Genomic DNA, 88,474 nt, shown 5'->3' with positions numbered 1-88,474 from the left:
GATAAGTATTTAACCAGTTCAAATGCTACTAAATTGACTGTGGGTAAAGTATCTACTGAAATTGAGGTTATTGATCAGGGTAATGGTACTGTGGTTGTCGTTATTCCTGGCAATGCTACAGGTAATGTGACTGTTATTGTTGAAAATCAAACGTTCAACGGAACTGTAATTAACGGTACAGCTATTATTAACTTGACTAACGTTACTCCGGGTGTACACAACATTACTGTGATTTATTCTGGTGATGGTAACCATACTAATATCACTGTCAATGGTACTGTTGTCATTCCTAAATTAATTACTCCTATTAAGGTTAATGTTACTGATATTTATGTTGGTGATGTTGCTAGAGTTAATGTGACTGTCCCGGTTAATGCTACTGGCAAGGTTAGGATTGAGATTAACGGTAAGGAGTACTTTGCTGATATTGATGCAGGTGTTGCAAGGTTTGCGATTGAGAACTTGACTGCTGGTATTAAAACGGCTTATGTATCCTATGTTGGTGATGATAACTATACAGGTAATCATACTTCAGGTAATTTCACAGTATTCAAACATATTCCTGTAGTCACGGTCAATACAACTGATATTGTTGTTGGAGATGTTGTTTTAATTAATGTCACTGCTCCTGTAGATGTTACAAGACCAGTCATAGTTAATGTTAATGGTGTTGATTATGCTGTAAACATTACAAATGGCGTTGGCCAATTAACTGTATCCGGATTAAACAGCGGTTCATACAATGTGACTGTCAAATATCTCGGTGATGAAAAATACTTGACTGGAAATAATAATACCACAGTAAATGTGAATAAAGTTCCTTCCAATGTCACTGTTAGTGCTGATAATATTACTGTTGGTGAAAAGGCGGTTATTGAGATTGCTGTTCCTTATGATGCTACAGGTAATGTGACTGTGACTGTTGATGATAAAGATTATAATGTTACTGTTGTTGGCGGTAAAGGAATTCTTGTTGTTCCTGGTCTTAAAGTTGGAAACTACACTGTTGATGTCAAATATCTTGGTGACAGAAAATATGAATCAAATACTAATGCTACTAAATTCAGTGTAAATAAACTTGAAACTAATGAAATCATTGTCGTTGATCAGGGTAACGGCACTGTTGTTGTGGTCATTGGTGGTAATGCTACTGGTAATGTGACTATTGTTGTTGAAAATCAAACGTTTAATGGTACTGTAATTAATGGCACTGCTATTATTAATTTAACTAATGTAACTCCTGGTGAGCATAATATCACGGTAATTTACTCCGGTGATGGAAACCACACTAATATTACTGTTAATGGAACTGTTGTTATTCCTAAGCTTGTTACTCCGATTAAAGTTAATGTGACTGACATTTATGTTGGTGATGTTGAAAGAATTAATGTGACTGTTCCTGTTAACGCTACTGGAAAAGTTAGAATTGAGATTAACGGTAAGGAGTACTTTGCTGATATTGATGCTGGCGTTGCAAGGTTTGCGATTGAAAACTTGACTGCTGGTGTTAAAACTGTTGCTGTAAGTTATCCTGGTGATGATAATTATGTAGCTAACTTTACTACAGGTAACTTCACAGTATTTGCTAATCCTGTTACTCCAGAGATTATTGTCGTTGATCAGGGTAACGGCACTGTTGTTGTGGTCATTGGTGGTAATGCTACTGGTAATGTGACTATTGAGGTTGAAGGTCAGAATTTCACTGGTCCTGTCATTAATGGTACTGCTATTATTGATTTAACTAACGTTACTCCGGGTGAGCACAATATTACTGTAATCTACTCCGGTGATGGAAACCATACCAATGCTACTGTTAATGGTACTGTTGTTATTCCTAAGTTGGATTGTCCTATTAATGTGACTGTTAGTGAGGTTAAAGAGGGTGATGTTGCTGTTGTCATGGTTACTGTTCCGGTTAATGCTACTGGTAATGTTACTGTGATTGTTGATGGTAGGGAGTATCCTGGTGTTATTGTTAATGGTACTGCGGTTGTTTATGTTGAGAATTTGACTGCGGGTCCTAAGTCTGTGATTGTTGAGTATCCTGGTGATGACAACTTTGTTGCTAATCATACTGTCGGTAATTTCACTGTTGATAAGGTGAAAACTACTCCTGAGTTAACTGTTGTTGATTTGGGCAATGGTACTGTTGTTGTGGTCATTGGTGGTAATGCTACTGGTAATGTGACTATTGAAGTTGAAGGTCATAACTTCACCGGTCCGGTTATTAACGGTACTGCTATCATTGATTTAACTAACGTTACTCCGGGTGAGCACAATATCACGGTTATTTACTCTGGTGATGATATTCACACTAATTCAACAGTAAACGGAACTGTATCCGTTCCTAAGCTTACAGCTCCAATCACTGTGGATGTAGAAGATATTTATGTCGGCGATGTTGCAAGAATCAACGTGACAGTTCCATATGATGCAGAAGGCAAAGTCAGAATTGAAATCAACGGTAAGGAATACTTCGCTGACATTAAAAACGGTGTTGCAAGGTTCGAGGTTGAAAACCTGACTGCTGGTGTTAAAACTGTTGCTGTAAGCTATCCTGGTGATGATAAATATGTCAGAAACTTCACAACTGCAAACTTCACTGTATTCAAGCACAATTCAACTGTAAGCGGTGAAATCGAAAGCATCAATGTCGGTGAAAACGTAATCATTAAAGTTAAAGTCCCAACCGATTCAACCGGTCAGGTATTGGTGGATATCGATGGCGTATCACAATATTATGTCAATGTAACAAACGGCGAAGGATTTGTAAGCGTGCCTTACATCCCAAGCGGAAAATACAATGTGAACCTGACTTATATCGGTGACGATAAATACCTTTCAAGCTCCAATATTACATTATTCGATGTTAATAAGGTCAAACCGTTCGTAATACCTATTGCACATGATATTATCGTTGGAGAACTGGAATACATCAAACTTATTGTCCCTACTGATGCTACAGGAAACGTAACTGTTGTAATCGACGGTGAGGAATATGTATTCAACTTAAATGAAGGTGTATTGAGCGCATCATATAATGAGGGTGAAAAATATATCGTTGCTGTAAGCGGAGGAAACGGCGAGCTGGTAATTTCAGGATTGCCTGTCGGAGAATATGTTGTAAGTGTAAGATATAATGGTGATGACAAATACACTTATGCAGTCAACACAACAGTCTTCAAGGTAACCACTAAAAATGTCGAAATTGAAGTGATAGATCAAGGAAACGGAACTGTTGTTGTTATTGTTCCGGATAACGCTACAGGAAATGTTACAATCACTGTTGAAAATCAGACATTCACTGCACCTGTAATCAACGGCACTGCAATTGTTAATTTGACCAATGTAACTCCTGGCGAACACAATATTACTGTAGTTTACTCCGGTGATGAAACTCATAATCCGTCAACTGCAAATGCAACTGTTGACATTCCTAAACTCTATGCTCCAATAAGTGTAACAGCACATGACATTTATGTCGGAGACACTGAAGTCGTCGTTGTGACTGTTCCGGAAGATGCAACAGGTACAGTTACCATTGAAATCAACGGTAAGGAATACTCAGCTCCTGTAGAAAATGGAAAAGCAGTATTTAATGTTGACGGCCTTGCATTTGGAAACAAGACTGTTGCCGTGAAATACAGCGGTGATGATAAGTACAGAGATAACTACACTACAGGCCAGTTTGAAGTAATCAAACGTCCTACAAACATAACCGCAGAAGCTCAGGACATTTATGTCGGCGCTGATGAGATAATTTCAGCTTATGTCCTTCCTAAAGACACAACAGGAAAAGTGCTTGTCAATATCGGTGATGTGGGATACTATGCAACCATTATAGGCGACGGCATTGCTGGTGTAATCATTCCGGAACTTCCAAGCGGCGAATACACAGCTATCGTAACTTATGAGGGTGATGACAAATACCTGCCAAGCACAACAACCGTTAAATTCACTGTAATCAAAAACAAGGCTCCTATCAATGCTGCAGGAGACAAAATCGAAGAAGGTGAACATGCAACTGTTGTCGTAAAGGTTCCTGAAGATGCAACAGGTACTATAACAATCACTGTAGACGGCAAAAAATACACTGAAGAGGTTGAAAACGGTAGGGCAGTATTTGATGTTCCTGGATTAATTAAAGGAGACTGGGATGTAGATGCATCATATTCCGGAGATAAGAAATACGAGGCAAATGATACAATAACAGATATCCTGGTATATCGCAACGATCCTGTTGATAACCGTACTGATAATCACACTGGTGCTCATCATGCATATGCTTTAAGTGAAGGAATAGATTTATCTGCTTATCCTACAGGAAATCCTATTCTTGTATTGTTATTAATATTAATTACAATTGGCGTATCACGCATGAGAAGATTTGAAAAATAATCCTCGTGTTAGCCTAAAATTTCTTTTTTTTTAATTAAACTTATTTATTAAATAAGCTCATATTATTATATGAGATAAATTATAAGGGTTGTTTTTTAATGAATTATTTAGTTGTTGGTGCAGGAAATGCAAGTAGGCCTGTTGCAAGATTGCTTAATCATTTAGGCCATAATGTCATTGTTACGGATTTAAAAGAAATCACTGATTTTAAAGTCGATGTTCAAAGAATTTTAAGTCAGATGGAAAATGAAGGCATAAAATTGGATATGGGCAATAAAAATCCTAATCTGGATGGAATCGAAGCCGTTTATGCTCCACCGACATTGCCAGATTCAGCGCCAATTGCAAAGCTAATCAAAGAATCAGATGTTTATGTACTGACCAATGAAGAGTTCTCAAAAATCGTAAATGATTTGATTCCTGTCGACATTATTGGTATAACGGGCACTATGGGAAAGACAACCACAACTTTCATTACAACCACTCTTTTCAAGCAGGCAGGATATAAGGTATGGTCATGCTCATCTCTGGTCAACAATCTGGTTTCCGAAGCGATTATTGATGGAATCGTTAAGGGCAAGGCTGATGAATGTGATATTGCAATTTTTGAGCTTCCTCATGGAACAATTGGCCTTTTAAACAGTTTGAATATCAAAATTGGGCTTTTGACCAACATTGCCGAAGACCACCTGTCAGAATTCGGAGGCTCCCTTGAAAAGTACCAGCAAAGGAAACTCATCCTTGAAAAGATGTCCGAAACATTCATCGCAAATCACTCTTGTTTCGACATAATAAATACTCAAAGAAACGATGCATTATATTATGCTTTAGATGAAGATGTTGATTTTAAAGGTACCATTGGTGATGAATCCTTGACTGTCCAATATAATAATGATTCTTTTACTACGCCCTTCTACATGATGAGCTACTTTTTTGAAAATTCCGTTGCAGCAAGTGCAGTGGCACTGACATACGGCGTTAAAAAGGAAGATATCATTGATGCATTAACCGCATTTAAGGGATTGCCGGCTCACATGGAAGACGTTGGTGATTACAACGGAAGAAAAGTAATCTTGGACTCAGCATTTTTATATGATGGAATGAAAATAACCTTAGACTACTTTAAAGATGAAAGCGTAGTTCTTTTCCTTGATCATTTTGATACATTATCCGTTCGGGACAAGGCTGAAGTGGGTCAGCTTGTAAGCAATTATGATATAAAGACAGTTATCGCAAGCGGATTTAATGAAGTAACTCAGGACGTTGAAATGGAAGCCGCCCATGAGCTTCTGGATGCAATAACAAATCCTAAAATCAACAAAGTTGCTGTTGAAAATATAGAGATTGCGGCCGCTGAAACGTTCAAATATTCAAAGCCCGGAGACATCATACTGCATATGGGGCCATTGATAGCTTATGACAGACTCACAACCGTTGAAAAAATCATGAAAGGACTTGATGAAGGAAGTAAAAAATATGACTAAAAAAACATTTGGAATAATCGGAGTCTGTGGCGCTAACGGTAATTTAATCGCAAGAATACTTAATGAAAGAGGATACAATGTGATTGGAACAGACCTGTCTTCTGCCGAAAAATGCAGATTCTCAAAATCCCTTGAAGGCTATGACATAGAGCTGTTTTATGGCGAGACTCCCGATGAATTTTTTGAAAAGGCAGATTATATTGTTCCTCCGGCAAGCCTGTCCAAAAAGTCTGCAATCTTTAAAAAGATTGACAAGGCACTCTTTGAATTGGATGATGTCATCGATAACTTTCACACAGAAAAGCCGGTGTTTGGAATAACCGGAACAAACGGAAAGACAACCACCACAACTCTGCTTAAAAAGATAGCATATGACAATGGAATTGAGCCGACAGAGCACAATCTGGAAAAGATGCAGGGAAATGCGGAGTATATTCCGATTTTACAGTCAAGACTGCATGGTGATGTGGCAATTCTTGAAGTCGGAACATTTGGCGTTCCCGGAACCGTAAAAAGGATTGTGGACTGTGCTGAAATCCAAGCTGGATTGATAACAAACATCACTCCTGATCATCTGGATTGTCTTGGAAGCTTTATGGATTATGCCCATGTAAAAGGGGAGTTCATTGAAGAGTTGAACGGCAAAAAACTGATTGTCAACGGACAGGATCCTACAATAATGGGACTTTTAAGGGAATATGAATTCGAAGGAGACCTTATAACATTCGGTATTGACTGGACTCCGGAAAGCGTAAAACCCAAAGAATGTGTCTGCGGACGCGAAATCAATGTGAAGGAAATAATTTCAGGCTGCGGATACTACTTCTGCCAATGTGGAATCACAACACCGCAGGTTGACTATATCGCAACAAATGTAGATTTAAAAAATCGTAAGTTTGATTTGCACACTCCTGAGGAAAAACTTGAAGTTCAAATGGCAATAGACGGTCTTCACAATGTATATAATGTCACAGGAGTTATTATTGCCGCTCATGAGTTTTTAAAATTGCCTTATGATAAAATATTAGAGTCAATCGCCACATTCACTGGTGTTGAGGGAAGGATGGAAAAGGTAGCCGATATTGGCTCAAAAGAGATTTACGTTGACTATGCACATAACCCTGCAGGTGTTCAGACTGTTTTGAATCAGTTTGAAAAACTATTTGGTGAATTTACCTGTGTCATAACGGTATCGTCCGAATCAGGCCATGACGGGGATTGCGAAATATTCAAAAATGCACTGGAATACTCCAAATATATCGTTCCCGCATCTGCCGCATCACAAAGGATAGCTAATGAAATACTGCAGGAAGACTCATCACTGTCTGAGAGGATACTCTTTGACCATGTCGATGACTTTGTAAAAAAAGGAACTCTCGGCGCAAGCTATGATGAGGTTAGGGATGGTATTGAAAAGGCACTGACAACAGATTGTGATTTAATTGTAGCTATCGGAGAAGCCGCAACTAAATTCAAATCCTGTATCAATGAATTTTTATAATTCAAAAGTTTTTGGTGGTTCGCCTGAAAAGTCAGCAATTGTAGCTTTTCCGGAAACGGTGTAGACTTCAAATACTGGATTTTCACCGGTTTCATATAATGCTTTTACAAGCTCATTGGCATCAATTACTTTTTGTTTTAATTCAATGCTGTCGGTGAATTCAGCCTTACCTGCAATTCTTAACCATGCAAATTCTGGAGTTGCAACAGTTATTTCAAGGTTAGGGTTAGCATCCAGTTCTTTAAACATAGGTTTGTTGTTTGCGGTACAGAAGTATGGTTTTCCGTCTTCTTCAAAGTAGAAGAGAATTGGTCTTACTTTTGCGTTCCCGTCTAATCCGCTGGTTGCTAAATATACTAATGGGTTTTCTTTTAAAAATTCTATAACTTCACTCATTTTATCATTCTCCGTATTTTTGTAGTTAATAGTATATTTTAACTTATATAAAGCGTTTTTGTAACTTACAGGTAATTCGGTAACTTTCTGGTAACTGCTTTTTTTACTGTTCAAATGCTCTCACTAATTTTATAAATAGTAATCAACTAAACTTTTATTATGACTACTTACATCAAACATCCACTGATTAAAAAAGATTCTATTGAGTCAAGGCTCTATCAGCAGGTATTGGCTGGGGATGTTTTGAAAAAAGGAAATACGATGGTTGTTGCACCTACTGCTTTAGGTAAGACTATTGTAGCAATTTTAGTCGCAGCGGACAGATTGCAGAAAGTGAAAAACTCCAAAATTCTAATTTTATCTCCGAGCAAACCTCTGGCTATTCAGCATGAGTCAAGTTTCAAGGAGTTTTTAAATCTGCCATGCGCATCCATAACCGGTTCCGTTAAAACTGATGACCGTGTAAAAAGGTGGGAGGAATCCAGAATCATTTCCGCCACTCCTCAAACTGTTGAATCTGATTTGTTGAATGGAAGGTATGATTTAAGTAGTGTTTCATTGATTGTTTTTGATGAATGTCACCATGGTGTTGGTGCATATTCCTATGTTTATCTGGCTTCAAGATATGTCAAGGAGTCCAATTATAACTTGATTTTAGGATTAACTGCTTCACCGGGTTCTGATAAATCAAAAATTAAGGAAGTCTGTGAGAACCTATACATTCAAAATGTTGTGGTTAAAACAGAAAGCGACAGGGATGTAAAGCCATATTTCAATCCGGTAAAGATTGACTGGGCAAGAATTGACATGAGTCCGGAGCTTGAAAAGATTAATAATGCCCTTGAAAAGGCTTTAAAAATCAGATTAAAAACCTTAAAAAATATGGGAATTTTAAAAACAGTGTCTGTCACTAAGGTGGATATCTTAAAGACCCGAGGTCGCATTCAGGGTGAAATTGCAAGAACCACTAACCCTAAAAAGGAATTGTTTCAGGCCATTTCCATTTTAAGTGCTGTTATCAATATTCAGCATGCTCAGGAGCTAGTTGAAACTCAAGGGGTTCATCCTTTTAACAAGTATATTAAGAGATTGCGCAAAAAAACAACCAAGGCATCAAAATCACTGATGAATGATCCTAATTTTTCACGTGCCGTCAGACTTGCACATGATGCTGAAAAAAATGGTTGGGAGCATCCTAAACTGAGGGCTTTAGCTGAAATACTTAAAAAGGAATTGGGTACCGGTGACGGCCAGACTACTCTCAAGACTGCAAGATATGACAATAAACAGGATGACAAAACATCCAAAGTCATAGTATTTACTCAGTTCCGAGACACTCTTGAAATGATTCATGAGAAACTCGAACGTGAAGGAATCAAGTCTGCGAAATTCTTCGGTCAGGCCACTAAAGATGGTGAAAAGGGTCTTACCCAAAAAGAGCAAAAAGAAATTATCAAAGCTTTCAGAATGGGTGAATACGATGTTTTGATATCCACAAGCGTTGCTGAGGAAGGTATTGATATTCCTGCTGTTGATTTGGTTGTATTATATGAGCCGGTTCCTTCTGAAGTCCGTATGATTCAGCGTCGTGGAAGAACCGGGCGTAAGAGAACTGGAAGAGTAAAGGTTTTAATAACTAACGGAACTCGTGATGAGGGTTATTACTGGTCTTCTGTTAGAAAAGAGGACAACATGAAAAATCAGCTCATCGATCCTAAAGTCTTAAAGGAATTGAACGATTCTGCTGTTGCCAGAATGGACAATGAGAAAAAAGTCAAAGTCATTGAAAAGCCTAAGGAGGAAAAATTGCCTCTGGTCTATGCGGATTCCCGTGAGGGAAACTCAAAAGTTATCAGATATCTGTCACAGATGGAAATGGATGTCAAGGTTCATTCGATGGCTGTTGCAGATTATCAGGTAAGCGATGAAGTGGCTATTGAAAGAAAGACAGCAAAGGATTTTGTAAGTTCCATGATTGACAAACGCTTATTTAAGCAGGCTCGTGAACTGTCTGAAGAGTTCAAAAGGCCTCTGATGATTCTTGAAGGGGATGATTTGTATTCAGGTATGGTCAATCCGAATGCAATCAGAGGAACCATTGCTTCAATAGCGCTTGACTTTGGTATCAGCATTATTCCAACTCGTGATGCTCAGGATACTGCTGCTATGATTAAAAGAATTGCTATAAGAGAGCAAAGCGGTGAAAAGACCAATATTCAGATAAGAACTGATAAAAAACCGGCTAGTTTGTGGGAGCAGCAACTGTTCATTGTTGAGTCTCTGCCGGCAATAGGTCCGGTCAACGCCAAAAATCTGCTGGAGCACTTCGGCTCTGTGGCTAATGTTTTCAATGCTTCCGAAAGTGAGCTTATGGAAGTGGAAGGTATTGGTAAAATTACGGCCCAAAACATAAGAAAAGTCATTGAATCCAAATATTTATATTTCAAAAAGGAAATTAAAGAGAAAAAACTTCTTTAAATAAACTTATTTTTACTTACTTATCAAATATAATTGATTATTTTTCATTTTTCGTAATATTTAATTAATAATAAGTACATAATATTTGTCATATGAAAATTTTATATTAAGTTTTTATATTATTTATATCCAATTAATTTAGGAGAAAATGTATTATGAAATATAGATATTTATCCGTATTTTTATTAATATTGTTACTGTCTCTCGGTGCAGTAAGCGCACAGGATATTACAGCATCTGATGACAGTATCGCTCTCGTACAAGATAACGAGATTTTATCCGCTTCGGAATACATTATTGATGATAGCAACTATGATTCCTATTTCGATAATGAAACCGGAGCAATTCTCGAAAATTCTAACATTTCTGATGGAGATACAATCAAGCTTGGAAATGTTAGTGATAAAGAATTTGTAATCGATAAACTTTTAACAATCACTTCTAACTCATCCAGTGATGTATTAACTAATGTATCATTCTATTTTAATTCAGGAAGTGATAATTCTACAATAAGCAATTTAAATTTTATTTCTTATGACGCTCAAACAAGCACTATTTCAATTGATAATGCTTCTAACATAGCAATATGTGAGAATTTATTTGACATTGAAGGTGCTGAAAATGCAGGTGACATTTTTGCAATTTTCGCAATTTATGCAGATAACTTAAATGTTCAGGCTAACGTTATTTCATACACTGGTAAGACCAATGGTACTGCTTTTAACTTTGCCATTTATGTTTTAGGTTCTGAAGATGTTGAAGTTAAAGAAAATGTTGTTGAAATCGAAATTCCTGCAGGTGATCTTGATTGGGCAACCGGTTTCGGTACTAGTGAAGGTATTGTCTTTGCTGCTTGTGATAACTTAGCATTCACTGACAATAACATTACTTTAATTACCAATGAGTCTGTTGGTTTTTATCCTACTGTTTATGTAGTTCATGCAGCTAATTCCGATAATGTTGCTGTTGAAGGCAATAAAATTGAAGCTTTAAGCGAAATCGACTATCTTTACGGTATTAAAGTCGATGGTGATAATTTCAGTGTATCTGACAATGTAATTAATGTTGGCAGTACTGCGAATTATGCTTGCGGTGTTGAAATCGGTAATCCTTCCTCTGGTGTAGTTGACGGTAACAATATTTCTGTTATTGCTCCTGCTTCAGCTTATGCTGTTTATGCGGCTGATTGGTATGGTGCAGGCTGTTCAGTAAACATTTCCAACAACATAATTGAAGGTCTTGCTAACACTTTCTTCGGTGTTTCATTATTCGGTGTAAATGAAGCTGTAGTTGAAGGAAATAGCATCGAAGCTATCGGTAATTATACTACTGGTGTTGCTTCCAATGCTAAAGTCTTAACAGTCAACGACAATGTATTTACCTTAAACGGTTCCAATGTCGGAACTCCTTTAGGATATGATTCTTTAGGTGTTGACAGTGTTGCAATCAGTGCAATGAACGGTAAAGTAGCTATCGCATACAATGACATAACTTCCACCGGAAAAGGTTTAGTCGTTATAGGATCCAACTTAACTGCTGAAAGAAACACTATAAATGTAAATGACACTGGTTTAGCTGATTCCTATGCAGTTTACCTTGCAAATGATACTGATGTATTATTCATGAATAATGGAATTAATTATGTTGGTATAACCGACGGTACATTCATCAATAATGCAATGTATGCAGAAAACTCTACTATTGATTCAATTTCAGAAAACACCTTTGAAATTGCTATTCCTTCCGTAGATGTTGTATGGAAAGAAATCCCAGCCACATCAGGTAACTGGGTAAGCTTCCCTGCTTCTGAAGGTATCGTATTAAAAGATAACACTGATTTAGTATTCTCTGATAATACTGTCAATCTTAATGCTACTGATGTCATCACAGCTTATGGTTATGATACTATTTATGTTATTGATTCTGATAATGATAATGCGGTTTTAGACAATAATTTTATTTCTGCAATCGGTAAAGATTACATTTATGGTATTATTGTTTCAGGTGAAGACTTTACTATTTCAAATAATGAAATTCAAGTAGAATCTGAGTCATATTATGCTAACGGTATTGATGTTGAAGGTCCTGCTTCTGGTGTTGTTTCAAACAATTCAATTGTTCTTTTATCTCCTACTGCCGCTTATGGTATTTATGCTGCTATGTCCAATGGTAATGTTACTATGGAGTATACTAATAATACTATTTTAGCAGAAGCTTATGCAGTATTTGGTATGGAATTAGGTGGAATTGAAGCTACTGTCGATTATAACACTATCACATTAGAAGGTAATTATACCACAGGTATTGCGGCTAATCTCGATTCATTAACCATTAATGATAATAATATTATAGTTGATGGTTCCAATGTTGGTAATGAATATGTATGGGATGGCTTCGGTGTTGAGACTGTTGCAATCAAAGCAATCAATGGTCAAGTCTTCTTGGCATATAATAATATAACTTCCACTGGAAAAGGTTTATTTGTTACAAAATCCAATTTAACTGCTGGAAGAAACATTATTACTGTAAATGATAATGGTTTAGCTGATTCCTACGGAATTTATCTTTTCAATGATGTTGATGTATTATTCATGAACAACGTAATTTATTTCACAGGTAAAACCAATGGTACAACCATCAATAATGCAATGTATGCAGAAAACTCTACAGTCGATTCCATATCAGAAAACTACTTTGAAATTCATATTCCTTCCGTTGATGTTCCATGGAAAGAAATTCCGGCTACATCCGGTAACTGGGTAAGCTTCCCTGTTTCTGAAGGTATTGTATTAAAAGATAATGCTGATTTAGTATTCTCTGATAATATTGTCAATCTTAATGCTACTGATGTAATCACACTTTATGGTTATGATACTATTTATGTTGTTGATGTGGACAGTGACAATGCAGTAATTGAAAATAATATAATTAGTGCTTTTGGTCAGGACTATATTTACGGTCTTATAATTTCTGGTGAGAATTTCACAGTCAGTGATAATGATTTCGGAATCGATGCTACTTATTATTCTTGTGGTATTGATGTTGAAGGTCCTGCTTCAGGTATTGTTAATGATAATTTCCTGATAATTTATTCACCAACTGTGGCTTATCCTGTTTATGCTGCAATGTCCAATGGTAATGTTAGTGTTGAATATTTAAACAATGCGATTCAGGGTATTGCATATGCTGTTTGGGGTATGGAACTAGGTGGTATTGACGTTGTTGCTGATGGAAATCATATCATGCTTGATGGTAATTATACCACAGGTATTGCTGTCAGGGTAAGTGGTAGTGCTGATATTACAAACAATGAAATAACTTTGGATGCTTCAAACATTGGAAATATGTCTATCTGGGATGGATTTGGAGTAGAAACCGTTGGTATTCATGCATTATTAGGTGATTTATCTGCTAAATATAATGTTATAACAACCACAGGAAATTACACTGTAAACACTGCTGCTGAAGGTGAAGTAACTGATAACTATCTTGTTGCTGCGGAATTGATCGGTGATGAGAGTGTAAATGCAAACAATGCTACTTTGGTTGAAAACAACATCCCTATGGCAAATGCAACAAACTATAACTTAACCAACGACACATTCTTCTTGTTCTTCAATGAAAACGGATTCATAAGGGAAAACATCACTTCAGAATCATTAACATTCATAGGTGATTTCTCAAATCTCCCTCCATGGATAATCATTGACAGGCCTGTTAAGTTATTAAGCGACAATGCAGTTTTAAGCGACATGTCATTCAACATCATGTCCGACAATGTCACTGTTGACGGATTCATGTTTGTAAGCGAAACATTATCTGAAATAATTCATGTTGAAGATGCTGCAAATGTTTCAATCATCAACAACAACATCATTGTTGACGGTGTGGCAGATGACAATAACAAAGTAATCAGCATTATAATGTCCGATGATGTTTTAATTGATAATAACAACATTACATTCGGTGTTGAAACCAATGAAACCTTCCAAAATATAGCTATTCATGCTGCAGGATCTGATAATTTAGTAATTACCAGAAATACTGTGGCTGCATTATTACCTGCCCGTTCCATCGACTGGGGTACAGGAATGGTTTACTCTCAGGGTGTTTTCTTGGACGGCTGTGACAATGCGGTATTATACGAAAACATTATCGGTGTCAAATCCAATGACCAAATCAGTACTTATGACACTATCTATGCAGTTAACATCAAAGGGGACAATGCAACCCTCGTTGAAAATCAAATAGGTGTTATTGAAGCTCCTTATGGATATGCTCTCGTTTTATCCGGTGAAAACTTTGATATTTCCAATAACATGATTGTTGCTGTTCAAAACGGTACTTATGCATGTGCTGTTGAAATTGACGGTGCTTCCGATGGTCTTATTGAAGGTAATTTAATTTACGCAGTCGCTGATGTGTCTGCTTATGGTATTTACACTGCTAACTGGGCTGGTGATGTAAAAGCAAACATTACTGATAACATGATTTTAGTTAATTCCAACTCAGCATTTGCAATGTCCTTATCAGGCAGTGAAATCTCTGCTGAAAATAATGCTATCATTGTTCAAGGTAACTATACTACAGGTATTGTTACTGCTGCTAATGACACTGTAATTAACAACAATACAATCATTGCTAACGGTTCCAATGTAGGTACTCCTTTAGGTTACGACATGATGGGTGTTCAGACTATTGGTGTTAAAGTTATAGGCATAGATGCAACTGTAACAAACAACAACATCACTTCAAACTCCAAATATGCTGTTGAAGTCCAAAAGGACGGTACTGTAACTGACAATGAACTTTATGCTGAAGTATTGACTGGTGATTTTGCAGTTGATTATGCTCAAGACGGTGGTGTTTTAGTTGCTAACAACACTCCTGAAATGGAATTGGATTATAAATTAACAAATGACACATTCTACATTTACTTTGATGATGACGGTGTTTTAAGAGAACAAATCACTGGAGACAATTTAACATTCATCGGCGAATTCTCCAATTTGGTACCAACTATTACTATTAATAAGCCAATTACCTTATTAAGTGATAATGCTACCTTAGACAGTATTGCTATGAGTATTGTAGCTGATAATGTCACTGTTGACGGATTTAACTTCATCGGAAAATCCAAGTTAGGTGTTTATGAATTTGATAACATTCAGATTATTAACAACAACTTCGATATTGAAGGTGCAAATGACACTGATAATTTCGCTGTTGAAATTGTTCTTTCAGATAATACTGTAATTGACAACAATACAATTGTTTACAGTGTTGAAACCGACGGAACATTTATTAATTATGTTATTTATGCTGAAGGCTGTGATAATTTAACTATTTCAAATAATGATATTGCAGCTGATCTTCCTGCACGTTCCATTAACTGGACTACAAACACTGTTTATTCAGAAGGTGTTTCATTATTTGATTGTGACAATGCTGTTTTAGAAAATAATACTATTGATGTAAACGCTAACGACCAAATGAGTACTTATGACACTGTTTATGCAGTAAACATCAGAGGAAACAATGCACTTGTCACTGACAACCTTATTGCTATGGAAGGTGCTCCATATGGCTATGGACTTGTTATCACGGGTGAATATTTCGAAATTGATGACAATATAATTGCTGCTGAAAATGATGCTTACTCATGCGGTATCGATGTTGAAAGTAACTCAAACGGTATCATTGCTGGAAACATAATTGCTGTTAACGGCACTTCCGCTTACGGTATTTACACCGCTAATTGGGCTGGTGATGTCAAAGCAGAAATTGTCGACAATGCTATTGCCGCTGAAGGTAATACTGTATTTGGAATGTCCTTATCAGGAAGTGAAGCTATAGTTGGAAACAACTTAATTGTATTGAACGGTAACTACACAACAGGTATCGCATCTGCAATTGCTAATATTACAATTGAAGAAAATACAATCAATGCTACCGGATCCAATGAAGGTACTCCTGCAGGTTATGACTCAATGGGTATTGAAACAACCGGTGTTCACATTGTAAGTGGTAATGCTACTGTAACCAACAACAATATTACCACCACTGGTGAATTTGCTGTTGATGCAAAAGGAACAGGCTCCGTAACAGATAACTATCTTGTTGCTGCCGCTTATACCGGTGACGCTGCTGTTGACAATATTGCAGGAAACACACTTGTTGTTAATAACACTCCTGCAATGCAAAGAGTCATCATCCAGGCTGAAGATGTCGTAATGTATTATAAAAACGGTACTAGATATGTATTGAAAGTAACTGACATGAATGGTAATCCTTTAGCTAATGAAAACGTAACTCTTACAATCAACGGCGCAACATACGGTAGAACCACTGATGAGAACGGTACTGCTTCAATTGCTATTAACTTAAGCCCTGGTAATTACTCAGCTTCTGTATCATATGTAGGTACTGGAAACTGTACTAATTCCTCTATTGAAAACAGCATTACTGTTTTATCTACTATCTATGGTGAGAATTTAGTAAAAATGTTTAGAAATGCATCACAATACTATGCAACTTTCCTCGATGGTCAGGGCAACCCGTTAGCTAACGGTACTGAAGTAACATTCAACATCAATGGTGTTATGTACAAACGTCTAACCAATGAAAACGGTACTGCCAGATTAAATATTAATTTAGCTGCTGGAACTTACATTTTAACTGCTATTCATCCGGTTAACGGTCAGCAATATTCAAACAATATTACTGTAATATCCAATATTGCAAACAACACTGATTTGGTAAAATACTATAAAAACGCTTCCCAATATGTTGTCACTGTAATAGGTGCTGACGGTAAAGTTGTTGGAGCTGGTGAAAATGTCACATTCAACATTAATGGTGTAATGTACACTCGTCAGACCAACGAATCAGGACAAGCTAAATTGAATATTAATTTAGGACCGGGTAATTACACTATTACTGCAATGTATGGAGAATGTATGGCATCTAACAATATTGAAGTATTACCTATTTTATATGCTAAAGACTTAGTCAAAAAATACGGTACTTCCGATCAGTTCAGAGCTTTATTATTAGATGGTCAAGGTAAACCTTTCGCTGGTGAAAACATTACCTTCAACATTAACGGTGTATTCTATCAAAGAACCACTGATAGTGACGGTTATGCTGCATTGAACATTAAATTGGGTGCTGCTGTAGATGAGTACATTATCACATCAAGTTATAACGGTACATCCATTTCAAACAAAATTATTGTTGAACCTTAAGAGGTAATTTTACCTCTTAAAATTTTTATTTTTTTTAAAATCAGAAATTGTTTTTCAGATATTCAAGACTTTTTTTAATGGAATCCTTATCATTTACTTCAATCATGTAGATGCCATCATAATTTTTTTTCTCAAAAGTACCTATGATGTCTTTTAATTGAATATTGCCCTCACCAAGTGCCAGGTGTGAGTCATCATCACCCATATTATCATGGGCATGTATGTGTTTAATTGAATCAAAATACATCTCGTCAGGAGATATTCCTGAATGGTGTGCATGACCAATGTCAAAGGTCATTCCCATGTTGAATTCTTCGAGAGTTTTGTTTAGTTTTGACATGTTCTGATAAATCATGTTTTCAAATGCGGGCATATTTTCGATTGTGGTGTTGACGCCCAAATCTTCGCTGTATTGTCCAAGCTCTTTTATTGAATTATTGGATACTTTGTAAATCTCTTCAGGCATTTCCCTTGCAAGGAATGGAATCAATCCCGGATGGACAACAACGGCTTTGGCATCAATTTCATTTGCCAAATCGATGGAATCCCTAATCTGCTCCATTGATGCAGCCCTGCTTTTGGAACCTAAAGCAGCAATATTGACATCCATAAAAGGGGCATGAATTGTGTATTTTAAATTATAACTATTTAAAACGTCCAAATCAAAGGTTTCAGTAGGATATTGATGCAATAATTCCGCATATTCAATTCCTAAACCTTCTATAAATTCCAAACTACTGTTTAAACTATCATTAAATGTTGCTAATGTTGATGCTCCAATTTTCATTTTAATCACTTTTTAACAGCGCTGATTTCCAAACCCATTTCAATGGCTTCAATAATAAAATCAGATAATTCAATGCCGTTTTTTATTCTTATTTCTCCTTTTTTGGAGGTTGTTGCAGTGAGCAGATATTCTCCTCCAATCAGTATGTCGAAATTGGATCTTCCGTTTTCACGGCCTAGTTCCAATATTAACTGTTTTTTGGTATGGGTAATGTCAATTTCAAAAGGATCTCTTTTGTATTTGTCTTCTATAACTTCAACTCCTAGAGAAATTCCAATTTTTTCTTCGATTTCAGCTATTCTTTTACCGTTTTTACCGATAACTTTTGGAACCAGGTCATCCGGAATGTAGATGTTTGCTCGCTCAGGAGATACCACCTCAACATCCACTTTTGCTTTTTTAGGCAGTATTCTCTTGATTTGTCTTAAAATCTCTTTTTCAGCAATAATATCAACAGATGATTTGGAATTGCTGTTTGATGGATTGTTGACCAAATCCAAATCCATAACAATGGTCTGTTCACCGTAAGTGTAAATTTCGTTTTTAAGCTCGCCGGTTTCAAAGTCACGAACCTCAATGACAGGTCTTGCAAGGTCAGCCTCTTTCATTCCGCTTGGAACCTTAACGGTCATCTTTGTTTCATAAACGCTTTTGACTTCTCCATTTTCAATATAAATACTTGTATCGACAATTGATGGGATAACACCGAGTTCCACTCTGGAAGCTATTCTTTGAATTGCATCAATTGGTCTTGTGGCATGAACAACTCCAATCATTCCAACTCCGGCCAGACGCATGTCTGCAAAGATATTGAAGTCATGATTTTTCCTTAACTCATCGTAAATTGTGTAATCCGGTCTCACCAAAAGCAATACGTCTGCAGTATTTTCCATACTTCCTTCCAAAGGAGCATATTGGGTTATTTCATCAGGTAATTGCAAGTCTCTTGGAGATTCCATGGTCTTTACAATTTTATTCAGTTCTCCGGAATAATATTTTGCTATTGCCTGTACAAAAGTGGATTTACCAGCACCTGGAGAGCCTGAAATCAGGATTCCCTCTGCATTGTTGTTAATACGGTCCATTAATTTTGAGCTTAAGCGGTATTCATCCAAATCAATGTTTGCAACAGGTCTTACTGCAGTTATTTCAATTGCTTCAGAAAAAGGAGGTCTGGCTATTGAAATCCTGTATTCTCTTGACTGAACGACAATTGAGCCTTCCTTTACAGATTCCATGTAAGTTTTAGCATCGCTTCTTGCTTTGTCAATGATTTCATCGATAATTTCCTGAAGTTTAACATGATTATATGCTTCATCAGATAATCTAACAAAGTCGATGTGTCCTGGCTTTCCTTTTTTAGCCATCGGGACAACATTTTCCTTTAAATGAACGGACATCGTTGTTTCATCGAAAAACTTTGCGATGGACAATTCTTTTTCAACATATTCCTGTTTATAATAATAAACCGGAATTCCCTGTGCTTTGGCGGTTTCTGCCTGTACTTTGTCATTGGTGAGTAATGTTCCGAATTCTGATCTTGCCAAATCTCTTATTAAGGCATCGATTTCTCCACTTTTAGCATATTTTATATCATAATTGGTAGGACGTCTGCCTTTAAAGGATATTGCAAGCTCTCCTTCATATTGTAAATCTTGCAAGTGCTGCAGTTCATTCAATCCATTAATTCCTTCACGCCTGTTAGCATTTGCCTGATGTTCAAGTTCACAAACAACAGCTTCAGGAACGATTATTTCAGGATAATCCAAATCTTCTTCTTCCAAAAGTTTGCTAACGGCTCCAATAATCACAGCACTTGTATCTAGAATTATTGTTTTCATTTCAATACACGTCTTCAGGGTTAACAAGTCTTTCTTGGTTTTCTTTTATATCTTCGTCTTTCAAATCATTAATGTCTGGTGAATTTTCTAATTCAAGGTTTCTAAAAAAGCATGAATAATAGCCTTCATGGCATGCTGCACCATTTTGTCTGATTTTTAAAACAACAGCGTCCATATCGCAGTCAACACGAATCTCCTCAACTTCCTGTGTATGGCCTGAGCTTTCCCCTTTCAGCCATTGTTTGTTTCTGGATGTGCTCCAATAATGGGCTTTTCCTGTTTCAATGGTTTTTTGCAATGCCTCTTCGTTCATATTGGCTACCATCAGGATTTCACCTGTTTCAGCGTCCTGTGCAACTGCGGTAATTACCTTCACACCATTAATTTCATGTCTAAAATTAATATTCATTGTTCATTCTCCTTTCAAGTAAGTTATGATGTTATCGATTTCTATTAACTCCTGATTTCCGCTTTCCATATCCTTAATGGTTACTTTTCCTTCTTCCAAATCATTTTTACCGATAATTATTATTTTCGGCACTTTGATTTTATCAGCATAATTCATGAGCTTTTTGAATTTCTTGTTGTTCAAATCAACATCACATCTCAGTCCCGCTCTTCTTAGGCTTTGTGTTATCTCATAAGCCTTTAATCTGACGTCAGCTGAAATTGGTGCCACATAAACGTCCAGGTGTGATTTTGCCTCTTCTTTTTCAACCAGCTCTTCAATAGCATTCATTAATCTGTCGAAACCTAATGCGAAACCAGTAGATTCAACTTCCTGTCCGCCGAATACCTTAATCAGGCTGTATGTTCCTCCACCACAAACCTGTTTCTGGGCTCCAAGACCTTCGACATAAATTTCAAACACAATTCCGGTATAATAATCAAGGCCTCTTGCAACGCCCAGGTTTAGTGTGTAGTTGTCCATATCAAAGGAGTCCAATAGCTCAACCAATTCTTTTAATTGACTGAATGCTTCCTGTGGCTCTTCATAATCTTTGATTAACTCTTCAACGTCATCGAGAATGCTTTTGTCTCCAACCAAATCAATCAGTTTAAGCAGGATTTGGTTTAGCTCATCATTTGATATAATAGGATTTTTCCCGCTTAGTGACTCTTTTAATAAATCTTTATCTCCCTTATCGATAACTACCATCAGTTCCCTTTGGGTTTTGGTGTCAACTTCAAAATGCTTGAACAGGCCACGGATAATGCCTAAGTGGTTAATATTAACGTCAGCGCCAGTGATTCCTAAAGCTTCAATTGAATCGCTGCACATTGCAATGACTTCAGCTTCTCCTTGAGGAGATTTTGCACCTATCAATTCACATCCGAATTGCCAGAATTGTCTGAATCTTCCTTTTTGAGGCCTTTCGTATCTGAAACAGCTGCCGTAATAATAAAGTTTGATAGGTTTGACGGCAGTCTTTTCAAGTTCATTTAAGTATAATCTGGCTACTGGGGCAGTGATTTCTGGCCTCAATGTAAGTTCCCTATCTGATTTGTCTTTAAAATTATATAACTGGTCTACAATTTCTTCTCCGGATTTTGTTGTAAAAAGTTTTAATTCTTCAAATAAAGGGGTTTTAATTTCCCTATAACCATAATTTTCAAATATATATCTTAAGGTACGTTCCGCTTTTTTTCTCTCTTCCATTTCTTCAAATAAAAAATCTCTGGTACCTCTTGGTCTTGTAAATTCCATGTTAGTTCTCCTATTTTATAGTATATTAATTTTTGAAAATTAAAGTTTAAATAATTTTGTAGCTAATTTAAATATATGGAAATAAAAGGAAGTACAAATGTAGTTGGATTGATTGGCCATCCTGTGGAACATAGTTTTTCGCCGCCGATGCACAATGCAGCTTTTAAAAAATTGGATATGGATTATGTCTACACAGCATTTGATGTCAATCCTCAAGATTTGGAAAATGCAATCAAAGGGGCTGAAGCATTAAACATAAAAGGATTTAATGTAACAATTCCCCATAAAATCGAAGTAATGAAATATCTGAATGAAATTGATGAGGTTGCAAAATTAATTGGTGCCGTCAATACAATAGATTTCAAGGATTTGAAAGGTTATAACACTGACGGTATTGGTGCTATAAAAGCTATTGAAGAAGTAACATCAGTTAAAAATAAAAATGTTGTAGTTGCCGGAGCAGGCGGTGCTTCAAGAGCAATATCCTTTTATCTGGCAAAATATGGTGTTGATACTTTAACCATACTTAATAGAAATGTTGAAAAGGCTCAAAAATTATCCGAAGATGTTTTAAAATCCGGATTAATTGATAATGTTGAATCCGGCCAGATTAATGATATGGATTTGGGTGATGCCGACATTTTAATCAATACGACTCCTGTTGGAATGCATCCCAATGTGGATGTTGATCCTATTGCTTCAAGTGACAAGATGCATGAGGATTTGGTAGTATTTGATGCAGTTTATAATCCGAATGAAACAGTATTGCTAAAAGAAGCTATTAAAGCAGATGCAATACCAGTTTATGGAATTAAAATGCTTTTATATCAGGGTGCTGAAAGCTTTGAGATTTGGACTGGTAAAAAGGCGCCAATTGATGTAATGGAAGATGCGCTGACAAAATATTTGAGGTTATAAAATGGATTTTATTTTTGATGTATCTGCTCTAGCCAGTGACGATGAAGAATTTTCAGATTCCAAAAAGGATGTATTGAAATATTTAAAAATAATCGGTGTGGATACAAGATATGTTTCATATACTCCCGAAAAGCTTTATATTAACAATTTACGTTTTTCAAAGTTTTCAAGAAAACGTCAGGAGACATTCGCCAAACAGTATGCTAATATTGAAGTTGTCAGAAACTCACTTTTCCAAAAGATTTGCGCCAAAGCGGCAAAATCTCTGTCAGACATAAAACCTAATTCAAGAATTTTACTTTCCGAGGATAATTTCATTGTAGATATACTATTGGAGCCGTATACCCGTAAATATGGGATTAAAATTGTTAATGAAGGAGACTATGATTTGATTGTAAATACAACAATATTGGATGATAAGGTCAATCAGATATTTTCCACAATCTTTAAGGGTGAAGGCATAGAATTTGATAAAAAGGATAATGAAATATATCCGTTAATTAACGTGCCATTGGATTGGATCAATTCATTTCTGGAAATGGATGGCAAATCACAAATTAAAAATGAAAATAATGATGAGCTGGCATCATCATTTATGAACTTCTTAGAGGATGTGGCACCACAATATAGGGAAAACGTGCTTAAAGCATCAGATTATATTGAAAATAAGTTGTGAATATAAAAATATAGGATTTGATATTTTGGCAAAACCAATTGCTCCTACTCCAACGTTATTTGGAATTGAAACCAAAGAATTTTTAAAAGAAATGAAAAGACCAGATACACCAAATGAAATAAAAATCAAAGAAAGAATTGAAAATAACCGTCATGTTGACTTTTTTTAATAAAAATAGTAAAATTTGTTTTATATTATTAAAAAATAAAAAATTAGAAGTCGAATAAAGATGCTTGTTTATTCTTCTTCTCTTTAGGTTTTTCTTCAACTTCTTCTTCAACCATTTCTTCAATCATTAATTCCTCACTTTCTTCTTCTGGAGAAATTAATTCTTCTTCAATAGCTGATTTTTCTGTTTCCGGTTCTGGAGAAATTAATTCTGGTTCATCTCTGACAGGTTCTTCTTCTATCTCCTGAGGAATTCCTGCAAACATCTGATTTTGAAGTTCCTCTGCACGTCTGTCACGCTCTTCTATACGCATTTCCTCTTTCTGTTTCTCCATTTTCTTAATGACGGACTTAGGGATGACTTTTTTTCTGAAGCGTTTTATCTCGTCTTTGTCTAAATCAAGGAAGTCTGAGATTTCCCAGGCAAGTTCATCATTTTGAAACATTATCTCCAAATATGGAAACATTGAAATTGCAACGGTATTTGAAATGTGCATCTTTTCAGACATTTTTTCTGCTATGCCGTCACGTAGGTTCCTTTTTCCACGATTGCGTCCCATTAAAGTGAATACTGTAGGGCCTTTGATTGGTGTGAATTTCTTGTAGGTTTCTCTTTTTGAAGAGCTTACACCAATTCCCATAAAATCAGTTGCGTATTTCCAATAGCCGTAGTTTCTTGTGCTTTGTGCTCTTCCAAAGTAGAGGTCTGCATTGGATAAGTTTTCATATGCTTTTTTAAGCTCATTTTTATTGGTGTATTCACGGGCGACATTCTCGGCAATATACTCCATTACAAGCGTAGGGTCTTCATCAACCCTTAAAGCATCCTTGACATGTCTAGGATTTTTGCTTTTCAATGTTGCCATTACTCCGTCAATGATTGTTGATCTGTCGTCTTTTGTTGTGACTGTTTCAACATCTTCCATTGTCAGTTCATGTGAAGTGTCGGCAATTGCCTGAAAAGTATTGATTGCAGAACGGATATCTCCATTTGCCTTTTTGGATAATTCCTTGAGAGCTTCCTTATCATATTCAATGCCTTCTTTTTCAGCAATATTTTTAAGCATTTTGTTGATTGTTGGACCTCTGATTTTAGCCATTTTGATGACTTGACATTTTGGCTTAATGGATTGAAGCCTTTTGGAGTAGAAATCATTGGCTATTAAAATTAAAGGATGTTTTGAAGTTTTAATAATCTCTCCAATAGCTCTGACTCCGCCACGATCGTTGGTTCCATGAATACCATCGACTTCGTCCATTATAATCAGTTTATAGTCGTCTCCGAAAAGTGACCTTGATGATGATGACTCACCAATCGTGCTTTTAATAACGTCCTGTGAACGCTTGTCACTTGCATTCAGCTCAATATATTCTGAAAATTCCTTGGCGATTGCCTGTGCAAAAGTTGTCTTTCCAATTCCCGGAGGTCCAACTAAAAGCAGGGGCTGCTGAGGATTGCCTGCTTTCCAATTGTTAACCCAATCTTGAATTATCTTTTTTTCCTTATTGTTACCTAATATCTCTTTTAGGTTTTTTGGTCGGTATTTGTCTGTCCATAACATTTGAATACCTTTCTATAAGAATTTGGTTAAAAGGGCTTCAAGTTGTATTCTCGGATTGGAACCTTCTCTTATTCTAAAGTCACAGTTAGCTATTGCTTCGATAACATCAATATAAAAGTCAGGATCCATTTTTCCGTCAAGAACCCTTCTTGATACTTCCTGATAGATTTGGGAAACCATGTCCTCTCCACTTGTACCCTGCAGAACCATTGTTTCATGCAGGAGCTTTCTTGAACCCATAAAGTCTCCGGTAAGTGCTTTTGTAATCATGTCAGAAATATCCTGTGGCTTTGATTTTGAAACAACATCATAAACGCTGTCTTCTGTGATGTGCTCTCCTTCAGAAGCTGTTGCCTGCAGGATGTTAACTGCCTTACGCATATCTCCTTCAGCATAATATACTATCGTTTCAATACCTTTTTCATCATAATCGAAGCTTTCTTCATTACAGATGTACTTTAATCTTTCGATAACTTCTTCTCCTTTAAGAGGTGCAAATCTGAATATTGCACATCTTGACTGAATCGGATCAATAATTTTTGATGAATAATTACATGATAGGATAAATGAAGCTGTTTTTGTATACATTTCCATTTCACGTCTTAAAGCATGCTGAGCATCCTTTGTCATATTGTCCACTTCATCCAGAAATATTATTCTAAATGGGGCGCCGACAGGTTTTAATCTACAGAAGTTTTTAATGTCATTTCTTACTGTGTCAATTCCCCTTGCATCTGAAGCGTTCAATTCCAAAAAGTTTTGCCTCCAGTATTCACCGAGAATTGATTTAACTAATGCCAGTGCTGTTGTGGTTTTTCCAACACCGGCAGGTCCTGTAAACATTAAGTTTGGCATGCTCTCTTCGCCAACATACTTTTTAAGTCTATTTATAATATGTTCTTGGCCTACAATATCATCTAGGCTTTGTGGTCTATATTTTTCTACCCAAGGTCCACTCATTAAATCACCTGACTTTGTAATGTTAAAATATTTGTTAGTCTATTAATAATTAATTTGTGGTAGTGGTTGAAAAGTAATATTTTTAAGGAATTGTGTTCCATTAAATTTTTAAGTATAACATATAATAATAATTAATTAAAGGTGATAAATTATGAGAGGCACATGGAAACTTAAATTGAGAATGTGGCTTACAATGATTATAATGTTTACAATCGTTTATTTCCTTGTAATGCTTGCCGGAATGTATCTTGGAATTAGTTCATGGAGCTTTTTCATGATTGCTAGTTTAGTGATCGTGTTCTTGCAGTATTGGTTTGGTCCTTCACTTGTTAAACGTTCAATGAATGTAAGGCCTTTAAGTGAAGCGGAAGCTCCAAATATCCATCAGATGGTTGAAGAATTGGCTCAGGCTGCCGGAGTTCCAAAGCCGGAAGTTTGCATTTCAGAAATTAATATTCCAAATGCGTTTGCTTATGGAAGATCATCCAGAAGTGGCCATATTGCAATTACAAGACCTATTTTGGGATTGCTTGACCGTGATGAGCTAAGAGCTGTTTTAGGTCATGAAATGGGTCATATTAAGCATAATGATATGATGGTTACTGCCGCTGTCAGCGTGATACCTATGATTTGTTACTATATTGCATTATCTTTCATGTTTTCAAGAAATGAGAATGGCGGAGGATTCATTATAGGTATTTTAGGCTATTTGTTTTATTTGATTGGTCAGCTTTTGGTGCTGTTCATTTCAAGAACCCGTGAATACTATGCTGATGAGGCATCCGTTGAATTTGGAAACAGGCCTGCCGCATTAGTATCAGCTTTATATAAATTATCTTATGGTGCTGCTAGAACCAATGAGCAAACCATTAAAGATTTAAATACAAATAGAGCATTCTTTGTCAATGATATCAATAATGCAAGAAATGATATCAATGATTTCAGACAAATTGACTTCGATGGAGATGGATCTATCAGTGATGATGAGTTAAGAAAATTGGCTAACTCACAAATCAAAGTAACTACTACCAATAAATTAATGGAATTAATGTCAACACATCCTGATTCATTAAAAAGAGTTAAAAGATTGTCTGAACTTGAATAGGTGAAAAAATGAAAATGATTTTAGATGAAAGGGGTAAGAAGTATATTTTAAAAGAAGGCCAGGAATTTCAAAGTGATTTGGGTATTGTCTCTGCCGAAGCTTTGTCAAATGCAGAAATTGGTGATGAAGTAAAAAGTCATCTTGACCATTCATTTAAAATTGTTAAACCTAATGTCAATGACTTCATAGATTTAATGGATCGCCGTTGTTCCATATTAATTAAAAAGGATATTGGAACAGTATTGGCTTACACTGGATTGGGTGCAGGTTCAAGAGTTGTCGATGCCGGAACCGGTGCCGGGGCCATTGCACTTCACTTTGGTAATGTTGTGGGCGAAACAGGCCAGGTTTATACCTATGAAATCCGTGAAGACTTTGCTGAAGTCGCAAAGAAAAATATTGACACCTTCGGCATTGAAAATATTGAAGTCAAAAACAGGAATATCAAGGAAGGCATTGATGAGGAAAATATTGATTTGGTGTTTTTGGACCTTCCAAAGCCTTATGAGATATTTGAAGAGGTTTATGATTCATTAAATCTTGGCGGATGGCTGGTTGTCTATGCCCCATACATTGATCAGGCTGAAGTTTCATACAAGGTTGCTAAAAAGCTTAACTTTTATGATATTGAAATTTTGGAAACTTTGGAACGTGGCCTTGAGGTAAGACAGCAGGGAACCCGACCTAAAACCAGAATGGTCGGACACAGTGGTTATTTGCTTTTTGCACGTAAATTGTAATTCCACTCTTATTTTTTTGAAAAATATTATATATTTTTAAAATAAAAATCATAATTGTCAAAAGGAATTATGTGATATTATGGTTTTAGAACAGTACATGCCTTTTATTGGTTTAATTATTTTTGGAAATATCGAAAACTTAATCCTTTCTTCACAGGGTGTTACTAGTGGAGTTAATCCTAAGGTTTTAGGTGGATTAAGTATAATTGTTGTAATTATATGGTTGTTTATTGGTACGGTAGCTACTGAAGTTGCTATGCAGTATGCAAATTACATTAATTTCATTGGTGGTCTTGCAATATTTATTTTAGGTATTCAAAGTGTTGTTGGAGCTGTCAAATCAATTAGGAGTAAAAGCTAAGGTGATAATATGGATTTTAAAGAGTATGCTCCTTTCGCTGGTTTACTTATTTTTGGAAACATTGAAAATTTAATTTTAGCTTCACAAGGTGCTGTTGCTGGTGTTAATCCAATTATTTTAGGTGGATTAAGTCTAATTGCAGTAATTATCTGGTTTTTAATTGGAACTTACGGAACCAAAGTGGCTATTCAATATGCTGATTATATTGAAATTATTGGTGGAGTTGCAATTATTCTTTTAGGTATGCAGTCCATGTTAGAAGCTTGTGGAATTATTTAAAACGGATATGAAATAATGAATATTGAAAAGATTTCAGGAATTTTATTCATAATCTTGGGGTTAATTTTCATAATTTTCCCAATGTTCAGTGCAGAGTTAGTGTCTGTCATTGTTGGAGTAAGCTTGCTATTCTTTGGTTTTGCTTCAATAATTAACGGATTTTCCGTTTGGAACATGCTAACTCATTTTTCACTGGTAAATATTATCATTGGAATTATTGCGATAATATTCGGTTTATTGTTTATTTTTGCTATCGATGCATTATCTTTCCTTGTCGGTTTGCAGTTTTACATTATTGGATTTATAATGATTTTCTTTGGGATTGTTGGTCTCATTGCAGAATCAAGACTTTCAAAAACCACTTCAGTATTGATTTTAATATTCGGTATTATAGCTGTAGCTCTTGCAGTATATTCAATTGCAGAGCCAATTTATGCTGCAATTCTTATCGGTGCATGTTTAATCATTCAAGGTTTAAGATTATTTATAGATTAAAAAATTAGAAAAAGGGATTAATATCCCTACTTATTTTTATTTTAACAGACTATTCAATCAAAATAGCCGGTTTGTAAGGCATTGCGTTTTTAGCCTTATTTTGCGGATCGTATGAGTCGTCGGTGTGCACAATCACTTCGCTTGACACTTCATTGGAAATGTATTCTAAAGCGTCATAGATAATTTGTGCCTCATCGATTTTACCCACGTATCGGGTTTTGGTAATTTCACGGCCGATTTTTTTAGCTACATCAGCAATTTCTTTTTTGTTGTCATAAATATCTGCTTTAATAGCTCTGCCCATTATCTGGCCGATATCAGGTTTTCCGACTTCATCAGCAATTTTGTATAAGTCCCATTTCCAGTCAGGAGCAAGATAGATGTGCACTTTTTGGGCATCATCTCCAACCATCTGCTTGATGTGGTTGATGTCTTTAATTAGGTTTTGAACTAGCTCTTCTGATTTTTCGATTTCAAGACTTATTAGGCTTTCATCAGCTTCAGGCCATTTTGCAACACTTACAAATCCTTGTCCGCCATAAGTGGACCATAGCTCTTCGCATGTGTGTGGTGTGAATGGCGCAAGTAATCTGATCCATGATTCCAAGACTGTTGATAGGACATAAATTACTGCAGGGTCTTTTTTGTCAAGCAAATGATTTACTCTGTATAAGTAATGGTCTATATCTTTTTTAAGTAAGAATAATGACTCCTGAAGTGCTTTTCTTGTTTGGAAAACTTCTAAAGCTTCAGTGGATGCTTTGATATGTTGGTTGAGTTGGCTTAACATCCATAAATCGATTGTTCTTGTCAGTTCAACTTTTTCAATGTTGCTTAAATCGAGTGCGGAGCCTTTGATTTCTTCAACTTTTCCGGCGAATTCTTTGAACCATTCGAGTCTTCTTTTAGTTCCTAAAACTTCTTTTTCTCTCCAGTCAAAGTCTTGCCATGGTTCTGCTGAAGCCATCAGGAATAACCTTACAACATCTGCGGTATAATCTTCAATAGCATCTTTTAAAAGAATTACATTTCCTTTTGATGAGGACATTTTGTTTCCTTCCAAAAGACCCATTCCAAATACAACGGTTCCTTTAGGCCATTTGTCTTCAGGAAATATTGCGCTGTGGTGGAACATTAAAAAGCTTAAATGATTTCCAACAAGGTCTTTTGCGGATAATCTCCAGTCAAGAGGATACCAGTAGTTGAATTCGTCCCGGATTTCTTTAACAATTTCCGGAGCAACTGTAATGTCGTCTGAATCTTTGTTTAAGAATACTTTATCAAAGAATGCACGGTTCAAATCATCAGGATTCATATCCCTTAAGAATCTTGCTATTGAATAATAGGACATGTAAATTGTTGAGTCTGTCAATGGCTCAATTAACCATTTGTTGTCCCAAGGAAGTCTTGTTCCAAGTCCTACTTTTCTGGAACATGCCCAATCATCCAACCAGTCAATATAATAACTGAAATTGTTTTTAATTTCTGGAGGGATGATTGTTTCTCTTTCTAATACTTCATGGGTTTTTTCAGTCCATTCAGGATTTGAGTATTTCATGAACCATTGGTCATCCATAATTTTGACAACACAGTTGTTTCCGCATCTGCACACAACTGGCCTTTCGGCAAAGTCATACATTATTGTAGCCATATTTTTGGAAATCAATTCATCTTTTAGCTCTTCACGTGCAAATCTGACTTTTTTACCACCAAATCCAGGAATACTGTCAAGAATGGTACCTTTACTGTGCTGTATTTTGTATAATTCGTTGGTCGCTTCGTGTAATTTTTCATCGTTTTGATCGGTTATTCCAAGTCTTTCAATAATGTCTGCAGCTGGAATTTCTCCGTAGCCTTTAACTGTACATACTGGAATCGGAACGACATTTTCAATTATTCCTTCAAGATTGTATTTAGCTATCAGTTCATCATTTTTCTTTAAGTCTTGAAGAGCAATATAGTCTGCTGGCGCATCAGCGGGTTCTGAAAATACTACACCACTTCCGTATGATGCGCTTACAAAACTTGCTGGGAAAATCGGCAGTTCATTGCCTGTAAATGGATTGGTTGCCATTTTTCCAATTAAATCATTAGGATCAATTTCGCAAATGATTTCCAAATCTTTAATTTGATGTTGTAAGTTGTAATGAGCCTCTTTTGTTATTACCCACTTTTCGCCTTCAGCATCAACCAGTACGTATTCCACATCAGGATTTAACCAGATGTTGGTTGCCCCCACAATTGTTTCCGGTCTTAAAGTAGCTGTAACGAGGATTTTATCGTCAATTGGGAATTTGAGAAGTGTTAATTCATTAACTCCAACTCCTTCACCTTCAAGCAGGTCATGGTCTCCAACGGGATTTTCATCATGAGGACAATATTTAACAGGGTGTTCACCTTTTGCAATTAACCCTTTTTCATATAATGTGGTAATTTGCCATTCTATGAATTTTTTGTAGGTAGGGTCAATTGTTCTGAATTCACGTCTCCAGTCAATTGAATATCCCATGTCATGCATTACTTCATTATATTCGCTACTGAAGTATCTTACAATGTATTCAGGGTCTTCCAGTTTTGGCAATTCGTCTTTCGGAACTCTGTGAACATTTTCATATAAGTCTAAAGTCCAAGGATCTTTTCTTTTAATCCTGTCTGCGATTCCAATAACTGGTGCACCGGTTACGTGCCATGCCATTGGGAATAAAACATTATAGCCTTCCATTCTTTTAAATCTTGCATATACATCAGGTACGGTATAAGTACGGCCGTGACCGATATGCATTGCACCACTTGGGTATGGGAAAGCTACAGTAATGAATAGTTTTTCTTTATCGTTAGGGTTTGATTCAAATAACTTTTCATCAGCCCATTTCTTTTGCCATTTTTTTTCTGTCACTAAATCACCATTAAAGTCTTTTTAGGGCTTTCAGGAACTTCAGATTTATGTTTGTTCCTATTAACTCTATTTATGATATTATTAACTTCATCAACTTCAATATCTAACTGCTCAGCAATTGAGTCAGCATCAATTCCTTGTTCTATGAATTTGTATAATATTTTATCAAGTAATTCATAGGTCATTCCAATTTCATCTTCATCAGTCTGATTATTCCATAATCCTGCTCTAGGAGGTTTATCGATGATTTCCTGTGGAACTTCCAAGTATTTGGCTAACTGATAAACGTCGGTTTTGTATAAGTCTCCGATCGGTTCAATATCACAAGCACCGTCTCCGTGTTTTGTGAAATATCCGATTAGGATTTCGCTTCTGTTTCCGGTACCGCTAACCAAATAATTTTTAGAATTAGCATAAAAATAAATGATTGACATTCTTATTCTAGCTTTGAGGTTTCCAATAGCCAATCTGTTTTCTTCTAACTGTGTAACTGATAAGAATTCGTTTAAAATACTATCAATAGCTATTTCTTTATAATTGATACCTAATAACTGTGCTATTGTAGTACCATGAAGTTTATCTTCTGTTGGGGTTGTTGTGGAAGGCATTACAATTCCAAACACGTTTTCTTTACCAACAGCTTCACAAGCTAAAAATGCAGCTAATGTGGAGTCTATTCCCCCACTTAATCCTACTACAAGTCCGTCTGCATTAGCTTCTGATACTTTATTTTGAACGAATTCAACAATATCGTCTTTTGTTTTTTCAACATTAATTTTTGGAATTTCGTTCATATCAAACACCACTTAATTTTTCATTAGTAATTAATATAGTTCTTTTATTATATAATATATTATTATGAGTGATGTAGAAATTCTATCAAAAAGAACTTTTGATGGTTCGGAAAAAGAGGTTTTGGATTGCTTTGTTGAATATCAGCAGGCATTAATTGACAAGGATGAAATCAAATTAAATGAACTTATGGCTGATGATTATATTTTAACTCACATGTCAGGTAAAAAACAGACCAAATCACAGTTCATTGATGAAGTGGTGGATGGAACTCTCAATTATTTCAAATCAGTGATTCATGATCCGAATATTCTGTTTGATGATAATGAAAACGCTACGTTAATATCTGATGTTACTTTGACCGCCCGTGTCTATGGAGCCAGCGGTTCATGGACAATTGATACGGTAATGGATTTTAAAAAAATTGATGGCAAATGGATTATCGGTAAATGGGATACTTAAGTTAATTAATAATGTTTATATATTAAAAAGAATAAAATAACATAAAGTTACTAAAAGTAATTTTAATATTCGAGGTGATTTTTTGGCATTTAAAGATTATTTCAGATTCAATAAAGATAAAACAACATTCATTTTTGTAGGTGGAAAAGGTGGTGTAGGTAAAACATCCATATCATCTGCTACTGCATTATGGTTAGCTGAACAGGGTAAAAAAACTTTAATTGTATCAACCGACCCTGCTCACTCACTTTCAGATTCTTTAGAAGTGCAAATCGGCCATTATCCAAGAGAAATCAAAACCAATTTATTTGCAGTTGAAATAGATCCTGATGAAGCAATGGCAGAAAAACAATCTGCACTGGAAGCTCAAAAACAATCTTCTTCTCCTGATGCATTAGGAGGACTTGATTTTTTAACTGATCAAATGGATTTGGCATCATCATCTCCGGGTGCTGATGAAGTGGCAGCTTTTGAAGTATTCCTATCAGTAATGACTTCAAACGAATTTGATGTTGTAGTATTCGATACAGCACCTACAGGACACACATTAAGATTATTATCATTCCCTGAAGTTATGGACTCATGGGTAGGTAAGGCAATGATTGCAAAAGCAAAATTAGGCTCTGTTGCAAATTCCCTAAAAAGCATAATGCCGTTTATGGATGCAGTTGACAATCCTCAAACTGCTGAAGATTTAAAAAGGACTAAAGAACAAATTGATGAGGCTAAAAAAGTATTGTCCGATCCGGACAGAACCACATTTAAAATGGTTGTCATTCCTGAAGAAATGTCAATTTATGAATCAGAAAGGGCTCTTGAGGCATTGGAGAAAAACGATATGGTAGTTGACAGTGTGATTGTCAATCAGGTAATGCCGGATATCTGTGATTGTGATTTCTGTCATTCCAGACATAAATTGCAGCAAAAACGTTTGGCGTTAATCAATCAGAAATTCCCAGACCAACAAATAGCTGAAGTTCCTTTATTCAAGGATGAAGTTAAAGGTCAGGAAAAGCTTTTAAACTTAGCCCATATTCTTTACGATGATAAGGATAATGATGAAGTAACTCAGGAAGCTATCCAATTATAAAAAATAAAAATAAGTTAAAATTATTAAATTTTAACTTTAAAAACTTTTTTTACTCTTCTTTTTTATAGTAGAACCAGTTTACCAGTTCAGCTATTATAAACAGTAGCAAACATACTGAAAAGAATATGCTGAATGTTTGTCCTGTTGCCATATCATATATGAATGATATTACCAGAAGAATAAATGTTATTTTAACAATTAACGGATTTTTATTCCAATTTTCTTTTATTTGCTCAATTAAAGACATTTTTTTCATCTCCAGTATTTCTGCGGAACATTAAATGGGCTCCAGGATTCTTCTGTAAAATATTGGTATGTTTCTTCTTTAGTTAATGTTTTCACTTTACCTTTACTTATATATTTCACATGTTCTCTGTCATAGGTGTTGTTCTTGTTTATCGGGATTTCTATATAGTCAACACTTCCGTCTTCATGAGGAATATTGTAAATTTTCGTATTCTGGAAATATCCCGGTCGTGTAAATGTGAAATAATCATATGCTGTATGGAGATCTTTGTTTTCAACATAATTTTCAGTAATATAAACCCCAATACTTTGAACACTTGTTGCAGTTCCAATAACGCTTAATCCCACTGTTAAGCTACCTCCAAGCAATGCGCCGGCAATACCTTTTATTAATAATGTTCCTTTAAATGCTAATGTTGTTAATGGCTGTATATTGTCTCCCACATAAGTTAACAGGTCATTTATTCCTAAAATGCCATTATTGACACTTATCATTATCGCTTTTGCCATGCTGGTGATGCTGCATAGTCCGCAATCTCTTGTTATCGTAACGCCTTTGTATGCAAAACCATCTTTTACAGATAACGGTGTAACCAGTCCGCTTTCCAGATCAATCATAAAACTTGAATTGCCCTCTTCGTCACTTATGATTGCTGTATTGTTGTAATATACGACGCTTGCTTTAAATGATGCTAAGGATTTGAAGACATCATCAAACACTGATGTGATATTCTCATCCGCATCCTTAGCTATCGGTTTTAAGGTATGCTGTTCAATTTTTGACAGCAGTATTGAGTTGACGAAGCGATAAGATATGATTTCACTTTCATTTTCTCCTTCAATGAACCTTCCCATGTTTGGAGTCAGGATATGCTGATAAGTCTCTTTCCAGTTCATGGATCCAAGAAGCACAGTATTGTTTTTTCTCATCCAGCTGACATCATATTCTTTTGTTAATTCATCCGCTAATTTATCGCTTAGATATGCGGTATTTAGTGTTGTTAAAAACATTGAATACATACTTTGCATTCCTGCATTTGTCTTATAGTCATTTTCGCATGAAATCCAGTCATTTACGGTTTTTTCATCTACCTTTTTGCTGATTATGGCAAATGATTGCATCAAATCAAAGTCACGTTTATATTTTTCGCTCAATCCATAGGTTATCAGTTCCTCTTTTTCAAACTCTATGCAGTTAGGGGCATTGAATTTGGTAATAATGTTTTCTTCACTAATGTATCCGACAATTTTTTTGCCGTAATAGTCAAATGTCACAGTCTCATTGGTGTTTACAAATTTAATCTTTTCTGTATTGCCTCTTGTCAGCTCATTGTAGCTTTTATAATCAAAGTCATATATTGAGCATCCGTAGATTTTTGATAGGCTGTATTTCAATCCCATTTCATCAAAGCTCATGGTCTGGAATTGAACTTTTGCCATACTTTCACCATTTTGGATGTAATTTATTATTTCACTTTTATCTATCCCCTTGTCAATATACGCTCCGAACTGTTCTACATTGTCACTGCAGTTGTTTCTATAAATGAGATGCGTGTAGTCTCCGCTCCTATGTAAAATCAATCCATATCCAGTCAGTTTTTCGAAATTATATGTGTGTTGTGTAGGACTATTGTCAAATGGCAACAGATAATAATCACTGCCCAAATATGTGGGACTGTATTCTGGCATGTAACCTGTTGAAAATGTGTAGTATTTAGGTCCAATCTGGATGTTTATCAGCTGATTTTTCTCTAATCTTATAATTCCGTTTATTCCGCTTTCAATAGTATAAACACTATTGTCATAAACATAAGGACATGTTATGTTCACGTAATTAGGTATTTTAATTTCGTATGTGAAATTGTTGCTTGAAATGATTTCTTTTTCACTTGGAGTTTCAATTATAATGTTATTTGATGTTTTCAATCCATTATATTCGGAAGTGATGATGTATGTTCCGATTCTGAGGTTTATGTTTAAATTTGCAATCCCATTTTCATCGCTGGTTCGGGTGTAGAACACTCCGTTGATGTTGAATGTAACCTTTTCATATTCTGCTGGCTTTCCCGTGTCGTCGATGATATAAGCTTTGAATTTTGTTCCGTCCCTGTATTCCATCCTAATGTCTCTTGTTATTATGGTCGGCAATACTTTAATGTTGTTTGAAACTTTATAACCTTCATATTGTGCAGTTATAATATAATCTCCAGGTCCTAAATTTATATTCAGTTTAACTATTCCTTTTTCATCGGTTTGGCGATAATAGAATACTCCGTTGATGTTGAATTCTACGCTTTCCCCGGAACCTACTATTTTTCCATCTTTTCCAACTATTGTTACATGATACTGTGTGCCGTTTTTATAATATTTCACCACATCGTTGTTGTTTATAATCGAAGGAAGTACTGTTATAGTATTGCTTATCATTTCGCTTGTTTTAGGATTTGTTGCGGTTAAGATATACTTTCCCGGATTCAGATTAATGTTTAGCTTTGCAATTCCGCTTTCATTGGTTAATCTTGTATAAAATACGCCGTTAATGTTGAAGCTAACGTCGGTATTTTTAAGCAGATCTCCCTTTTCATCTAAAAACAGGGCATAATACTGTGTTGAATTCCTAAATATTTTTACTACATCTGATGAATAAACGGTACTTTTCACGTTAATGATATTATTCACGGAAGTTTCATTTGCAGTAGTTGTTATAGTATATTTTCCGCTATTCAAGTTGATTGCAATTGATGAGAGTCCGTTTTCATTAGTCTGGCGTGAATAATCAATACCGTTTATTCCATATGTTACCGTTGCGTTGCTTATGGGATTTCTGTTCCCATCTTCCAGCAATGTTTCAAAACGTGTTCCGTCTTTATAATACATTTCTATATCATGACTTTCAATATGAATGTCATTTCCATAATTTTGTGTTGTCATTGTTTCATTTTCCGGTTCTGCTGCTGAAACAGAGCTAATTAAAAAAATAGTTAAGAAAATAAAAGCAATGCTTGTTATCTTTTTAATCATAGTATCATTCACCTGTTAATTTTTTTAGTAATTAACACTGAAACTATGATTTTAGACTTATAAAGATTTTAATTTAAAATTTAAAAAGTAAAACATTATTAAAATGAATTTCTGACATCAATTTTTACCTTCTATTATCATAATACACATGTAGGTAAATTCGCTTGAGGCAATATTTTTTAGTGAAGTGGAGACAATTTTTTCGTCAGGGTATGAAAGTCTTTCACAAACTGTAACAGGCCTTGTCTCGCTGACGCCATTGTCAAGTAAAAACTGAGCCATGTCCTTAACTTTTCTTGAAGGAAGTGCAATTGTGGTTTTTCCATTATCAATAACTTCCAATATGTCTTCTATATTCTCTCTTCCGTGAAATGTCATGACATTCGCATTATCCCATTGTATATGATTTCTGGCAGCGGCCAATTGAAGTGAACTGATTCCAGGTATTACCTCAATATTGTCTTTTGGAAATCCTTTTTCTTTTGAAATTCTCAGTACGGTATTTAAAACTCCTGAAAATCCTGGGTCTCCTGTGGATAATATTGCAACGCTATTGCCGGCAACGGCCAAATCCACTCCTTCTTCCAGCTTATCCAACAAATCCTTCACATTAAATGCAATGGTATTTTTAACATCGCTAAAAAGGTCAATGGCTCTTGTGCTTCCAACTGTGTAATCACAATTTTTAACACAATCTACTGCCTTTAAAGTCAGATATTCCTCAGCCCCAGGACCTATTCCAATAATAAATATCTTTCCATCCATATTAATCATCAATTTTCAATGTTTGTCTGAAATTTTCTTTCATTTCTTCTTTTGTCTTTTCGCTGTAAACCTTGTCTTTTTCATCATCCAATGTAAACATCGCAATTTCATAGATGATTCTGTTCATTGACTTTCCATATTCGGTCAATGAATATTCTGTACTTACAGGCTTTGTATTCAGGACTCTTTTTTCTATCAGCCCATTTTCCTCTAAATCAGCCAGACAACTGGATAATACTTTATTACTTATATCTTTTCCTTCTTTAAACTCTTTAAAATGTTTTTTTCCAAAGAAGAGGTCTCTTATTATTTGAATACTCCATTTTTTATTTATTAAGCTTAATGTTCTATCTACCGGACAAACTGTATCGTCAGACATGGAAATTCACCTTCTTATTTTTAATTTTAATTTTAATAAATATTAAATATATTGTTAATAATAGTGTTACTTTAAAGTAACTTAGTTCCTTTTTAGTTACAAAAATCATTTAAATATGGGCTGATAATATAATAGGGTAAGGAGGAATTAAAATGGATACAAATCAGCAATTAGACTATCTTTTAAATTATTTGATTAATGAGAGACATGATAATATAGAACTTCCCAATGATAACTTTCAAAAGAGAAATCTGCTTCGTTCACTGATGAACGTAAGGCCACCTAACCCAATAAGCGAAGAATTTTTGGAAGTTCAGGATGAATTTCTCACAAATGAAACATTATCTAAAGATTTGGTAGGCGTGGAAGACATTACTGAATTTGATGGTAAATTAATGCTTTGGCAGGGTGATATAACTCAGCTGAAAGTAGATGCAATTGTCAATGCCGCCAACTCCAAATTGTTGGGCTGTTTTATACCAATGCATAACTGTATTGACAATGTTATCCATTCAGCTAGCGGTATCCAATTGAGGCTTGAATGTGAAAAAATCATGAAAGCTCAAAACAGGGATGAGGATATAGGAAAAGCAAAAATCACTGATGCTTATAACTTGCCTTCCAAACATGTAATTCACACTGTCGGTCCGGCGATTGCTTCAAATTCAAAACCGGATGATTTGGACTGTAAAAGACTTGCCAGCTGTTACAAATCATGTTTGGAGATAGCTAGCTACCATAATTTAAAATCAATTGCTTTTTGCTGTATTTCCACAGGTGTTTTTAATTTCCCTAAAGAAAAAGCAGCTGAAATTGCCATTGGAACTGTAAATGAATACTTGAATTTCAATGAAAGCTCTTTGGAGCATGTAATATTTAATGTATTTGGTGATGATGATTATTTGATATATAAAAATTTGTTATTTGGTGATTAAAATGGATCGTTTTGTGTTAAGATTAGATAAAGCTATTGAAAAAATTAATGATGCGGATTTTGTAGTTATAGGGGCTGGTGCAGGTTTGTCAACTGCAGCAGGAATTGAGTATGCAGGTAAGCGTTTCACTGATAATTTTGCCGATTTCATTGAAAAATATTCAATGAGGGACATGTATTCCTCAGGATTTTATCCTTTCAAGACCTCGGAAGAGAAATGGGCTTATTGGGCAAGACATATCAATGTTAACAGATTTGGTGTTGGTGAAACAGATGTATATCAGAAATTATTAAAACTGGTTGAAAATAAGGATTATTTCGTTTTAACGACAAATGTGGAACATCAGTTTTGGATTAACGGATTTGAGGATGAAAGAATATTTGCAACACAGGGAGATTATGGTCTTCTGCAATGCAGTGAAGCATGCCATGACAAACTGTATGATGATGAGGAATTAATAAAGGAAATGGTTGAAAAGACTGTTGACTGTAAAATCCCATCAGATCTGGTTCCTAAATGTCCTGTTTGCGGGGCTGAAATGGAAACAAATCTTAGAAAAGATAATCTTTTCGTAGAGGATGAAAAATGGCATGAAGCCAGACAACGTTATATGGACTTTATAAATAAAATCGGCGATAAAAATGTTGTATTTTTAGAAATTGGTGTTGGTTTCAATACTCCGGTCATTATCCGTTATCCGTTTGAACAAATGACTCATGATAGTCCAAATGCGACATTAATCAGATTAAATAAGGATTATGCTGGAGCTATAAAAGAAAATGAATCTAAAACAATAAGTTTCGATGAAAATGTTGAAGAAATATTGGATTATTGGATTTCAAGAGTCCTTTAATTCATTCATTTCTTTTTTTAAGAAATCATAAATTGATTTTGCACCAACCAATTCACCTGGATCTTCCCAATTTGATGGATATAGGATAAATGGTCTTGTTTGGCTTCCTCCAAGCCCTCCATGACTACCGATTAATTCTTCAAATGCACATATCTCTTCAGTTTCAGGATCATAAAAGCTATTAACTAAAATATCCGGCATATGCTCAAACTTATTATGTCTTTTAAGATGCATTGCAGCATTTTTTCCAAAGTTTTCCAATGGATTTTTCCCTTCTATTTTATCATTGTTAAGGTAATATATTCCATCTGCACCGATAACCATCGGACCATCGGTGAATGATTCCACTAATATAAATCCTATTCCGGAATGTTTTACAAGGCCAGGAATTAGATTTGGAAACAGCATTACTATTTCTTCGTAATTCAATCTTTTTTGCCATTGCGTTAGATAAATCAGACCTAAATTCCCAGAACCCAGAACAATCAACTCAGAATCTTCAGCTTTTTTAGTGGTTTGTTCCTTACTTTCATGTCTTTTAATGTAATCCAAATTATTTTTATACTTTGATGTTATCTCTTCTACACGTTCTATGTTTATAAAATCAGGGCTTTTATCTTTTAAAGTTTCAATTGTATCTGAAAAGAATTCTGTCTCTTTTATGTCATCTACTTTTCCTATAATGCTTTCAATTTGCTTGTTTTCCGGAATGTATGCATCTCTAAAGTGGTCTGAAATAAATTGATTTTTATCATAAATTTTCATGTCATCCGGCAGAAGCCTTCTCACATAATCTGCGAGAGTTATGCCGTATCTTTGTTTGAATGTTGCACCATTCCCTTGGCCATGGTCGGATAAAACTACAAACTCATAGTTCCTCTCACAGCTTTTTTGAGCCTTTTCAAGCCTTTTAAATTGTAAATCAATTTGTTTAAGCACATTCCACACATCATCGTCCCTAATTCCTGAGTGGTGTGCAACTTCATCGTAGCCCACATAACTAGCATATGCACTGTTGATATCTCCTTTAAGCATGTCTCCGATTAATGTTTCCGTAGCTACTTCACGTAAAAGAACATTCGCTCCGGACCTTATTGTCGCATAAACAATGTTTCTCCTAAGTCTGGGCTGAATATTCTTTAATCTGTGCATTATTTGGGATTTCACTTCAACCAATATCTCCCATAAAAACAGAACAATAACTCTTTGGAATGAATATGCCTCCAGAAATACCACATTCAATGATTGATTATACCTTTTTGTCATAAACTTAAATCTGGATGATGTAAGTATGGGATTAGGGCTATCTCCAGTAAACATGTTTGTAATGCTTGTTCCGTTATCGCATAAAAGCCCGTTTCCGTCAGATATTCTCTCTTCAATTATCGGAGCATGAGCCAATTTCCCGGAAATCATTATCTGATTGTCATTCTCTTTTTCAACCCACCTGTAAGCTACAATGTTCTCATTGTTTCCATGTAATATCCCTGCCTGACAGGCACCTGTCTGTGATGACAAGTCCGTTTCCCAGCCTTTTAAGGTGTAGCTATCGGATTCAATCCATCTTTTAAGTGTAGGCATCATGTTTTTATCAATAGCCTCTTTTAAAATATCAATTGATAATCCGTCTATTTCAAGCATTATCAGACCAGGAAATCTTCGTTTATAGAGGGGTTTTTCTCTTGAAACGTAATCTGACACACGGGTTATGTATGTGTCATAATAGTCAACATCCGTTATGTTTGAAATAATTGTAGTAGCAATTGCCATTGCAAGTGGTACCAGAAATGCATCACTTGCACTAAGTGAAACTCCAGGAATCAGGCATGAAACTCCATAAAAAATTATTGAGTTAATAATCAGCGCACCAATTCCAAATGTCCATACAATAAACTTCATTAAATATTTCACCAGTATCGGCCAGAATATGATGTTGGCTATAGTAACTCCAATTGCAATGATAATCGCATTATACCAATTTCCTAGTATGATTGTATCATTTATCATTGAAGCTGCAATAATGGTTCCTATGTTAGCTATTGCAATCAAAATAATAACTACTGCCGATTTGATTAAGTTATTGATGTTCATTTAACCCTCAGTTATTTCTATATTCTTTCTTTTAGTCGTTTTAAGGTGGAATAATGTAATTTCAGGTTTACAATTAATTCTAAGCCAAAATGAATTGGTTCCAAGACCTTTGCTCGTATATTGAATCATGTTTCCAACCTTGTATGCTCCTACAGGATATTTGACGGAATAAGAGCATCTGAACGGAGTGGTTTTAACTCCAGGTATTACCAGCTGTCCACCATGTGAATGGCCGGAAATCTGCAAATCAAACCTGTTGGTTTTTGATGATATTTTAGCGAAATCAGGTTCATGAACAAGCAAAATACTGTATCCGTTATCCGGTAATTTCCTAAGCACCTTGTCCAAATCATCAGCACCGACGCTACAGCTGTCAACACCTGATACATTAATGTATTCGCCATCTTTTTCAACTGAATAGACATCATTGCTTAATTCGATGACATCTGATTTTTCTAAGATTTCTCTTATTCTGTCCGCACCGTTCCAATGATCATGATTTCCCAAAACAGCAAACTTTCCATCTTTAGCCTTTAATCTTTTAAATGAATTTAAAAGTGAATCTTCATATCCGTCAATAATGTAAGATACGTAATCTCCCGTTAATGTAATCATATCCGGTTTTAGTTTATTTACGTAATCCACAACACCATCAAGATACTGTGGACTGATCCATTGGCCTAAATGAATGTCTGTTAGGTTAATTATTTTGTAATTGTGGAATACTTGGGGCAAATTATTAACTTTAATATCAACATCAATCAAATCAAATAGCTCTGGTTTGAATGTCGTATTTCCTCTCGTTTGTGTTAGAAATGTTTGAAATCCTTGTCTTATTTTCATTCCGGCTGGTTTTTCATTTTCCATATTTCACCTTATTTCTTAAATAAGTTCATGAAACTATTTATATTTTAAAAATTAAATATTTTATTGATTATTATGCTTCAAATTGCAGTTTGTGGAAAACCAAATGTTGGGAAATCATCTTTTTTCAATTCAGCAACTTCTTCAACTGTTGAAATGGCAAATTATCCATTTACAACAATAGATGCGAATAAAGCTGTTGCTCATGTTATTAAAGATTGTCCATGCCAAGAATTAGGCGTCACATGCAATCCGAGAAATTCAATTTGTGTTGATGGAAAAAGATTACTTCCTATAGAATTAATAGATGTTGCAGGACTGGTTCCTGGAGCACATGAAGGAAAAGGATTAGGAAATAAATTTTTAGATGATTTAATGCAAGCTAAAGTATTTATCAATGTTATCGATGCTTCCGGTTCAACAGACCTTGAAGGCAATCCTGTCGACCCTGGCAGTCATGACCCTCTTGATGATTTGGAATTTTTAGAAAATGAAATCGTCATGTGGATGTATGGAATCCTATCCAGAAATTGGGTCAGGCTTATAAGAAAAGTCGGTGCAGAACATTTAGACATTGCAAAAGTATTGTTCGATCAATTATCCGGTACTGGAATAGCTATTGAAGATATTATAGAAGCAAAAAGAAACATCGAACCGGATTATAATAAATGGGAAGAGGAAGATTTGATTGAATTAACAAGAAATGTTCTTAAAATAGCCAAGCCTATGATGATTGTGGCCAATAAGGCGGATTTACCAACATCAGAAGAAAACATTAAAAGAATTAAGGAAAAATATCCTAATGTCATTCCTGCTTCAGCAGAATCCGAAATCGCATTGGTCAGAGCTAATGAGGCTGGTTTAATTAGTTATCTTCCTGGTGATGATCATTTTGAAATTTTAAAACCTGAAGAATTATCTGAAAATCAATTAAAGGCATTGGAATATATTCAAACCAATATTCTGGACAAATATGGAAGCACAGGTATTCAGGATGCTTTGAATTACGGTATTTTTAACCTGCTTGAAAATATTGTTGTTTATCCTGTTCAGGATGAACATAAATACACTGACCAGAAAGGCAATGTCCTGCCTGATGGAATACTGCTTAAAAGAGGTTCCAATCCTCGTCAATTAGCGTATCTGGTTCACTCAGACATTGGTGATAAGTTCATGCATGCTGTCGATGCCAGGTCAAATATGCGCGTTGCCAGTGATTATGAACTAAAAGATGGCGACATTATCAGTATCATTACACGTCAATGATACTTCATTTTCTTTTTTTAGGTGATAATATTGAAAAAAGTAAAAATCACAGTTATGAAAAAAGCAAGATATGATGATTTGATTGAGGAATATGAAAATCCTTTAGAACATGAATGTGATGTTGAGCTTGGTGATGTTTTCATTGCTAATGGATGGGTAAAGCCTGACGATTTTTGCGATAGTGCATGGGAAAGCATTTCCTCTTTTGTAATGGCCTTATCTTGCGGTGCTGAAGATTTTTATGATGGGTGGATGAAAAATAAGAAATCCGCTATGATTTCATGCAATGATGGATTCAGGCCAGTTAGCTTTTTGCTTGAAGCGATGGATGAGGATGCTGATTAATATCATGACTAAAGCTTTTGATTTTTTTAAAAAAGAAACTGTTTTTTCCATTTCTTTAATATTGGCCATAATTTCTTGTTTTTTTGTAAAACCTAGCATTAATTATTTTTATTACATTAATGGGGATACAATATTATTGCTTTTAGTAATAATGTTTTTTGTTGAAATTTTAAAGAACCTGTCTGTTTTTGAGAGACTGGTTCGAAAGCTATTGACTAAAATAAGAAATACTCGTGAACTTTCTTTAGTTTTGATTTTTACATGTTTTTTAAGTTCTATATTTATAACAAATGATGTTTCTTTAATTATTTTCGTACCATTCACTATATTGGCTTTAAAAAAAGTTGATAGAATTGATTTGGCAATAATTACAGTGTCTTTGCAGACTATCGCAGCCAATGTGGGATGCATGGTTCTTCCGATTGGAGCTCCGCACAATATTGTAATGTATACTGTATCTGATATTTCATTCGTATCATTTTTCTTATTGCTGTTGCCGTATATTTTGGTTTCTCTTGTATTTTTAGCAGTGTCATCTTTATTTATTCCAAAAAATGAAATTGTTCTGCCTCAAATGGATAAGATAACTTTTAATAGTGAAAATTTCTTTAAAAGAGTTGTTCTCGGTATTGATTATTATCTGCTTTTGACTTTCATCGCCCTTTTCATATTAATAGGCAATCTCGAAAATATTCCGATTTTCTATTCGCTTTTTACTCAATGGATTGCAGGCAATGAGGTTATATGGGGCATTCTTGCTTCACAAGTTATTTCCAATGTTCCAGCTGCAATTTTATTAAGCGGATTCAGTGCCAATTATGAGGCAATTATTATTGGAATCAATATTGGCGGTTTCGGTACGCTTATAGCATCTATGGCCAATCTTATCTCTTATAAGATTCTCGTTCGTGAACATAGTGAATTTAAAATCAAATATTTGAAAATATTCACGATATTAAATGTCATTTTACTTATAATTCTTGTCGGAGTTTATATTTTCATTTAAATAGTATTAATTAAAGAATATTAAATAATGAGGGGAGTATTATGGCTAATGAAAATGTGGAATTGATGAGAGGTGAGCCGGAAATAGCCATTAGAAAATTGGCTATTCCGATAATGATATCAATGCTTCTGACAGCATCATATAATATTGTTGATGGAATTTGGGTTGCCGGTTTAGGTCAGGCAGCTATTGCCGGAATCGGTTTTGTAACTCCGATATTCATGATTTTAAATGGTGTTAGTGTCGGACTTGGAAATGGTGCCACAAGCAGTATTTCCCGTGCTGTCGGTGCAAAAAATCATGAAGGAGCAAGCAAATCCGCCACACATTCTCTTATAATATTTTTAATAGCATCAATTATATTAACTCTGATTTTACTCATAATACAGGAACCATTATTAAAGGCTTATGGTGCAAGCGGACAGTCACTGGTTGAAGGAATTAAGTATGGAACTCCACTGTTTCTGGGTCTCTTCGCATTCATGTTTGCAAACGGCGGAAGCGGCATTCTTCGTGGTGAAGGTGACATGAAAAGGGCGATGTATGCAATCATCGTCTCTGTTGTTTTAAATTTCGTTTTGGATCCTCTTTTCATTTATGTATTTGGCTGGGGTTCTGCCGGAGCTTCCCTTGCAACAATTGTAAGTTCCGTTGGTTCGGCTGCAGTAATCATGTACTGGATTTTGATAAAAAAGGATACTTATGTCGATGTTACTTTTAAGGATTTCAAATATGAGTCAAAAATATCCGGAGATATCTTAAAGGTAGGCATTCCGTCTTCTTTGGACATGTTCATGATGTCACTTGCAATGAGCTTTTATCTGATGTTTATTTCATCAGTCGGAGGGGAATATGGTATTGCAGCATTCACTTCAGGTCAGAGATTATATCTCTTCGGTATAATGCCTTTAACGGCTATTGCCAGCGCAGTTTCAGCTGTAAGCGGAAGCGCATATGGTGCTAGAAACTGGGAATATCTTTCAAGAACACACACTTACGGTACCAAATTTGCCATGGTGTTTGCAATAGCAATAATGCTTATTTTAGTAATTTTTGCACCGCAGCTGTCATTAATTTTTGCATACACTCCAGAAACAGCTCCGTTAATTCCGGAGATTACAAACTTTTTAAGAATAGCTTCATTCGGTTTGCTTCTTGTAGGTATAGGTATGCCATCAAGTTTTATGTATCAGGGAATCGGAAGAGGGACAACAAGTCTTGCATGGACAATCATTAGGGAGCTGATTTTCACTGTAAGTTGCACGTATCTTTTTGGAATAGTTTTAAATTGGGGATTGACTGGTATATGGGTAGGTCTTGCTGTTGGTAGAATAATCGCATCAGTTCTAAACTTCACATATGCTAAATACACTCTTAGAAAATTGAAATCAACATTGAATTAAAAATAGAAAAAAGATGAATAGTTATTCATCCAATAAGTCAGCAACTTTATTTGCAATAAATACGCAGCAGTCAACGCATGGAGATTTGTCTTCTCCATTTTTACTTATTTTATCACAGCGTACTGTGCCGTATTCTTCTTTAAACGCATTGAAAATTTCTTTAGCATTGGCTTTAATTTTTACTTCATCATCAACAATAAGACCATTGGCAATCAATGCGCCGGTGACAGCACCGCAGGTTCCTTCATCAAAGGTTCCACCCATTCCGCCCGCAAATCCGCAGGCCAGCTTGCACATGTCGGATTGGGAAATGGGATATTCTGCCGTTTCACAAAGCCCCATCAGTGTTGATTCAGAACAGCTTTTAAAAGTCCTGTAATCTCTGATTTTTTCTTCCAAAATTTTTTTATTGAGTTTCATAATGCAATCTCCTTAATTAATTATATTAACTAAAAATTTTAAATATTTATTCATTGATAAATTAGGTGATTAAAATTATACATCCGAGACCAAGTCCGATTGCTGCTACTCTTTACACGTTGAGAGATATGAATGTTGATGTTATTGTTATGCATGGGCCTACTGGGTGTTGCTTTAGAACAGCAAGACTTTTAGAAAGCGATGGTGTGCGTGTTGTAACTACTGGAATGTCAGAAAATGATTTTATATTGGGTGCCGGTGAAAAGTTAGTCGATACATTAACTGAGGCTTATGATGCCTTTAAGCCAAAGCTTATGGGTATTGCAGGCACATGTGCGAGCATGATTATCGGTGAGGATTTAAAAGAAGCGATTGCAACTGCTGATTTGCCGTGTACCGTAATTCCGGTTGAATCTCATGGAGGTTCGGGTGAAGGAGACAACACTGTTGGAGCAATAATGGTTTTGGAGGCGGCCGTTGAATGCGGTGTGATTCCTCAAGAGGAGGCTGACAGGCAAATTGAAATGCTTGAGAAGGCAACTGAAGTTGAAAAGACTCGAGGAATGGCTCAGGGCAAATATATTAAACCTAATTTCGGAGATTCAAAAGAAATAGTTGCAAAAACTGTTGTAAAAGCACTGAAAGAAAATAAAAAAGTTGCTTTCGTACTCAACGTTAAAAAAGAAACTTCATACTTATTTGCTGATATTATTAACTTTGATTATAAAGAAATTAATCCGGACAATAAACCTATTTTCGTAGCTAATCTGGATGAAAACATTGGTCTTCCAAGAATCAGACAACATGCGGTAAATATTAAAGACCAGCTGGATATTGAACCTGATTTCATAACTGGTGGGCTTGATGAATATCCTATAACTGCAGATAAGGCAGCAGACTATCTCAAAGATAAGAATTTGGATTTGATTGTGGTGTTCGGTGTTCCTCATGCGTTTCCGGTAGAGGACTTTGATGTTGAATCAGTTGCCGTAACTGATGGGCCTCGTTTAGTGGAGCCATTGCGTGAATTGGGATACACTCATGTTGTTGCTGAGCTTGATGCACACTCTAAAACATTAGGAACGGACGAAATTGTAGATTCTGACTTCGGATTAATGATTAGGTCAGCTATCGGATGGATGGAATAATATGATAACGATTATTGATTATAAAAGCGGAAATTTAAAAAGCATTTCCAACGGATTTAAAAAGATTGGTGAGGATTTTCAGATAACTGATGACGTTGAAGTCATCGCAGATGCAAAACATCTGGTCTTGCCTGGTGTTGGTGCTTTCGGTTCCGCAATGGAAAATTTGGAAGTCTTTCGTGAAGTGATTGAAGAGCATGTTAATGACGATAAGCCGTTTTTAGGTGTCTGTTTGGGTCAGCAGGTTCTCATGAGTGAAAGTGAAGAAAGCCCTGATGTTAAAGGTCTTGATTTATTTAAAGGGCATTGTGAATTCCTGCCGGAAGGTGTCAAGATTCCCCATATGGGCTGGAATAAATTGGATGTGGTTAAGGATTGTCCTATTCTGGAAGGGATAGATGGTGAATATTTCTATTTTGTTCATTCTTATCATGTAATTCCTGATGATAGGGATATTATTGCCGGAACCTGTGATTACGGGATAGATGTTGCTGCAGCTTTAAGTCAGAACAATTTATTTTCCACACAGTTCCATCCGGAAAAAAGCGGAAAGGCTGGACTGAAGATTTTAAAGAATTTTGTTAATATTGAGGAGTAGTTACTATGGATATTGAAGGATTTGTCCGTGCAAGAATTGATGATTATTCTTATGATGACTTATCAGTTCTTTTAGCTGAAAGAATAAGGGAATATAAAGATATTTCCGATGAAAACTCTGTAAAAATGGCGCAAGCAGTAATTGATGAAGTTTCAACAACATTAAAATTAAAAGAAAGTGATGATGAATTCTTAAAGGAAATTGCTGAAATTACCAAATCTGGTGTTGGCATGGGTGAAATGGGTGTTGGATCTCGTGGAGCCGGTGATTTCTTTGTTCACAGAAGAATAGCTGATATTGTGGCATCAACCAATACTGCATCATTAGTTAATCCGACTGAACAGGATGATGGTGGTGTTGTACGTTCAAGGGCAAAAAATGATGATGTTTATATTACAACAGCAGTTGACGGAATCCATTCCAGATTAAGTGAATATCCGTTTTTAGGAGGTTTTCATGTTACAAGAGCAACATTGAGGGATGTCTGTGTAATGGGAGCGGATCCTGTAGCTATTTTAAGTGATGTTCACTTGGCCGATGACGGGGATGTCGGAAAGATTTTTGATTTCACTGCAGGTGTTGCAGCAGTTTCTGAGCTTGTCGGAGTTCCTATTGTTGCCGGAAGTACTTTAAGAGTCGGTGGAGATATGGTTTTAGGTGACAGGTTTGTTTCTGCTGTGGGAAGTGTTGGAGTATCAGATTATCCTCCAACAGCACGTAAAGGTGCCACCAAAGGGGATGTGATTCTTTTAACTGAAGGTTCAGGCGGAGGAACTATTACTACAACAGCTTTGTATAACGGATTTTTTGATGTTGTATGGGATACTATGAACGTTAATTTTGTTCAGGCGTCACAATCTCTGTTTGAAGCTGATTTGGTAAAGGATATCCATGCAATGACTGATGTTACCAATGGCGGTCTTAGGGGAGATGCGCATGAAATCTCAAACACCACTGGTGTCGGTCTTGAATTCTATGAAGAAGATATTAGAAAAATGGTGGCCCCAAATGTATTGAATATGCTTGAAACATTAAATATAGATCCATTGGGAGTTTCTACAGATTCATTAATGCTTGTAGTGCCTGAAGATATTGCCGGTGATGTTAAGAAAACTGTTTCTGCAGCAGGAGTTGACATCTCAGAAATTGGTCAGGTCACTGATAGCGGCGAACCGATCTTGATTAAACAAGACTCTTCAACCGAAAAGCTCGTTCCTTTATTTAGAGAAGCTGCATACACAAAAATTAAGAAGTTAGTCGGTGATACGACACCGGAAGACTTTGAAATCATGCAGGAAAAAGTTCAAAAAGCATGTGAAGATGCAATTGCTAAGAAGGAAAAGGTTATAAAGTATATAAATGAAAATTAATTTTTTCACACTTCCATATTTTTTATATATTATGGAAGTTAACATCTTTTCATGAAAGATGAAACTGGAAATTTATATATTGCAGACGCCTTAATTGCTTTAAGCATATTATTCATTGCCTTGTTAATGCTGAATTCATTAGTTTCAATTCCAAATCCGACATACTCAGATATTTCTCATGATTCAAAGGATGCTCAGGATATAATGGAAATATTGGGTGGCAGGGTTGATTTTTATGATCATAGCTTTTTATCAGAAATCACTTCTGTTCTGAAAGATAATAGAAATTCCAAAAAATCAATTAGGGAAGTTTCAGAAATATGTGATGAAAAATTCAGCGAATTGAAATTAACTAACTATCGTTTTGTAGAATCAAACAAACTTGATTCAAAAGTATTGTCCAGTTCAGGCGATTTTTCAAAAGCGGAAACGATATCAGTTGCAACACGTAATTTTGATGGTTATTCATACACATTGTATCTTTGGTGATATTAAACCTTTGTATGTAATAGACCGATACTTATACGTGTTTGGTGGTGAATATATCAGCCTTTACATACAATTTTGTACATTTTCCCAGCAGAAATTTAGTTTTGTGGTGGTGTATTTCCACCAGTCAATGCACAATATTCCTTCTTTTTTTAATATTATATAAAGATTATCAATTCTTTTCGTTTATCATGTGTGTATGTTATGTATATTCAATTTAATTCATTAAATATTGCCAAATTCATTTTAAAATATTAAATTGAACTTTTTCGTATATATCACTATTATATCATATTTCATATCAAGTTACCAATTCATTTAAACGTGTTTTTTCAGTTATTTAAATAAAAGGATTAGTTTCTGTATTGATTTAATTAATCCATATTTCAATTATTGTCTAGTTCAAATCAAAGACTAATGAAATTTATCATTTTTAAAAAAATATTATATACTATGAAAATCTTATATTAATGTGATAGCTTATTTTGTCCTGCCCCGGTGGTGTAGTTTGGATAACACATGGGACTGCGGATCCCATTCCCCGGGTTCAAATCCCGGCCGGGGCATTTTTTGTTTTGTGATACTATGTTAAATGCTAATACTTATGTTACCAGTCAGAAAGGAATTGGTGGGTCAATCAGAAACCAATATGAAGATTTTTATGTCGAAGAAATTCCGGAAATGCTTCCGACAGGTGAAGGTCCGAATGTCTGGATTTGGATTGAAAAGCTTGGAAGAACAACCTTGGATGTTGTTTTAGATATTGCCCGTGATTTGCATATTGACAGAAAAAGAATGGGTTTTGCCGGAATGAAGGATAAAAAAGCCCTTACCCGCCAATGGATTTGCATTGCAAACATGGATTCAGAAGAACAATTCAAACAAGTCGAAAACTTGGATATCTATAAGACTGATTTTTTAGAAATTACCAGAGGCCGTAAAAAACTCAGAATGGGTCAGCTTAATGGAAACAAATTCAGAATTCTAATTCGTGACTTGGACGATATTGAAAAAAGTGCGGATGTTGCAAATGAAGTCTTAAAGCAATTGGAAGTGACCGGTGTTCCTAATTATTATGGATGGCAACGTTTCGGTAAGCCTAGAACCAATACTCATTTGGTTGGTGAAGCCTTAATCCAAAATGATTTGGCTGAAGCTGTCAGAAGATATGTTGGCAACCCATCTCCTGAAGAAAGCGGCGAAAACCAGCTTGCAAGACAGGCCTATGATGATGGGGATTTGGAAAAGTCATTGGAATTAATGGGCAAGGGAATGAGATATGAAAAAATGATGGTCCGTCAGTTAATCAAGGATTCTAAAAAAGGTGAATTGGACGATAAGGCATATATGAATGCTCTGCACGCACTTCCAAAACCATTGCAGAGAATGTTTGTCCATGCATATCAATCTTACTTATTCAATGATGCCGTTAGTCACAGGGTGGAGATGGGAATTAACAGATACATTGAAGGGGATATTATAATAGATAAGGAAGAGCGTATTGTACGTGATAAAACTCCTGAGGAATATCAAAAGCTCATTGATAATTTTGAAGTTAACCCTACAGTTCCTTTATACGGCACCAAAGTTCCTTTTGCCGGAGGGGAAGTTGGTGAAATGGAAAAGAACATTCTTGAAAGTTATAGTCTTGATAAAAGCGATTTCGAAGTTCCGAAAATGCCTCGCTTAGGAAGCCATGGCCTTAGAAGAGCAGTCAGATTCCAGGTATGGGATGCATCTGCAAAGGCAACTGATGATGGTGTGCTGGCTGAATTTTCAATTAACAAGGGATCTTATGCAACAGCGGTTTTACGTGAAGTAATGAAAAAGGATGTTGTTTAGTTCCAATCTAATTTTTTAAATAGTAGTTATTATATAATATTTCTTAATGATTGAATGTAGAAATATTGCTAAAGGAAAAGGAAAAGGAGAGCTATTGGTTAGTTCAGAGCCTATCAGTTTTCTTGGTGGGGTAAATCCCGAAAACGGTGTAGTAATTGACCCGAACCATGAATTGAAAGGCCAAAGTATTAAAGACAAAGTTTTATTTATCCCTGGCGGAAAAGGGTCTACCGTAGGTTCTTATGTGATTTTTCAGATGATGAAAAACAACACCGCTCCAAAAGCCATAATATGCCTTAATGCAGAACCGATTATAGCTACAGGTGCCATAATGTCCGATATTCCGATGGTCGATTCTCCGGCCAGCACGGATGAATTAACTAACGGTGCTGTAGTTGAAGTTGATGGGGATAATGGGACTATTACGATTTTATAAGTGATACTGATGCAGACTCTAATTGAAAATGTTAATGTTATTAACCCTGATGACGAGTTTAAAGGAAACTTAAACATCTTGATTGAAGGAAAATACATCAAGGAAATTTCTTCAGGAAAAATAAACACAAAGGAAAACGTAAAGGTTATTGAGGGTAATGGAAATTATGTGCTTCCGGGTTTTATTGATTGTCATACTCATATTTTAGCTAAAGGTTTTCACAAAGAAGAAAATATGGCTAATCCATTAGCTATTCATTTCTATAATGGTGTGCCTCATGGAAAACAGACAATAGATGCAGGAGTTACAACAATTAGAGATTGCGGATCAGCGGATGTAGGAGTTAAACTGGCTCAACAGAAAGGTCTGTTTACAGCGCCTAAAATAGAAATATGTGTTACGCCATTGGTCATGACTGGTGGGCATTTCGATTTGATGCTTCCTTCAGGCTTTGACATGGAAATAATGTATCCTGGTTTTCCAAAAGGAAGATGTGACGGACCATATGAAGTTTTAAAGAAAACCCGTGAAGTCAAAAGAGCAGGCGCTGATTTTATAAAGGTAATGTGTAGCGGAGGTGTTTTGACCACAAACACGTCTCCTGAATTTTCTCAATTTAATTTGGAAGAGCTTAAAACAATTGTTGGTGAAGCTAAACTCAATAATTTAAAGGTATCTGCTCATTGCCACAGTCTTGAAGGTATGAATAAGGCTATTGATGCTGGATTTTCATCAATTGAACATGGAACTTTCATTGATGTTAAAACTTCTCATAAAATGGTTGAAAATGATGTCACATTAGTTCCAACATTATTGGTTCATCAGTTCTTGTATGAGCACGGATTTCCTTCATGGGACAATTATGCCGATGAGAAATTGGCTAAATTAAAGGAAATCGTTAAAGTTCACAAGGAAAATATACAAATTGCTTATGATGAGGGAGTCAATATCGTTATGGGTACGGATAGCGGTGTAATTCCTCACGGACACAATTTAAAGGAATTAATTAATCTGGTTGATATCGGAATGACTCCAAAGCAGGCAATATCATGCGCCACTTCAAAGGCTGCCGAATTTTTAGGCAGGTCAGATATCGGTTCAATTGAAGAGGGAAAATGCGCAGACATGATTTTCGTTGAAAAAAATCCTTTAGTGGATATTAGTGTCTTAACTAATCCTGATAACATCATTAGGGTTATTCAGGACGGAAACGTGGTTAAGGACACATCCTGTGTCTTCTAATTTTTAATTTTTTTTGTATACCTAAACTTTATAAATTCTTATTTTCATATATAATCTATATAGGTTGTGATAGTATGGCAAAGCTTAAAGATATGGATGTACCTATTGAAGGAATGCATTGTGCTTCATGTGTTTTAAGTGTCAATAAAACATTTGAACGTGAAGAAGGTGTGGAAGCAGTTGATGCAGACTTGGCTTCAAACAAACTACATATTACAATCAACCCTAAGAAAATGAGCTATGATGAAATGGAATCCATAGTCAAAAATTTAGGGTTCGAGTTACATTCAGATGAAGTTACTTTAAGGATTGACGGAATGCATTGTGCTTCATGTACAATGAATGTTGAAAACTTCCTGATTCGTTTAGACGGAATTTTCGATGTCAAGGCAGATTTGACTTCCGGAACTGCATATGTTCGTTATGATAAGAGTAAAGTTACCATTGACGATATGGAAAAGGTCATAAATAATTTGGGATTTGAACTTTTAGGAATCGATGGACAGACAGAAATAGATGAAGAGGAATTATACAGACAAGACCTTATAAGCAAAAGAAATCGTATCATTGTCGGTTTGATATTTTCCGCTATTCTAATGATTCTGATGTACAGCATGTGGGATCCCCTAATGGGTTTAACCCACCAGATACATCATGCCACAGGAATTGATATATCATCAATGGGATTGCTTTCACTGATTGTAAGTATTTTGCCATTCTTATATGTTTCACTTCCAATTTTAAAAGCTGGAATCAACGGTCTGATGCATAAGAATTTGAATATGGATGTAATGTACTCCATGGGTATTATTGTGGCTTACGGATCAAGTATTCTGGGAACATTCGGTATCGTATTGGACCACACTTTCATGTTCTATGAATCTGCAGTAATGCTACCTTCATTTTTAATGATTGGTAGGTATCTGGAAGCAAGAGCTAAAAAGAGAACTTCCGATTCAATTCGTGAATTGATTGGTCTTCAGCCAACTGTGGCTACATTGGTTGAAGTTGATGAAAACAATGAGGTCATTTCTCAACAGGAAGTTCAAATTGCCGAAATCAATATTGAGGACAAACTTCTCGTTAAACCCGGTGATAAAATACCTGTTGACGGTAAGGTCATAGGTGGAGAATCATATGTTGATGAATCCATGATTAACGGTGAACCTATTCCTAAAGTTAAAAAGGATGGTGAAGAAGTCTTTGCAGGTACTATCAATCAGGATGGTGTCTTAATTATTTCAGCATTGAAAATCGGTTCTGAAACTGTTCTCTCAAACATTATCCGCTTGGTCGAAAAGGCTCAGTCTTCAAGGCCTCCGGTTCAGAAATTTGCAAATACCATTGTCACTTACTTTATTCCGGTTATCTTAACAATAGCTATTGCAGTGTTCTGTATTTGGTATTTCCTTTTAGGAGCTACATTACTGTTCTCATTAACATGCTTAATATCAATCCTTGTTGTAGCATGTCCTTGTGCTTTGGGTTTGGCTACTCCTACTGCAGTAACAGTTGGTGTCGGAAGAGCAGCTGAATTTGGTATTCTGATTAAAAATGGTGATACTCTGGAAAATGCCGGTCAGATTGATGTTGCGGCATTTGATAAAACAGGTACTATCACAGAAGGTAAGCCTGAAGTGGATGATGTCATAGCATACGGTATTGATGAAAATGAGTTGATTGCACTTGCTGCTTCCGTTGAACAGAATTCCAACCATCCTATTGCAAAAGCTATTGTCAGAAAGGCAGAAGGATTAGAATTATTAAACACAGTGGACTTTGAAAATGTAACCGGTAAGGGTATCAAGGCAGTAATTGACGGAAAATCTGTTCTTGCAGGAAATAAATCACTAATGCAAAGTTATGATGTTGAAATTAATGATGATGTTTTAAATTCTTACACTGATTTGGAAAATCAAAGCAAAACGATTATTCTTTTAGCTGTTGATGGAGCTATTCGAGGAATTTTAAGTCTTTCAGATAAGGTCAAGCCAAATTCTAAAAGAACCATTGAAGAATTGCATAAGATGGGCATTGAAACATACATGTTAACAGGAGATAATGAAAGCACAGCACTGTCTGTTGCAAAAGATGTGGGCATCGATAATGTCAAAGCAGGAATATTGCCTGAAAACAAATTGGATATTGTTCAAAATATTCAGGCGAACGGTTCTAAAAAAGTACTGTTCACTGGAGACGGTATCAACGATGCACCTGCATTAACGCAGGCGGATATCGGTGTTGCAATGGGTAACGGTACTGATATTGCAATGGAAAGTGGGGATGTTGTGGTAATGGAAGGCGACTTGGAAAATGTTGTGGCCGCTGTACAGTTCTCTAAAAAGGTTATGAGAAGAATTAAAGAGAATATTTTCTGGGCATTCGCATATAATTCAATATTAATTCCAGTTGCTGCAGGAGTATTATATCCTACTTTCGGCATAATGTTCCAGCCAGAATTCGCTGGTTTGGCTATGGCATTGAGTTCAGTGACGGTCATTTCTCTTTCATTACTGCTTAAACGTTACGTGCCACCTATAAAAAGAGTTAAAAATTAATTGATTTTATAATCAATTAATTCTATTTTTTTAGTCACTATATTGGAAACATCTGCTTTCTTTTTTTGAATAGCAGTTATTGCATCCTTTGCATCTTGATGATCCTTTTCCGTTTGCTTTCCAGTCAGCTAAGAAATCTGCCTGAGCAACAAAGGGTTTTGACAGTGACATGAATTCCACATTGTTTGTATTCAATATTTCGTTCATAGTTTCCATATCCCTTAAATTTCCGGCCAATATAACTGGAATGTCTACTTCCTGTGCTAATTGATTTGCATAATCCAAAAAGATATGTTTTTCTTTTGCATCATATTTCATTGAAATGGTTCTTCCTGTAATCTGGATGCTGTCGGCACCATTTTCGGCAAGTAACTTCGCCATTTTCATGCTCTCTTCCTGTGTCAACCCGCCTTTTCTAACGTCTTCAATGTTTATTCTGCAGCTGACATGAAATCCTATTGTTTTTTTAATTAGTTTGATTATCTCCAGAACTATTCTCATTCTGTTTAAAGTGTTTCCGCCATAATCGTCTTCTCTCTGATTGAAATAGGGGTTTGTAAATCTTGATAAGTAAAAATTGTTTCCCATATTGATTTGTATGCCGTCAAATCCTGCAAATGAGAATTTTTTAGCGGCCATAATTACTTCAGCCTGTAATTTTCTTATCCCTTCAATTGTTAAGTCATTAGGCTCTGCCTTTTGGTTGTCTCCATCATCATAGTAGAAAAATGCCAGCTGGCCTAAAACAGGAACATCATAATTATGGCAAATGTCAGTAATTTGCTTATAATCTTTAACGAATCCCTTATAGTTCATGTTTGCTGAATATTCAAAAAATCTATCCTTGCGGTCCAGTGCAAACATTTCAGACAATATTAATCCAACGCCGCTTTTGGCCATTTTCTCATATTTGTCATATACTGCAGGCGTTAAATATCCTCCGTCCTCAGTTTCTCTTTGCCAAGCACCGGTACGGATAATTCTGCTGTTAATCTTCAAATCTCTAAATTGACATTCATCGAAAATATCTTTCATATACTTACTCTCCCATTATTTATAAAATATATATTAATTCAATATAATGTTTGTTGCCCACATAAATATAATTGAAACAAAACAAAACAGTATTATTAGTGGCGGATAAAAAATATGGCCCATTATAAATCCAATAATTGTGATAGTTAACATTATATATAAAGGATAATTATTTTTAATCATATGATGAAGATTAATATTGTTGTTAATCCTTTTTAGATTATTTGTTGTCATTATCCAGGATACAATAATTAATATGAAAGAAATGCCATATGCAGATTGTGCAACTGCGGAATAGAAATTTTCAGAAACAAATTTTGTAAAATATGGGATTAGTGAAAGCACAAATAATGAAAATCCCATTGACCAGATTACATCATAATTAATTCTGCTTACACGGTTGAATAAATCATTATTGTACATCCAGTAATTGAAGCATACGATGAAACTTATAATATATGCTAAGAATTCTACTTTTAGATTTAAAAGGTCAGTTATATTGCCTCCACTAGCCATTGTAATTTCCAATACAATAACGGTCAGTATTATTGCAACAATTGCATCGATCAATGCTTCAAAACGATTTTTATCTTCAGTTATGTTATTTGGCATTCTAACTATTATTATCCATATTGAAGTTGCAATTAAACAGGTGATGTATGTTGCAGGGATAAAAATTGTACAAGTTAATATCATACCAAATAAAATAATAATGTTTGGTATGTAGCGTCTAATTTTTAAAAAATTAATTTTACTTAATATTTCATTTTCAGGATTTGCTTTACATATTAGATAAGTTGAAAATGTGTATGTCAGATTTGTTGAGATGAATAATAAGCCAAAAATTAATTGTGCATGTGCTGAATAGAAATATAAAGTTAGCCATGCTGAAAAATAAGGTAACAATGATAATAGAAATATTAGAACACCATATATGCATACTATCTTATTGTCAATTTCATCTATTAATTTGAAAAAGTCATGATCATTGTACCATGTATTAAAAATTATGATAAAACAAAGTAAATAGGTTAAGTATTGTATTTTTAGGGTCCAAATCGCACTCCATGTTGCTTGTTCTGGTTGGTATAATTTCAATACAAGGACTGTGATTATTATTGCTATTATAGCATCAAAAAATGTTTCAAATCTATCTGTTTTCATTTATATTAACCTAAAAAAGTAAAAAGAAATCAATTGATTTCTTTATTCCAATTCTACTTTTAATTTTCCAATTTTTGGAGCAAGGAAATTATAACAAAAAGCAATTAGCACAGCTCCAATAAATGAACTTACAAATGTACCTAATATGCTTGATAATGCAGAAAATACTGCAGTTCCACTTAAAATCATAATTAATCCTATTATGAAACTTAAAATAAGACATATTGCGCCAATAGCTATACCAAAATCCAATGGATTAATTGATTCAAGTTGGACTAAATCTCCTTCATTTTCAAGTTTTACACTTATTCCTCTTTCACTTGACCCCAATAGGTTGTAAATGTATGTTCCAAGTAATGTAAATACTGAAGTAAATATTACTACAGCCACTATTCCAAAAATTATTGATGTCGGATTGGAAATAACAATCATTGCTTGGTATATGATTGATGCAACCGCAGTTTGTGAAGCATACATTAAAACCGTAATTAAAGAGCTTAAAAACAATGGAATCAACAGGGAAAATGCCAGGTATACTACAAGCAATATTATTAGTGTTATTGTTCCAACAAGCAATGCAGTTTCTTTTGTAGAAATCTTTTCAATATAATCTCCTTCAATATTGAATTTAATGCAACCTATTCTTTTAGATAGGATATTGTAAAGATATGCTCCGCTGAAGTGTAAAAAGATGCTGCATATTATTCCGCTGAAAACAATTGTTGGAACAGTATAAATCATTACTCCAAAACTATTCGGCACCATAAGACTGACTGTTCCTGCAATAATTAAAGATATTAATAGGCAAATCAATGCAACAATCCCTGTTGATATGATAGTATATGAAGATATATCAACGGATTTTAATTCTTTAACACTCATTTTATCACCTAAAACCAGGATTTGGAGTCTTCTAATAATTCATCAATGATTATTTCAATGGAACCTGTGTATGTGTGAGGATCCATTATTTTTTCAACATCCTCTTCGGTTAAGTATTTCTGAACTTCCTCATCTTCCAATATGAGTTCGCCAAGCAATAATTTTTCTTTATTTGCTTTAATGGCGTTTTTCCTTACAATTCCATATGCGGTCTGTTTTCCCATGCCTGCTCTTGTAAGTTCAGCCATTAATCTTTCAGCCATAATTAAACCGTTGGTCAAGTTTAGGTTTCTTTCAATATTCTCGTCGTAGAATACCAGATTGGTCATTAGCTTAATTGTAAGGTTTAATATGTAGTCTGTTAAAATGCAGCTTTCCGGAAACATTATCCTTTCACAGGAGGAGTTGGTTAAGTCTCTTTCATGCCATAACGGGTTGTTGTCTAATGCTGCGTTAACATAGGATTTGACGATTCTTGCAACACCGCAAATTCTTTCAGCAGTAATAGGATTCATTTTATGTGGCATTGTACTGCTTCCGACTTGTTTTTCTGGATCGAAGTATTCTCCAACTTCCATAATTTCTGTTCTTTGAAGGCTTCTTATTTCCAAAGCAATTTTATCCAATGTTGATGCGATGTTTGCCAATGTGGATATGAATTCAACATGATTGTCTCTTTGAACTACCTGATTCGTAATTTTAGCTGCAGGCAAATCTAAGATACGTGCAACGGTCTTGTGTATTTTCCATCCGTCAGTACCTAATGCGGCTGTTGTTCCAACTGCTCCGTCCATCATTGCGATACAGACATTTGCTCTTGCATGTTCCAATCTTTCATATTGTCTGTGGAGTTCATCCGCCCAAAGCGCAAATTTCATACCGTATGTTGTTGGAAGTGCATGCTGGCCGTGTGTACGTCCGATACATACTTTCATTTTGTTTTCTTCAGCTAATTCAAGCATTATTTTAGTTAATCTTTCCACTTTTTCTTCAAGAACATCGATGGAGTCACGGATGAGCAATGAATTTGAGCTGTCTACAATATCGTTTGATGTAGCTCCGAAGTGAACATATTCTCCGGCACCGTCATCACAGACTTCAGTGATTCCTTTGGATAATGCTGCTATATCGTGGTTGGTCTCAGCTTCTATTGCTTTAACTCTTTCTAATTTAACGAATTCTGTAGTGGCCTTACGTGATATTTCATCAGCAACTTCTTTAGGAATTATTCCTAATTCGCCTTCTGCCTGTGCGAGTGCGGATTCGATGTCTAACATTCTTTGTAATTTGTTTTCTTCTTCCCAAATTCTTTTCATTTCGGGAGTACCATACCTAAATTCAATTGGGTGTATAGCCATTTTTAATCATCTCATTTTAAATTATTAAACATTAATATATTTTTCATTGTCTATTATTATAGTTTGACCTTATTTTTTGTGTAAAATTTTTTTGCAATAATATTTATATATGCATCAGTTTATATATTACATTAAGGTTAAATTTATTTTGTAAATATAGGTGATTATTTGGAAACAAAAATTAGAGAGTTTCGCCACATCAAAGGATTAACACAACAGGAATTGGCCGATGCTGCTGGTGTCACTCGTCAAACAATTAATGCATTGGAAAATGCTAGATATAATCCTTCATTATTGTTAGCCTATAAAATAACCAAAATATTGGATAAAGAAAAAATTGAAGATGTTTTTATCATTGAGGAGGAAATTTAGAATGATTTTAGATATTTATAAAGATTCTTTTGAATTCGCTTCAAGAAAAATATCAAATCTTTTGTTATTGGGCGTTTTATCCTTTTTTAATTTTTTATTAATTCCAATGGTATTTTTCTATGGGTATAGTTATAGGGTTGTTAAATTATCTACTCAAAGTATGATTAATGGTGAGGATGTTCCTCCGGAGTTCAATGATTTTAAAAGAATGTTTATCGATGGTTTAAAGTATATTGTTGTAAATCTGATTTATTTGATAATTCCAATCCTTGTCCTTTTCGGAGGTCTTGTAAACGGATCATGGATTCTATTGATTATTGGAATAATTTTATTCATAATATTTGCTTTGTTTGCATATGCTGCAATTCCACATATGGCAGCAAATGACGATTCATTAAAAAAAGCTTTTGCTTTCGGTGAATTAAATGATATTATTTCCTCAATTGGTTATGGAAGATATATCTTAAATTATATTGGAGTTGCTATAATATCATCTGTTATTCTAGCTGTTGTTATTTTTGTCATATCATTTATATTTACAATATTGGGAATAGCTACAATTAATATTGCTGGCGGTAGTGGAGCTGTAAGCACACTTGCTTCTCTAATTATAAACATTGTATTATTCTTTTTAGTGATGCCGTACTTATCCATATTCCAAAGTCGCTGTTCCGGATTAATTTACAGTTTAGGAAGTTAATTTTCATTAACTTCATATCTTATTATTTTTTATATTAATATAATCAAATCATTTATTATGTCTTCTTTAAATGAGGGTCTTAAAAAAATTACTATTTTGGAAGTTTTAATTGTAATACTTGCATTAACCGGTATATTAATTCTCTCTGAATTCATTGGCTATCCTTTAAGCAATGATTGGCTGTATGTGGTAGTTATTTTATATTTTGTATATCGATTGAGAGTTTTTGGTGATGGATTTAAGCATGACTGGAACACTGTTTTTTCAAAGATTAGTCCCAAATCTCTTGTTACAATAGTTTTGGTTAACGTTTTCTTTTCTTATGGAATGTTGTATCTGTCATTTTTCGCATTGAATTATATTCCTGGTCTGGATTCATTAGTCACTGCTTTTTTTGTTCCATTAATTCCACTGAATTCTCTAGCCGATGCGGGTGCAATGTTTTCAACAATTGTCATTTCACCGATATGTGAAGAACTCTTATTTAGAGGAGTATTCTTAAACAGACTTAATCTGTTTGTTCCGGTTTCATTTTCAATTATTATAACTTCAATATTGTTCGGGGCGCTTCATAGTTACGGAAGCATTATTTCTGCATTTGTATTTGCTGTTTGCATGTGTATAATTTACATAAAGACTAAAAACATCCTAACATGTATTTTAGCACATTTCCTGAATAATCTTCTGGCAGAAATCCTATATCATATTGACACTGGAAATTTGATTTTTACAAATAGTATATTTATAGTTTTATTTTCTATCTTGGCAGTTGTGTCATTTTATCTGATTATAATATCAATACGTCAAGAATGGGGATATATTAATAAGCGTTAGAGTGATAACATGAATATAAAAAAGTTAGGAATAGCATTAATTTTCATAGGAATTGTTTTATCAGTATTTTTCATAGATAATCATGATTATTTGGTTCCTGCATTAACAATAACTATTTTAGGATTCTTTACAACATTGGTTGGATTTATAGGTGATGTAAAAAAAAGAAAAGAGATTAATGATCAGTTGGATAAGGACATTGTCACTATTATTCAGCCATTAATCACTAAATATTCAAATTTAAATAAGGAATATAAATCCTCATTAAGTGATGAAGAATATTCCAAAAAAAGATTTGAAATGAATAAAAGCTTAGAATCTGAATTAAAAGAAAAATTACCTTATTTGGAATCACGTGAAATTAAAAAGATTGTAATTGATTTCAATCGAGAGCAGGATAAAATGAATTAGTCCTGTTCGTTTATTATCTTTTTTACTTTTTTGAGGTCAATTTTTGCTTTTTTTGATATTTCCTGTGGTGTCATTTTAGAATCATATAGGTTTAAAACTATTGTTTTTTCCCCTTCTTCAATTCCTTCTTTTCTGCCTTCTTCAATTCCTTCTTTTATTCATTCTTATTTTCCTTTTTTTTCTTTTCTTTCTCCGTATTCGTATATAGCACTCATTCTATCACCTAACAGATCAATTAGTAGTGTTCTTAACTCTGGAGTTTTAACATATTTGTCGACTAATAACCACATGATTCCTAAAGATAATGTATTTTCTGACGAGTTGTTTTTGTTTGATTCTACAAGCATGTCTACTACTTGTTTTATCTGTTTTTCTATATTATGATTTTTGTTTTTATCCATTAATGGGACTAAAGACAAATATATACTTTCTTCTGAACTAACTTCTTTTTCATCTTCTATCTTTTTTTCAACATGTTTGATTATTTTTTCTCCATCATATTCTTCAAAGCCTATTATGTCATATGTGAAAGTATTGTACTTATTGACTTTGTAATTGATTTGTTTTGATTGTTCTGCTGTACTTATTACTTCTAAATTAACTTCTTTATCATTTTCCTTTTTCTGGTCTGTTATTGCAACATATACATGAGCTCTTCTTGAAAAATCATCATCAACTTCTGTGCTTTGGAATTCAATTATCAGATTTTGATCATCTAATTCTATAATTAAATCTGGTTTGTATGTTGTCGGGTCTATTTGCCTTAACTCTTTTGTCCAGATATTAACATTTTCAGATTCTTTTCCAACAATCTCCAGAAGGATTTGTATCTCTTCTTCGCTGATGTTTTTGAAGATCATGTCTTCCTGAAATTTACTCATTTTTTCCCTCCTAACAGTTTTTGCTGCTTAATATTTTATTTTTCCTATTTAAATTCTTTATTTTTTAAATTAAACCCTATTATATTATATAAAATGGTTTTCTAAGAACAATTTTTATCACTCAGAACAATTTTCATCACCCGATATAAAAATGTACAAAAAAATACTACAAGGTTTTAAATAGTACATTATTCTAATAGTTATATACAAAAAGATAATTTAGTGATAAAATGTTTTCCCCAAGTTTAGATGATGTAAAAAAAATTGCTCGAAATAAGGAATATAAAAGGATTCCAATAGCTTACGAATTGCTTTCAGATATAGCAACTCCGATAGAAGTATTAAGGATTTTAAAAGGTATAAGTAAACACTGTTACATGCTGGAAAGTATCGAGGACGCTGAAAATTGGGGAAGATACAGCTTTTTAGGTTTCGATCCTTTATTGGAATTTACATGCCAAAACTCTTCAGTTCAGATTAAGGGCGATTCTGATTTCAATGAACTGACCGATGATGTCGTGACAATAGAAACTGATAATCCAAGCGATATTATAAGGGATTTGATTATTCAGAACAAATCTCCAAAAATTGAAAACCTACCGCCATTTACTGGAGGTTTTGTAGGGTATTTTGCTTATGATTACATTAAGTATTCAGAGCCTTCCTTAAATTTGGATGCTGAAAACCACGACCAGTTTAAAGACATTGACATAATGCTTTTTGACAAGGTAATTGCCTTTGATAACTTCCGCCAGAAAATAGTCATCATCGTCAACATGAAAACTGATGATTTGGAAAATAATTATAAAAGAGCCTGTGATGAGCTAAAAAAAATCGCAGAATTAATTAAAAACGGTAAAAAGGCTGAAATTGCACCGTTAAAATTAAAGTCTGATTTCAGAAATGCGTTTTCCCGTGAAAAATTCGGGGAAATGATTATAAAAGCAAAAAATTACATTAAGGAAGGAGACATTTTTCAGGTTGTGCTGTCCAATAGGATTGAAGCAGACATTGAAGGAAGTCTATTCGACACATATAGGGTTTTAAGAACTACAAATCCTTCTCCTTACATGTTTTATTTTTCAAGTGATGATATTGAAATAGCTGGTGCGTCACCTGAAACATTGGTTAAGGTTAATGATAATAAATTATATACTTTCCCTCTTGCAGGAACAAGACCTCGCGGTAAAACTCCGCAGGAAGACTTGGACTTGGAAGAAGAGCTTTTAAATGATGAAAAGGAATTGGCCGAACACAATATGCTTGTTGATTTGGGACGAAATGACATTGGAAGGATTGCTAAAATCGGCTCAGTGTCTGTCGATAAGTACATGTCAATCGAAAGGTTTTCTCACGTGATGCATATCGGATCTACAGTGTCCGGAATCCTAAGGGATGATTTGGATTGTCTTGTTGCGCTGGATTCCATTTTGCCTGCGGGAACATTATCCGGAGCTCCAAAAATAAGGGCATGTGAAATCATAAATGAACTTGAAAACAACAAAAGAGGAATTTATGGTGGCGCTATCGGATATGTCGATTTAAGCGGAAACCTTGACACTTGTATTTCAATTAGAATTGCATTCAAACGTAACAATAAGGTATTTATTCGTTCTGGTGCGGGAATTGTTGCAGACAGTGTACCGGACAATGAATTTGATGAGTGCATGAATAAGGCTGCTGCCGTAATCAATGCATTGAAACTTGCCGATGGGGGTTTAGAATGATTCTTTTAATAGATAACTATGACAGTTTTGCATATAACCTGTATCAGCTGATTGGTGAAATCAATCCGGATATTCAGGTTTCAAGAAATGATAAAATTAATTTAGAGGAAATTGATGAATTGAATCCTGATGCCATTATTTTATCTCCTGGTCCGGGTAAACCTCAGGATGCAGGAATATGTATTGATGTGGTACGTGAGTTTAAAGGCAAAATTCCTATTTTGGGAGTTTGTTTGGGTCACCAGTCAATCTGTGCAGCATTTGGCGGTGAAATATCATATGCTACGAGATTAATGCATGGAAAATCATCAACCATTAAATTAAATGACGATTTGATTTTTAAAGGATTGGGTGATGAAATCAGTGTAGGACGTTATCACTCCCTGAGCCTTGTGGAATCAAGCCTGCCTGATGAATTGGAAATACTGTCAAAGGCCTGTGATGACGGTGAAATCATGGCAGTAAAACATAAGCAATATGATATTTACGGACTTCAATTCCATCCAGAATCCATATTGACTCCAGATGGTTTGACTTTATTGAGAAATTTTTTAGAGGTGATTTAAATGATTAGGGAAGCAATTTTAAAAGTATCAAGAAAAGAAGATTTAACTTATGATGAAGCTTATCAGACAATGGATGAAATTATGGGTGGACAGGCCAGTGAAATTCAGATGAGTTCCTATTTGACAGCAATGTCCATGAAAGGTGAGACAATTGATGAGATTACCGCATCTGCCGAAGCGATGAGAAATCACTGTGTAAGATTGTTGAATGATGTTGAAGCTTTGGAAATTGTCGGAACCGGTGGTGACGGTTCAAATACATTCAATATTTCAACCACATCTTCAATAGTAATATCTGCAGCAGGAGTTCCAGTTTCAAAACATGGAAACCGTTCAGCATCAAGTAAATGTGGTGCTGCCGATGTCCTGGAGGAGTTGGGAGTTAACATTAATATTTCTCCTGAAAAAAGTCTGGAATGTTTAAAAGAAAATAATATATGCTTTTTATTTGCTCAAAACTATCATATTGCAATGAAATATATTGCTGGTGTGAGAAAAGAGCTTGGAATCAGAACAATATTTAATATTCTAGGCCCCCTAACCAATCCTGCCGGTGCTACTATGCAGGTTTTGGGGGTTTATGATAAAGAATTAGTAGAACCTTTAGCAAAAGTATTAAATAATCTGGGCGTAAAATCCGCATTATCCGTTTATGGCGTGGACGGAATGGATGAGATTTCAGTAAGTGATAAGACATGTGTCTGTGAGATTAAGGATGGCAAAACCAAATCCTATGAAATTGATCCGAGTGATTTTGGATTTGAAAAATGCAGTAAGGGGGATTTGGTTGGAGGAGATCCTAAAGAAAATGCCCAGATTACATTAAATATACTGAATGGTCAGAAAGGTCCGAAAAGAAATGCTGTTGTCTTAAACTCAGCCGCAGGACTATATGTTGCCGGTGCTGTTGAGTCAATTGCGGATGGTGTTCGGGTAGCTGAAGAGATAATTGATTCAGGTAAGGCATTGCAACAGCTTGAAAAGTTCATTGAATTCACAAATAGTTGATTATTATGTTAGATGAGATTGTTGAAAAAACAAAAGAAAGAATAGATTTGGAAAAATCCATTATTCCGCTCGATGATTTGAAAAGACAAATTTCTTACATGGAAATTAATGAGGAATTTCCTTTTAAAAGGGCTCTTCAAAGCAATGACATTTCCATTATTGCTGAGGTTAAAAAGGCTTCTCCATCTAAAGGTCTGATTGCCGAGGATTTTGACTATATTCAGATTGCCAAGGATTATGAATCTGCAGGTGCATCTGCGATTTCTGTTCTGACAGAGCCTTACTTTTTCAAGGGGGATGATGATTATTTAAAGGAAATTGCACAAAATGTTTCAATCCCTATTTTAAGAAAGGATTTTGTCATTGATGAGTACATGATTTATCAGGCCAAATATCTCGGAGCTTCAGCGGTTTTGTTAATTGTAGCTATTTTGGATATTGTCGAGTTAAAGAAATATCTGGATTTGGCACATTCTTTAGGTTTGTCAGCTATTGTGGAAGTTCACGATTCAACTGAAATCATGAAGGCTTTAAGTGTCGGTGCTGAAATCATCGGTGTCAATAATCGTGACCTGACAGATTTTACTGTAGACATTGAAAATAGTATTAACTTACGCAGATGTGTCGGTGAAGATATTGTTTTTATATCAGAAAGTGGTATTAAAACAAAGGAAGATGTCACCAGATTGAAGGAAAATAATGTTGATGCAGTTTTAATTGGTGAAACTTTAATGAAAAGTGATGATAAAAAAGCTATGATTTTGGAGTTGAAAAATGGCTAAAATCAAAATCTGCGGATTGAGGCGATTGGAAGATATTGATATCGTAAATAAATATAAGCCGGATTATATTGGTTTTGTATTTGCAGATTCTCCAAGAAAAGTCACTCATGAACTGGCTTTTCAAATGAAGAAAAATTTGGACTCCTCTATAATTTCTGTTGGAGTTTTTGTGGATGCAGACATTGAAGAAGTCTTAAAATTATACGATGATGGAATAATAGACATTGTACAGTTGCATGGCAGTGAAAGTGAAGACTATATTAATAAATTAAAGCAAAAAACTAACTATCAACTAAAAATTATTAAAGCAATTGAAATGTCTGATAAGAAAGATTTGAAGGAATATGACAATTCACTTGCAGATTATTTGCTGTTGGACAGTGGAAAAGGCAGTGGAAAAACCTTTGACTGGCGACTAATAAGAAAAGATTTAAAAAAAGAATTCTTTTTGGCAGGGGGACTGAATGCTTACAATGTTTCTGAAGCCATAAAAGAGTTCAATCCATATGCTATTGATTTAAGTAGCAGTTTAGAAACTGACGGTTATAAAGATGAATTAAAAATTAAAGAATTGATGGAGGCTATGAATGAGTAACGGAAGATATGGCGAATATGGGGGTCAATACATATCAGAAACTTTAATGAATGAGTTATTATATCTGGAGGAACAGTACAACCATTACATGAACGATCCCGATTTTGTCGATGAGTTAAATACCTTGTTAAAAGAGTATGCGGGAAGACCCTCTTTATTATATTATGCAAAAAGAATGACAGAAGACATTGGTGGGGCAAAAATTTATCTCAAAAGGGAAGATTTAAACCATACGGGTGCGCACAAGATTAATAATGTTTTAGGACAGGTTTTGCTTGCTAAAAAAATGGGAAAAACAAGAGTCATTGCAGAAACTGGTGCGGGTCAGCATGGTGTGGCAACAGCAACGGCTGCTGCTCTTTTGGATATGGAATGTGAAGTCTTTATGGGTGAAGTCGATACCCAAAGACAGGCTTTGAATGTATATCGTATGGAATTGCTTGGAGCAAAAGTGCATACTGTAAAATCAGGAACTAAAACATTAAAGGACGCTGTAAACGATGCATTCAGGGATTGGATAGCTAATGTCAATGATACTAATTATGTTATAGGTTCAACGATGGGACCACACCCATTCCCTCAAATAGTTAGGGATTTCCAGGCAGTAATAAGTGCCGAAGCTCGCCAGCAAATTCTTGAAAAAGAAGGAAAATTGCCAACTGCTGTTTTAGCTTGTGTTGGTGGTGGAAGCAATGCAATGGGTGCATTTTATAATTTCATCGAAGATGAAGATGTTCAGTTGATTGGCTGTGAAGCCGGTGGAAAAGGAATAGACACACCATATAATGCTGCAGCTTTGACCAACGGAAAAATCGGAATATTCCATGGAATGAAATCAATATTTAATCAGAGTGAATATGGCCAAATCGCTCCGGTATATTCAATTTCCGCAGGACTTGACTATCCCGGTGTCGGTCCGGAACATGCTTATTTGAGAGATTCCGGAAGAGCTCAATATGTGGCTGTTACAGATGAGGAAGCCGTTGAGGCATTTGAATATTTATCCAGAATGGAAGGTATTATACCAGCTATTGAAAGTTCACATGCTGTGGCCCATGCAATAAAAATCGCACCGGAAATGAATGATGACGATATCATAATTGTCTGTCTGTCCGGAAGAGGAGATAAGGACGTAAAATCCATAGCGGAATACAGGGGAGTTGAGTTAAATGAGTAGAATTGCAAATGCATTTAAGGATGAAACTGCATTTATCGGTTTTTTAACAGCAGGAGATCCGACTGTCGAAAAGACTGTTGAATACATTCTGGCCATGGATGAAGCGGGCTGTGATTTGATCGAAATTGGAATTCCATTTTCAGATCCGATGGCAGAAGGTGTTGTAATTCAGGATGCAAATGTCAGGGCGCTAAAGCACAATACAACTACTGATGATGTTTTTGAAATCGTTAGAGAAGTTCGTCAAAAGACAGATGTTCCATTGGTCTTTCTGACCTATATCAATCCGGTATTTTTCTATGGCTATGAGGAATTCTTCAAAAAATGTAATGAATGTGGAATTGACGGTATAATCACTCCGGATGTGCCATATGAAGAAAAAGGCGAAATTGCAGATATCGCAGCTAGAAATGATGTTGATGTGATTTCATTGATTGCGCCAACCTCAAAAGAAAGAATCCAGAAGATTGCCGGCGATGCTACAGGTTTCATTTATGTTGTATCATCACTGGGAGTTACTGGTATGAGATCAGAAATAAAAACTGACTTGAATGCAATAATATCAGATATTCGTGATGTATGTGATTTACCGGTAGCTGTTGGTTTCGGAATTAACACTCCAGAACAGGCATCTAAAATATCTGAAATTGCAGATGGTGTAATTGTCGGAAGTGCAATTGTAAAAATCATTGAAGAGCATGGTGAAAATGCTTCTGAAGCATTGAAACAGTATGTATCTGAAATGAAAAATGCCTGTCGGTGAATTAAGAAGTTTTTACTTCTTTTTTCTTATTTTTTTTCTAATGAAAATATTTATTATATAGGATTAACATAATATTTAATATTATTATATATTTTTAATTTAATAAAATTTCGAGGATTATTTATGTTTAAAGCGGAATTAAGTGATTCTAGTATTTTAAAAACCAGTTTTGATGCTATTTCATCAATCGTTGATGAAGTACAAATCCAAACTGATAGTGAAGGTATGAGATTAGATGCCTTAGACCGTAGTCACATAACATTTGTTCATTTAGAATTGAAAGCAAGTTTATTCGATGAATATATTTGTGATATCCCTGAAAAAATTAATATAGACACTGATGAATTCATGAGGGTTCTTAAAAGGGCAAAATCTCAAGATAGAGTTTTAATGTCTGTTGATGAAGGAAATTTCATCATCACTTTTGAAGGTGATGCAACAAGGACATTTAAAATCAGATTGATTGACATCGAGTATGATAATCCTACTCCGCCTCAAATTAATCACCCGACTTCATTCAAAGTTCGTTTCTCTATATTAAAAGATTCAATTAACGATATTGAGATATTTTCAGATAAAATTGCTTTGGAAGTTGATGAAGATTACTTTATCGCATCTGCTGATGGTGAATTTGGTGATGCAAGTATCAAGTATCTTCACGGCGAAAATATTAAAGAGCATGAAAAATCTCTATTTTCATTAGATAAAATTAGAGAAATGCTTAAAGCAGACAAATTTTCAGAGGAAGCTGAAATTAGTTTAGGTACTGACATGCCATTGAGCTTAACCTTAACTATGGTCACTGGTGATGGTAAACTTAGTTTCTTGCTTGCTCCAAGATTAGAAACAGATGATTAATTCATTTGTTTTTTTCTTATTTTATTTTTTTAAAAACCATCAGAGATGATATTAAGTGGATTTATTTCAAACATTGCGTAAAATTCAGAAAAAAGAACGTGACAATGGTACATTAGCTCATGTTGAAGAAACATTTTATGAAGATATTCATAACTATATCAATGAGTTGAAACAATCAGCTATAGATGATCCGTTTTCTGATGTGTATAATACTTTAAATGAGGCCAGAAGAATAGCCACAGAAATCTGTGAAAGACGTGAGCATAAGATTACAAATGCCGCTGTCTTGAACATGAACAGGTCATATCATCTTTTTGCGGGAAAGCAGGAATTTGATTTGGTGGATTCAATGCCTCTTAATTTAACTCCTGAAGAGGAAACCTTTTATTTTTCAATAATAGAAACCCTTAAAAACCACAGAATCAACCTTTCTGGCCAGGAAGTCCCTAAGCCTTCTTCAACTGTAGAAGACGATGTTGAGGATGTGGATGAGGACAGCTCTCCTGAAGAGGCTGAAAAAGCTTCCAGCTTAAGTGATATTGCAGATATCGCCATGGATAATCATCAAAATGATGTTGAAAGTACTTCAAAAGAGTCTGAACCGGTTGATGAGTCTTCAAGTGATTCTGAAGATGAGGTTTTAGACAGAATTGATGAGATTTCAAAAGCTAAAGTCATCACGGATGAGATACGAGAACCTATTGAAAAGCAGATTGCCAAATCCAAAGCTTCTGAAGCTAAAAAAGAGGCTCCTGCAAAATCAGAAAATTTTGATGATATTGAAATTCTGGGCGGGGATGATCAGTTCATTGATCTGGATGTTCCCAAAAGAACCAGGGAATCTGAAATTGTAACCATTCTTGTTTTGGATGATATAGGTTCTATTATGGGAATTGATGAAAAGGTTTACGGTCCTTTCAGGCCACAGGATATAGTAACGTTGCCAAAAATCAATGCAAATATTTTTGTGAAAAACAGAAAAGCTCGTTTTGTTAAAATATAAGATAACTTTAAATACTCTAAAAAATATAACTATATCTCATATCTATTTGTAATATTAAAAAATTATTTATTATAATTTGGATTTTTGCTGTTTGTAGACATAAACGGTTACTATGCAGTTTCTATCTCTAACGATTTCTAAGATAAATTGTGTTTAGATAAATTTACAACTAGATTTATAATGACTATTTAATTAAGCACTTCTGGTGCGGATTAAAATAAAAAAATTACGGTGGAAATATGAAAATACCAAAAGAAAAAAGAACTTACTGTCCTCATTGTAAAAAACATACAATGCATGAACTCCACACTGCTAAAAAAAGAAAAGCTAGTGAGTTAACTTGGGGACAAAGACAATTCAGACGTGTTACTGCTGGTTACAGAGGTTATCCAAGGCCTTTACCTGCTGGAAACAAACCAGTTAAAAAATTAGACTTAAGAGCTAAATGTAAAGAATGTGGTAAATCTCACATTAAACAATCTTTCAGAACAGGAAAACCTGAATTTGTAGCAAAATAGGTGGTTAACATGGTTAGTAAAGGAAGAGGAAACTTTTTAAAAGTTAAATGTTTAGATTGTGACAATGAACAAATAATCTTTGACCGTGCAGCTTCTGACGTCAAATGTATTATTTGCGGTAAAACTTTAGTCAAATCTCGTGGTGCTAAAGCTAAAATTACAGCACACATCGAAAAAGTTTTAAACTAAATTCTTTAGTTTTTAACTTATTTTTTTTAACTATTTTTTAATTTTTACTTGTTTTTGGGGTGATTTGCATGGTAAGAAAAAGTCAAGAATGGCCTGATGAAGGAGAGCTTATTGTAGGTACAGTTTACAAAGTTCTTAGTTATGGTGCATTCGCTAAATTGGAAGAATATCAAGGCAAAGAAGCTTTTATTCACATTTCTGAAGTCTCTGCTGGTTGGGTAAAAAACATTAGAGATCACGTAAGAGAAAATCAAAAGATAGTATGCCGTGTTCTAAGAGTTAACCCTAAAAAAGGACATGTAGATGCTTCTTTAAAAAGAATTCGTGAAGATCAAAGAACTAAAAAGATTCAACATTGGAAAATCGAACAGAAAGCTGAAAAATTCCTGGAATTATCTGCTAAATCTTTAGATAAATCCTTGGATGAAGCTTATGATGAAGTGGGTTATGAACTTATGGATATCTTCGGTGATGTTTATGGTGCATTTGAAACTGCTTCCGATGAAGGTGCTGAATCTCTGACTGAAGAAGGAATACCTCAGGATTGGGCTGATGCCATTACTGAAGTGGCACAGAAAAATATCACTCCTCCGGAAGTTCATATTAATGGATATGTAGACATTGAAACTTTTGTTCCTAATGGTGTGGAAATTATCATTGCCGCACTTAAGGCTGCAGAAGACAATGGTGATGAGGAAGAGGAAATCAAAATCCAATGTGTCGGTGCTCCTAGATACAGAATTACTGTAAAATCCACAGATTACTTGCTTGCTGAAAAAGCACTTAAGGCAGCTGCTGAAAGATGTATTGCTGTTGTGGAAGAATCTGAAGGAAACGGTTCATTTTTAAGAGAATTAGATGATTAGATTCTTATGAGTATGAAAATGCATAAATGTCCAGAATGTGGAATTTATACTTTAGAGGATAAATGCCCTAAATGTAAAGGCGAACTTAAAGTTATTTATCCTCCAAAATTTTCTATTGAAGATAAATACGGAAAATATCGCCGTATATTAAAAAAAGAATTAAGGAGTAAAAATGAAAGCTACTGAAATTACTGTTTTAGAGGAAGTAGAATTAAATAATCCTATTTTTATCGAAGCATTACCTGGTGTTGGTCATGTCGGTAAACTGGTTGCAGACCATATGATTGATGAGCTTGAAGCAACTAAATTTGCAGAAATCTATTCTCCAACTTTCCCTCCGCAGGTTCTGGTTGGTGAAGGCGGAATGATTGAAAACATGCTTAATGAACTATATTATATTCGTGATTTAGGCGAAGATAATGTGGATATTATATTAATCGGTGGAAATACTCAATCTTTATCTCCAGATGGCCAATATATTGTTTGCAATGAAATCCTGGACTTTTTAGAACCATTCGATATCTCCAGAATTTTCACTTTAGGTGGTGTCCCTACAGGTCAGCCTGTTGAAAATCCGAGAGTTTTGGGAGCTGCTAGTGATGAAGCTCACATTGAACTTCTAGAAGAAGTCGGTGTTGAAATGAGATCCAATGATGGGGGAATCGTAGGCGCTTCCGGATTATTCTTAGGTTTGGGAATGCGCAGAGGAATATATGGTGCATGTCTTATGGGTGAAACCCCTGGTTACTTCATTGATGCTGAATCTGCTGAAGGCGTTTTATTAAAACTTGCTGAATTGCTTAATTTCGAAATCAATACAGAAAAACTTGATGAAAGAGCTGAAGAAACTAGACAAATGTTAGCTAAAGCTCAGCAAATGGAACAAGATTTAATTAATCGTGCCAATGCAGGCAATGCTGATGATTTAAGATATATTGGATAATTATCCAATTTTTTATTTTTTTATGAACGTTATTGTGATTCCTGATGGTGCAATGATTATTGTGCCTTTAATTGAAAAGAACGGACATAGTTATTTGTCTCCAACTAATTTTTCCAAATATAACAATGAACTTGATTTAAATCCTGATTTTAACATTTTTGTGCAAGAATTCTCCGGCTTCTGCAAGCAGGAGAGGTTCAAGGTTAACCTGTCCAGTGAAACTCCATCAGGGGTTAGGGGCCGTATTTCTCTTTTGGCTCCGTTATTGGATAAGGCTGATGCCGCAATTATTTTAGGTCAAAGGCCCCTAAAATACGAGCCGATGTATGATGTATTAAACGAACTGATTTTATTTTGCGGCAACGGATGCAATAATGCCCATTCCCTGGCCGCACATATTGTAGGTCAATTGGATATTCCAGTATTGCGATTGGCTTATCCAACTACAAGAGATGAGATTATTGATTTGATTAATAGGGTTAATCTGTTTTTAAAGGATTTTGACACATCAGTCAGTGACGATATAAACACTGATTTGAAAAAACCTGATGAAAAACTTCCATTTTCTGATTTTAAAAAAATTTTAAATAGTTCAATTTGAATATTCATATTCATGTTGGTCAATGCTGATTTTCATATTCATAGCTGTTTTTCAATGGCATCATCTAAGGACATGCTGATTAAAAATATTGCTCCCAAATCTAGACTTAAGGGTTTGGGGCTTTTAGGAACCGGTGATGGTCTTCATCCCAAATGGCTAGATATAATTGAACAATCAACAGCTCCCTCTGGTGATGGAATTTATTCTGCGGACGGCATGGATTTTGTCATAACAACGGAAATTGAAGGCAAAAACAAGATTCATCATCTTATTATCATTCCAGACATTGATATTGCACGTGAACTGTCGGAGAGATTGCCTTCCCGAAACAAAACTGTTGATGGAAGGCCAAAGACTAATCTCAATGGTGCTGAGATATTGGAGATGGTTCGCGAATATGATTGTCTGATCGGTCCGGCTCACGCATTCACTCCCTGGACTGGGATGTACAAGTCCTTTGACAGCATCTATGACTGTTATGAAAAGAAGGTTGACTTTGTTGAGTTGGGGCTGTCTGCAGACACAAGCATGGCCGATACTGTTGATGAGCTGAAGGACTTCACTTTCCTGAGCAATTCCGATGCCCATTCCCCATGGCCGCACAGATTGGGTCGTGAGTTTAATCAAATTGAGCTTGAAGATATTTCATTTTCATCAATCAAACATGCGATAAAACATTCGGATATTAAAGCAAACTATGGTCTTGTTCCGAACCTGGGCAAATATCACATGACCGCATGTACCAAATGCTTTAAATTAGTTGATCCTGTTATTGCAAAAGACAATAAGATGAAATGTGATTGTGGCGGTCGAATCAAAAAGGGTGTTGATTACAGAATTTCTGAAATCTCTGATTATGATGAGCCTCATTGTCCTGATTTCAGACCACCGTATATTCATTTAATGCCTTTGGCTGAGCTTATTTCAACTGTCTATGGCAAGGGAGTTACTACGAAGACTGTTCAGAATATCTGGCAAAAGCTGATTGATAATTCTGGCAGTGAAATCAATGTGCTGATTGATGCTGACATCTCTGATATTGAAAAAATCGATTCAAATGTGTCTAAGGCCATTGATGCATTTAGAGCTAATACCATTGACATTATTCCTGGTGGGGGAGGTAAATATGGTGAAATTAATTTTGATTTGGAATTAAAAGAGAAAAAAAGTCCCAAAGTCATTACTTTGGATAATTTTTGAACGGACTTGGAGGGATTTGAACCCTCGATCTTAAGATTAGGAGTCTTACGCCCTTCCAGACTAGGCTACAAGCCCATAAAATAATTATGTTTTAATTAATTATCTAATAAAAAAAGAAACTTTTATGAAAGCGGACCCGCCGGGATTTGAACCCGGGGTCTTCGGATTAGAAGTCCGACGCCCTATCCAGCTAGGCTACGGGCCCTCATAAACATCAATTATTTATTTTGTTTTTTTTATTATATATAGTTATTTATTTTTGAGTAAAATAAAAAAAGATGGTAAATTTTTAAAATTTACCCGAGGTCAACATGACCTGTTCTGTCATTTATAACAAAACTGGTTACAACGGTATCATCAGTACTGTTGTAGATATTAATGTACCAGTATCCGCCGGAATATCTTGGAGTTCCAGCATAACAACCAGATACTTCTACATGATCCATTGCAAGTGATCTGATTTGGGAAGATGTGTGCACTGTTCCTGAACCGGAGCTTCCTCCAGATCCACCGCCGGAGCCTCCTCCGGAACCGCCACCGGAGCCTGATCCACTACCAGTTCCTGAGCTTGAACCACTTCCACCACTAGATGATCCACTTCCAGAACCAGTGGATGTTCCAGTATGGGTTGTATTATTTCCAATACCGCCACTACCACTACTTCCAGAGCCACTATCCATACTGGCTAAATCTGAAAATACTGCATCTTGATTATTTATTATACCGTAAGCTGCAACTGCTGTCGCAATACATAACACAATAATGATAGAAATTATTAGATTTGCTTTGTCCATGATTGCACCTCCTATATAATATTTTTTTAAGTATTGAATTAATCTTCAACAATTGAATAATCTTATGTTTATTAAAATACTTAAATGTTTTTTAATACACAAATTTTAACACTAATGTTATAAATAATTTACTATGCATTTTTACTATATTCAAGTGAGGTTTTTCGTTATTAATGGAATTATGATGATTTTGATCATATGGTGATTACTCTGGCTCATGTTCCTGATATGAAATTATATTTTCTTAAGATGGTGGGTGAAATCAGACAATTTTCTTGAATTTTTTAATATCTCAAATTAGTAAATTTTAGGCAAAATTTCTCGTTATTAATTTTATTTCATATGGCTCTTTTTTTGCGGTTATTCTCATATTTTCTATACGAATTCTTTTTTTGTCTTACCTAAACTTTGTCACACTTTTTTTAAAGGATTTATTACTTTTATTATTTTTTCATATGAAATCTCGCAGTATTCGGCTTAGATTTTTTATTATATAAATTTTACTATTTAATTCTGAAAGTAGTACTTATTAATGTTATTTTAGAAATATATATATCGTTATTTATAAATAACAAATTTTTAATTACGAAAGAAGGTGACATATTTGAAAGATAGAGTAGTTATATCTCCTACAACTCGTCAAGAAGGTCATGCCGAATTGGTCATGGAAGTTGACGATGAAGGGATTGTTACAAAAGGTATGTATCTAAGTATAACTCCTGTTAGGGGTTTAGAGAAGATGGTTCTTAACAAAGCACCTGAAACCGCTCCAGTTTTATGTCAAAGAATCTGTGGTGTTTGTCCAATTCCACATACTTTGGCTTCCGCTGAAGCAATGGATATGGCATTAGGTATCGAAATTCCTAAAACTGCTAAATTGTTAAGAAAAGCCGTCGCAGCAGCACACGGTATTAACAGTGCAGCAATTCACCACTTCTTAGTTGCACCGGATGTTGTCCCTGAGGACAAATTCGCAGATGCAGTTAACAGTGTAAGTGAAGTCAGAAAAACCGTTCAATATGTTGTTGAAATGATTGCTGGTGAAGGTATTCACCCATCTGATATTAGAGTCGGTGGTATGGCAAGAAACATTACTCCATTCACCAAAGAAAGATTAATCGAAAGAATGACTGCATTCAGACCAAAACTCGAAGCACACATTGAATTCATCAAAAACTGTGTTCTCGAAGCAGGTTTACCTAAAGATTTAGGTGTAGTCAACCAGCCATTAATGGCAATGGATGCAACTTACGGTACCAACGAATTTGACATGAGCAAATTCTCTGAAGTATTACCTGAAGCATGGTATGATGACCCAGAAATTGGTAAAAAAGCATGTTCAGTAATTCCATTATGGGAAGGCGTAAATGTTGAAACCGGTCCTAGAGCAAGGATGGAACAATTCGCAGGTTTCAAAGACAAAGGTGTTATCGCACAACATGTTGCTCGTGCAGATGAAATGATTAAAAACTACGATGCTTGTTTAGAAGCATTAGATGCAATTGATCCTGCAGCACCTGCAAATGTAAGTTACGATAAAAGAGGTACTGGTGAACTTGGATTTGGTGTAATTGAAGGTCCTAGAGGAACTGATGTACACATGGCAAAAGTTGTTGAAGGAAAAACCGCTTTCTATTCCGCAATTGTACCAACTACTTGGAATATTCCAACAATGGGTCCTGCTACAGAAGGATTCCACCACGAGTTTGGTCCACATGTTATCAGAGCTTACGACCCATGTTTATCATGTGCTACTCACGTAATGGTAGTTGACGATGAAGACAAATCCGTTCTTAAAAATGAAATGGTGAGAATCTAAGTTTGGAGGAAATATTAAATGCCTTACAATTCCGATATTATTGTGGTTGGATGTGGAAACATATTATTTAAGGATGATGGATTCGGTCCTATTCTTATAAATATATTGCAAAAATATTTTGATGATAAAAAGGATTATTATGATCCTGCTGTTACTTCATATGTTGAAGATGAATTTGATAAAGATATTTTAAGTCAGATACAAGAAAAATTTGAAGGTATCAAATTGCCTGATAATGTTCAGTTCATTGATGGCGGAACCGCAGCTCCTACTAATTTCTTCCCTCTCTACGATCAGTATGATTGGAAAAAATTAATCGTGTTGGATGTTGTTGAGTTTCAGGCCGAACCTGGAACAGTTGATGTATTTGATCCAAAAGTAATGCAGGCGGGAAAATATGATAACCCTCACGGAATGACTGTTGAAGAACCTCTTCAAAAGATTTCCGAAAAATGTGAGGTTGTTATTGTTGGATGCAAACCTGCTGAAATTCCAACTCCGGATATTGATATGGGTTTAACAGAACCTGTTGCAAAGGCAATTCCTAAAGCTATAGATATTATTTTAAATGAAATTGGGGTAAAATAATGTTTGATAAATTGAAAAAAGCTTTCGGTGGTTCTTCTGAACCAGCAGAAACACCAAAAGTAGAAAAAAAAGTTGAAGCTGCTCCTGTTAAAGAAGAAGTTAAAGCAGAAGCTCCTGCAGAAACCAAAGCTGCTTCAGCAAAACCTCGTATTGGTTACATTCACTTAAGTGGTTGTACTGGTGATGCAATGTCTTTAACTGAAAATTACGACATTTTAGCTACCGTTTTAACCGATATGGTTGATATTGTATACGGACAAACCTTAGTTGACAAATGGGTACATGGTACTTTCGCTGAAGAAATGCCTGAAATGGACGTATGTTTAATTGAAGGATCTGTTTGTTTACAAGACGAACACAGTGTTCAAGAACTTTTAATGGCAAGAGAAAAATCAGGCTTAATCGTTGCATTTGGTTCCTGTGCTGTAACCGGTTGTTTCACTACCTACGCACGTGGTGGTCAACAAGCACAACCAAAACACGAAGCATTCTTACCTATTAGTTCATTAGTTAAAGTTGATGCAGCACTTCCTGGTTGTCCAGTAGCTCCTGAAATGATTGCAAAAACCGTTGTAGCAGTATGTGAAGGTGATTTAGATTACTTAAAACCTGCTATGGATTTAGCAGCATGCAATGCTGGATGTGGTTGTGACGTATTAACCAACGTAATTCGCCAAGGATTATGTTCTGGATGTGGAACTTGTGGTCTAGCTTGTCCAACAAGGGCAATGGGCTATTCTGAAGGTAGACCTAGCTGTGACAGAGACAGATGTATTAAGTGTGGAACTTGTTACGTAATGTGTCCAAGATCTTGGTTACCTGAAGGAAGAATTAAAAAGGAAACAGGACTTTAGGAGGATTAGATATGCCATTAGGTACTTATAAAGAAGCATTATCTGCAAGATCTACTGAACAAAAAATATTAGATGTATCACAAGACAGAGGAATTGTTTCAGCATTACTCTGTTACGCACTCGATGAGGGAATCATTGAAGGTGCTGTAGTTGCTGGAACTCCTGATGAAGATTGGAGGCCTACTCCTACTGTTGTAACTTCATCCGATGAAGTAATTGCAGCTGCAGGAACCAAATACTCAATGTCCCCAACCTTATCTGTTTTAAAAGAAGCAACACGTCAATACGGTCTTGAAAAAGTCGGTGTAGTCGCAACTCCATGTCAAGTACAAGGTTTAAGAAAAGCTAAAGCTTATCCATTCACAAGATTTGTCGCTGATAAAGTAAAATTAATCATCGGTATCTACTGTATGGAAAACTTCCCTATGGCTTCTCTTGACACTTTCGCAACTGCTAAATTAGGATTTGATGACTTAACCGAAGCTAGTAAAATGGACATCGGTAAAGGTAAATTCTGGTTAACCAAAGATGGTGAAGACAAAGGATTAGCTATTAAAGAAACTCACGGATACGAACAATCCGGATGTAACGTATGTCAAGATTACGTTGCTGAATGGGCTGATGTATCTACTGGTTCTGTAGGTTCACCTGACGGTTGGTCTACTGTTTTAACCAGAACTGATGATGGTGAATCAGTATTTAAAGCTGCTGTTGACGCAGGTTTAATCGAAACCAAACCAATGGACGATGTAAAACCAGGTCTTCCTTTACTTGAAAAATTAGCTAAAGGTAAAAAAGACAAAAATACCGCAGAACGTGAAAGAAGAGCAAAAATGGGTGTACGTATCCCTACAATCTACTAATCTTCTTTCTTTTTTCTTTTTTTTTTAAAAAATAAGTAATGAAGAGAGTTAACTCTTCTATAATGTTGTAACTGTACAACCTTCTTTTTCTACAATTACAGTATGTTCCTTTTGAGAAACAAAACAATCCTTTTTTTCTTTAAGTGGTGCATATGGATAGATTGCCATTGCTTCTGAAAGCTGTTTTAATGCAATTCCACCACGTCTTTCTCCAAATTCGTCGGTAATCCATCTTCCTGAAAATGGAACGTATGGGTTATTTTTTTGAATGTAGTTTAAGACTTTCTGTGTGGATTTCATTCTGAATGGCTTGTTTGCCATATATGAGAAAATATAGTGTCCCGGTCCATCATTGACATGGCCCACGCCTGTTGTTGCAAATGGCTCGATAGCTATGGCCTGTCCTTCATCCAATTTGAAAGTGTCGTTATTGTCATAATTCGGTATGGAAATTCCTGCATGTAAATTGTTTTGCTCCAGACTGTGTCCCATCAGGTTGAATACAGGGTTAAAGTCAAAATCGCTTATTGCCTCATGTACTGCAGCGCCGATTTTGTTAAGTTCAACTCCAGCTCTAACAGTTGCAATTGCAGCTTCAAGTCCTGCCGCTGAAGCTTCGATGAGTTCCCGGTTTTCATTGATCTGGTCCTGAGTGAATCTCTCTTCTATGTTTCCTTCAGCCATCACGGTCACTGCAGAATCTGCAATGTATCCGTTTACCATAGCTCCCAAATCCAGTTTAACCAAATCCCCTGCATGAATAACTGTTTTATCATTTGCTGGAGAAGTGTAGTGCGCTGCAACTTCGTTAATTGAAACGTTACATGGAAATGCAATGTCTGCGTCCTGTTTTAAGATTTCTCCTTCAACGTATTCAACCAAATCCAGAACCAGGCATCCTTCCTTTATCATTTTTGATGCATCTGTACGTATTTTTGAAACAATTTTTCCAGCTTTTATATAAGAATCAATCATAATAATCACTTTAATAATAAATGTTATATTCAATAAGGTTTAAATATTTATTATATCTAAATGAATATTGGAGGTAAATTTATGGATATTCCAACAATTCCTGATCAAATGTTCTTATTAATTATATTGGTTATTGTTGCATTAGTTGTTATTATTGTTGTTGCTCAATGGAGAAGAGTTGCTCAAGCAAAAACATCTGTTGAAATGCTTGAAAAAGAAATCCAACTTAAAAAAATGTCTATGGTTGAAAAAGATATTGAATCTAAAAGATTAATGGATAATCCAATCCCATTACCTCAAGATCAACAGGATTCTCTCAAGGCAATCAGACAATCAACTACTGATGTAAGAAATGAAATCGGTTACTTGCATAGTGAGATTAACGAAAGATTAGCAAGATTAGAAGCACAAACTGAGCAAAAGAAATTAGAGAAAATGCTTAAGGAAATCGAAGCTAAAGAGAAAAAACTCAATAGGAATAAATAGGTGTTATTATGGATGCTGTTGAAGCTGTTGCAGTAATTATTTTAATAATAGCTATTGTTGTATTGGTTTATTATTATCTTTTGAACAGTCCGAAAACAATGGAAAAAATCAAAAGTTATGTTCCTACAAGCGCTGATGCCCATATGGGTGAAGTGCTCAACAACAATGCAGAATATGCAGATTTGAAAAAAGAAAAAGAATCCAATTCCATGACTGACAGAATCAAAATCAAATTAAGCGATATCGACACAGGTATCAGTACAGATGCATTTTCCAATAAGCTTGATGCATTTCTAGATGAGAAAAGCGACCAACTGATTAAAGACTGGGCTCTTGCCACTACTGATGATTTGGAAGACCTTGAAGCTAAATTCAAAGAAACTGCCAGTTCTGTTGATGCTTTGGATAAGGATTACCATGAATTCAAGAAATCCTCTCAGGAATTCCAGCAAGCAACTGAAGAAAAACTCAATGATATCGATAAGAGAATTGAAGCTTTAGAAAAATAATTCTCTTTTCTCCTTATTTTTTCACTATTTTTATAAGTCATTTGAAATAAATATTATTTCATATCATAATTCAGAGGTTATGTTATGAAAAGGATATTTGTACTACTTTTATTTGTTTTTTTAATTATGATGCCTATAGTTTCTGCAAATAATGAAACATATTATGTAGGTATGAATACAACAATAGATGGTCAAGGTACAATTGATGACCCATATAATAATCTTAATCTGGCGTTAAGCAACAGCGGTAATAATGATACCATTCTAATTAACGATGGTATATATAAGGGTTCTAACAACACTAATCTTGTCATTTCTTCCAATGATTTGCTCATTAAGGCGAATGGCAATGCGATTTTCACAGGGTCCCGAATTTTTACAATCAACGCCAATAATGTCACATTGTCTGGTTTAAAATTTGTTAATTGTACAGATACTGTAATATGGAACAACAAGGATTTAAACATGTATAACTTGAGCTTTTACAATAATTATGCTGAAGATGCGTGCTGTGTTGAAAGCATAAGGGGAGCTACCATTGATATAGATTCCTGTTTATTCGTTGAAAATGATGTAACCAGAATCGATGGTGGTGCCGTCTCAAATAAGGGAACCGGAACTATTACTGATTGTACTTTCATAGCTAATCATGCTTACAGAGATGGTGGTGCCGTAAGAAACTATGGCGGTATTCTTACAGTGTTCAATTCAACGTTCATCAACAACTCCGCACATGATGAACATGACGGCAGTTTTGGCGGTGCAATCTATCACTGGATCGGAACTATAAATGTAAGCGAATGTCTATTTGTCAATAATTCTGCCCGTGACTGCGGAGGTGCAATCCATATCTGTAAGGGAAGAATGCACACAGCATATGCCAACATGACCATTTTCAACAATGTTTTCATTAACAATTATGCAAAAGAAGGCGGAGCTATTTATCTTGAAGGCTGTGTCGGTGATGTCTATAACAATGTCTTTGTAAACAACAGTCGTGACACTGTATTTTTAAGCGATTACTTCGAACAGTACTTCAATTCAACAATCGACGGTAACTGGTGGGGTAAAAACTCTCCTGACTGGTCAAATGTTGTCAAACGTTTGGATGCTCCTTCCTCAATAATCACTTTGAACCTGACAGTTGACTCAACATCATTAAAGACAAACGAGTCAACAGGTTATGCATACGCTTTTTATCTTGGTGATGTTGAGGCCACAATGCCTAAAAGAAATATCACAATTTCATCATCCGGCGGAAACCTGACTGATGAGTCATTCTCATCTTCCAAAGAAGGCAAATATTATCTAATTGCCAGTGCTGATAATGAGAATAATGCTGTTGAGATAATCGTAAGCGACAATCCTGTTATCCTGACTGTTGAGGATGTAACTAAATATTATGGTGGAAGTGAGAAATTAGTCGTCAATCTGACTGATTATGAGTCAAATCCAATCAGCAATGCTACTGTTGTGATAAACCTGAACGGTAAGAATTACACTAAAACGACTGATGAAAAAGGTATTGCTTCACTTGCCGTTAATTTAAACAGCGGAATTTATGGAGCTACAACAACTTACGGTTGGTATTCTGTCAATTCCACTATAACTGTCAATGACACTGTCAACGGAACAGATTTGGTTAAAACCTTCAGAAATGAGTCCCAATATTATGCCACTTTCCGTGATAGTGAAGGTAACTTCCTGGATAAAGGAACTACTGTCTTGTTCAACATCAACGGTGTGATGTATGAGCGTAAGGTTGATGAAAACGGTCTTGCAAGATTGAACATTAACTTGAATCAGGGAGATTACATAATCACAGCAATCAATAATGTCACAGGCCAATATTTTTCAAATAACATCACTGTGCTTCCTAAAATTACGCAGAACAGGGATTTGGTCAAATATTATAAGAATGACTCCCAATATTGCGTTCAAATAATTGGTGATGACGGAAAAGCTGCCGGTGAAAACGTAAGCGTCACATTCAACATCAACGGTGTTTTATACACTCGCTTTACAAATTCCACAGGCATGGCCAAACTCAATATTAACTTGAGGCCGGGCAGTTACATCATCACATGTGAATCCGGAGGATTTGCAGTATCCAATAATATCACTGTTTTAGATGTGCTCTCTGCTGAGGATTTGGTTAAAGATTATGGCACTCCGGATCAATTCCATGTCAGACTGTTGGATGGTAATGGATTGGCTTATCCAAATCAGGACGTCGGATTTAATATTAACGGTGTTTTCTATACTCGCACAACAAATGCCAGCGGTATTGCAAGTCTCAATATTAACCTGATGCCGGGAAATTACATCATAACGTCAAGTTTTAATGGATATGCTATTGCAAACACTATTAAAGTCGAATAATTAATTCGACTTTTCTTTTTTTGCATCGAAAGTTTTATATATTATCTTAAATATAATATTAATATCGATTTATTTTGTTTTTATATAGCAGGGTGGGGTAGTCTGGTGATCCCGCGGGGCTCATAACCCCGAGATCCCTAGTTCAAATCTAGGCCCTGCTACTTTTAATTAAAATTTTCATGGCAAGTTGAAGACAGCTGCTGGTTATTTTAACTAAGGAAACTCCGCCCATCGTACAGATTATGGCATTGAAAAATGTATGCTGAGAGGTATGGCAATAGAGCAGAAACGACACGGCTTTTAATGGTTGACGATGATATTTAATTGAGGACATTAAAAGAATCGGTGAAACGGCTATCCCATAAGATGCAAGAGCAAAATTGCTGATGATCACTGTTGTAGGCAAGGTAGTTCGCTAAGATGAATGCTGTTGAAACAGAAGGTGGGTTACTCTCGACAGGCCATGAATATTTAATTACTTAAAACCTTAATCATTACCTGAATGGTGTTTAATTAATCATGGTGATATTATGTGGTTAGTTGAAACTGATAACTCAATTAATTTGCTTGATGAATGTGTCTCTCTTTTAAAAGAATATGATTTGAATTTAGATGATATAACTGTTGTTTTTAAGGGTGAAGTTCTCAATAACCTTGAAAAATTGGATGTTGACTATGATAACAGTTGGGGCCATTGTAATTTTGATGATATTCAATTGATTATTGATGAGTATACTTGGTTTGAAAGGACTAGCTATAATGGATGTGAAAAATTCATATTGAAAGCCCATCCATTGTTAAGCACATTTAAAAATCATGAATCACACACAGAGTTTTTTTTATATATAAATGATGTGTTTTTTCACACATGTGCACTTTTAAAAGATTTAATAATATTTGGAATTAAATAATTAACTATAAAATTATTGAATTTAATTGGTGATTATCATGCATAATAGGGTTGAAATTGCTCGTGAATTTGCAGAAGCTATTAAATCAGATTATATTAGGGAGTGTCCCATAATTAATTTTTAGATGGTGATGGTTTTAATTTTTATTTATAGATCAAATTGGTCTTCATAAATTCTAAATAAGTAAAATATATCGTATTTTTCTTATATTATGTTCAATCACCTCTTATTCCAGTAAT

The 88,474-nt window shown here is 35.2% G+C and carries 80 protein-coding genes, 4 tRNA genes and 1 other RNA gene; 60 read left to right on the top strand and 25 right to left on the bottom strand.

Translation table 11 applies throughout. The annotated features are described in order from the left end of the window. The first annotated feature begins 39 nt into the window (after positions 1 to 39). From IJQ68_RS06035 to IJQ68_RS06025, 3 genes are all read left to right on the top strand, one after another. Entirely contained in the window at positions 40 to 4,398 is a 4,359-nt protein-coding gene (locus IJQ68_RS06035) for an S-layer family protein (protein ID WP_292798232.1), read from the top strand. Positions 4,399 to 4,496: 98 nt separating this feature from the next. Continuing rightward, complete coding sequence (locus tag IJQ68_RS06030; protein WP_292798229.1) at positions 4,497 to 5,882, top strand: Mur ligase family protein; 1,386 nt, start codon at positions 4,497 to 4,499, stop codon at positions 5,880 to 5,882. Then, positions 5,875 to 7,383, top strand: coding sequence for a Mur ligase family protein (locus IJQ68_RS06025; protein WP_292798227.1), 1,509 nt, complete (start codon positions 5,875 to 5,877; stop codon positions 7,381 to 7,383). Before IJQ68_RS06030 ends, IJQ68_RS06025 begins: the two co-directional genes overlap by 8 nt. Here the strand turns inward: IJQ68_RS06025 and IJQ68_RS06020 are convergent. Then, positions 7,378 to 7,779 (bottom strand): pyridoxamine 5'-phosphate oxidase family protein, encoded by a 402-nt coding sequence (locus IJQ68_RS06020; RefSeq protein ID WP_292798225.1) that lies wholly within the window; start codon positions 7,777 to 7,779, stop codon positions 7,378 to 7,380. The genes IJQ68_RS06025 and IJQ68_RS06020 overlap by 6 nt on opposite strands. A 159-nt stretch (positions 7,780 to 7,938) precedes the next feature. Here IJQ68_RS06020 and IJQ68_RS06015 point away from each other — a divergent pair, with 159 nt between their 5' ends. Further along, the gene (locus IJQ68_RS06015) at positions 7,939 to 10,257 is read left to right on the top strand and encodes a DEAD/DEAH box helicase (protein WP_292798223.1); all 2,319 of its coding nucleotides are present in this window, start codon (positions 7,939 to 7,941) and stop codon (positions 10,255 to 10,257) included. A 155-nt stretch (positions 10,258 to 10,412) separates the two neighbouring features. Then, positions 10,413 to 17,504 (top strand): hypothetical protein, encoded by a 7,092-nt coding sequence (locus tag IJQ68_RS06010; RefSeq protein WP_292798221.1) that lies wholly within the window; start codon positions 10,413 to 10,415, stop codon positions 17,502 to 17,504. 40 nt (positions 17,505 to 17,544) lie between these two features. On the opposite strand, the gene IJQ68_RS06005 is transcribed toward IJQ68_RS06010, so the two are convergent. The 4 genes from IJQ68_RS06005 to hisS are packed head-to-tail and all read right to left on the bottom strand — an operon-like array spanning position 17,545 to position 21,840. Beyond that, a complete protein-coding gene (locus IJQ68_RS06005; protein WP_292798219.1) occupies positions 17,545 to 18,291 on the bottom strand; it encodes a sugar phosphate isomerase/epimerase in 747 nt (248 codons plus the stop codon). Between the two features lie 5 nt (positions 18,292 to 18,296). Then, positions 18,297 to 20,132 carry a PINc/VapC family ATPase gene (locus tag IJQ68_RS06000; RefSeq protein ID WP_292798217.1) on the bottom strand — a complete coding sequence of 612 codons (1,836 nt, stop codon included), beginning with the start codon at positions 20,130 to 20,132 and terminating at the stop codon, positions 18,297 to 18,299. Position 20,133: 1 nt separating this feature from the next. Next, positions 20,134 to 20,541: a phosphoribosyl-AMP cyclohydrolase gene (hisI, locus tag IJQ68_RS05995; RefSeq protein ID WP_292798215.1), complete on the bottom strand. Its 408-nt coding sequence runs from the start codon at positions 20,539 to 20,541 to the stop codon at positions 20,134 to 20,136. A 3-nt stretch (positions 20,542 to 20,544) separates the two neighbouring features. After that, a complete protein-coding gene (gene hisS / locus IJQ68_RS05990; RefSeq protein ID WP_292798213.1) occupies positions 20,545 to 21,840 on the bottom strand; it encodes a histidine--tRNA ligase in 1,296 nt (431 codons plus the stop codon). Between the two features lie 75 nt (positions 21,841 to 21,915). Between hisS and aroE the strand changes: the two genes are divergently transcribed. Genes aroE through IJQ68_RS05975 form a run of 3 tightly spaced genes read left to right on the top strand, consistent with a single transcriptional unit; the run spans position 21,916 to position 23,603 of the window. Continuing rightward, positions 21,916 to 22,758, top strand: a complete 843-nt coding sequence (gene aroE / locus IJQ68_RS05985) for a shikimate dehydrogenase (protein WP_292798211.1) — start codon at positions 21,916 to 21,918, stop codon at positions 22,756 to 22,758. 1 nt (position 22,759) lies between these two features. Next, positions 22,760 to 23,434, top strand: coding sequence for an ATPase (locus tag IJQ68_RS05980; protein WP_292798210.1), 675 nt, complete (start codon positions 22,760 to 22,762; stop codon positions 23,432 to 23,434). Between the two features lie 25 nt (positions 23,435 to 23,459). Next, positions 23,460 to 23,603 carry a hypothetical protein gene (locus IJQ68_RS05975; RefSeq protein WP_292798208.1) on the top strand — a complete coding sequence of 48 codons (144 nt, stop codon included), beginning with the start codon at positions 23,460 to 23,462 and terminating at the stop codon, positions 23,601 to 23,603. A 43-nt stretch (positions 23,604 to 23,646) separates the two neighbouring features. Here the strand turns inward: IJQ68_RS05975 and IJQ68_RS05970 are convergent, their stop codons facing one another. Next, positions 23,647 to 25,164: a replication factor C large subunit gene (locus IJQ68_RS05970; RefSeq protein ID WP_292798206.1), complete on the bottom strand. Its 1,518-nt coding sequence runs from the start codon at positions 25,162 to 25,164 to the stop codon at positions 23,647 to 23,649. 12 nt (positions 25,165 to 25,176) lie between these two features. Continuing rightward, entirely contained in the window at positions 25,177 to 26,124 is a 948-nt protein-coding gene (locus tag IJQ68_RS05965; protein ID WP_292798204.1) for a replication factor C small subunit, read from the bottom strand. Positions 26,125 to 26,275: 151 nt separating this feature from the next. On the opposite strand from IJQ68_RS05965, the gene IJQ68_RS05960 reads away from it, so the two are divergent. The 5 genes from IJQ68_RS05960 to IJQ68_RS05940 all read left to right on the top strand — a co-directional run bounded on the left by IJQ68_RS05960 (position 26,276) and on the right by IJQ68_RS05940 (position 29,104). Further along, positions 26,276 to 27,229, top strand: coding sequence for a zinc metalloprotease HtpX (locus IJQ68_RS05960; protein ID WP_292798202.1), 954 nt, complete (start codon positions 26,276 to 26,278; stop codon positions 27,227 to 27,229). An 8-nt stretch (positions 27,230 to 27,237) separates the two neighbouring features. Next, the gene (locus IJQ68_RS05955; protein ID WP_292798200.1) at positions 27,238 to 27,969 is read left to right on the top strand and encodes a tRNA (adenine-N1)-methyltransferase; all 732 of its coding nucleotides are present in this window, start codon (positions 27,238 to 27,240) and stop codon (positions 27,967 to 27,969) included. A gap of 79 nt (positions 27,970 to 28,048) precedes the next feature. After that, entirely contained in the window at positions 28,049 to 28,330 is a 282-nt protein-coding gene (locus IJQ68_RS05950; protein ID WP_292798198.1) for a hypothetical protein, read from the top strand. Positions 28,331 to 28,339: 9 nt separating this feature from the next. Continuing rightward, complete coding sequence (locus IJQ68_RS05945; RefSeq protein WP_292798196.1) at positions 28,340 to 28,609, top strand: hypothetical protein; 270 nt, start codon at positions 28,340 to 28,342, stop codon at positions 28,607 to 28,609. 15 nt (positions 28,610 to 28,624) lie between these two features. Next, the gene (locus IJQ68_RS05940; RefSeq protein ID WP_292798194.1) at positions 28,625 to 29,104 is read left to right on the top strand and encodes a DUF308 domain-containing protein; all 480 of its coding nucleotides are present in this window, start codon (positions 28,625 to 28,627) and stop codon (positions 29,102 to 29,104) included. 49 nt (positions 29,105 to 29,153) lie between these two features. Here the strand turns inward: IJQ68_RS05940 and leuS are convergent, their stop codons facing one another. Then, on the bottom strand, positions 29,154 to 32,000 hold the full coding sequence (leuS, locus tag IJQ68_RS05935; protein ID WP_292798192.1) for a leucine--tRNA ligase: 2,847 nt from the start codon (positions 31,998 to 32,000) through the stop codon (positions 29,154 to 29,156). Beyond that, on the bottom strand, positions 32,000 to 32,794 hold the full coding sequence (locus IJQ68_RS05930) for an NAD+ synthase (RefSeq protein WP_292798190.1): 795 nt from the start codon (positions 32,792 to 32,794) through the stop codon (positions 32,000 to 32,002). The genes leuS and IJQ68_RS05930 overlap by 1 nt, the downstream gene beginning before the upstream one ends. Before the next feature lie 64 nt (positions 32,795 to 32,858). On the opposite strand from IJQ68_RS05930, the gene IJQ68_RS05925 reads away from it, so the two are divergent. Further along, a complete protein-coding gene (locus IJQ68_RS05925) occupies positions 32,859 to 33,254 on the top strand; it encodes a nuclear transport factor 2 family protein (RefSeq protein ID WP_292798187.1) in 396 nt (131 codons plus the stop codon). Between the two features lie 82 nt (positions 33,255 to 33,336). Continuing rightward, positions 33,337 to 34,344 carry an ArsA family ATPase gene (locus IJQ68_RS05920; RefSeq protein WP_394355665.1) on the top strand — a complete coding sequence of 336 codons (1,008 nt, stop codon included), beginning with the start codon at positions 33,337 to 33,339 and terminating at the stop codon, positions 34,342 to 34,344. Positions 34,345 to 34,393: 49 nt separating this feature from the next. On the opposite strand, the gene IJQ68_RS05915 is transcribed toward IJQ68_RS05920, so the two are convergent. The 4 genes from IJQ68_RS05915 to IJQ68_RS05900 form a co-directional block, all read right to left on the bottom strand. Then, positions 34,394 to 34,591 carry a hypothetical protein gene (locus tag IJQ68_RS05915; protein WP_292798185.1) on the bottom strand — a complete coding sequence of 66 codons (198 nt, stop codon included), beginning with the start codon at positions 34,589 to 34,591 and terminating at the stop codon, positions 34,394 to 34,396. Between the two features lie 5 nt (positions 34,592 to 34,596). After that, positions 34,597 to 37,611: an adhesin gene (locus IJQ68_RS05910; protein WP_292798183.1), complete on the bottom strand. Its 3,015-nt coding sequence runs from the start codon at positions 37,609 to 37,611 to the stop codon at positions 34,597 to 34,599. A gap of 117 nt (positions 37,612 to 37,728) precedes the next feature. Then, positions 37,729 to 38,376, bottom strand: a complete 648-nt coding sequence (locus IJQ68_RS05905; protein WP_292798181.1) for a cobalt-precorrin-7 (C(5))-methyltransferase — start codon at positions 38,374 to 38,376, stop codon at positions 37,729 to 37,731. Position 38,377: 1 nt separating this feature from the next. Beyond that, entirely contained in the window at positions 38,378 to 38,755 is a 378-nt protein-coding gene (locus IJQ68_RS05900) for a helix-turn-helix domain-containing protein (protein ID WP_292798179.1), read from the bottom strand. Between the two features lie 152 nt (positions 38,756 to 38,907). Between IJQ68_RS05900 and IJQ68_RS05895 the strand changes: the two genes are divergently transcribed. Together IJQ68_RS05895 and IJQ68_RS05890 are read left to right on the top strand one after the other, a co-directional pair. Continuing rightward, positions 38,908 to 39,690 carry a protein-ADP-ribose hydrolase gene (locus tag IJQ68_RS05895; protein WP_292798178.1) on the top strand — a complete coding sequence of 261 codons (783 nt, stop codon included), beginning with the start codon at positions 38,908 to 38,910 and terminating at the stop codon, positions 39,688 to 39,690. A 1-nt stretch (position 39,691) separates the two neighbouring features. After that, complete coding sequence (locus tag IJQ68_RS05890) at positions 39,692 to 40,543, top strand: hypothetical protein (RefSeq protein ID WP_292798175.1); 852 nt, start codon at positions 39,692 to 39,694, stop codon at positions 40,541 to 40,543. On the opposite strand, the gene IJQ68_RS05885 is transcribed toward IJQ68_RS05890, so the two are convergent. Together IJQ68_RS05885 and IJQ68_RS05880 are read right to left on the bottom strand one after the other, a co-directional pair. Beyond that, a complete protein-coding gene (locus tag IJQ68_RS05885; protein WP_292798173.1) occupies positions 40,529 to 42,634 on the bottom strand; it encodes a phage holin family protein in 2,106 nt (701 codons plus the stop codon). The two genes, IJQ68_RS05890 and IJQ68_RS05885, sit on opposite strands and share 15 nt — an antisense overlap. Further along, the gene (locus IJQ68_RS05880; protein ID WP_292798171.1) at positions 42,635 to 43,501 is read right to left on the bottom strand and encodes a metallophosphoesterase; all 867 of its coding nucleotides are present in this window, start codon (positions 43,499 to 43,501) and stop codon (positions 42,635 to 42,637) included. It lies immediately after the preceding gene. A gap of 72 nt (positions 43,502 to 43,573) precedes the next feature. Here IJQ68_RS05880 and IJQ68_RS05875 point away from each other — a divergent pair, with 72 nt between their 5' ends. The 4 genes from IJQ68_RS05875 to IJQ68_RS05860 are packed head-to-tail and all read left to right on the top strand — an operon-like array spanning position 43,574 to position 47,518. Further along, positions 43,574 to 44,764 (top strand): redox-regulated ATPase YchF, encoded by a 1,191-nt coding sequence (locus tag IJQ68_RS05875; protein WP_292798169.1) that lies wholly within the window; start codon positions 43,574 to 43,576, stop codon positions 44,762 to 44,764. A 30-nt stretch (positions 44,765 to 44,794) separates the two neighbouring features. Next, entirely contained in the window at positions 44,795 to 45,109 is a 315-nt protein-coding gene (locus IJQ68_RS05870; protein ID WP_292798166.1) for a TIGR04076 family protein, read from the top strand. Next, positions 45,051 to 46,115 (top strand): SLC13 family permease, encoded by a 1,065-nt coding sequence (locus IJQ68_RS05865; RefSeq protein WP_342765129.1) that lies wholly within the window; start codon positions 45,051 to 45,053, stop codon positions 46,113 to 46,115. The genes IJQ68_RS05870 and IJQ68_RS05865 overlap by 59 nt, the downstream gene beginning before the upstream one ends. Positions 46,116 to 46,156: 41 nt before the next feature. After that, positions 46,157 to 47,518 (top strand): MATE family efflux transporter, encoded by a 1,362-nt coding sequence (locus IJQ68_RS05860; protein ID WP_292798163.1) that lies wholly within the window; start codon positions 46,157 to 46,159, stop codon positions 47,516 to 47,518. Positions 47,519 to 47,539: 21 nt separating this feature from the next. Here the strand turns inward: IJQ68_RS05860 and IJQ68_RS05855 are convergent, their stop codons facing one another. After that, on the bottom strand, positions 47,540 to 47,938 hold the full coding sequence (locus IJQ68_RS05855; RefSeq protein ID WP_292798161.1) for a C-GCAxxG-C-C family protein: 399 nt from the start codon (positions 47,936 to 47,938) through the stop codon (positions 47,540 to 47,542). Positions 47,939 to 48,015: 77 nt separating this feature from the next. Between IJQ68_RS05855 and cfbD the strand changes: the two genes are divergently transcribed. The 9 genes from cfbD (at position 48,016) to IJQ68_RS05810 (ending at position 57,621) form a co-directional block, all read left to right on the top strand. Beyond that, complete coding sequence (cfbD, locus tag IJQ68_RS05850) at positions 48,016 to 49,086, top strand: Ni-sirohydrochlorin a,c-diamide reductive cyclase catalytic subunit (protein WP_292798234.1); 1,071 nt, start codon at positions 48,016 to 48,018, stop codon at positions 49,084 to 49,086. Position 49,087: 1 nt separating this feature from the next. Further along, a complete protein-coding gene (hisH, locus tag IJQ68_RS05845) occupies positions 49,088 to 49,684 on the top strand; it encodes an imidazole glycerol phosphate synthase subunit HisH (RefSeq protein WP_292798158.1) in 597 nt (198 codons plus the stop codon). Positions 49,685 to 49,689: 5 nt separating this feature from the next. Then, entirely contained in the window at positions 49,690 to 51,054 is a 1,365-nt protein-coding gene (locus IJQ68_RS05840; protein WP_292798156.1) for an AIR synthase-related protein, read from the top strand. Positions 51,055 to 51,105: 51 nt separating this feature from the next. Beyond that, entirely contained in the window at positions 51,106 to 51,543 is a 438-nt protein-coding gene (locus IJQ68_RS05835; protein ID WP_292798154.1) for a hypothetical protein, read from the top strand. Between the two features lie 492 nt (positions 51,544 to 52,035). Then, positions 52,036 to 52,109: transfer RNA gene (locus IJQ68_RS05830), tRNA-Arg, on the top strand. A 19-nt stretch (positions 52,110 to 52,128) separates the two neighbouring features. Beyond that, positions 52,129 to 53,385, top strand: coding sequence for a tRNA pseudouridine(13) synthase TruD (gene truD / locus IJQ68_RS05825; protein WP_292798152.1), 1,257 nt, complete (start codon positions 52,129 to 52,131; stop codon positions 53,383 to 53,385). A 46-nt stretch (positions 53,386 to 53,431) separates the two neighbouring features. Then, entirely contained in the window at positions 53,432 to 53,821 is a 390-nt protein-coding gene (locus tag IJQ68_RS05820; RefSeq protein ID WP_292798150.1) for a DUF126 domain-containing protein, read from the top strand. 9 nt (positions 53,822 to 53,830) lie between these two features. Beyond that, positions 53,831 to 55,063 (top strand): amidohydrolase family protein, encoded by a 1,233-nt coding sequence (locus tag IJQ68_RS05815; RefSeq protein WP_292798148.1) that lies wholly within the window; start codon positions 53,831 to 53,833, stop codon positions 55,061 to 55,063. 74 nt (positions 55,064 to 55,137) lie between these two features. Beyond that, entirely contained in the window at positions 55,138 to 57,621 is a 2,484-nt protein-coding gene (locus IJQ68_RS05810; RefSeq protein ID WP_292798146.1) for a copper-translocating P-type ATPase, read from the top strand. 30 nt (positions 57,622 to 57,651) lie between these two features. Here the strand turns inward: IJQ68_RS05810 and IJQ68_RS05805 are convergent, their stop codons facing one another. Genes IJQ68_RS05805 through purB form a run of 4 tightly spaced genes read right to left on the bottom strand, consistent with a single transcriptional unit; the run spans position 57,652 to position 62,060 of the window. Next, on the bottom strand, positions 57,652 to 58,656 hold the full coding sequence (locus tag IJQ68_RS05805; RefSeq protein WP_292798143.1) for a tRNA-dihydrouridine synthase: 1,005 nt from the start codon (positions 58,654 to 58,656) through the stop codon (positions 57,652 to 57,654). 33 nt (positions 58,657 to 58,689) lie between these two features. Next, entirely contained in the window at positions 58,690 to 59,820 is a 1,131-nt protein-coding gene (locus IJQ68_RS05800) for a TMEM175 family protein (protein ID WP_292798141.1), read from the bottom strand. Positions 59,821 to 59,862: 42 nt separating this feature from the next. Next, on the bottom strand, positions 59,863 to 60,702 hold the full coding sequence (locus IJQ68_RS05795) for a hypothetical protein (protein WP_292798139.1): 840 nt from the start codon (positions 60,700 to 60,702) through the stop codon (positions 59,863 to 59,865). 8 nt (positions 60,703 to 60,710) lie between these two features. Beyond that, on the bottom strand, positions 60,711 to 62,060 hold the full coding sequence (gene purB, locus IJQ68_RS05790) for an adenylosuccinate lyase (RefSeq protein WP_292798136.1): 1,350 nt from the start codon (positions 62,058 to 62,060) through the stop codon (positions 60,711 to 60,713). 168 nt (positions 62,061 to 62,228) lie between these two features. Here purB and IJQ68_RS05785 point away from each other — a divergent pair, with 168 nt between their 5' ends. From IJQ68_RS05785 to IJQ68_RS05770, 4 genes are read left to right on the top strand one after another with little or no spacing between them, the layout of a single operon-like run. Then, positions 62,229 to 62,432, top strand: coding sequence for a helix-turn-helix transcriptional regulator (locus tag IJQ68_RS05785; RefSeq protein WP_292798133.1), 204 nt, complete (start codon positions 62,229 to 62,231; stop codon positions 62,430 to 62,432). 1 nt (position 62,433) lies between these two features. Next, the gene (locus IJQ68_RS05780; RefSeq protein ID WP_292798131.1) at positions 62,434 to 63,132 is read left to right on the top strand and encodes a DUF4013 domain-containing protein; all 699 of its coding nucleotides are present in this window, start codon (positions 62,434 to 62,436) and stop codon (positions 63,130 to 63,132) included. 57 nt (positions 63,133 to 63,189) lie between these two features. Then, positions 63,190 to 63,966, top strand: coding sequence for a CPBP family intramembrane glutamic endopeptidase (locus IJQ68_RS05775; RefSeq protein WP_292798129.1), 777 nt, complete (start codon positions 63,190 to 63,192; stop codon positions 63,964 to 63,966). A 9-nt stretch (positions 63,967 to 63,975) separates the two neighbouring features. Further along, positions 63,976 to 64,377, top strand: a complete 402-nt coding sequence (locus IJQ68_RS05770; protein ID WP_292798127.1) for a hypothetical protein — start codon at positions 63,976 to 63,978, stop codon at positions 64,375 to 64,377. A 164-nt stretch (positions 64,378 to 64,541) separates the two neighbouring features. Here IJQ68_RS05770 and IJQ68_RS05765 read toward each other — a convergent pair whose 3' ends face one another. Next, a complete protein-coding gene (locus IJQ68_RS05765; protein ID WP_292798125.1) occupies positions 64,542 to 65,258 on the bottom strand; it encodes a hypothetical protein in 717 nt (238 codons plus the stop codon). A 230-nt stretch (positions 65,259 to 65,488) separates the two neighbouring features. Between IJQ68_RS05765 and trpE the strand changes: the two genes are divergently transcribed. From trpE to IJQ68_RS05685, 16 genes are all read left to right on the top strand, one after another. Continuing rightward, positions 65,489 to 66,985, top strand: coding sequence for an anthranilate synthase component I (trpE, locus tag IJQ68_RS05760; RefSeq protein WP_292798122.1), 1,497 nt, complete (start codon positions 65,489 to 65,491; stop codon positions 66,983 to 66,985). Further along, entirely contained in the window at positions 66,982 to 67,551 is a 570-nt protein-coding gene (locus IJQ68_RS05755) for an aminodeoxychorismate/anthranilate synthase component II (protein WP_292798119.1), read from the top strand. Before trpE ends, IJQ68_RS05755 begins: the two co-directional genes overlap by 4 nt. After that, positions 67,552 to 68,559: an anthranilate phosphoribosyltransferase gene (gene trpD, locus IJQ68_RS05750; protein ID WP_292798117.1), complete on the top strand. Its 1,008-nt coding sequence runs from the start codon at positions 67,552 to 67,554 to the stop codon at positions 68,557 to 68,559. A gap of 5 nt (positions 68,560 to 68,564) precedes the next feature. Continuing rightward, complete coding sequence (trpC, locus tag IJQ68_RS05745; protein ID WP_292798115.1) at positions 68,565 to 69,341, top strand: indole-3-glycerol phosphate synthase TrpC; 777 nt, start codon at positions 68,565 to 68,567, stop codon at positions 69,339 to 69,341. Then, the gene (locus tag IJQ68_RS05740; RefSeq protein ID WP_292798113.1) at positions 69,334 to 69,936 is read left to right on the top strand and encodes a phosphoribosylanthranilate isomerase; all 603 of its coding nucleotides are present in this window, start codon (positions 69,334 to 69,336) and stop codon (positions 69,934 to 69,936) included. The genes trpC and IJQ68_RS05740 overlap by 8 nt, the downstream gene beginning before the upstream one ends. Next, positions 69,929 to 71,113, top strand: coding sequence for a tryptophan synthase subunit beta (trpB, locus tag IJQ68_RS05735; protein WP_292798111.1), 1,185 nt, complete (start codon positions 69,929 to 69,931; stop codon positions 71,111 to 71,113). Before IJQ68_RS05740 ends, trpB begins: the two co-directional genes overlap by 8 nt. Then, positions 71,106 to 71,876 (top strand): tryptophan synthase subunit alpha, encoded by a 771-nt coding sequence (gene trpA, locus IJQ68_RS05730; protein ID WP_292798110.1) that lies wholly within the window; start codon positions 71,106 to 71,108, stop codon positions 71,874 to 71,876. The genes trpB and trpA overlap by 8 nt, the downstream gene beginning before the upstream one ends. Positions 71,877 to 71,999: 123 nt before the next feature. Next, positions 72,000 to 72,734, top strand: coding sequence for a proliferating cell nuclear antigen (pcna) (gene pcn / locus IJQ68_RS05725; protein WP_292798108.1), 735 nt, complete (start codon positions 72,000 to 72,002; stop codon positions 72,732 to 72,734). Positions 72,735 to 72,789: 55 nt separating this feature from the next. After that, positions 72,790 to 73,737, top strand: coding sequence for a hypothetical protein (locus IJQ68_RS05720; protein ID WP_292798105.1), 948 nt, complete (start codon positions 72,790 to 72,792; stop codon positions 73,735 to 73,737). A gap of 239 nt (positions 73,738 to 73,976) precedes the next feature. Beyond that, a complete protein-coding gene (locus IJQ68_RS05715; protein ID WP_058738349.1) occupies positions 73,977 to 74,255 on the top strand; it encodes a 50S ribosomal protein L44e in 279 nt (92 codons plus the stop codon). Positions 74,256 to 74,264: 9 nt separating this feature from the next. After that, positions 74,265 to 74,444, top strand: a complete 180-nt coding sequence (locus IJQ68_RS05710) for a 30S ribosomal protein S27e (RefSeq protein ID WP_042691937.1) — start codon at positions 74,265 to 74,267, stop codon at positions 74,442 to 74,444. 68 nt (positions 74,445 to 74,512) lie between these two features. Beyond that, positions 74,513 to 75,310 carry a translation initiation factor IF-2 subunit alpha gene (locus IJQ68_RS05705; RefSeq protein WP_287431238.1) on the top strand — a complete coding sequence of 266 codons (798 nt, stop codon included), beginning with the start codon at positions 74,513 to 74,515 and terminating at the stop codon, positions 75,308 to 75,310. 6 nt (positions 75,311 to 75,316) lie between these two features. After that, positions 75,317 to 75,496, top strand: coding sequence for an RNA-protein complex protein Nop10 (locus IJQ68_RS05700; RefSeq protein WP_292798098.1), 180 nt, complete (start codon positions 75,317 to 75,319; stop codon positions 75,494 to 75,496). Continuing rightward, positions 75,483 to 76,253, top strand: a complete 771-nt coding sequence (locus IJQ68_RS05695; protein WP_292798096.1) for a proteasome assembly chaperone family protein — start codon at positions 75,483 to 75,485, stop codon at positions 76,251 to 76,253. The genes IJQ68_RS05700 and IJQ68_RS05695 overlap by 14 nt, the downstream gene beginning before the upstream one ends. A gap of 22 nt (positions 76,254 to 76,275) precedes the next feature. Further along, on the top strand, positions 76,276 to 76,854 hold the full coding sequence (locus tag IJQ68_RS05690) for a DUF2112 family protein (RefSeq protein ID WP_292798094.1): 579 nt from the start codon (positions 76,276 to 76,278) through the stop codon (positions 76,852 to 76,854). Between the two features lie 12 nt (positions 76,855 to 76,866). Beyond that, positions 76,867 to 78,054 carry a TIGR00375 family protein gene (locus IJQ68_RS05685; RefSeq protein WP_292798091.1) on the top strand — a complete coding sequence of 396 codons (1,188 nt, stop codon included), beginning with the start codon at positions 76,867 to 76,869 and terminating at the stop codon, positions 78,052 to 78,054. A 1-nt stretch (position 78,055) separates the two neighbouring features. On the opposite strand, the gene IJQ68_RS05680 is transcribed toward IJQ68_RS05685, so the two are convergent. The 3 genes from IJQ68_RS05680 to IJQ68_RS05670 form a co-directional block, all read right to left on the bottom strand. Beyond that, a tRNA-Arg gene (locus IJQ68_RS05680) sits at positions 78,056 to 78,129 on the bottom strand. A gap of 56 nt (positions 78,130 to 78,185) precedes the next feature. Continuing rightward, a tRNA-Arg gene (locus IJQ68_RS05675) sits at positions 78,186 to 78,259 on the bottom strand. Positions 78,260 to 78,350: 91 nt separating this feature from the next. Then, the gene (locus tag IJQ68_RS05670; RefSeq protein WP_292798089.1) at positions 78,351 to 78,848 is read right to left on the bottom strand and encodes an endoglucanase; all 498 of its coding nucleotides are present in this window, start codon (positions 78,846 to 78,848) and stop codon (positions 78,351 to 78,353) included. Between the two features lie 604 nt (positions 78,849 to 79,452). On the opposite strand from IJQ68_RS05670, the gene frhA reads away from it, so the two are divergent. The 4 genes from frhA to frhB are packed head-to-tail and all read left to right on the top strand — an operon-like array spanning position 79,453 to position 82,972. Then, positions 79,453 to 80,667 carry a coenzyme F420 hydrogenase subunit alpha gene (gene frhA / locus IJQ68_RS05665; protein WP_292798086.1) on the top strand — a complete coding sequence of 405 codons (1,215 nt, stop codon included), beginning with the start codon at positions 79,453 to 79,455 and terminating at the stop codon, positions 80,665 to 80,667. 18 nt (positions 80,668 to 80,685) lie between these two features. After that, on the top strand, positions 80,686 to 81,255 hold the full coding sequence (frhD, locus tag IJQ68_RS05660) for a coenzyme F420-reducing hydrogenase, FrhD protein (protein ID WP_292798084.1): 570 nt from the start codon (positions 80,686 to 80,688) through the stop codon (positions 81,253 to 81,255). After that, positions 81,255 to 82,109, top strand: a complete 855-nt coding sequence (gene frhG / locus IJQ68_RS05655; protein ID WP_292798081.1) for a coenzyme F420 hydrogenase subunit gamma — start codon at positions 81,255 to 81,257, stop codon at positions 82,107 to 82,109. The genes frhD and frhG overlap by 1 nt, the downstream gene beginning before the upstream one ends. A gap of 11 nt (positions 82,110 to 82,120) precedes the next feature. Beyond that, positions 82,121 to 82,972 (top strand): coenzyme F420 hydrogenase subunit beta, encoded by an 852-nt coding sequence (gene frhB, locus IJQ68_RS05650; protein WP_292798079.1) that lies wholly within the window; start codon positions 82,121 to 82,123, stop codon positions 82,970 to 82,972. A 57-nt stretch (positions 82,973 to 83,029) separates the two neighbouring features. Here the strand turns inward: frhB and map are convergent, their stop codons facing one another. Further along, positions 83,030 to 83,947 (bottom strand): type II methionyl aminopeptidase, encoded by a 918-nt coding sequence (gene map, locus IJQ68_RS05645; RefSeq protein WP_292798076.1) that lies wholly within the window; start codon positions 83,945 to 83,947, stop codon positions 83,030 to 83,032. Between the two features lie 81 nt (positions 83,948 to 84,028). Here map and IJQ68_RS05640 point away from each other — a divergent pair, with 81 nt between their 5' ends. The 6 genes from IJQ68_RS05640 to IJQ68_RS05615 all read left to right on the top strand — a co-directional run bounded on the left by IJQ68_RS05640 (position 84,029) and on the right by IJQ68_RS05615 (position 88,235). Further along, a complete protein-coding gene (locus IJQ68_RS05640) occupies positions 84,029 to 84,433 on the top strand; it encodes a hypothetical protein (protein ID WP_292798073.1) in 405 nt (134 codons plus the stop codon). A gap of 8 nt (positions 84,434 to 84,441) precedes the next feature. Further along, positions 84,442 to 84,942, top strand: coding sequence for a hypothetical protein (locus IJQ68_RS05635; RefSeq protein ID WP_292798071.1), 501 nt, complete (start codon positions 84,442 to 84,444; stop codon positions 84,940 to 84,942). 126 nt (positions 84,943 to 85,068) lie between these two features. Further along, the gene (locus tag IJQ68_RS05630; RefSeq protein WP_292798068.1) at positions 85,069 to 87,324 is read left to right on the top strand and encodes a hypothetical protein; all 2,256 of its coding nucleotides are present in this window, start codon (positions 85,069 to 85,071) and stop codon (positions 87,322 to 87,324) included. 86 nt (positions 87,325 to 87,410) lie between these two features. Then, positions 87,411 to 87,485: transfer RNA gene (locus IJQ68_RS05625), tRNA-Met, on the top strand. Between the two features lie 21 nt (positions 87,486 to 87,506). Beyond that, positions 87,507 to 87,786, top strand: an RNA gene (gene rnpB / locus IJQ68_RS05620) — RNase P RNA component. Positions 87,787 to 87,854: 68 nt separating this feature from the next. Continuing rightward, entirely contained in the window at positions 87,855 to 88,235 is a 381-nt protein-coding gene (locus IJQ68_RS05615; RefSeq protein WP_292798066.1) for a hypothetical protein, read from the top strand. Positions 88,236 to 88,474: the final 239 nt, after the last annotated feature.

It is taken from the genome of Methanobrevibacter sp. (assembly GCF_017447225.1).
In the GTDB taxonomy this organism is placed as follows: domain Archaea; phylum Methanobacteriota; class Methanobacteria; order Methanobacteriales; family Methanobacteriaceae; genus Methanocatella.
The sequence above is the reverse complement of the archived record's forward strand: the minus strand, read 5'-3'. Positions and strand labels throughout refer to the sequence as shown.

Excerpts from the sequence above, each read along its gene's own strand:
- IJQ68_RS06030 (WP_292798229.1), top strand. The coding sequence starts at position 4,497 with ATGAATTATTTAGTTGTTGGTGCAGGAAATGCAAGTAGGCCTGTTGCA.
- IJQ68_RS06025 (WP_292798227.1), top strand. The coding sequence starts at position 5,875 with ATGACTAAAAAAACATTTGGAATAATCGGAGTCTGTGGCGCTAACGGT.
- IJQ68_RS06020 (WP_292798225.1), bottom strand. The coding sequence starts at position 7,779 with ATGAGTGAAGTTATAGAATTTTTAAAAGAAAACCCATTAGTATATTTA.
- IJQ68_RS06015 (WP_292798223.1), top strand. The coding sequence starts at position 7,939 with ATGACTACTTACATCAAACATCCACTGATTAAAAAAGATTCTATTGAG.
- IJQ68_RS06010 (WP_292798221.1), top strand. The coding sequence starts at position 10,413 with ATGAAATATAGATATTTATCCGTATTTTTATTAATATTGTTACTGTCT.
- IJQ68_RS06005 (WP_292798219.1), bottom strand. The coding sequence starts at position 18,291 with ATGAAAATTGGAGCATCAACATTAGCAACATTTAATGATAGTTTAAAC.
- IJQ68_RS06000 (WP_292798217.1), bottom strand. The coding sequence starts at position 20,132 with ATGAAAACAATAATTCTAGATACAAGTGCTGTGATTATTGGAGCCGTT.
- hisI (WP_292798215.1), bottom strand. The coding sequence starts at position 20,541 with ATGAATATTAATTTTAGACATGAAATTAATGGTGTGAAGGTAATTACC.
- hisS (WP_292798213.1), bottom strand. The coding sequence starts at position 21,840 with ATGGAATTTACAAGACCAAGAGGTACCAGAGATTTTTTATTTGAAGAA.
- aroE (WP_292798211.1), top strand. The coding sequence starts at position 21,916 with ATGGAAATAAAAGGAAGTACAAATGTAGTTGGATTGATTGGCCATCCT.
- IJQ68_RS05980 (WP_292798210.1), top strand. The coding sequence starts at position 22,760 with ATGGATTTTATTTTTGATGTATCTGCTCTAGCCAGTGACGATGAAGAA.
- IJQ68_RS05970 (WP_292798206.1), bottom strand. The coding sequence starts at position 25,164 with ATGTTATGGACAGACAAATACCGACCAAAAAACCTAAAAGAGATATTA.
- IJQ68_RS05965 (WP_292798204.1), bottom strand. The coding sequence starts at position 26,124 with ATGAGTGGACCTTGGGTAGAAAAATATAGACCACAAAGCCTAGATGAT.
- IJQ68_RS05960 (WP_292798202.1), top strand. The coding sequence starts at position 26,276 with ATGAGAGGCACATGGAAACTTAAATTGAGAATGTGGCTTACAATGATT.
- IJQ68_RS05955 (WP_292798200.1), top strand. The coding sequence starts at position 27,238 with ATGAAAATGATTTTAGATGAAAGGGGTAAGAAGTATATTTTAAAAGAA.
- IJQ68_RS05950 (WP_292798198.1), top strand. The coding sequence starts at position 28,049 with ATGGTTTTAGAACAGTACATGCCTTTTATTGGTTTAATTATTTTTGGA.
- IJQ68_RS05945 (WP_292798196.1), top strand. The coding sequence starts at position 28,340 with ATGGATTTTAAAGAGTATGCTCCTTTCGCTGGTTTACTTATTTTTGGA.
- IJQ68_RS05940 (WP_292798194.1), top strand. The coding sequence starts at position 28,625 with ATGAATATTGAAAAGATTTCAGGAATTTTATTCATAATCTTGGGGTTA.
- IJQ68_RS05930 (WP_292798190.1), bottom strand. The coding sequence starts at position 32,794 with ATGAACGAAATTCCAAAAATTAATGTTGAAAAAACAAAAGACGATATT.
- IJQ68_RS05925 (WP_292798187.1), top strand. The coding sequence starts at position 32,859 with ATGAGTGATGTAGAAATTCTATCAAAAAGAACTTTTGATGGTTCGGAA.
- IJQ68_RS05915 (WP_292798185.1), bottom strand. The coding sequence starts at position 34,591 with ATGTCTTTAATTGAGCAAATAAAAGAAAATTGGAATAAAAATCCGTTA.
- IJQ68_RS05910 (WP_292798183.1), bottom strand. The coding sequence starts at position 37,611 with ATGATTAAAAAGATAACAAGCATTGCTTTTATTTTCTTAACTATTTTT.
- IJQ68_RS05905 (WP_292798181.1), bottom strand. The coding sequence starts at position 38,376 with ATGGATGGAAAGATATTTATTATTGGAATAGGTCCTGGGGCTGAGGAA.
- IJQ68_RS05900 (WP_292798179.1), bottom strand. The coding sequence starts at position 38,755 with ATGTCTGACGATACAGTTTGTCCGGTAGATAGAACATTAAGCTTAATA.
- IJQ68_RS05895 (WP_292798178.1), top strand. The coding sequence starts at position 38,908 with ATGGATACAAATCAGCAATTAGACTATCTTTTAAATTATTTGATTAAT.
- IJQ68_RS05890 (WP_292798175.1), top strand. The coding sequence starts at position 39,692 with ATGGATCGTTTTGTGTTAAGATTAGATAAAGCTATTGAAAAAATTAAT.
- IJQ68_RS05885 (WP_292798173.1), bottom strand. The coding sequence starts at position 42,634 with ATGAACATCAATAACTTAATCAAATCGGCAGTAGTTATTATTTTGATT.
- IJQ68_RS05880 (WP_292798171.1), bottom strand. The coding sequence starts at position 43,501 with ATGGAAAATGAAAAACCAGCCGGAATGAAAATAAGACAAGGATTTCAA.
- IJQ68_RS05875 (WP_292798169.1), top strand. The coding sequence starts at position 43,574 with ATGCTTCAAATTGCAGTTTGTGGAAAACCAAATGTTGGGAAATCATCT.
- IJQ68_RS05865 (WP_342765129.1), top strand. The coding sequence starts at position 45,051 with ATGATGGATTCAGGCCAGTTAGCTTTTTGCTTGAAGCGATGGATGAGG.
- IJQ68_RS05860 (WP_292798163.1), top strand. The coding sequence starts at position 46,157 with ATGGCTAATGAAAATGTGGAATTGATGAGAGGTGAGCCGGAAATAGCC.
- IJQ68_RS05855 (WP_292798161.1), bottom strand. The coding sequence starts at position 47,938 with ATGAAACTCAATAAAAAAATTTTGGAAGAAAAAATCAGAGATTACAGG.
- hisH (WP_292798158.1), top strand. The coding sequence starts at position 49,088 with ATGATAACGATTATTGATTATAAAAGCGGAAATTTAAAAAGCATTTCC.
- IJQ68_RS05840 (WP_292798156.1), top strand. The coding sequence starts at position 49,690 with ATGGATATTGAAGGATTTGTCCGTGCAAGAATTGATGATTATTCTTAT.
- IJQ68_RS05835 (WP_292798154.1), top strand. The coding sequence starts at position 51,106 with ATGAAAGATGAAACTGGAAATTTATATATTGCAGACGCCTTAATTGCT.
- truD (WP_292798152.1), top strand. The coding sequence starts at position 52,129 with ATGTTAAATGCTAATACTTATGTTACCAGTCAGAAAGGAATTGGTGGG.
- IJQ68_RS05820 (WP_292798150.1), top strand. The coding sequence starts at position 53,432 with ATGATTGAATGTAGAAATATTGCTAAAGGAAAAGGAAAAGGAGAGCTA.
- IJQ68_RS05815 (WP_292798148.1), top strand. The coding sequence starts at position 53,831 with ATGCAGACTCTAATTGAAAATGTTAATGTTATTAACCCTGATGACGAG.
- IJQ68_RS05810 (WP_292798146.1), top strand. The coding sequence starts at position 55,138 with ATGGCAAAGCTTAAAGATATGGATGTACCTATTGAAGGAATGCATTGT.
- IJQ68_RS05805 (WP_292798143.1), bottom strand. The coding sequence starts at position 58,656 with ATGAAAGATATTTTCGATGAATGTCAATTTAGAGATTTGAAGATTAAC.
- IJQ68_RS05800 (WP_292798141.1), bottom strand. The coding sequence starts at position 59,820 with ATGAAAACAGATAGATTTGAAACATTTTTTGATGCTATAATAGCAATA.
- IJQ68_RS05795 (WP_292798139.1), bottom strand. The coding sequence starts at position 60,702 with ATGAGTGTTAAAGAATTAAAATCCGTTGATATATCTTCATATACTATC.
- purB (WP_292798136.1), bottom strand. The coding sequence starts at position 62,060 with ATGGCTATACACCCAATTGAATTTAGGTATGGTACTCCCGAAATGAAA.
- IJQ68_RS05780 (WP_292798131.1), top strand. The coding sequence starts at position 62,434 with ATGATTTTAGATATTTATAAAGATTCTTTTGAATTCGCTTCAAGAAAA.
- IJQ68_RS05775 (WP_292798129.1), top strand. The coding sequence starts at position 63,190 with ATGTCTTCTTTAAATGAGGGTCTTAAAAAAATTACTATTTTGGAAGTT.
- IJQ68_RS05770 (WP_292798127.1), top strand. The coding sequence starts at position 63,976 with ATGAATATAAAAAAGTTAGGAATAGCATTAATTTTCATAGGAATTGTT.
- IJQ68_RS05765 (WP_292798125.1), bottom strand. The coding sequence starts at position 65,258 with ATGAGTAAATTTCAGGAAGACATGATCTTCAAAAACATCAGCGAAGAA.
- trpE (WP_292798122.1), top strand. The coding sequence starts at position 65,489 with ATGTTTTCCCCAAGTTTAGATGATGTAAAAAAAATTGCTCGAAATAAG.
- IJQ68_RS05755 (WP_292798119.1), top strand. The coding sequence starts at position 66,982 with ATGATTCTTTTAATAGATAACTATGACAGTTTTGCATATAACCTGTAT.
- trpD (WP_292798117.1), top strand. The coding sequence starts at position 67,552 with ATGATTAGGGAAGCAATTTTAAAAGTATCAAGAAAAGAAGATTTAACT.
- trpC (WP_292798115.1), top strand. The coding sequence starts at position 68,565 with ATGTTAGATGAGATTGTTGAAAAAACAAAAGAAAGAATAGATTTGGAA.
- IJQ68_RS05740 (WP_292798113.1), top strand. The coding sequence starts at position 69,334 with ATGGCTAAAATCAAAATCTGCGGATTGAGGCGATTGGAAGATATTGAT.
- trpB (WP_292798111.1), top strand. The coding sequence starts at position 69,929 with ATGAGTAACGGAAGATATGGCGAATATGGGGGTCAATACATATCAGAA.
- trpA (WP_292798110.1), top strand. The coding sequence starts at position 71,106 with ATGAGTAGAATTGCAAATGCATTTAAGGATGAAACTGCATTTATCGGT.
- pcn (WP_292798108.1), top strand. The coding sequence starts at position 72,000 with ATGTTTAAAGCGGAATTAAGTGATTCTAGTATTTTAAAAACCAGTTTT.
- IJQ68_RS05715 (WP_058738349.1), top strand. The coding sequence starts at position 73,977 with ATGAAAATACCAAAAGAAAAAAGAACTTACTGTCCTCATTGTAAAAAA.
- IJQ68_RS05710 (WP_042691937.1), top strand. The coding sequence starts at position 74,265 with ATGGTTAGTAAAGGAAGAGGAAACTTTTTAAAAGTTAAATGTTTAGAT.
- IJQ68_RS05705 (WP_287431238.1), top strand. The coding sequence starts at position 74,513 with ATGGTAAGAAAAAGTCAAGAATGGCCTGATGAAGGAGAGCTTATTGTA.
- IJQ68_RS05700 (WP_292798098.1), top strand. The coding sequence starts at position 75,317 with ATGAGTATGAAAATGCATAAATGTCCAGAATGTGGAATTTATACTTTA.
- IJQ68_RS05695 (WP_292798096.1), top strand. The coding sequence starts at position 75,483 with ATGAAAGCTACTGAAATTACTGTTTTAGAGGAAGTAGAATTAAATAAT.
- IJQ68_RS05690 (WP_292798094.1), top strand. The coding sequence starts at position 76,276 with ATGAACGTTATTGTGATTCCTGATGGTGCAATGATTATTGTGCCTTTA.
- IJQ68_RS05685 (WP_292798091.1), top strand. The coding sequence starts at position 76,867 with ATGTTGGTCAATGCTGATTTTCATATTCATAGCTGTTTTTCAATGGCA.
- IJQ68_RS05670 (WP_292798089.1), bottom strand. The coding sequence starts at position 78,848 with ATGGACAAAGCAAATCTAATAATTTCTATCATTATTGTGTTATGTATT.
- frhD (WP_292798084.1), top strand. The coding sequence starts at position 80,686 with ATGCCTTACAATTCCGATATTATTGTGGTTGGATGTGGAAACATATTA.
- frhG (WP_292798081.1), top strand. The coding sequence starts at position 81,255 with ATGTTTGATAAATTGAAAAAAGCTTTCGGTGGTTCTTCTGAACCAGCA.
- frhB (WP_292798079.1), top strand. The coding sequence starts at position 82,121 with ATGCCATTAGGTACTTATAAAGAAGCATTATCTGCAAGATCTACTGAA.
- map (WP_292798076.1), bottom strand. The coding sequence starts at position 83,947 with ATGATTGATTCTTATATAAAAGCTGGAAAAATTGTTTCAAAAATACGT.
- IJQ68_RS05640 (WP_292798073.1), top strand. The coding sequence starts at position 84,029 with ATGGATATTCCAACAATTCCTGATCAAATGTTCTTATTAATTATATTG.
- IJQ68_RS05635 (WP_292798071.1), top strand. The coding sequence starts at position 84,442 with ATGGATGCTGTTGAAGCTGTTGCAGTAATTATTTTAATAATAGCTATT.
- IJQ68_RS05630 (WP_292798068.1), top strand. The coding sequence starts at position 85,069 with ATGATGCCTATAGTTTCTGCAAATAATGAAACATATTATGTAGGTATG.
- IJQ68_RS05615 (WP_292798066.1), top strand. The coding sequence starts at position 87,855 with ATGTGGTTAGTTGAAACTGATAACTCAATTAATTTGCTTGATGAATGT.